A 115,343-nucleotide genomic window follows, 5' to 3' on the forward strand; every position below is an offset into this window, starting at 1 on the left:
CCAAGAAAGTTGGAAGAATCTGCTCACCCGAAGGGAGTAGCTTTCCAACGAAAGTTTGTAGCTCATTTTGAATCTGACGAGATTGATTTAATCTCCATTCGCTCCGGTCATAAGACCGTCGCGTTTATACTCACTCGTTGTTCAGTTTTCAAAGATCAAACTTCGTTTCGTTACCGCCTGTTGTTTCAGCAGCAACTCTTATAATATATCATGTTCAATTCTAAATTGCAAGCTTTTTTTAAAAATTCTTTTTGCTTGCCGGCGCCTTATCAGCGGCCGGATTTATAATGTACCACGTCAGTTCTTTTTTAACAAGTTGAAAAATATTCCATATGGAGAGAACATGCTTAAACCAAACCATATAACAAAAGCGGCTTAAAACCTCAGGCGCTAAGCCCGGGCATAAGCCGCTTTAATTTATAAACGGGACCTCACTCACCATTTTCGAATCAATGACTCACAAATACCGGAAGTCCACTCTTAATTCACTTTCAGCAACGGCTCCCATGACAGACCTTCGCCGGAGATCTTCATCCGCAGCTCCGAGATCTGCTTCAAGGTTTCCTCCCGCTGGGCTTCCAGCGCTTCGGCCGTTTCCAGCTGGATCTTTGCGGCCTGTTTCCCGGTTCCGGCAGCTACGCCGGCAATGGCCTCCTTATATACTGCTGAATTTTTGGAGATGATGGCTGTCTGTTCTTTGTACAGCTTGTCATACTGCTGCTTGGCAGACGTTTTACTGATTTTTCCATATGCGTATTTCCACATGGGGCTGTTCAAATAGCTTTTGCTGGATCCGTTCTTCAGCTTCCACATCGGGCTGTTCAGGTACGCCGGATTGATGGCGTTATGATACTTCCACATCATACTGTTAAGATAGTGTTCGTCCAGCGAACGATGAAGATTCCACATTGCGCTGTTCAGCCAATCGCGTTTGGATGCCGTGGCATATTTGTTCATTGGGCTGTTCATAAAGTCAGGGTCTATGTACTGTCCATATTTTTGCAAGTCGCTGGCCAAGCTCGGATAATTTCCGTAACGTTCCTTGAGCATCTTCAAATCGGCCTCAGCTTTCGGATCCACTGCTCTTGATCCTGAAGCACGGTGCGCTCCAGCTCTTCCGCGGCTTCGTTGCTGGTAAGTTTGAGTTTCCGGTAAGCCGAATTAATCTGCTCTTGATACTTCTGATAGGCGCTCACTGTCTTCTTATAAGATTTATAGTCCGACCATACCTGATTGATCCATTGGCTATCGGCCGCATGCACCGGTTCCGTCGGCCACGCTAGAACAGCTGCCAGCAAAAACACGACCATGAACACAACGGTTTTCCGAAGACGTCTCATTCATATCCTCCATTTATCGGTTTTGTCGCTGAATCCGAACAAAGGATATTGTATTCAAACGCGTCTTTCCTTCCAATACCTATACAACGCTTTCTGACTTTAGTACCAAGAAATCGATACGATGGTCAGACGCGGCAGTTACGCAAATGAACATTTTCGACAAATACATGTAGAGAGATTTTCAACACTGCTTTCACGAATCCCTAAAAAGAGTCCCTTCAATTCTTCCTCAGAGCTTGCACTAACGCGTGCACGCCCGATACTCCGTCGGCGACATGCCGGTATGCCCCTTAAACTGCCGGGAAAAGTGCGACAGCTGCATTCCGAGCTGATCGGCAATATCCGCTACGGGCGCGTTCGTAAATGAAAGCAGGCGTCTGGCTTCCTCCATCCGTTTGCGTTGGACGTAATGCATCGGCGTGCAGCCCATCGCTTTTTTAAAATAGGGAATAAAGTAGTTTGGATGCAGATGGACGATCTCGGCCAGCTTTTCGATCTCCATCGGTTCACGAAGATGATCATGAATGTACTGCAGCACGCCGCCCAGCTTGTTCCCTTCCGTATGGTGCATAAAATCGATCCAATAGTCGGTGTATCCTCCTTCTTCCAGGCAGCAGGCCAGCATGTGCAGCAGACCCGCCTGCATGCGCAAGGCGGCAAAAGGACCACCCGCCTGAAATTGGCCGATCATATCGTCAAAAGTGCTACGAATAAATTCCGGGTCGCCGACATCGCTGATATACAGCTTGCTGTCCGCATGGAACAAGGGCCACTCCCCCACCTGCGCGTCAAAATGGCAGAAGTACCGCGTGTACGGATTTTCCTTGGACGTGTAGGTCGTCTGGCTCGTGCCCGCAGGCATGATCATCAGCTGGTTCGGTTTGGGGTAATAGGTCACGCCGTTGATGACGACCGATCCTTCGCCTTCCGTGATGTAATAAAGCCGGTGGAAGCTCGGGGCGACTTCGGCCCGGTTCCAGTCGGGAAAGCCGCTTTTGAGCTGGACATGACTGACATGCAGCCGCAGCCCTTCCGGCAGCCGTGCGCCGAGCTGCGTGGCCTGTGCCATATATGACCCTCCTTATATAAGAAAATAGTCGTCTGATGTACTGCCATTGTATCATTCCCATTTTACGAAAACACCTTAATTTTGTGCAAAACCCTCTTAATCTAAGCCATTTGCTTCCCATGCCATTCCGGCTAAGCTTGAGGAAGATGTAATGGCTTACATGCCTGCAAACGTTGTTCATAATCCATGGGAAGGCGGGATCATTTAGATGGAGCAAGTACGATACGGCATTATCGGCATCGGTAATATGGGAAGCAGTCATGCACTGAGTTTGGTGGACAAAATCAAGGGGGCGCAGCTGACGGCGATCTGCGATACAAGCCCCGCCCGTCTGGAGTGGGCACAGGCCCATCTGCCGGAATCGGTGCAAAAATTCGACACACCGGAGGCGTTCTTCGCCTCGCAGGCGATGGATGTTGTCCTGATCGCCGTTCCGCATTATGATCATCCGGTGCTGGCGATTAAGGCTTTTGAGAACGGTTACCACGTCATCGTCGAAAAACCGGCCGGGGTCTACACCAAGGCGGTTCGCGAAATGAACGAGGCCGCTTCCCAATCGGGCAAGCTGTTCGGCATCATGTACAACCAGCGGACCTCTCCGCTGTATACCAAACTGCGCGACCTGGTGCAGTCCGGAGAATTGGGAAATATCAAGCGGACCAACTGGATCATTACTAACTGGTACCGCTCGCAGAGCTACTATAATTCCGGCGGATGGCGGGCCACCTGGGCCGGCGAAGGCGGCGGCGTGCTGCTGAACCAGGATCCGCACCAGCTGGACCTGTGGCAGTGGACGACAGGTTTGATGCCGAAGCGGGTGCGTGCATTCTGCCACTTTGGAAAATACCGCAATATCGAAGTCGAAGATGACGTCACCGCTTATGTCGAATATGAAAACGGAGCTACCGGCGTATTCGTGACCACCGTAGGCGAAGCACCTGGAACGAACCGGTTCGAGCTCTCCGGAGATAACGGCAAAATCGTCGTCGAAGACGACAAAATCACTTTCTGGCGCCTGCGCGTGCCCGAGCCGCAGTTCAATGCGGAATATACGGGCGGATTCGGCCAGCCGGAATGCTGGAAATGCGACATTCCGGTGCACGGGGGACACGGCCCTCAGCATAACGGAATTTTGCAGAACTTCACCAACGCCCTGCTGCATGGCGAGAAACTGATCGCCCCGGGCGAAGAAGGCATCCGCGGCCTGACGATTTCGAACGCGATGCATCTGTCGGCCTGGACGGACGATTGGGTGGACCTTCCGCTCGATGAGGATCTGTTCTACGTCAAGCTGCAGGAGAAGATCAAAAACTCGACGTTCCGCAAGGAAGCTGCCGGCGGCGAAGTGCTCGACGTCTCCGGAACTCACTGATAGATAATCCATTTTCAATAAGAGGAGAATCGCCCTATGAAACTATCGGTATTTACCGTCGTCACCCCGGATCTAACCCCTGAAGAACTTGTGCAAGCCGCTAGAGAAGCCGGACTGGACGGCGTGGAATGGCGCTTCAAGGAAGTTCCCGCAGGCGCTGCAGGCGAGAAGCCGTCGTTCTGGAGCAACAATTTGTGCTCGATCGACCCATCTCTTCCTGCGGATCAAATGAAGAAATTCACAGACCTGGCCCTTGCGCAGGGACTTGAGGTCGTCAGCATCACCCCTTATTTGAACCATCTGGACCTGAAGGATACGGAGCATGTGTTCCGGACGGCCCAGGATCTCGGAGCGAACATGATCCGCCTCGGCGTGGCCGGATATAATGGAACCGCAGACTACAACGAGCTGTACGACAAGACGCTCCGTTATTTAAAAGAGGCGGAGCAAATGGCCAAGCAATACGGCGTCAAAGGCATCATCGAAACCCATCACGGCACAATCGCGCCGAGCGCCGGTCTCGCCCACCGTCTCGTCAGCCACTGCAGCCCGGACCATATTGGCGTCCTGTACGATCCAGGCAACATGATCCACGAAGGCTTTGAGCATTCCCGGATGGGCCTTCAGCTTCTCGGTCCTTACCTCGCCCACGTTCACATCAAAAATGCCGAGTGGGTCCGCGAGGGAACGCGTGAAGACGGAACGGTTAAATGGCGTTCGAAATGGGCGCCGATGCGCGAAGGCATCGTGGATTTCACCTCGCTCCTCAATGACCTGAAATCCGTCGGCTATGACGGCTACTTGGGCATCGAGGATTTCAGCGAACAATATTCCTCTCGTGAGCTGCTGAAAGAGTTCGCCCAGCTCATGCGCGAAAGGATGTGACGGCCATGACCGCACAAAATAAAGACGGAATGAACTACGCGCCGGAAGGTAAGCCGAACCATGTCGTGGAGCCGGGAGAGTTTGTGTTTGCGGCGGCCGCCCTGGATCACGGGCACATTTATGGCATGTGCAACGGGCTGATCGAAGCCGGGGCGACGCTGAAATGGGTTTACGACCCGGAACCGGCGAGAAGCCAGGCTTTTGCCGACAAGTTCCCGCAGGTACAGATCGCGGACAGCCTAGAGCAGGTGCTCGAGGATCCGGAAGTACGACTGGTGGCCGCAGCCGCGGTGCCCAGCGACCGCGGCCCTCTCGGACTGCAGGTGATGGATGCAGGAAAGGACTATTTTACCGACAAAACGCCGTTCACCTCGCTGGACCAGCTGGAAGCGGCGCGCCGGAAGGTGAAGGAAACCGGCCAAAAATACGCCGTCTATTACAGCGAGCGGCTTCATGTGGAGTCGGCGGTCTATGCCGGACAGCTCGTGCAAAAAGGAGCCATCGGCCGCGTCATCCAGGTAACCGGCTTCGGCCCGCACCGGCTGAACGCGCCGTCGCGTCCGGACTGGTTTTTCGAGAAGGATAAATACGGCGGCATTCTGTGCGATATCGGGAGCCATCAAATCGAGCAGTTTCTGTTCTATGCCGGCTGCAAGGACGCCAAGGTTCTGCACAGTAAAGTAGCGAATTACAACAACCCGAACTATCCCGAGCTTGAGGATTTCGGCGACGCGACCCTGGTAGGCGACAACGGAGCCACCCAGTATTTCCGGGTCGACTGGTTTACGCCGGACGGTCTCGGCACCTGGGGCGACGGCCGGACGATCATCCTCGGCACCGAAGGCTATATCGAGCTGCGCAAATACATCGACATCGCCCGCGATCCGCGCGGCGACCACGTCTATCTGGTCAACGGGGACGGCGAGCAGCACTTCGAAGTCAAAGGCAAGGTAGGCTATCCATACTTCGGCCAGCTCATTCTCGACTGCCTGAACCGGACCGAAAATGCCATGACCCAGGAACACTGCTTCAAAGCGGCCGAGCTGTGCCTCAAGGCGCAGGAAGCGGCCGTACGTATCGATCAGGCGCTGCAGACGAATTCGTAGCCACAACTCTTGCCTGAGCGTGTGTTAAGCACCGGCAGCCAGGATTGACGACTTTTCCATACGCAAAAAAGCTCCCGTATCGCGCTTCCCCTCTGTGTTAGAGGCTAAGAGCACGGCGGGAGCTTTTTCGTTCAACTCGGATTGAGATCTATTCCGTTAGGGCATTAATCGAATAGCTGTGACGTTCGGTTATTTGCTATACAACGTAGCTAAGGCTATGGCTAGTATTCTGTCATTACTCCCCGTAAACGTTAGTAAACGCTTCTTCGATTTTCGGAACGATGTTCTCCCAATCGGCATCCGGCATTTTGCTGACGGTAACGAACGTCCCGATGCCAAAAATGTTGTCCACCCCGTCGATGCTGAGCAGCGCGCCGGCGAGCGGATGGTCGGTTTCGTCCCCTTTTTTCAGTGAGGTACTCTTCGGTCCTTCGAACAGGCTCTGACTCGCATTGATTTTTAGCGAGTGCGGGTTCGGGGTCTGCTGAATTTGAATGGATACGGCCATGCTTAATCACTCCCTTCTGGCTATAACTGTACCATATTGTCCATTTTCCACCAAAACTAGAGTCGCCCTTCTTGACTGAAAGCGACATCATTTGCGCTTGGCGAAACCCTGGATTACAATAATAGGAATTGAACGGTTAGGGAGAGGTGAAGAAATGAGCGACAGCAGACTGCAGCCCGGAATGGACGCCACGTACATCGTTTCCGGGGACTCGATTTCCAAGGGGGTCGTGTATGATGAAACGCGGAGCAAATATGTCATCCTTGAGGATAATTACGTATCCCTTCTTCAGGACAAACTAAAGGGAGCCGTAAAAAACACGGCGAGATTCGGCAACACGCTGATCAAGGGCATCGGCAGCCTGAAGAAAGAAATTCTGAAGGGCAAACCCAGCATGGTGCTGATTGAATACGGCGGCAACGATTGCGATTTTAACTGGAACGAAATTGCCAGCAATCCGGACGCGGAGCACCGTCCCAAGACGGATTTTACGCTGTTTGAGAAAATGCTGACGGACACGGTGGATTTTCTGAAAAGCCAGTCGATTACGCCGGTCCTCATGAGCCTCCCTCCCCTCAACGCGGATAAATACTTCAAGTGGGTCAGCCAGGACAACCCCGAAGCGGAGCGAAACATCATGAAGTTCCTCGGCAGCGTCACCAAAATCTACTGGTGGCAGGAGCGTTACAATTCAACCATTCTCAAGGTGTCCGAGCTGACCAAGACCAAATACATCGACGTGCGTGGTGCCTTTCTCGCCCATCCGGACTTTACTCAATTCATCTGCTCCGACGGCATCCATCCGAACCGGGACGGCCACCGTATTATTTACGACAAGGTTCTCGAGTTCGTCAAGGCCAATTACGGGCATTTGCTGAAAGATAATACGAAAGGCTGCGAGGCGTAAACGTTAGGATAATGCGAGTTTAGTTGAATGAGATGCACTTTTGCATCTAAGCTTGGTTTGTACTAAAAAAGGCTGCCCATCAGGTGACTTCACCTGGGGGACAGCCTTTTTGTCATTCCGAGTTTTCTTATTCGTTCAGCTTGGCTCTATCGCACCTATTCCTCCAGAACTGCCTTCGGGGAAAGCCTCAGAGTGAACGTCCAGTCATACGGCGTCATCAAGTTGACGACAAGCGTTCGGCAGCCGGCAGGAAAGCCGGTGTTGTTCAGCGCCTTCACCCAATGTCCGTGCTGCCCGCCCTCCATCTCAATCCAGTCCCTACCTGCGCTGCAGCGGACGCCGCCCGACTTCCAGAACAGCACGCCGTCGGTCTCGTCCGCCGGGAACAATCCCTCCCCGGCGAACTCCGTTTCGCCGCCGAAGACGAAGGATATCTGCGTCATCATGCCCTCGGGCTCCCGGCACTGCACGCGAAGCCGGAACCCATCCTCCTCCGCGGTCAGCTCCGCTTCGGCATGATGGCGCTGCTCATGCGTCACCTCGCGCAAATGATGCGGCAGCAAGTACCACGGGCTTGTCCCGCCGTCTGCTGCCGTCTCCGGCAGTACTGTCCGGGGGAGCGGTCCGTAATAACCTTTGGCCTCGTCGCCGGCCAAACGATATCCGTCAGGCAGCTCCTCAAGTGTGTTCATTTTGACGTAGCCGGGTTCGAATGAGGAGGCCAGCCGGACGCCCAGCAGCCTGACGGCCCCATGCCGGAGGGACAGGAACGAGTCCGTCTCCGCCATGACCGTCAGGCTGGTCTGACCGTCCCGCTGCCGTCCGACCGGAGCGCCGAAATCGGTGTGCAGCCGGCTGTGGTAAATACGGCCGTAATGGCCCGCGCTTTCCAGCTGCCGGAGGTACTGCCCGCGGTCGAAACCCCGGTTGATCATGACGCGGTAATGATCGGGAAGAGGAGACGGCTGAATCCGTCGCTCGCGGAGGTGCGGATAGCGCAGATAGCCGATCATCGCATTGTTCGGCAGCCAGCCCGGATGGATAAGCGCCTGCCCGGCGGCATCGGCGAGCGCTGCAAACAGCGGATCCCGGTCCGTATGCTCCATCAGCCTGCTGATTAGAAAATACCCGGACAGGTCATGCCTCACCCCGTAATCCTGGCGGCCGGAATAATCGGTGACCACCTCGCCGTCCGGATGGATCAGGTAAGCCATCATCCGCAGGTTCCGGCGTACCGGTTCCAGCAGCTCCGGACGGTTCAGCTGTTCCGCGGCGTAATACAGCACGATATCGCTGACCCCGTTATAGATTCCGTTGCTCCGCTCGGTCCACTCTCCGTCCTCCGTACAGTCCATCCCTTCAGCCAGCCAGGCCTCGGCCCTGTCCTTCAGCTCCTCCTTGCCGGTGAGCCGGTACAGAAAGGCGAGAGCCGCCGTGAGTACCCACCGGTGGTTGGGGGTATGACAGCCGCCTGTCAGCAGTACGGGGGCGGTCCGGGTAAGGAACAACCGGATCAAGCCGGCGGCCTTCCCCAGCTGCTCCCAGCCTTCGAGATGAGCCTCGAGCAGCTCGTGCACCTGGGCGAGGCCGCCTACCACAAACGCCGTATCCGGCGGAGAGTGCATATTCGTCCAGCCCGGGGAGATGGAACCGTCCGCGTGCTGGAATCTCAATATGAATTCGGCTCCGTGCTCCAGCCGGCTGAGCAGTTCTACGTCATGATAATAACGCGAATCGGGATTGATTAACGCCGCAGCCCACAGCGCCATCACCATCGGCGTTCCGCCATGACTGGCCCAGGGGATGCCGTTGACCGGGTCCGTGACGCCTCCATGATAACGGCTGCCCTCGTCCAGCACCTGGCGGCTTAGGCTTTCCTCCACGCATCGGTCGTTTATGGCAACCAATTGTTCGTACATGTCTTATTCACTCGCTTTCGGGTTCAAAATGCCATCGTATCCTATCTCCACACCACTTTCGTTATTCGGGACGTGTCCCCATCCCGGTCTGGACGCCTGCTGCGCGCAGACGCTCCAGCTTGTTTGTCAGCAGCCCATGGCTGCGGTCGATCTCCTCCGGCGTACAAGCGGATTTCAGCTCGTACACCTTCACGGGCGCAGCTTCAATCACCGGCAGAAACCGGTCGAAATAAGCCATGTCGCCGCTGTGAACGTAGGGGCACCAATGGTCGGACAAGCCCACGCTCTCGTGGATATGAATCCCGGCGATATGGTCCATGATCAGGCTCATGTCCTCCGCGTTGTCGTATAGCCCCATCCGCTCCATCATCATACCATGGCCGAAGTCGTACCACAGGCCGATCTTGGCGCCTTGAAGACGGTCGATGATGCCGCGCGCTTCCCTCAGCGTCGGCATCTGATAGCACCGCGACCGGGTCTCGATGCCGATCGTCACGTCCCAGCCCTTGGCTGTGATCCGTCCGCAGGCCTCTTCCAGGCTGTGTGCGATCCGCTCCGCATAACGCCCGCTCAGCGATTCCCGCCGCTCCAGCATCTCTTCCCACAGGCCGCGGTACGCCGGCGAATCGGGGCCGTGCTCCTTGTAGAGCGCCTTCAGCTCCTGATCGATATTCGTCGTAAACGGCACCTCTCCCGGGTGGACGACCACGGCTGCTGCTCCGTAACGGGCGGCATATTCGGCCGACTGTACCAGCAGATCGACCGCCCGCTTCCGCTTGCCTTCATCGTCAAATCCGAGCAGCACCGAATCCGTGCCGTAATCGGGATCGTCAATAAAAGGGAACGTATTGTGCACGCTGGAAATGCCGATTTCGCCTTGCTCGATCATCGGTTCGATCGTGGACAGCATTTCTCGGGTGACGTTATAGTTGAGCTCCACGCGCGTAAAACCCAGTTCCCGGATCTCTTCGATCATATCGCTTCCCACGGCGTGGCGTTTAATATTCCAACAGGTTGAAAAGGAATACTCCCCTTTGTCCAGAACCATCAAGCCGCCTCCTTGTACTCGATTAAAAGCGTTCCGCCCTCGAAAGGCATCACTCACTGAAACTCAAACCATGCCTCATATGCTCTTGCCGAAAAACCGAAAACTGATCCTTACAGCCAGTGAATATATTTTCCACTCCCCTTCGCCTATCCCTTAACCGCACCGATCATGACCCCGTTCACGAAATACCGCTGCAGCCAAGGGTATACGAGCAGAATCGGAGCGGTGGCAAAAATTACGCTTGCCGCTTTCAGGCTCTCCGGCTGCATCGGATTCACCATCGTGCCCTCCATCTGCATCAGGTCGGACACCATGTTGTTCTGGATCAGCTGATACAGCTTCAGCTGCATGGGATAGAGTTCCGGGCTGGTAATATACAGCAGCGTATCCGTGAACCCGTTCCATCGGCCCACCGCATAGAACAAGCTGAGCGTGGCGATAACCGGCATCGACAGCGGCAGGATAATGCTGATAAGCGTCCGGAAGTGGCTGCTTCCGTCCAGTTCAGCCGATTCCTCCAGGCTGTCCGGGATGTTGTTGAAGAAGGAGATCAGGATAATCAGATAAAAAGGATTAATCAGTCCGGGCAAAATCAGCGCCCACATCGTATCGATCAAATGGAGGCTGCGGACCAGAATGTATTCCGGGATGATGCCGCCGCTGAAGAACATCGTCACCACAATCAAAAACATGATCAGTTTGCGGCCTTTCAGCTTTTTCTGGGTCAGGGGAAACCCCGCCGCAACGGTCATCAGCATGCACAAGGCAGTATGGATCACGGTGAGCAGCACCGTGAATCCAAGTGATCGGATCATCGACAAGTCGCTGAACACCTGCCGGTATGCCCCCCAATTCAGCTCTACCGGGAGCAGGCTCACCTCTCCGGAGAGAACCGGACGGCTTGAGCTAAGGGATATAGCCAGAATATGAAGAAACGGGGCCAGGCAGACCACCACGACGACGCCGAGCAGCACCGCATTGACGATATCGAATCCCCTGCCGGACGTTTGCGACCTCATCTTCGTTCACTCCTTTTTACGTAAAAATGCTCCTGCAGCGCTATAAAATACCTTCGTCGGTCAGCTTCTTCGAAACGAAGTTCGCCCCGAGGACGAATACCAGCCCCACTACCGCCTGGAACAGTCCAACAACGGTAGCCAGCGTGTACTGTCCCGATTCGAGGCCGATCCGGTACACGAACGTGCTGAGCACGTCGGAATAATCCCGTACCATCGTGTTGCCGATAATGTACGGGCGTTCGAAGCCGATCGAGATCATGTGGCCCAGGTTGATGATCAGCAGGGTCACGATCGTCGGCTTGATGCCGGGGAGCGTAATGTGCCAGATGCGCCTCATCCGCGTAGCCCCGTCAACTTCCGCCGCTTCGAACAGCTCTTTGTTGATACCGGTCAATGCCGCCAGGTAAATGATCGTCCCCCAGCCTGCGCTTTGCCATACCCCGACCAGCAGATAGGTGATCAGCCAGGTATTTTTGTCCGTCAAAAAAGGAACCTCCGGAAAACCTAGGGCCGTAATGACGTTGTTGATCATGCCGGACTGCGTGCCGAATACCTGGTACACGATCCCCCCGATAATGACCCAGGAAATGAAATGGGGAATGTAGAGGATCGTTTGGGACAGCTTCCTGAACCAAGCGCTCCGCAGCTCATACAGCATAATCGCCAGGATCAGCGGAGCCGGAAACGAAACGAGCAAATCGAGAAAATTCAGCATCAAGGTGTTGCGCAGCGTTTTGTAAAAGTCCCGCATGCCGAAAACTTCCTTGAAAGCGTCTAGTCCGATCCATTCGCTGCCGTTAATGCCTTGAAACAGATTGAAATCCTTGAAAGCGATCTGAATGCCGTACATCGGTCCATACCGGAAGATGATAAAATAAGCCAGCGGTAGAAGCAGAAGCGCATACAGCTGCCAGTATCTGCCCAAATAACGCGTCATTTTCACAAGCCTTGCCTCCTCTGTTGACGGGCCTACAGCTCGGTTTATTTCGACTTCATTTCGCCGTACACTTTGGTCCGCTCATCCAGAACGGCCTGGCCGCCGCTGGCCATATAATCCTTCATCAGAGATTCGTACACCGCTTCGAACTGCTCCGGCTTCGCCGTCGTCGTCTTGACGATCATTTCATTGAACTTGTCGAGCAGCGTATTGCCGTATTTGGCCTGGGCTTCGATCGGACGGTCCATCAGTACCGGCGGCACCGTATCTGAGTTGGAAATCTTTAAGGCCTCCCGGGCTCCGTCCTGATACTTCGGCGGAAACTGGAGTGCTCTGGCCTCCTTGTTCTTCTCAGGGCTCCCCAGCTGCTGTCCGTTGGTAATGAGGGTCATGTCGCCGGCGTTGAACATCCGGTTCTTCGCTTCCTCCGTCGGATTCTCCAGCGCCACGGGGATACCGTCCTTCAGGGTATAGTTCTCGCCCTCAACCCCTGTCTGCATGTTGAAGAGCACGTCGCCCGACGCCATCCAGTCCAGGTATTTCACCGCTTCCGCCGCATGCTTGCTGGATTTGGGGATCATAACGTACAAGCCCACCGGTGCGTATTCCGGCTTGGCATGCTCGCCTTTCTCATTCGTATAAACATCTACAGCCTGGAGTTCCGCGCCCTTGACGTTGGACTGCAGCGTCTCGTAGGTACCGTCCGCATAGTAAATGTTTGTGTCGTCTTCACTGAAGAAGCCTACTTTTCCGGTAGAGATATCCTCGCTCATCTTCTTCTTGTCCTCGTCCAGCCCAAAGTCCCGGCTCATCATTCCCTCGTTGTACAGCTTGTTCATAAATTGGAGCGCATCCTTGAAGCCGGGAAGCAGAATCGGATAATCCCGGGAGCCAAGCTGCTGCGTCAGCGTATATTTTTGCTCCTCCGTCGTCTCCTTGACGAACGACCAGATCAGCGGTTCGTACTGCGCCGGAGCGATCGTCATGCCGAGCGGGATCACTTTGCCTCCGGTTCCGCCCGGATCTTTTTCCTTAAAAGCCTTCAGCGTCGCATACAATTCGTCCGTCGTCTGCGGCACAGGCATATTCAGCTTGTCGAGCCAGTCCTTACGGATAAACGAGGAATACTTGCCGAGGTTCGACCGTTTGGCCGGAATGGCATACAGCTTCCCTTCCACCTTTCCATAGTTCAGCACCTCGTCGCCAAGAAACTTTTTCAGGTTCGGCCCGTACTGGTCGATCAGCTCCGTCAAGTCCGTCAGCCCGCCCTGCAGCGCATATCGGTAAAAGGTGCTGGAATCATACGTGAATACGATGTCCGGCACATCTCCGCCGCTTGCCATCAGCACGTTCAGCTTCTCGACCTCCTCCGAACGCGGGACGGGAACGTAATTCATCTGAATCTGATTAGGGGTGCCGAACTTCTCCTGAACCCAGCGGGTCCAATAATTATCTTTAATGGTATACCCCGAAGGCGAATTGCCGCGGTCGAACACCTCCACCGACAGGGTCACCTGTTTGCCCGAGGACCCGGACCCGGATCCGGACCCTTCCGAGGCCGCCTGATCCGATTTGGGCGAACATGCAGACAACAGTATACTGCCGGCGACCAGCACGGCTGACATGAAGCGAACCGATTTTGCCAAAGACCTTTTGTTCCTGTTTCCAACCATTCGTATCATCCCTTCATCTTTTCATACCGGCTCCGCTGAATGGCAAGCGGATTATTGTTTACGCTTTCAATCGGGCCGGTCACCGCATCAGCGGGAATGCCCACAGTATGTCACGGGATGCGGCGGCTGGACAATAAACCAGTTTCGGATCGATAAACCATTTGGGCGTAGATGCGGGAAAACCGTGACCTCCTGTAGAGCAAACCGTTTTCCGGCAATAAACTATTTTCAGAATACCGCTCTAGCAAGGAGCCGTAAGGCTTGGTGCACTGCTTGCGGCTCTTGCTTCTGCCCTCAGGCGCGTTCCTTAAATCGGAACGTCACGCTGCGTCTTCGCCTTTAATTTGCGGTAATCGCCCGGGGTTACCCCGACCTCCCGCTTGAACGTGCGGCCGAATGTAATGGAATTAGCGTAGCCGACCTGAAGTGCAATGTGCTGGACGGTGTCGTCGGTTTCCAGCAGCAGCCGCTCGGCTTTGGCCATCCGCAGCTGGACCATGAAGTCCACGAACTTCATGTTGAACTCTTCCTTGAACAGGTAACTCGCGTACTTGCCCGAAATCTGAAAGCGGTCGCTCAGATGCTTCAACGACAGATCCGGATCGGCAAAATTCTCTTCGATGTACGCCTTCATCTCCACGATCATCGCCCGGTGGCTTTTCGTTTCGCTGACGGCGACGAACGTACGGTAAATTTCTGCAAGCTGCTCCGTAAACAAGGTTCGCAGCTGTTCCAGCGACGTCGTCTCCTCGACAGCCCGGCGCCAAGATCCGGCCCGCTCGCCCGTAAAAAAGGACTGCAGCTGTTCGGAAAGGTCTCCGACCTCCCGTGCCAGCATTTCCATCATCGCCAGCAGCATCATGCGGATATCCTCATCCTTCAGGGCATCCGCCTTCAGGTCGTCAAAAATCCGCTCTAGACGGCTCCGCCAATCGTCGTCGGACAGCCGGAACTGCTTCACAAATTCGGCGATGCCCTGCAGGTGGGTATATGTTCTGGTCGCCGCGTTAGCCGGCATGTCCTCGCTGAGGATAAACGCCCTCTGGCCAAGCGACAGCTTATGCTGCAGTGCCCTGGCGGCCCCCTGATACGAGGCGGACACCTCTTCCCATGAGTCCGAACGCGGGCCGACGCTGACCATCAGGGACAACCCCAAATGGTCATAGGTCCACGCGATGCCCCGCTCCGACAGCCTTCGGATCCTCTCCTGCGTCTCTTCTTCCGTCTCATCCTGGTCCCTGCCGAGCAGCAGGCCCATCCGGTTCGCTTCCGTCCATTCCCCCCAACTGTGCAAGCCTTCGTCGCGGGCCATTTCCTGCAGCACATTGGTCAGCGCAAACTTGAGCGTGCTCTGGTCCTGAACTGAAAAGCCCTGCTGAAATCGCGAAAACTCCAGTATTTCCACGAGGACCAGCTGATAAGGCCAAGTGACCTGTACCGGCAGCGGCTTCAATCGTTCCAGACGCTCGTTTGCGTCTCCAAGGCGTTCGCCCTGAACGAGGTCGATGAACAGCTGCCTTCGGGCGATCAGCATGTTCTCCTGCTGCTGCTTCTCATAGTCGGCGGTCTGCCGGATTAAATTTTCCAATGCCCGGTCGATCAGAAGCAGCTCGTCGCTCTTGGCGCCGCCCGGAGGATCCATCCGGTCACGGACCGCTTCGATCCGGTTCATCATGGCGCGGATCGGTTTATAATTGCGTTTGGTGATATACAGTAAGTAGACGACGGCTGCCAGCACAGTGCCCACGCCGATGACGATCCAGATGTACGAAACGACCGAAACCCACATAAACAGCTGGCCCGCTGCGATCCCGCTCTCAAACGTCCAGCCGGTGGCCTGGAACGAAATACGGTTAAGAATGCGGCCTTCAACGGCTTCTATACCTTCCGGCTCGGACGGACGCGTCGAGAAGATCAGATTTCCGTCCCGGTCGCGGATTTGAAGAAAGGACACATCGGTAGCCTTCATGGTCCGGATTTTCTGCTCCAGCGCATACATATTGACGTTAATGACGACAAAGCCCTGCGTGCCGAACGGAAGCGGGGCCCGTTTGTACATGGAGATGACCCGCCGCTTCGCATCGCTCCCCATTTCATGATAGTCGCGGATCGGGGACCAGCCTTGATATGCCGGCTGGCTCAGCGCCTGCTCGACAAACGGCCTGTCGGCAAACTCGTCCCACGCCAGGAGACCGCTCGTTGTGAGCGTCTGCCGGTCCCCGCTCCGGTACACATACACGGAATCCACGAGCTCGTCTTTGGCAGCCAGGGTCCGCAGGCTGTCCACAACCGCGTATACCGCATCCCGTTCACGCGGCCCGTTTGCCTGAAGAAAATCGTTGTAACGGCTGTTCCGCTCCACTTCATCCAGGGCGTTCATTTCAATTTCCTTGAGAACCATCTGGACCGTATCCACGATATACCTCGTAGAAATCCGGTCCGCCTTCACCGTCTCCTTCTGGGAGATTTCATTGACGACGAGGAAAGAAAGGAACACGAGAACCGTTACAGTGATCAAAAAAATGGGAAAATACGAAAGCAGCATTCGGTGGTACCAGCTGTTCCGCAATGCCAATCACTCCTTTTCACGGGTTATTTGTCATGAAATCACGTTAACGGATAAAAGGGGCTATCATAGCGGCTAATTTAGGAAAGCGCTTTCTTTATTCTTTTTATTCTATCGGATGGGGCCGTTCGGAATCAATCCATATGCAATGGAGAATATGAGAAGAGGCAAACGCAAAAAAACGGCAGTCCGGACATGACGTTCATGTCCGGACTGTCGCTCCTGCAGTTGATGATCTATATAGGGTCAATAGAGCTCTAGGCGTTTATTTTCCGTGGCATTTCTTGTATTTTAGCCCGCTGCCGCAAGGGCAAGGCTCGTTGCGTCCCACCTTCGGCACGGTATCCGCTGCGGAAACGTTCACCAGCTTCACCAGCTCCGGCTTAACGCCGTCGGCAATGGCCTGAAGCTCTACCAGGGTATGGCCGTTATTGGCCCACATCCGGGTATGGTTATAGACTTCGGTCAGCAGTTGAATCGTCTGCTGGGCCTGAAGCGGGTTTTTGAAATTGATTTTGCGGCTCTCGAATTCGTAGATCAGATCTTGTATCGACGAACCTTTGGCGCACGCCAGCTGGAGATCGTCAATCAGGTAATCCACCGTCTCCTTGTCCTTGCACAGCTCCCGCAGCACGTACTGCTGCAGCGCGGACAGCTGAGGCGTCATCTCAAAATACGTTTCGTCCGTATACCGGAGCAGCTCCTCCTGGTCCGGAACGTAATACGGTTTCCCTTCGACCTTCGCGATCCAGTCGTTGATCTTCTGCTCGTCCAGATCATGAAGCAGATAGCCGTTCACGATGTATCCGCCGTGGAGGAGCAGGTTCTCGCCCCGGCCGATCGCCTCGTTCACTTCATTCAGAAGCTCCTCCGAACTCAGCGCCTGTTCATTCTGGGCGTTGTAGATCTCAAGAAGCTTGTCCAGCTTAACCGCTCCGTACAAATGGGATGCGGCAACAATATATTGATAAGCCAGCTGGTGCTGGCCGTGCTGCTGTTTCAAAGCCGGCAGATCAGCCTTGCGGATGGCGTCCCTTATTTCTTCCGGCATGATCAGGTGCAGCTGACCTTCCGAAAAAAAGCTGAATACAAGCCCGCGATCCAGCAAAAAGGCATAATCCCCGTATGGAATCGTATTATCTTGAACGGAAGACTCCTGAAGGAGCGTCTCAAACAGGCTCCATTCGGCACCATCCATCTGGAGCAGCATGGACGACAAATGCTCCGTATTCGTGACGTAATCCGACAGCGCTTCGGCAAGCTCTTCTTTCTTCATCTTGGAACGACCTGTGATGCTGTGGACGGAAGCCAGCGCGGACAGCCTCGTCTTGGTCAGGCTCAGCAAAATCTCGGACAAGCTGGTCATGGGTTCGCCGATGATGGCGTGCTGTATGTTTGTTTGTTCCAGTTGTAACGTAGGGTCTTCCAACATGTACACCTCTTCTTCGTTATTAAGCATGCGCAGCATGACCGGTTAAGGCATCACCTTGCGCCCTCCTACCATTATACACGATGTTCGCTTCGCAGCCCGCCCTCCGGCAAAAAAAGCAACCCGGCCCGGAGAAAAAACTCCGGCAGGCCGGGTTGTACCGCCTGTCAAGCATCTGCCGCAAGTCGGGTAGGAGCTTGGCTTACACCATGATTTTGCAAATATCGTTCGTAAATTCGACCGGATCCTGGATCGGCAGCCCTTCGATCAGCAGCGCCTGGTTGTACAGCAGGTTCGTGTACAGGCCCAGCTTCTCGCGGTCCTTGTCATAAGCATCCTTCAGGGACTGGAACACCTCGTGGTGAATGTTGATCTCCAGCACCTTGTCGGCCTGGATGTCCTGGCCGCTCGGCATCGCTTTGAGGACCTTCTCCATTTCGATCGACAAGTCGCCTTCCGTGGACAGGCAGACCGGGTGGGACTTCAGCCGTTTTGAAGCCTTGACGTCCTTCACCTTGCCGGAGAGAATGTTCTTCATCTCCTCGAAGAGCTCCTTGCTCTCCGTCTCCGCCGCTTCATCCTTCTTGTCCGCTTCCGTCTCAATGCCGAGATCGCCGCTTGATACCGACTTGAATTCCTTGTCCTTGTACTTCATCAGCATCTTGATGGCAAATTCGTCGATGTCGTCGGTGAAGTACAAAATTTCGTAGCCCTTATCGGCCACCATTTCCGTCTGCGGCAGCTTCTCAAGCCGCTCCACCGATCCGCCGGCCGCGTAGTAAATATATTTCTGATCTTCCGGCATACCGGATACGTATTCGTCCAGCGTTACCAGCTTCTTCTCCTTGGAAGAGGTAAACAGCAGCAGATCCTGAAGAACGTCCTTATCCGCGCCGTAATTGTTGTACACGCCGAACTTCAGCTGTCTGCCGAACGCTTCATAGAACTTCTCGTATTTCTCGCGCTCATCCTTGAGCAGCGTCTGCAGCTGGCTCTTGATCTTGCTCTTGATATTTTTTGCGATCAGCGTCAGCTGACGGTCATGCTGCAGCATTTCTCGGGAAATGTTCAGCGACAGGTCTTCGGAATCAACCATCCCTTTGACGAAGCTGAAGTAATCCGGGAGCAGGTCGCCGCATTTTTCCATAATAAGGACGCCGTTCGAGTAAAGCTCAAGTCCCTTCTCATATTCCTTCGTATAATAATCGAACGGGGTGTGCTCCGGAATGAACAGGATCGCGTTGTACACAACGGCGCCGTCCGCCTTGATGTGCACATGCGTCAGCGGCTTGTCAAACCCGTAGCGCTTCTCGTTGTAAAAGTTGACGTAGTCCTCTTCGGTCAGCTCGCTCTTGTTCTTGCGCCAGATCGGAACCATACTGTTCACGGTCTGCTCTTCGCTGTACTCCTCGAACTCGCCGTCCGCTCCCTCTTTTGGCCGGTGTCCGGTGACGTCCATCTTGATCGGGTATCGGATGAAATCCGAGTACTTCTTGATAATCGTCCGGAGGCGGTAATCCTCCAGAAACTCATCGTAATTGTCTTCATCCGTGTTTTCTTTGATTTTCAAAGTAATTTCCGTACCCACGGTATCCTTCGCCGCAGGCTCGATCGTATATCCGTCCGCTCCCGCAGACTCCCACTTGTACGCCGTATCGGAGCCAAGTGCCTTGGTGATGACCGTCACCCGGTCCGCCACCATAAAGGCTGAATAGAAGCCCACCCCAAACTGGCCGATAATGTTGTGGCCGTCCTTGGCTTCGTTCTCATTCTTGAAAGCAAGCGACCCGCTCTTGGCGATGACGCCCAGATTGTTCTCCAGCTCCTCCTGCGTCATCCCGATGCCCGTATCGGAAATCGTCAGCGTTCTGGCTTGTTTATCCGGTGTGATCCGGATGTAATAGTCGTCTTTATTGAAAACCAGCTGGTCGTCTGTTAGCGCTTTATAATAGATTTTATCGATAGCGTCGCTGGCGTTGGAGATGAGTTCGCGCAAAAAAATCTCCCGCTGCGTATAAATGGAGTTGATCATCATTTCAAGCAGTCGTTTCGACTCGGCTTTAAACTCTTTCATGGCCATCTAGCATACTCCCCTCAACGAACATAGTATCTTAGCACTCAAACATAATGAGTGCTAATTATTCTTATTTTTATATAACATAAGTTCATTTTTGAAGTCAACAATTGGTTATCCGCACCACTTCCGCGTCCCTTCCGGAAAGCCCCGGCAAACGCCGAACAGGGCTGCTCCGTCAGCTTTTTGCAAAGCTAGGCGGTCAGCCCCATCCTTTATTGCTGCTGTCATGTTCTGCCTGTTCAGAAACGGCCTATTCCTTGACCGACCCCAGCACGATGCCGTGAATGAGATACCGCTGCAGGAACGGATAGATCAGCAGGATCGGGATCATGGATACGAGAATTTTGGCCGAGTTGAGCGTGGTGTTGGAAATCTTGTTGTACTGCTGCAGCTGTTCGACCGACAGATTCTGCATCTGGTCCCGCGTCAAGCTCAGCTGCTGCAGGTACGTTTGCAGCGGAATTTTATGGCTGTCGTTGATCAGCACGATCCCGTCGAAGAAGTTGTTCCAGTGGCCCACGATGACAAACAGCGTAATCGTCGCCAAGCTGGGCATGGAAACCGGGATGAAGATATGCCACAAAATTTTCAGCGGACCCGCCCCGTCGATAAAGGCCGCCTCCTCCATCTCCTTCGGAATCCCTTTGAAAAAGTTCATCAGCAGGATGACGTTGAAGACAGGTACCGCGCCGGGCAGTACGAGCGCCCAGATCGAGTTGATCATTCCCAGCTTGCTGATGACCATGTACCAGGGAACAATGCCGCCGCTGAACAGCATCGTGAACACGATAATCCACATATAGACGTTGCGGGCCCGGAACTGCGAGGCCGTTCTAGACAGCGGGTACGCCATCAGAACCGTCAGCAGCATGTTGATAGCTCCGCCCAGGGCGACCCGTTCCACCGACACCAGGAAAGCCCTCCAGAACTTCGCGTCGTCCAAAATTTTAGCGTACGAGGAGAAGTTGATATCCACCGGGAGAAAATACACCTTGCCCGCGTTGACCGCCGTGCTGCTGCTCACCGACACCATGATCGTATTGATGATCGGGGCCAGGGACAGGCAGGCGATCAGCACCAGCACCAGGATGATCAGGAAGCGGGAAGCCTGCGCCCCGAACGTTCTCGATTGTATCATGCAAATCAGCGCCCCTTTCTAGAAAATCCGGTAACCGGCGTATTTGGAAGCCAGCTTGTAGGACACGACGATCAGCACGAAGCTGATGACCGATTTCATCAAGCCGACCGCAGTGGCAAACGAATACTGCATCTGGATCAGACCCATCCGGTACACGAACGTGTCGATGATGTCTCCGGTCTGATACACCAGCGGATTGTACATATTGAACACCTGATCGAAGCCGGCATTCAGCACATTGCCCAGGCTCAGCGTGCCGAGCAGGATGATCGTCGGCAAAATTCCGGGCAGCGTAATGTTCAGCGTCTGCTTCCACCGGCTTGCCCCGTCAAGAGCGGCCGATTCGTACAGCGAAGGATTGATGCCCGTCAGGGCGGCCAGGTAGACGATCGTTCCGTACCCGAACTCCTTCCAGGTGTCGGTCACGATCAGCAGCGGCCTGAACCAGGCGTTGCTGGCGAGAAACATCGTCCGCTCGAGTCCGAAGAGCTGTAGGATGTTGTTCACCATCCCGTCGTAAGAGAAGATCATCGTCATCATCGTGCCGAGCACGACCCAGGACATGAAGTGGGGAAGGTACACGATCGTCTGCACAGTGCTTTTGAACACCTTCAGGCGTACTTCATTCAGCAGCAGCGCAAACACGATTGGCACGATCAGCCCCAGTATGATTTTTCCGACCGCGATAACCAGCGTATTGACGAAAATTTGCTTCGCGTCCGGCAGCTGAAACATATACGTGAAGTTGGTCAGCCCGGCCCATTTGGAGCCGAAAATGCCTTTGGCCGGAATGAATTTCTGAAAGGCCATCACGATGCCGAACATCGGGACGATGGAGAAAATGAACAGCAGCACCATGCCTGGCAGCAGCATGAAGTGATACGTCATTTCATGATAGGCTTTCCGTTTCCTCCGTATCCGTCCCGAAACCTGCCGCTCCGTATTGAGACTTGCTTCCAGCGAAGACATGTTTATCACTTCCATTTATCCAGGATGTATTGACTGGGGCCGGTGAACGGCCCCTATGAACAACGCAAGGAGCCAAACCGAAGCCGGGCCCCCTGACGTTTGCGTACAAGCCTCGAATCCGCCTTACCTGCTGCTCATCTCTTCCACTTCCTGCGTGATTTCATCGCCGCCGGTCTTTTTCCAGGTCGACACGAATTGATCAAAAGCGTCGATGCCAGCCTGTCCCATGATGATCTTCAGCATCATTTCCTGCTCCATTTTCTGCAGGTTGGCCCATTTCAGCTTCATGGCTTCCGTCGTGCCGTAGAAACCGGCCGGTATCACTTCGAGGTTCGGATTATTCGCCTCCCGCTGCCCTTCGACCCGGGAGAGATATTCGCCGTACGTGTTGGCGTCGACCGCGTTCCCCTTCTGCTTGAACTCCTGGTACGCTTCATAAGATACGACCCGGTCTTCCTGGATTCCGTCGGCGCTGCCCGCTTTGTCGGCCTTCATGATGTCGTCATAATAACGCTTAAGGACATCGTCATAGTCCACCTGCATCGGGATTTGCGTCGGCTCGTTGTTCCAGCGGCTGTGGTCGGTCAGCCCTTCGCTGGCATGCTCCTTCTTGTACTGGACGGCGTCGTCCGTGAGCGAGTACAGGAAGTCCGTCGTCAGGTTGATCGATTTCATGATCGCCTCGGGATGCGGGTAGCCTTTGCGCACAACGACAATGCCTCCGCCGACCGGGTCCTGCCGGATCGTTTTAAATTTGCCGTTCTCGTCTACAGGAGCGGATACCGCCACCCATTCGGCTTTCGGATCCTGCTTGATGGAATCCTTATAGTTCGTGTATCCGATCCACCATGGGTTAAAGAGCATGCCGGCCTGGCCGTTGATGACCAGCGCTTCCTTCTCTTCGTCTGAGCGGACCGCAAACTGCTTGTCGATCAGCCCTTCCTTGTAATGCTCGGCCAAATCGGCGAGCGCCTCTTTCATTTCGGGCTGCACGGAGCCGTACACGACCTTGCCGTCTTTCTTGATCCACTGCCCTGGAAATGCATTATAGGCTGCAAAAATCGGCGAGAAATTCATCGCATCCTGATTCATCCCGAACCCGATCGTCTTGCCGGTTCCGGAGACATCCTTCTCTACAAAGGTTTTAGCTATGTTCCAGACATCGTCCACAGACTGCGGCAGCTTGCCGCCGACCTTGTCCAGCCAGTCCTTGCGAATCCACAGCAGCTGATGCTGATTGCCGATATTCGTCATCGGCAGACCCATGATTTTGCCGTCCACCTTCACTTGGTCGAGCAGCAGATCCCCATAAGAAGAGTAAATGTTTTTGACGCCCTCGGAGGCGGTTTTTTCGTATACCTCTGTCATATCTTCAATGAGATCATTGTCCACGAGCTGGTTGAAAATCGTGCGGCTGACCAGCATCACGTCCGGCAGCTCCCCCGTCGTCATCGACAAGGACAGCTTCTGGTCCATATCGTCGGTCTCCCAGGCCACTTTGGCCTTCACGTTCACCTTGCTTTCGACATATCGGGTCGCCATATTGTTTTCGATTGAATCGCCCTTCGGCAAATTGTTCGTATGGCTCGTATTCCGTCCGATGGTAAACTCCACCGGAGATTCGTACTTGCTGTACGGCTCGTAGTCCTTCTCGCTGACAGCCTTGTCCTCCGCCTTGCCGCTTCCTCCGCCGCATCCGCTGACGATGAGCGCCGTGATGCACGTAACGGCCAGCAGTGACGATATTTTTCGCTTGTTCATCCCTTTGAACCCCTCTCTTGTCGATTCCTTGTACAATTAAAATTGTATGCGGTTGCAAAAAAATCGTATATATCACATTTTTCCGTTCTGTGTCACTTTTTTCATGAATGCCCCGAAGGCGGATCCGCCACACAACAAGAGCGCCCCGAGAGGGACGCTCCTTTGGCTCTGGGACAACAACCAGAGGTTGATCAAGAACAGAATTTCCCCGGTATATGCCCACAGGCAGCACGACTGTCGGCTTCCACACAGCCTCACCAATTATTGATGTTCAGCCTTGAACGGGATAGTCCACCACCACGACCTGCTCGATCAAGCCGTCAAGTCTGCTGACAAATGTCTGATGCGCCGGATGCGGCCCATAGGCCTGCAGCGATTCGCGGTCTTTGAAAGTCACGCGAAGGCCGATGCTGAACCCGTGGATGTTTTCCGTTTCCTCCGTTTCATTGACGCCGGCCGTGAGGTCAACGATGCCTGGAATCTGATCTTTCAGCCCCCGCAGCAGTCCAAGAAGCTCCTGCTCCAGCTCCGGCTCAAGGATACGGTTAAATTTAAATGAGACCAAATGCTCAAACATAGGGTTTTCTTCCTCCTCATTGCTTCTTTCCTTCCTTACCTTCTTTCCATATGGAAGCCGGCTCTTCCTTCTACGCGCTAAAAACAGGATCGCCTGCTGACCACTGGCACTTCGAAACGGATACACACGCCTTCTCTACCGCCCATCGCCGCCCTTTATGGAACGGCAGCCGCGCTCTCGACGACCCCCTTCGGCGCCGTGTCCCCAGGCTCCGCAGGAAACGTCAGGGTGACCGTCGTTCCAATCCCGGGGACGCTGTCGATGGCAAGGCCGTACGGCTGCCCGTAATACAGCTTCATCCGGTCGTTGACGTTCTTCACGCCGGTTCCCCCGTTCTCGGCCGACAGCAGCTTTGCAGCCTGGACAGGGGTCATGCCGACGCCATTGTCCGTTACGCTCAGCGTCAGGATGCCCTCCTGCCGGTGCGACGCAATGACAAGCCGCGGAGTTTCCTCGGCCTCCGGATGGGTGAATCCATGCTTGATCGCGTTCTCCACGATCGGCTGCAGCACGAAATGAATGATTTTCAAATCCGCCGTATCTTCTTCCACTTGAAACTCCACATCAAAATCCCCGTCGTTCATGACGAGCTGCAGGTCCAAATACGCCCGGATATGCTCGATTTCGTTCGATACCGTCGCCATATCCCTGCCCCCGTTCAGGGTCGTCCGGTAGAACTTGGCCAGCGTCGATACCATGTACCCGGTTTCCAGGTCCCGCTTCTTTTTGGCCCGCCAGTGTATAAAAGACAGCGTGTTGTACAAAAAGTGGGGGTTGATCTGATTGATCAGCCGCTGGTACTCGCTCTGCTGTCTGGCGATTTCCGCCTGGTATACCTGGTGGATCAGACTGTTGATGCGCCCCAGCATCTTACCGATGCCGTTCGTCAGTTCCCCGAACTCATCCCGGGAAGAGCTCTGGATGACAACGTCCAGGTTGTTCTGCTCCACCTTGTCCACCTTGTTCTTGAGATGGATGATCCGCCTTGTGAAGTTGTTCGACACGATATAGATCAGGAAAAAGGCGACGAGCAGGCTTAAGGCAATGACGAGCAGGGTGATTTTGAAAAACGTCAGCGCGTTGACATACGCATTCGCATTGGACAGATAATAATGGATCGTCCAGCCGTTGCTCTTCAGCGTGCGATCGAGCCGGGTGGCCCCTTGCGCGGGCGCCTCCGCCATCTGTTCACGGAAAATCGGCTGGTGCTGCGGACCCTCAATCTGCACGGTAATATGATCCGACAGCTTGTCCATATCCGAGAAAATGCTGTCGTAATTGACCGAGATCACCATGTAGTTGCTATCCTTCAAATTGCTGATCAGCTCCTGCACCAGGTAGACGTGACTGCCGTCCACCACCCAATGCCTGCCCCGGTACCCTTCGAACCACGGCTTTTGCTTCAAATCGCTGAGCGGCAAAATGTTGTCGCGGATGCCGAGCAAATCCCCGGACGTATAGAAGGTAATGCCCTCGATATTGTCGTCCATCGTCTTCGTATTGGAAATGAGCGGATCCATAATATCCCGGAAATCGAGGAACATCTCGAAGTAGTTGCCTCCATAGTTCCGGGTGAACAATTTCGAAAAGTCGCGGTTCAGCACGATAAATTCGCTCAGCGTATTGTAACGGTTGATTTTATAATCGAGAATGTTCGCCACCTGGTCCAGACTGGCCGCGGCTTCGCTCTTCAGCTCCTTCATTTGGATACGGTAGGACTGGATAAAGGCAAGAACGCCGAGCAGCAGAATGGGAATCAGGGCGATAAAAAGGTGGGACAGCAGCAGCTTGTTTCTGAACCGGATATCATTGAACCTGCTTTTGATCCAGTGAAGCATGGGCATTCCCGCTCTCTCTATACTGTAATGGGCTGACGCCGTAATTGGTTTTGAACAGCCGGCAAAAATAAGAGGTGTTGTCGATGCCAATGAACGCCGCGATGTCGTTAATTTTCATATTGGAGTTCAGCAGCAGATGGCCTGCCTTGCGAAGGCGGAGGTCGGTCAAATATTTGGAGAAGTTCATCCCAGTTTCTTTCTTGAACAAAATACTCAAGTATCCTGGGGACAGGTACACCTCATTGGCCACCTCCGTCAGGGACAGGTCGCGCTGAAAATGATCCTTCACGAACTCCTTCACCTGGCGGATCACCTTCGATTCCTCCGATTCCACCTCCAGTTCGCCGACATGGGGGCGAATCCGCGTAATCTCCTCCATCACCTCCAAAAATTCCTCGGTCACAAGCGGCTTAAGCAGATAATTGACGACGCCCAGCTTTATGGCGGTTTTCGCGTATTCGAATTCGTCGTATCCGCTGCAGATGACGATTTTGAGATTGTCCTGCGTTTTTTTCGCCAGCCGGCCGAGCTCGAGGCCGCTCATCAGCGGCATTTTGACATCGGTAATCAAAATATCGATGGGGTGGCGGTTCAAAATATTTTCGGCCGCGCGGCCATTCTCGGCTTCGAGCACGTGGAACGGGAACCGGTATTCTGATATCAAATCCTTGATGCCTTCTCGTTGAACATGCTCATCGTCTACTACAAGAACATTAAACATCGTACGGACTCGTCTCCTTATGAGCTAATAATATATGCGGATGCTCCGCTTTAGCGATGCAATTGATGGAAGTGATTGATATATTAGGTATGTCTGCTTTTATTGCATTATATCATATGAAGTGAAAGTGCTTTCAATAAATTGTTGGTAGTGGGATAGGCATGCCCATCCGTAAGACGAGAAAAAGAGCGCCGGCTTGATCGCCAGCGCCCGTAACCTGTGCATTCGGGACAGTTTTTCCGAAATGGCTGCAGGTAAATTTTTCAAAAAAGTGATCCTATATCAATCTATCGGCTCATCCATTTCCCGTTCGTGAAATCCGGAATTGCCACCGGATGCCCTCCGAGCGCGATTGACTCTTCGGAAAGGGCCGAGATGCTCATCCAGGCTGCCATATCGTACACATCAAGCGGCGTATCCGTGCCGTTCTTCACACATTCGATAAATTCGGAGTAGACCAGCCAGTCCATGCCTCCGTGACCGCCTTTTACGCCTTCGCTGATAAATTTCTTCCAGATCGGATGCTCATACTGCTCGCGGAAAGAATCGGCGTTGCCCCACTGGCTTTTCCAGTCAAAGTGGTGCTCGTCATGCTGCCCGTCGATGTAAATGGAATGGTTCTCCTCCACATACATCCCCTTGGTGCCCCGGACTGTGAACCCTCTGGAGTAGTAGCGGGGCAGCGTCGTGTCGAGCGTGATCGTGATCGTTTCGCCATGGGCGCACTTGATCACGGTGGTGACGATATCGCCCTGCATGAATTCGGTCTGGGCAAGCGCCGAATCGGCGCCTCTCTCCCGGACGACGTATTCATGCATGCCTCTGGCCTTAGAGGACATGGATACGAGGGATACCATCCGGTTGCCGTGGTTGATGCCCAGGATTTGGGCGATCGGGCCGAGCTCATGCGTCGGGTAGTTTTCACAGTTGCGGTGAATATAGTTATTTAGGCGATAATGCCGGTTTTCGATGCCATAGGCAATTTCTTCGCGCAGATCATGATGGTAGCCGCCGGCGCAGTGAACGATGTCGCCGAATACGCCCTGCTTGACCATGTTCAGCACCATCAGTTCTTCCCGTCCGTAGCAGCAATTCTCCATAATCATGCAGGGCACGCCGGTGCGTTCGTACGTCTCCACCAGCTTCCAGCACTCCTGCACCGAATAGGCGCCGCCGACTTCGCTGGCCACGTAAATCCCCGCTTCCATGCATGCAGCGGCAATATGAATATGATCCGCCCAGGATGCGCCGATAACTACGGCGTCCAGCCCCGGCAGAGCCACAACTTCCTGATATTTGGTCGTTACCAGCGGTCTGGCGGTTCCTGTCTCTTGGACATAGCCGGCCGCCTCCTCGCAGCGGTCTTCATACAGGTCGCAAACCGCGACGACGTCAACATCTTCCATATGCAGGATGATTCCTCTCAGCAGCCCCATGCCGCGTGCGCCGAGACCGATCATTCCAACACGCACCTTCTCCTTCACCCTCGATCACTCCTCCAAATATTTGGTTGTTTTGGCTGTGAACAATGCAGTCCATCCTTGGCTGTTTTATGGACTATACAAGCATAGTTCTCTATGAAAAGGGTTATTCCTTCTCCAAATTTTACGAGTTTTTTGGATAACGATCACAAGGGAACCGGATGACCTATTCGTCCGCCGGATCCGGAGGACTATATTGGGCAAAATCCATAAAAAAAGACCAAAGCCATCGTTTCGGCTTTGGCCTTGGTATCACAAGTTGATTCATGATTATTTCACCGTGGACGGTTCGGTCTTCTTCAGATAGGCGCGCCAGGTGATGCACCACTGCCGCGGATCATCCAGGGACGATTCGTCATTGCGGTGAACCGTGCTGGCATGAGGAGCCGTTCGGACCCTCTCGGGAGTCGTGTACGCTTCATTTGAAATATGCTCCAGTGCCTGAATGTACTCATCAAGATCCTCCTTGGAGTACGATTCGGTCGGCTCAAGCGTAAACGGCTGCGGCACGATATATGGATGATGGGACGTCCAGTAATGCAGGCCGAAGTCGCACATCCGCCGGGTAATATCTTCGGTTGTGACGCCGGTATCGTCGGTCAGCTGCTTCCAGCTGTAGCGGACCTGCTCCAGGCGGCGGCCCTTGATGTAGGGTGCGCTGGCCCCACGGATCTGCAGGATTTTGTGGTACAGATAGTTATTGTTCAGCACAGCGATCTGCGCGACATCCTTCAACCCTTCCGCGCCGAGGCTGAGAATCCACGCGTACGCGCGGAGCACCGTCTGGGCGACGCCGTGGAAGCTGCGGACCTTGCCGATGCTGTGCTCTCCCTGCTCCCGCAGGACATAGCCCACGTCCGCCGCCTGATCCACCAACGGTCCCGGCAGAAACGGCTTCAGCACATCGGTCACGCCGAGCGCGCCGGTGGCCGGCCCGCCGCACATATGCGGCGCGGCAAACGTCTTGTGCAGGTTAAAGAAGCACATGTCAAAGCCCGCTTCCTTCGCGCGGGTAATGCCGAGCAGGCCGTTGGCATTGGCCTGGTCATAATAGCAGACCCCGCCGGCGGCATGCACCACGTCCGTAAACTCGCGGATCCGGTGGTTATAAATGCCGGTGTCCTCCGGGTTCGCCACGACGAAACCGGCGGTCCGTTCGGAAACCGCAGCTTTCAGCTTCTCCAGGTCCGGGAATCCGTCCTCGTCCGGATGGAGGGTGATGATCTTGTAGCCTTTGACGGCAGCGGTCGCCGCCTGGGACGGGTGGGAGAAGATCGTCGTAATGATCTCATTGCGCTTCTCCCCCTCCCCGCGCGAATCATGATAAGCCCGCACGATGGAGGCCATGGCCAGCAGCGCTTGGGTGCCGCTGCTCGGCTGGAAGCTAAAAGCGCCCATACCGGAAATCTCCCGCATCGCGAGGTCCAGATGATGATAGACTTCCAGCATGCCCTGCACCGTGCTCACATCCTGCAGCGGATGGAGCTCGGTCATGCGGGGATTGCGGATCAGCATTTCGTTGATCCGCGGAATGTATTTCATCGTGCAGGTGCCCTGCCCGATTTCGACGTTCAAATCCGAGCCCAGCGTCTCCTGGGAGAGGCGCAGGTAATGGCGCAGCACCTTGGCCTGGCCGATCTCCGGCAGGGCCGGCGCCTGGCTGCGGCGCATATTCGCCGGGATGGCGTCCTGCACGCCTCCGGCTTCCGCCGTAACGGCCGGTTCGGCCTGCGGCGGAATGACGCCCCGCTCTCCCGCACGGTGCAGTTCAAAGATGACCGGCTCATCCCATTTGGCTTGGTGGAACTGGCGGACCTTCCGGTCCCTGACAATCCGTTTCATGGCGTCTGCTCCTCTCCTGATGCTCCGGCCGCCGAGGTGCCCGTGTCCACGATGGCACGGACGGCTCCGGCCAGGCGGTCCAGATCCGCCTGGGTATGAATTTCCGTGACGCAGTACAGGGCGCACTGCCCCCACTCGGGATAGCTTGCCGTCAAATCCTTGCCGCCGAAAATCCCTTCATCAAGCAGCCGGCGGTTGATCTCGGCCACGGTGAGTCCTGTTCCGTTAAAATCGACAACAAACTCCTTGAAGAACGGCGTGCCGCCAAAGCGCAGGGATACGCCTGGAATCTTGGACAACCGAAGGGCTGCATACTTCGCCTTCTGAACGATCGTACCGCCCACCTCCTGCATGCCGCTTGGTCCCATCAGGGCCAAATAGACGCCGGCCGTAATGCCCCACAGGGCGGTCTGCGTGCCGACGGATTCTTTGCCCTTCTCCCGCAGCGCAAACGAGGTGCGCTCGTACGCAACGTCGCCGAAGCCGTACTCGCCCTCCACTTCCGTCGGAACGATGCCGAACAGCCGGGACGGATATTCCATGACGAACTTCTCTTCGTCGCGGGTCGCGATAAATCCGGCCTGTCCCCCGCCGTAGTTCATATGCATGCCGAGCGGCTGCAGGTCCCCGCAGACGATGTCCGCGCCGTAACGGGCCGGTGGCTCCAGCACGCCGAGGGAGATCGGGTCCACGCCGACGATCGACAATGCCTGAGCGGCATGGGCGAGGCGGGAAATGTCAGCGCCTTGGTCTTCGATCATGCCGAGATACCCCGGATTTTCGAAATAGACGGCGGCGGTGTCCCCATCCAGCTTGCGCTGCAGGTCGGCAAGATCCATCTTCCCGGTGGCCGGGTCGATCTCCACCATGCGGATGTTCATAACCGGCGTGCAGTAATTGCGGATGATGGCGACCTTATCCGGATCGACCGAGCGCGGGACCAGGGCCGTACGGCGACCGGTGATGCGGCCGGCCATGCGGATCGCCGTGGACGCCGCCTGCGCCCAGTCAAAGGTCGGAACGTTGACGACGTCCATATCCACCAGCTCGGCCAGCAGGCTCTGATACTCGAACAGCGCCTGGAAGCGGCCGTGATCCTCATAAGGTTCGCCGGCATAAGCCGTCACAAATTCGGAGCGCTGGTTAATTTCGTCGCAGACCGTCGGAATAAAATGCTGCCAGCAGCCCGCCCCCAAAAAATTCAAATAATCCGCGCCGTGCTTGTTCTTGGCGAGTATGCCTTCGATATGCCGGCGCAGCTCGTATTCGTTCATGGCCGGCGGGAGGTCCATCTCCCGCTCCAGCTTCAGGTGATCGGGAATCGCGTCATGCAGCTGATCCAGGGAAGTCAGTCCGATTTCCCGCAGCATGGCGTCCCGGACTTCCGGGACGGTATTCGGTATATATGGATGGGCATATGTTCTATGATCTGCCAAAGTTAACGCCTCCGTTCTGTAAAGAATGAACTAAAGATATGAATATGCTGTGAGCCTCTAACGGGCCGCTATCGCAGGAAGTTCGATGCAAAACTTTAGTTCCATCTCTATGGTTGAAAAAAACGATACTCTTTGAGGTCAAGCAATCCCGCCGCCGTCGACGACGAGCACGCTGCCCGTGACCCAGGCGGACAGGTCGCTCGCGAGAAACAGCACCGCATTCGCGATATCGCGCGGCGTGCCGAGCCTCTCGAGCGGGCGTCCCCCGGCGGAGGCGACGAGGAAAGCCGCCTCATCCTGCTGCAGCTGCTTGGCTTCGTCCCGAAGCAGCGGCGTGTCCGTATCGCCGGGCGATACGCAGTTGACGCGGATGCCCGCCGGCCCATGGTCGATCGCCATCGCCCGCGTCAGGTTCACGACGCCGGCCTTGGCGGCGCAGTAGGCCGCGGCTCGGTCTCCGCCTTTGAGACCCCAGCCGGAGCCCGTATTGATAATGCTGCCTCCGCCCCCCCGCTCCATCACCGGAATAACATACTTCGAGAGGAGGTAGACGCCTTTGAGGGACACATTAAGTACCAGATCCCAATCCCGCTCCTCCAGTTCGGTCACGCTTTGGCGGCGGATGACGCCCGCATTGTTGAACAGAATGTGGATGCCTCCCAGATCGGCAGCAATTTCAGCCGCGGTCCGTTCGCAGTCCGCGGCCGAGGTGACGTCGCAGCGCCGGAAGGTGGCCAAGCCGCCGCCAGCACGGATGCCTGCGGCAGCAGCCTCCCCGGCCGCCTCGTTAATATCGATCAGCACAGCGTGAGCGCCGAAGCCCGCCAGGAGCTCGGCGGTGGCCAGGCCGATGCCCGAGGCTCCCCCGGTCACGACCGCCACTTTCCCCGACAAGTTCAAAACGTCCTGTGTATTAAGCATCGTTCTCCTCCTTAAGTGGGTATCGCGCGGCTTCCCCGATCATCTGCCGGCTCAGCCGCTCCGGCGCTTGATCCTCCGCCAAATACGGCTGCAGCAGCATCCGGAACCGGAACGGTTCGGGCTTCACCGCATGCTCCGGTGCCTGCGCCGGACCGCAGCTGTTGCTGCCAAGCCCGTTCTGACGGTAGTCCAGATTCAGCGTCATATAGTCGCGCGGCTTGAGCTCCGTCATGTGCTGAGCCTGCTCCAGATCCTGATCCGCGTACCGCCTTGCGCTGAACTCCAGCACAGGCGAGCCTGCGGCAAGCAGCCCCATCCCCGCGCCGTCCGCAATCGAGACCCATCGCACATCGGTGCGGTTGCCGTTCTCCTGCGGATACACGTACGGCGTAAACAGACCGTCCACCGTGCTCCGGTACACGCCGAAGCGTCCGGCTTCCTTGCTGTCCGAGTAGCTCTCCCCGGGACCGCGGCCGTACCAGGCCACCCGCTCCAAATCTCCCGGGAGCTGCAACTGCAGCCCGATCTTCGGCAGCATCGACGGCGGCGTGCCGATCGGCGATCCGGTTACGTCCATAATGATGAGCCCGTCTGCCGTCACCGTATAAGACGTCTCGCAGCGGAAGCCCCAGTCATATACCGGCGGCGCGATCCGCGAGGACCAGGCCAGCCGGACCGCGTCCGCGCCAAGCCGCTCCCAGCGGAAATCGTCCACCCGCTCGGTCAGCCGGTCCAGGTGCGCCTTCCGCCAGTCCGCCAGCACATACATATCGTTGTCGATCGGCGCGCGCCAGAAGTTCAGCCGCGGGCCGCGCCGGATCAGCTCTTTGCCGTTCATCCGCAGCGAAGTGATGCCGGGTTCAAGCCCGCCGGCTTCCAGGCAGAACCGGTCGCTTGCCACAATCAGCGCATGCCCTCGTTCCTGAACGGATAGGTCCCGGCGCAGTCTCTCAGTCTCAGCGGACCGGGCTGGCTGATGCTGTGACGCCTCTGCCGGAGCCACAGCCGGAAGCGCCAGCTGCGCCCAGGCGACTTCATGCCCCTGCTCCGCCCAGCTGCAGTCGGCCGCCAGCGTGAAGCCGACGTTCAGCCACCGCTCCGTCCCGGCTTCCAGGCCGCTTTCGGGACGATCCCACGCAAAGGGAAGCGCGAGCTCCGCCGATTCCCCCGGCCCCACGGCCGGAAGGGTCAGCACTCCGCTGCGCAGGGTACGCCCGTCGGCCGTGACGCTGTAATCGGCCTGAAGATGTTCAAGTGTTATAAAGTCATACTTGTTCGTGATGCGGATGTGCCCAGCTTCCGCCCACTCCACACGAACCGGCTCAATGATTTTCTTGTATTCGATCAATCCAGGCGACGGCGTGCGGTCGGGGAAGACCAGGCCGTCGAGACAAAAGTTCCCGTTGTTCGGCACGTCGCCGTAGTCGCCGCCGTAAGCGTAATCGTCACGCCCGTCGGCCGTGCGCCTGCGCAGGCCGTGGTCGATCCATTCCCATACGAAGCCTCCCTGCAGGCGGGGAAACTTCTCGAAGGTATCGAAATACGCCCGCAATCCGCCGGGGCCGTTGCCCATCGCATGGGCGAACTCGCACAGAATATGCGGCTTCGGATGGTCCGTCAGCTTCCCGAAGCCCTCCATCTTCTCCACGGAGGAATACATCGTGCTGACGATGTCGCATACCTCCGCTTCCCGGTCCTCTTCGTAATGCACGAGGCGCGTCGGATCGTTCGCCTTGCACCACTCGGACATGGCGCGGAAGTTGCAGCCGAAGCCCGACTCGTTGCCGAGCGACCAGAAGATGACGGAAGGATGGTTTTTATCGCGCTCCACCATGCGCCGGACGCGGTCGACATAAGCTTCCGTCCAGGCGGGATCGTCGCTGAGGCGCGAAATGTTCCCGAGAGGCTCAAACCCATGCGCCTCCAGATCCGTCTCCTCCATCACGTACAGTCCGTATTCGTCACAGAGTTCATAGAACCGCGGATCGTTCGGATAATGAGCCGTTCTGACGGCGTTGATATTGTGGCGCTTCATCATCAGAATGTCTTCGCGCATCGTGGACAAAGTCACGGTTCGGCCGGTATCCGGGTGATGGTCATGCCGGTTGACTCCTTTGAGCAGGATCGCCCTGCCATTGACGAGAAATCTGCCGTCCTTCACTTCGACCTGCCGGAATCCCGCCCGCTGCGCGATGATCTCGGTCTGACTCCCGCGTGCATCCGTTACCGTGATCAGCAGATGGTACAGAGCGGGATGCTCTGCGCTCCACAAAGCCGGATGGGCGACAGGCAGCCGGACTTCCAAGATACTCATGCCGTTTGTCACCGATTCATTCGCAGAGGCCGCTTCCTGCCCCGCGGGATCCAGCAGCCGCAGCGCGACACCTCCGTCCGGTTCAACCCCTTCCAGGTCGAGCCGGACGGCCAGCACCCCCTGCTCAAACTTTGCGTCCAGCTCGGTCACCACCCGGTAGTCGGCGACGCGGATCGAGGCGGGCTCGGCGATCAGGTAGACGTCCCTGAAGATGCCGCTCAGCCACCACATGTCCTGGTCCTCCAGGTAACTGCCGTCCGACCACTGATATACGCGAACGGCCAGACGGTTGATCCCCGGCTGTAAATAAGGCGTAAGGTCAAACTCCGAGGTCAGCCGGCTCCCCTGGCTGTAGCCGACGAACGAGCCGTTCAGCCACACATGGAAGGCGCTGTCCACGCCGTCGAATTTGACGGTAATCCGTCTTCCCTGCCAATAGGGCGGCAGCTCGAATTCCCGGATGTAGCTGCCTGTTGGATTGTCATTAGGTACTCGGGGCGGATCCACCGGAAACGGGTAGTCCAGGTCCGTATAATGCGGGCTGCCATATCCCTGCAGCTGCCAGTGTCCCGGCACCCGGATGTCCGCCCAGTCCCAGCCGGCCAGCGCTTCTTCCCGAAAGTCGTCCGGCGCCAGCTCCGGCCTGGGTGCATAGTGAAATTTCCAAATGCCGTTCAGCGATTGAAACCAGGGCGAGCTTCCGCGGTCGCCGCTCAGCGCCCCTTCGGCGTCCGCATAAGGAATGAAATAGGCTCTGCCTTTCATCCGGTCTTTTTCCATCACGGCGAGATCGTTCCAATCCCGGGGCAGGTTCGTGTTGTGCATGCTTTCCCTTCCTTTCTCTCTGGATGCATCTCCTCACTTGATCGGGAGAGGCGTCAGCCTTTGATGCCCGTGCTCGCAATGCCGCCGACGATATAGCGCTGTGCGAAGAAAAAGATGGCGAGCGGCGGAATGGAGATCAGGCAGGTGATCGCCATAATCGACTGCATATCCACGCCGTACATGCCCTTGAACTGCGACAAGCCCAGCGTCAGCGTGTATTTGGTCTGATCGTTCAGAAAAATGAGCGGTCCGAGGTAATCGTTCCAGCAGTTCATCATTTGGAACACTGCCACCAGGATGAGCGACGGCCCCATCAAAGGCACGATCACCCGCATCAGCACGGTTAGCTTGCTGGCCCCGTCAATCGTAGCAGCTTCATCTAATTCCCGCGGTAATGTCATAATGAATTGTCGCAGCAAAAAAATAAAGTATGCGGAGCCGAACCAGGACGGAACGATCAGCGGCTTGAGCGTATTGATCCATCCCAAATAATTGAACTCCATATACTGCGGGATCATCGTCACTTCCCACGGAATCATCATCGTGGCCAGCACGATCAGAAACAGCAGGTTCCGTCCTTTGAATTCGAACCGTGCGAAGCCGTAGGCCACAAGCGTACAGGACACCAGCTGGCCGAGGGTGGATAGCACCGTGACGATCAGCGTGTTTTTCAAAAACAGATTAAAGGGCTGAATATTCCAGGCATCCGCGAAGTTGCTGAATCGGAAGACGGACGGAATCCATTTGGGCGGAAACAGATACAGCTCCTGCGGAGACTTGAGCGCAGTCGTAATGGCCCAGAACAATGGAGCGATAAAGAGCAGAGAAAAGAGGATCAGCGCAAGATAGCTCAGCGTCTTCTTCATCATGCCCGGCCTCCTTTCGCCGGCTTCGGTTTCTTCTGCGGTCCGCGCTTCATTTCGCCCTCGTAGAACACCCATGCTTCCGACGACTTGAACACCAGGAACGTCAGCGTCAGCACGATCAGGAACATAAACCAGGCGTTGGCGGCGGAGTAGCCCATTTTGAAATACTTAAATGCGTTCTCATACATGTACATCGCGTAAAAATACGTCGCCTTCATCGGCCCCCCGCCCGTCAGGAGCAGCGCCAGCGTCAACTGCTGGAACGCCGCGATAATCGACGTGATCAGGTTGAACAGAATCGTCGGGGTGATCATCGGAACCGTGACGCTGACAAACTGCCGAAGCTTGCCTGAGCCGTCGATGGAGGCGGATTCGTACAGGTCCTTCGGGATGCCTTTGAGCCCCGCCAGAAAAATCAGCATCATCGAGCCCTGTCCCCACAGGCTGGCGACGACCATGGCGACCAGCGACCAATTCGTGTCGTTCAGCCAATCCGGCCCCTGAATGCCGAAGACCGACAGAAAGTAATTCAGGATGCCGTAATCGCCGCTGTACACCCAGGACCAGATCATGGCCAGCGCCACGCCCGAGATAACAGAAGGGAGGTAGAACGCCGTGCGGAATATTGCGCTGCCCCGAACCTTCTGGTTGAGCAGCATCGCAAGCCCGAGGGCGACGACGATGTTCAGCGGCACGAACAGCACGGCGAATTTCAGCGTTACCATCAGCGATTTCCAGAACAGCGGATCGTCGGTGAACATTTCCACGTAGTTGCCGAGCCCGATAAACGTCACTTTGCCGACGATCGGCCAGTCAAAGAACGAAATGACGAGCGAAAACAGCAGCGGTCCCAGCGTGAAAACCAGGAAGCCGAATATCCACGGAAAAATGAAGAGGTAGGGAGCAGCCCCACCTCGTCTGCGTTTCTTCAAGGCCTTGAGGGCGGCTGACTGTTCCCGTGCCGGGTGGAGGTAGGTTTGAGCCATTCTCAAAAACCCTCTTTCTTCAGGTATTATTTCATGTAGCGCTCGCTGTCCTTCACGGCCTGGTTCAGCACATCCTGGGCATTGCTGCCGTGCATGACTGATTCCACCGCGGCGGAGAGCTGCCGGTTAACCTCGTTCCACTTCGGATTCAGCAGGAATGCCGGCGTGTTGTCGGAACGCTCCAGCATCGTGTAGTACGGCTTGTAGAGCGGATCCTGGTCCTTTTTCAGCTCATTGACGACGCTTTGACGCACCGGAAGGTCCGCTACCCGCATTTTGATCGACGCATCGGATACGTAGAACTTGATAAACTCCCAGGCCAGATCCTTCTGCTTGGAGTCCTTCGCGATCGACAGCGCCGATTCAGCCAGCACCCCTTTGACCGGTTTGCCCGGGAAGGCCGGCATTTCAACCGTGCCTACGTCGACACCTGCCTGACGGAACGATTCCAGCGGCCAGATGCCGCTTTCCCACATGGCGATTTTACCTGCCTTAAAAATGTCGTCGCCGCTCTGCTGCCCTTTCCCGCCGGTCAGTACGGCCGAGCCGTTCTTCAACATGTCGCCGAACATCTGGATCGCCGCAGCGGTGTCCTTGCTGTTCATGTAGCCGTCGATCGTCTTGCCGTCAGGGGAAATGAACGAGCTGCCGTTGCTCCATACGAACCCCTGCAGATCGTAAGTGTCGTTCTCCGCACGGACGCCGAAGCCGTACTGCTTCTTGGATTTATCCGTCAGCTTTCCGGCCATCTCCTGGAATTCGGGCCAGGTCCAGCCGTCCTTCGGATACGGCACGCCCGCCTCGTCAAACAGCTTCTTGTTGTAATACACCACCCGCGTCGTAAAGCCCGCCGGAATGCCGTACAGGGTACCGTCGATTTTGCCGTAATTGAACAGGCCCTTGTAAAAGTCGTCAATATTTAAATCCTTGTCTTTGTCCGCATAGCTGTCCAGCGGCTCCAGCGACTGGTGATAGGTCGGAAAATCCCACATGTACATGACGTCGGGCGGATTGGCGGCGCCGAAGCCCGCCGCGAGCTTCTGATCAAAGCCGTCCGCGTAAGCCTCCACCTGCACCTTCGTGCCCGGATGGCTCTCTTCGAACTTCTTGGCGATGTCCTGCTCAATTTTGAGCGCATCCCCCGTATCCCAGGTCGCAAAGCGGAGTGTCTTCTCCGATCCGGAACCGCCGCCCTGGCCGGCTGTTTCGGCCTTGCCTCCGCTGCCGCCGCATGCCGACAGGGACATCATCAACGCCGCTGCAAGAACGATAAGTGAAACCTGTTTTTTCAAATTGTCAGCTCCTCCCGCGAATGAGGCATATCATTTTTGAACCGCTTTCATCGTAACGCTTTTGAAAGCGGTTCAAAACGTGCATTCATCGGCAATTTGGCGTCTTTTTGTTTGAAGTTTCATGCGGGGTGTCAAACTGTCCGGTCCGATTCACCTTTTTGCACGGTCCGGAATTGGCTTGGGGTCTGACCCGTACATCGCTTGAACCATTTGCTGAAATATTTGCTGTCGCCAAGCCCCGTCCGCTCGGCGATATCCTGCATCGTCAGGTCCGTATCCCGCAGCAGCCCCTGGGCCAGCCGGAGCTTCCGCTTGTATTGGAACGCGATAAAGCTGTCGCCGACCGTCTTTTTGAACAGGATGGAAAAATGGCTGCGGCTGAGTCCGACCTCTTCCGCCAGCTCGCTCGCCGACCAGTCGGAACCGGGCTGCTCATGAAGCAGCTGCACCGCTTTTTGAATCGGCTCAGGCCAATCTCCGCCGGATACCCCGTACGCCCGTTCCAGCTCGGCCTCTTTATGCAGGAAGCGGAACGCTTCCGCGATATTGCTGCTGGGGCCCAAGGGACCCTTGGCGGACCATTTCAGCAGGCCATGGCTGCCTTTGGCTTCGATCAGCAGGCTGTGTGCCGCCTCCTGCAGCCCTTCCGGCACGATCCAATAGCAGGCGTCAGCGCCATAGGGGATTACCGCTTCACTGCCCGAGCTGTGCCTGTCCTGTTTCATCTTCAGCCATTCGGCCCACGGCATGCCGCAGCCCTCCGTCCGGACATGGTACACATGCACGTCCTGGCCGCCGAAACGCCACGCTTCCGCGCGAAGCTGCTCCAGCTCGGCGGGAAATCTTCCGCTGCTGCCGCTGAGCCAGCCGAACAGGAGCGCTTCCAGCTTCTCCCCGTCCAGTGGTGCCGGGGACGGACGCCGCTGAAGCTCCCGCCGCATCTTCTCCAGCAGCCCTTCCAGCTCCTCGTCCTCAAACGCGGTCTTCAGAAGGTATCCCGACGCCCCGAGCTGGATTCCCTGCTGCGCGTATTCAAAGTCCCGGTGGCAGCTGAGCAGGATGATTTTCGTCCGTTCCTCGGCCTCCTTAACCCTGCGCAGCAGCTCGATTCCGTCCATCTCCGGCATCACGATATCGGTAATAATGATGTCCGGGCGGTGTTCTATGAAGGCTTCCCACGCACTCGCCCCGTTGGGCGCGTCGGCCACGACTTCCATGCCGAACCGCTCCCAGGGCACCGTCGTTCTCAGGCCTTTGCGCACGATACTCTCGTCATCGGCGATCAGCACTTTCAAGTTGTTTGCGTTCTCCATCCGGATGCTCCTCCTTTTTGGGCCAGCGAATCAGAATCGATGTTCCCTCTCCCTTGATTGAACGTACCGTAAGCCCGTACCGCGGGCCGAAATGCAGCTTGAATTTCTGATCCGCGTTCCGGACGCCGAGACCTCCGCGGCCGCGGGGCTCGGGATTCGGAGCGAACAGCTGCGCGAGCTTCTCTTCGCTGATGCCGGCCCCGTTGTCTTTTAGCTCCAGCAGCAGTTCTTCCCCCTGCTCCAGGACGCGCAGCTCGATGACGCCGGCCCCGTCGGTAAAACCGTGGAAAAAGATGTTCTCAAACAGCGGCTGCAGCGTCATCCGCGGGATGACAAACCGCTTCAAAGTTTCCTCGCAGTCCAGCTTATACTGGAATACGGCTCCATAACGGATCTCCTGAATCTTCAAAAAATGCCCGATCATCCGCAGCTCCCGCTCCAGCGTGACGAGCTCCTGCGATATATCTAGATTGCCCTCCAGCACCATCGTCAGGTGGTACAGCATCCGGCGGATCTCCTCCGCCCCTTCCAGCCTCGCCTTCCACTGGATCGAGTTCAGCGTATTGAAGAGCAGGTGCGGATTGATCTGATAATGAAACGCCTTCAGCTCCGCCTCCTTCTTGAGGCGCTCGCTTCGCTCCACTTCTTGGACGAGCGACTGCACGCCGCTGACCATCCGGTTGAAGCTGATATCCAGGCTGCCGAGCTCGTCCCGCCCTTCGACCGGAACCCGCGTATCCAGCTTGCCAAAGCTGACCTTCTGCATCGATTCCTTCAGGGCACGGATGCGCCCCGTAAACCGGGACGTAAACAGATAGGCCAGTCCGAAAGCGAGCAGGCAGGACCATACCGCCACGATAAGCGTGTTCGACCGGATGACTCCCGACGACTGGTAAAACGCCTTGGCAGGCAGCCGCGCCTCGATCTTCCAATGGTTGACGGACAGCGTCTTGTCCCAGATGATATCGTTGTCTCTCGGCGTAAAGGATTCCGAGCTTTCGTACACGGTCCGGCCGTCCGGCGCCTGAATCGTAAGATGCGCCTTCGTGTCCTCCTCGAACTGCCGGAACATGCGCAGCAGCTCCCGGGCGTCCTCCTCGATCAGGATCGTGCTGCCGTCCTGGGCGCCGCCCGGGTTCCGGATTGGCACCGCCAGTCCGAGGACCGCCGGGCCGGCTTGCTCTGAGGCGGATATCGCATGGTTCTGCATATAGAAGCCCAGCCAGGAAGGGCCGCTATTCGTGACGGGCACGCTCTTCCAGGCCAGAATACCGGCGAGCTTGCCGACGTCAAGGTTATTTTCGCCGTAATAATAACCCGACGGCGTAATAATATAAATCCCGGCCGTCTGGTCGTTAGCCAGCGACCTCAGGACGGATTCGAAGTCGTTCTTCTCCATAATTTCGCCGTAACTGACCGGCGGGTTGCTTCCGAGGTCCGCATGGGCGGGATCCAGCAAATACGAGTAGATCGTCTGGCTCATCTGTTTCATGCGGCCCAGCATGGAGTCCGACTGCTGCTGCAGCTGGGCCACTGCGTTCTCGCCGTAACGGCCGAACTGGGAATTGACCGTCCTGGCGGACTGGTAATAAGAGAGCGCCCCGAGCGAGAGCAGCGGAATCAGCGTCACAATCAGAAAACATACGAGCAGTTTGGTCCGGATGCTGCGGTAAGCTCCTGCCGGAAGCCAGCGCCGCAGCGGTCCGTGCCGGCGGTGATTCATGGCGGATCCCCTCCTCTTCACGGTAGTCGTCTATCTGCATTCTAGCATGGACGGGCAGGGGACGGAGCCCTTTCGCCGCGCAATTGTTACCGCTTACATAAGTCCGTGGTCAAGCGCCTTGTTTGCGGAAGCCAAGCACCTTCCGAAACGGGAAAAGCACCTCCCCGGTGACTTTTCCAAAAAGTCCCTTCCGAAGAAGTGCATGGTCCCGCTATAGTTCCCCGTATTCGTGCCCGAGGATCAAAAATACGCTCGACGTCCAGGTAAAAGCCCGGTCCCGCAGCCCTTCGCCCGTCAGCGCGTCGAAGTTTTCCGCCATGCCGCTCTTGTTCAGCATACGGCAGAACCGCTGGGCCACCTCTCTGGCGAGCTCCGTATCCCCCGCCGCGGCGACGCCTTCCACGAGCAGCATGGTGGACGGCGCCCAGATCGGCCCCCGCCAGTAGCCGTCGGGCTGGTAATACGGGCTGCAGACGCTTTCGGTCGCCCAGCCGTTGCCGGTGAGAAATCGGTCCTCCTCCCGCAGCCCCTGGAGCAGCGCGGTCCGGACCGCTTCCGGCAGCCGCTTGCCGAGCAGGATCGGCACGAACAGCAGCAGGCTGTCGCCTTGGGAACGCTCATGCGTCCCCGACCGGCATGCCGTGAACCTGCCGTCCTTCCAGAAGTGGCGGAGCATGGCGTCCAGCGTATCCCCGGCAAGGCGGCGCCACCGCGCCGCTTCCTCCGCCTTGCCCAGCAGCCCGGCAATCTCGGTAAGAAGCTCCGCCTGCAGAATCAGGAAGGCGGACAGGTCCGGGCTTTCCACCGGAATGCCGTTATTGAACGCCGTGCTGTTGTCCCAGCCGGAATCGTTGCCGTGATTGTACTGGGGAATGCCGTCGCCATCGCCGTCCCGGTACCGGAACCACCAATCCGTCCATTTGGACAGCGGCCCGTATACTTCCCGAAGCTGCGCTTCGCCGATCCAATCGGTCCGGCGCATCATCCAGCCGAGCGTCCAGCCGTGAATCGGCGGCTTGTTGCAGTTCCACAGCTCATACTTGTCATTGATGAAATCGGGAAGCAGCCCGCTCTCATCCTGCCGGTCGAAAAAGATCATGAACTGGTCCCACGCCAGCTTCGGATCGTGGCGCACCAGCGCCATGGCGTTAAAGCAGTGATCCCAGCTCCATATATTCGTCATCCAGTTCTTCGACATGTACATCGCCGGACGCGTCAGGCGGCCTTCAGCCGGGACGAGGCAAGACCATGTAATGTAAGCCGCCAGTTCCCGTCCTTCCCGCCAGCGATTCGGAACCGCGAGGCTGTGATCCAGCCAGGCCGCAAATTCGGCCTCGGCATCCTTTACCACCGCCTCAAAGGGCTCCCACGCCGGCCGCGGCTCCCACACGGTCCGGAATTCTTCGACGGCGAATTCTGCATCACCCGCGGCTCCGCCTGCCATAAACTCAGCCACGATGCGCGAGCTCTTGATCTTGTCCCAGATCACTTCCATCTTCATGCAGCCGGCGAGACGGGTCAGCATAAACCGGCATTCGTGCGAAAAGCTGTTCACTTCCCAGCTGCCGGGCGCCGCCTCGTAGGCATAATCGTAAGCCGCCGGCTGAAAGGTCAGCCGGATGCCGCAGCCCCGGGTTCGGAAGCGCACGGTGCGGCTGTCCGAAATGCACAGCTCTGCATAAGCACCGCCGTCGAAGGCAGCAAGCTTCACGCTGGCGGGATTGGCTTCGGCCTCGAATGGCAGAAGACCTCCGGCGGCATCCAGCAGCTCGATGTGGAACACCTCACCGAATTTGTCGTCTCCGCCCCGGACGGTGCGCAGGTACAGCCCGGCCGGTCTATTTTTACCCTCAGGCAGCAGCGATACCGCCAGAAACGTCTCTCTGCGGCTGAAGGGCACCACGTTCAGGTCAAAGTTCATGGCTGTTCTCCTCTTATCCAGGAATATAACGCTTTCATTGTAAGCTGCGGCGCCTGGAAGGGAAACGGCCAGGTGTTTCCATGTACCTGCACATTTGTTGGGAACAGCTTTATTTTCCGGGCAGTCGTGTCTTTTTGTCAGGTGGGATGGGGTACGTTTGTTAGATTTGGCAATTTGCCTCCCTTACACGCCCCATTCTTTTCGGGCATCGGCAACCGGTTTCGGCGTCGTTTTGCCCCATGCGTAATGGCCCTTTGGCTTGCGGCCCACCCATCTCTCATCGACAGGCTCCGAAGTAAGCTGATAGCGGGTATCTGAACTGATCCGGTAGCGGTCCGTCGTGTTGTTAAGCGAAGTATGCATCATGTACATGCCGAAAATAATGGCATCGCCCGCTTCGAAAGACGTCGTGGCCCATTGCCCCCCAAACGTATCGACGATCTCCACCGGGTCTTCGGAAAACCAGCCTGTCGCGACATTGTCCCGGTCTACATCCATTTCACCGTACGTTTGCCTTATTTTGCTGAAATGCTGGGAACCCAGGCACATGGCCAACGTTCCGAGCTCAAGTGGCGTGTCTCCGAAAGGAGTCCACATCGTATATACGTTTTTGGTGCCCCTTCCCATATACACGACGTCGTAATGCGCGCCGGTATTTCCGCCATGGGCTACGGCCCGCGGCCATTTATAATCGTATGTCATCGATTTGCCGCCAAGCAGACGGTCAAAAAAATCCAACACCGAAGGATGGTTTACCACATCCAAAAATCGGGGAAAATCCGCCTGCAGCTCTTCCGCGCCGCCGCCCCACATCATGCTGCGGTTGTCTTGGGAAATACGCCCTTCGTTCAGCGGAGCCCCCGGCTCCAATCTGCCCATGGCCTGGAGTTTGCGTAAAAACTCCTCCCTTGCGGATAGCACCCGCTCGCGGTCGTGAAATCCGCGGATCAGCAAGTATCCCTCCTCCGCCAGGCGCAATCTCAGCGCTTCCGTGTCCTCCATAATATCATTGCTGCTGCGCAGCTCGGTCAAATACCGGCTTCCCATCGCTAGCTCCCTCTTACCGATCGTCACGTTCATACCGCTCTCTCCTTTCAAGGTATTCTTCGCATTCCTGCCAGAAGCAGAAGATTCCCCCTCATCATAGCCCCTGCTCCTGGAGAAAGTCGTTAATCGAAACCCGCCACAATTTACGCAAAACCGCACCGGCTGCCTCAATGGTGGTCGCGGCGCTGCTTCGTTCTCCATTCCGATGGAGGACAACCTTCGGTCTTTTTGAACCACAGCGAAAAGGAGTGCAGCTGGGCAAAACCGATCTGCTCGGCTATGGCCTGCATATCCTTGTCGGTCGAGCTGAGAAGCCACTTGGCTTCTTCCAGGCGGCACATCTGCTGATACCGCTTGGGCGTCATGCCGTAAGCTTTGAAAAACCGTTTGCGGAAGCCTTCCTCCGACAGGCCGGCCATCTCTGCGAGGCTGCCGATGACGATCGGGTCCTGAAGATGCCGGCGAATATAATCGCCTGTATGCGATACCGTGAACGACTGCTGGTCCGGGTGGGAATGCTCGTTCAAAAACAGCAGCAGAATTTCGATCCAGGCCAGATCATTTCGGACCGGCTCTTTCAGCGTAGACGAACGGCTCCTCAGCCATTCCCGGAACAGCCGCTCGTAGCGGTCCTGGTCGAGGCGCGATAAGGCAATGAGGCGCGGTTTGCCAAGGACGATCAGCCGCTCGAACAGCTCACGTACGTGCACCGGCAGTCCGTCGGCGAGCACAACCCCGAACCGGATCGGCGTGATCGCATGGAACGAATGCGTGGCTAGGGACGGAATCAGCGCAACATGCCCGGCTTCGACCCGCCTTTCTTCCTGTTCATGGGCAAAGCGCCCGCTTCCTTCCAACACCACGGTGATTTCCAAATCGGGATGGCTCCACTGCCGCTCATCTTCCCAGTCCCTGCCGTGGGTCCCGATAAAACCTCTAATTTCGGGCAAGATTGCTCCACCCTCCTTGTCCGCCAGCTTGGACCAAGCCAAGCGCGTGATGATGATATGTTCACTATACATCAGTTGCGCGGAGGAGCTACAGTCCCAAGCCTTATTGCTTGTCCATTCTTTTTCCGTACCTTAGCTATGGGACATGGTATAATCAGGAAAAGCCATGTGTTATTGGTATATTGTCAGATAAAGGAGGAACGGTTACATGGGATGGTCGGAACTGCGGGCGGTGCCCAATGATTACGATGAGGAGATCCATGCGATCGATGCGCAGCTGATCGAACTGCTTAACCGCCGGAAGGCTCTGGCGAAAGGGCGCCGGTGTTTTCCGCCTAAGGAAGTGATGAAGGAATTCGAGGAGAAATTCGGGGTCAAACCGCCATATCTGAATTGGCTGTTTCAATCGATCAACGGTGGCTTCCACCGCTCGCGACCTGACGGCCCCGGTGAGCTGCAAGGCGTTATGCAAATCCTGAAGACGACAGTGATGGATGGATTCCAGTATGTCATCACCCATGCGATGCAGCATGAGCATGGCAGTATCGTGCATGTCGAAATCAAACAGCTGGAGCATGCGGAGGATTTCACCGATTTTCGCCCACTTCTACAACTGGAAGTCACGAGCCCTAAGGAAGAATACAACGTACAGCGCAGCGGTTCCCGTGGGGGCGGAGGAGCCAGCTCCATGTCCTTCCTCGTCGAACCCCGTCTGCCGGAACATCTGGACGCCGTTCATTTTGCGCTGATCCCGTTTGAAGAGCCTATGGAATTCAGGCGCAGGGAGACTTTTCTCGATCAGGAGGTTCATTTCGAGTAAATGTGCATTCGCGGAAGAATCGCAATTGAATACGCCGGTCCTGAGGAGTACCGAAACAAAGAAGCAGGCAAGTGGCCTGCTTCTTTGTCATGTAACTGAATCTATGGCCGGTAGCGCAGCGTTTGCTCATCCTGTAGTAGATTTCTCGTCAATAGGGATTTAATGCAAGGTGCTCGATGATGGGCCCAAACGCCTCTGCTTCGGTGAAAAAGCGCTCCGTGTCCTCCCCGCAAAATATTGCGGATACCGACAGGCGGAAGATGACCGCCCGTAACAGCATTTCCCGGTAATGACCGTCATCCGGCAGCAGACCTAGATCTGAAAGCGGACATCCCTGCCAGGCAATGCCGTCGCAGACAAGAATCGCTTCGGCATACGCCTCTGGGGCAACCGTCGGGGAAAAGTCGATGATCAGCGGACCGAGCGCCTCATCGAACAGGATGTTCCCGGCCAGATCGGCGTGGATCAGCTGAACGGTATATTCCCCGCTTCTCTTGACCTTTCCGAGCAAACCTGCCAGGAAATCCTTCACGGGGTCAGGGGACCCGGCCGGGAGTCCTTCGGTCTGCCACGCGATCCGGTGGCCATGGGACCAAGGATGGTCCGGCTCCGGAAACCCATCATAAGGTATGGCGGCTAGATCCCGATGGTACAACCGGGCGACCTTAAGCTTTTGTTCCAAGTGACCCTGAACTTCCCTGCCCGGCTCGAAACGGCTGCACGTCCATCCATCGCTGACAAAAGAACCGTTCCGTGCGTGTATCGGTCTGGAAATCCGGTAACCGCGCGGCTGAAGATCATGCATGATGCCAAGCACCCACTCGGCATGCCGGACGTTTTCCGACGGCTTGAGAACCGCGTCCTGTACTTTAACGGTTGTATTTTGCCCGCCTTCGAGAGGAAGCGCCTCCCCTTGAAGCCCGAACGACTTCAGAATCTCCTCAGACAAAAGCATGATCCATCACTCCATTTCTCATAACTTTCCCGTCTTACTAGCTGTATTAATCATGGCCGGAACCATGTTGTTCCAAGCCAATGTTCCTACTCCCCGCATTTCACCAGCCTTCTCCGTTCCTGATCCCAACGCCATTCGGGCTTCGCACCGCTCAGATGGACGCCGCCGTACCACCCGTCAATGCCGCACCGTTCCAGGTAATCCTCACCGCTTAAAACCCGGGTCCCCCATTCCGTGATCTTGACCTTACTGTCCCGGAAAGCCGGAGAAGATCCCGCATAGCCGGGGAAGTCTTCCGCCCCCTCCAGCGTTAACAGCGGACTTGGGCCCTGACAAAGGCTGCGCAGGACATCCCAGTACTGCAGGTCACCCATGCCCAATCCGTGCAGCCGGTCGCCAATTTGCCTGAACAGGTCCAGCGGCGAATGAATCCCTTCGCTTACCTTTTCCAAAGTCATCTGCTCCACGATCCCGAGTCCGTTATAAACAGAAGGGTAGCGGGACAGATGCAGCTCAAATGCCTCCTTCACGAACGGGAGCGCCGAGGTGTCCTCCTCCAAAAGCTGCTGGAGCTTCATCGGATCAGGCGAGGTGTACGCCTCCCAAACCTTGCTCCCCAGCTTCAGCTCTTCCGCTCCGATATGGTGCCAGGTTCCGGATAACGTCTTCATCTGGCTGGCCGATAGCTGGCCGAGTCCGCGGAACAAGCCGACTCCCGGATAATCTCCGATACAGAGCAGATTCAGCTTCGTCCCGCCAAGGGACTGCCGTCCAAACCAGTGCAGCAAATAAGACAGCATCGTCTGGTCGAACAGGTCATGCTCGAACCACAGCACGACTTCGTCATACTGCCGGAAACCGGCCAGCTGCTTCTCCTGGGCTTCGCTGATCCGGATAAACTCATCCGCCGGTATGCCCATGCCTTTCTCAAGATATCCCGCTCGAACCGCACGATTGGCCGGTTCCTCAGGCTCCAGAAATACCGGGCCTTCCGGATATACCTCGCGCCAAACCAGGATGTCCCCTTGAACGACTCCCTGCTTGAGCGTCTCGGCGACCGTATCGCCGTTTACAATATGCAGCATGCGTTTTCCTCCCTCGTGTAAATGCTGGAATACGTGGGCGAAATCGGCGACCGGCAGCGTGCCCCTCAGCTTGCGGCGTGCGTCGAACAGCCGCTTTTTCAGCGTCGTCACCGGCGTTCCCGCATACTCCGAAATTTCCTGCAGACTATACCCGTGAAAATAAAACAGCTGAATCGCCTCCCGCATACCCGGCGATAACGCCTGAACCGAGTCGTAAAGCATCCGGTACAGCTCCTGCCGCGCCACAACCTCTCCGATATCCGGCAGGCCGGGCGCATTCAGTTCCCCCTCCTCCAGTGAGGAAGTCTGCGGCTTTCTGCGGATCAAGCGGTAGCATTGGCGGTGCACAATCGTCCGCAGCCACCCCGGAAAGGCGTCCGCTTCCTGCAGCCGGCTAAGGTGGACGAACGCTTCCGTAAACGCCTCCTGCACCGCCTCCTCCGCCAAATTGTGATCCTGCAGCTTTCCGTATGCGGCTGTATGCGCCATCGCATAATACTGCCGGAAGAGGCGATATAGCGCGTCCCCGTCTCCCTGCCGGGCTTGTTCAATGATCTGCCGCACACCTTCTCTCCTCCCTTTGAACTTGTATTCATCCCTATAGTGCAATATCGGATCCGTAAGGTTACCGAAGCTTCGGAATATTTTTTAAAAAAGCTGAATCTGTTCAGAAAAATTGTTTTAAAGCGGCGTAACTACCGTTTCTTAAAAATATACCTTCTGCCGATCGTTCAGTCGATCGCCTTGGCGATTACGCTGATCGTGCTTGATGCATTTTCGGGAGCAGTTCAAGCGAGACGAAATCAGCGGCCCAAACGATCGAGGCGCCAAGTAAGCAGCAGCACTCCGTTCCCGTCACCCAACGCCCAGGCCCGGAATAGGCTGGTGTATACCATTCAACGATTGGAGCGAACCGCATGCCTCAATACGTACCGCCGGTCACCATCCATACCGTCACCTTTACGGCCCCCGGCACGGTGATCCACTATCCGCAGGTGACCGGGCTCGCCGACAAAACGGCCGAAAACAAAATCAACCACACGATCATCCGTACGATCCAGGACATGCAGCGCGCCCAGCAGGCGGTCCAGACGGGAAGCCAGCCGGAAACGACCGGAAATTTCGAGATCAAAACGAACGAGCGCAGCATTCTCAGTCTGGTGCTGAGCAACTACACCTATTCCACGCCGATGGCGCATGGATACACGATCGCCAAGGGATTGACCTTTTCCATGCAAACGGGGAATACCTACACCTTGTCCAGCCTATTCAAACCGGGCTCCCCCTACCAAGCGGTCCTGACCGCTGCCGTCAAGAAGCAGGTGCAGGACCGGAATCTTCCGGTACTGGATGCGGGGAGCATCACAGTCGCGCCTAACCAGGATTTCTACCTCGCCGACAAGGCGTTGGTGCTCTTTTACCCATTGTACGCGATCACACCCTATTATGTCGGTATTCCGATGTTCCCGATTTCGGTCTATGATCTGCAGGACATCGCCGCTGAAAACGGCCCGCTTACGATACTTGCCGCAGATGTCGTGTGATTGAGCGGCCGCCGTTAACCATTTTCGCAGCCTAAAGTTACCCCCTATCTACAAGCTGGATAACTCCAAAAAAGCAAAGAGCCGCTTCCATATCGTCCGGGAGACGAAGGAACAGCTCTTTTACACGTAAGCCTACGTTCATGGTCACTGTGGTACACGTGGCACACAGCATCCCTCTTACTTGACGCCGTTGTACACAAACGCTTTGATGATATGCTTTTGCGCCAGGAAAAAGGCGGCCAGAATCGGCGCGACCAAAATGACGTTGCCGGCCATCAGGATGTTCCAGGTGCCGCCGCCCTCGACCTCGCGGATTTTGGCGATGCCGATCGGCAGCGTCCGCGCCGTTTCGTTCGTCGTCATGACGAGCGGCCAGAAATAATCGTTCCAGTGCGCGATGAAGCTGAACAGGGCAAACGTCACAAGCACCGGCTTCACCATAGGCACCATGATGCGGATGATGATTTTCCATTCCTTGGCCTGATCCAGGCGGGAAGCCTCCACCAGCTCCTCCGGGATCTGCCGGAACGCCTGCCGGAGCAGGAAGATGCCGAACGCGCTGGACGCGAACGGGAGGATCAGCCCGAGATGGGTGTTCAGCAGCTTGAAGGCGCTCAGCTCCAAATATACCGGCAGAAAGATGAGCTGGGTCGGGATCATGAGCGTCACCATGACCAGGCTGAACAGAAAGCCGGAGCCGACAAACCGGTATCTGGCAAATGCGTACGCAGCCGGAATGATCGTCAGCATCTGCAGCAGCAAAATGCTGACCGAAATGACGGCGCTGTTCGTGATGTAATGCAGGAACGGCCCGGTTTGCCACGCGGAGGCGTAATTGCTCCATACCGGATTCCGGGGAATCCATTCCGGCGGGAAAATCATCGTCTCCGGCAGCGTTTTGAGGGATGTCGAGAGCATCCAGACAAACGGCATGGCAAAGATGAGGACCAGCAGCAGCAGCGCCGCCACGTTCAGCGCCTTCAGCAGCAGGACGGCCGCGGAGCGCACAAGGGCAGGTCTGCCCGGCGCTTCCAGCATGCGTCCTCCGGGAACGGCGACGGTATGCCCGTCAAAGGCACGGTTTGCGGGTTCCACGCGGTTTTCCCCCTTTTTTAAGATCATAGAAGCAGAAGTCGTTACCGGTTAACGGTAATGAACACGGCTGGACAGCAGCCGGAAATAGACGATGGTCAGGATGCCGACGATAAACAGCAGGATCACGCCGGCCGCCGAGGCATACCCGATTTTGAAGAAGCGGAAGCCGGCCTCGTAGATGTAATACACCAGCGTATTGGTCGAGTTGACCGGGCCGCCCTGCGTCATGATCGCGATCGTTTCGAACACCTGGAACGACCCGATCAAATTGATGATGACGAGGAAAAAGATCGTCGGCGACAGCATCGGCAGAATCAGACGCGTGAACGTCGTCCACGGTCTGGAGCGGTCCAGGGAAGCCGCCTCGTATATATCCTGCGGAATGCTCTGCAGCCCCGCGATAAACACGAGCGTGTTATAGCCGAGCCCTTTCCACACGGCCACGATCACCAGGGAGATCAGCGAGGTGCTCGGATGGGACAGCCATTCCAGCTTGCCGAAGCCGAATAGCCCGATCACCCAGTTCAAGAGCCCGTATTCGGGGTCCATCAGCCAGCTCCACAAGAGCGAAATCGATACGAGCGAGATGATATGGGGGCTGAAGATCGCCCCCTGTACCAGGCCGTAGAAGAAGCCGCTGCGGTTCAGCCAGATCGCCATGAACAGGGAGAGTCCGGTCGTCAGCGTAACCGTCAGCACCGTATAAAGGGTCGTGTTCGACAGCACCTGGCGGAAATCCGGCTCCGACAGCAGATCCACGAAGTTCTGGATGCCGACGAACGTTTTTGTCGGGCTGACGAAGTTCCAGTCGAACAGGCTTAAGTACATCATGTAAAAAATCGGGTAGATAAAAAACATGGCAAAGACGATAATTGCCGGCGCGACCATGCTGTACGGGCGCAGCCGTTCCCAGACGGTCATGCTACACCCCTCCTGCTATCAGCTGTCGCGAGGAGGTCTCCTCGTTCGCCGCGCCCGCCGTCTGCATCCGGCTGCCGGTCAGGCTGAAATAATAGAGATGCCCGTGCGGTACGGCGATGCGTACGCGCTCCGCTGTCACCAGCGGCTTCAGAAACGTTTTGACAAAAAACGCTCCCGCCTTGGAACGGATCTGATAGATGTGCTCCGCTCCCAGGCTCTCCCGCGTCAAGATGTCTCCTTCGAGCACAAGCCCTTCCACCGGGGTGTCCGGATTGATCTGTGCATGCTCCGGCCGGAAGCCGACATGGTAGGCTCCGGACTCGGGCAGGACGCGCAGCCCCTTGATGTCGCCGACCTTCATGATGTTCATCGCCGGCGTGCCGATAAACTGGGCGGTGAACAGGTTAGCGGGCTGTTCGTACAGCTTCATCGGCGAGTCCGCCTGCTGGACCGCCCCTTCGTTCATGACGACGATCTCGTCGCCCATGGACATGGCCTCGACCTGATCATGCGTCACGTAGACGAAGGTTGTGCCAAGGCGTTCGTGCAGCTGGATCAGCTCGGTCCGCATCTGGTTCCGCAGCTTCGCGTCCAGGTTGGACAGCGGTTCGTCAAGGATAAACACCTTCGGCTGCTTCACCATCGCCCGGGCGAGCGCCACGCGCTGGCGCTGGCCGCCGGAGAGATTCTGCGGCTTCTTGTCGAGGTAAGGCCCGAGTCCGACGATTTCCGAAATGTCGGAGATCAGTCGCTCCCGCTCCTTGCGGGAGACGCCGCGGTTCTTAAGGCCGAACTCGATATTGCCCCGGACCGTCATGGTCGGGTACAGCGCATAGTTCTGGAACACCATCGCCACGTCCCGCAGGCCGGGCGGCGTGTCGTTCACGCGCTGGCCGTCGATGAGAATATCTCCTGCAGACTGTCTTTCCAGCCCGGCCACCATGCGCAGCGTCGTCGATTTGCCGCAGCCGGACGGCCCGACCAGGACGGTAAACGAACCGTCCCGGATCGTCAGATTGAGGTCCTGAATTACGGTTTCTTCCTTGTATTTCTTGCAAATGCCGATCAGCTCGATTTGGGCCATGCCGAATGCCTCCTTGTTTGGCTGGTCTGTCTCATTGCCTGACAGGTGCTAAACTTACTTGCCAAGCAGCTTATCCGACTTGGCCGCGGCTTCGTCCAGCGCCTGCTGCGGCGTCGTCTTCGGATCGATAATCGCCTTCTGGATCGCATCGCGGACGATCTTGGCGACTTCCGGATATCCGTTCTCCATCGGGCGCGGTCTGGCGTATTTCAGCTGGTCCACGGCGACTTTATACTGCGGATACTGAGTAAAATGCTCCTTGAGCTCCTCGCTTTCCACCGCCGACGTGCGGGTCGGCAGGTATCCGACATGCTTATGCTGGTAAATCGTGTTTTCCTGGGAGGTCATCCATTTCATAAATTCCCATGCCGCCGCCTTCTCCTCGGCGCTGCTCTTCGACGTCATGACGAGCTGGCATCCGCCTGTCGGCACGCCGTAATCCTTGTTGGCCGGCATGAAGGCCGTCTCCAGCTCAAAGCCGTTGCCCTTGGCGATTTCCAAGCTTTGCGCCACGCCGGCGGTCGAGGCGAACTTAAACGCGGAAATTTGGTTCGCCCAATCCTTGTCCGCCGTATCCCCGGCTTCGTCGCCGACCGGCATTTTGATCAGGCCTTCGTTCACCAGCCGCTTCCAGAAGTCCACCGGCGCCACGCCGGCCGCGTCGTTAAACGTTGCCTTTTTGCCGTCCTCGCTCAGCATCGTGCCGCCGCTTTGGGCCACCAAAGCTTCGTAGAACCAAATATCGACCGGCACGGTCATGCCGAGCTTGCCTTTCTCCTTGAGCACTTTGGAGTACTGCTCAAACTCATCCCACGTTTTGGGCCCGGATGGATCCAGACCGGCATCCTTCAGCATCGTCACGTTCTTGTACATAATCGGAGTACTGCGCATAAAAGGCAGCCCGTACAGCTTGTCGTCCACGTAGGCGTTCCCCATCAGTCCGGGGATAAAATCGTCCAGCTTCAGCTGGTCCTTGTCCTTCTCGGCGTATGAGGTCAGGTCTTCAAGCATGCCGGAATGGGCGAACACGCCCGTCGAGGCGATTTCCAGATCCGTGACCGCCGGGGCATCCCCAGCGGCAAAAGCCGCCTGAACCTTCGCATGAAGATCATCGTAATTCCCCTGATGCTCGGCGACCACCTCGATCTTGTCTTGAGACTCATTAAACGTTTGGACCATATGCTGCTTGGCTTCCTCGATCTTGTCGCCGAAGGCGTACCAGTATTTAATGACGATTTTTTTATCCGGCTTGGCCGCTGCCGCCTCCGCAGTCTCGCCGCCGGCCGCCTTCTCGGCTCCGCCGCCGCATCCGGCCAGCATGCCCGTCATTACCGCGGACAGCGTAAGGAGTGCGATCTTTTTCTTGAACATCGATTGATTCCTCCACCCTTGAATTTGGTTTATGTTTGCTGTACAACGACGGCTGCAGCCAAAAAATAAAGAAACCCGAATACCGCCGAGTAGGAACGCTGGCTTAGCGCTCTCGGCAGATCAGGTTTCTCCATAACTCCAACCGTTCTATTTACTTGTCGATTTCATCATAAAGGACAACTATTAACGCGGTTTATGCGGAATATTAACGGGACATCAAATGATCTTTCTTCTCCACAGCTCGGGACGTGACGCGGAAATGGCGGTCGCCCCCTGGTCCAAGCACTCCTGCGCATGGCTGTGTTCATACAGCAAGCCACCGGTGATGATCGGGACTTCCGTAAAGCTCTTCACCCTGCGGATCATGTCCGGGATGCGGGCTGGCATCAGCTCGATGATGTCCGGCTCGGCCTGGGACAGGCTCTTCGCGATGTTCTCCAGTCCTTCGCTGTCGACGAGAAAGAAACGCTGCACTGTGAGCAGCCCCATTTTTTTTGCGGTTCTGATGACGCTGGTTTTGGTCGAGATGATGCCGACCGGGCGGATGCTCTTGGCCAAATAGTCCAGGCCGTAATGGTCCGTGCTGAGCCCGCCGATTTTTTCCAAATGCATGAACACCGGCAGACCGTGCTCCCGGAATACGTTCACATAGCCTTTGGCGACGCCGATATGGCCCATCAGCAGGAAGATGCCGCTCAGCTCATCCCGGTGCTTTAAGGCGATTTCAATGTGGCGGGGGTCTTTGATGGAGGCAATCCGTTTATGCTTGGCGAGACCTTTGAAAAAATGCTCCCGGGTCATAACGTCATTCATGCGTGTACAGCCTCCCTTTCACGAAGGTCGTGATTACACTATATTCAGATTTGCGGCGCAATCGGCAGCGGAACGAGGAGAGCCCGGTCGTCCTCCATCCCTCTGGCATCCGGATTCGGGCTAAAATGCTTCATATGCCGGTGCAGCAGCGCCATGTGATCCGGCAGCGTCGGGTCCATCACTTCGACCGGTGTGATGCGGATCGCGTCCTCCGCGATATCGACGATCCGGAAGCCCGGCTGATCCAGGCAGGCCGACAGCTGCACGAACGACCAGTCCTGCCGGTGCGCGATCGAGTCCATATGCGTATGGCCGTTAAAATAGATGCCGATACCCTGCTTTTGGTTCAAAATGCTCCACATGTCGATGATGGGATGAATCGAGCCCTTGTCTTTCTCCGAGCCCGCCGTCGTGTTGTATACGGGATGATGGCCGAAAACGAGCAGCGGCTTGTCGCCCGACAGTCCGACCTGCTCCTCAAGCCAGCCGAGCTGCTCGGGGTCGAGCCAGCCGCCCCAGTCCTTAAAATCCATTTCCTTGGCCGTGTCGAGAAACACGAGCATCGCTTGGTCCGTGTCGATGGCATGGTACCTCTCCTGGCCCGTAATCTCCAGCACCTCGGCTCTGCGCTGCGCATACAAGTCATGATTGCCCAGCACGTGAATGAACGTCTTGTCCTGGCGGCGAAGCAGATCGTACACTTCGCGAAGCTCGGAGGCCGTGCCGAAGTTGGTGAGATCCCCCAGCGAAATATACAGGTCCGCTTCCTGCTCCAAAAACTGCTCCAGCACCGTTTGATAGAATGCACGCCGTGCTTCCTTCAGCCCCGTCACCGACTCGTCGATTTCGTGGTAATGCAAATCACCCAGCAGCGCCAATCTCATCATTTCTCTCCTCCCGGCTTGTTCGAATTGGATTTTTCCTCCTTCATCTTATCGATGGATTGTTTCCGATCCGTTAATTGGGAAGGTAGTTTATGTAAAATTACGGTTAATCGATTCGGACGGTGCCCGAATTGAGGTGAGCCTCGTCCTGAGTCACCCGCCGAATGATGTTTCCGCTCTGGTCGTAGCCCGTAATTTCGAACTTCATGCCCTGTGACGCATCTAAAAACACATAAAACAACTTGAAGTTTTGCTCGACGGGAACGATCTGCGCCTGCTTTTCATAGCCGGTGGAATCCTTGACCACGATACGGCTGATATCGGGATGCAGGGCGATGACGCAATACAATGGAAAAGGAGTGCTTCCGACGTCCGTGCCTTCCGTCCCCGGAAAGTACTCCGCGTGGAAGCTTTCCTTGCGGGCTTTGGCATCGGAGAGTCCGGGATGATAGTTGGAAGCTGAAAACATTCCGCCCCATACATATTTCCATCCATTGGCGTTTTTCCTAATGTAATCTGCAACCATGGTTGTGCTACCGCTCTGTGATTTTCTTAGAAAAAAAGCCACTTCCCCATCAGCAACCGGATGTTCATGGATCATATAAGACACGAATCCTTTTCCGTTGATCTTCTCAATCGCCTCCACCACCGTCGGGCTTCCTTCCGCTCCCTTGTCTTGAAGGCCGAATAACTTCCCCTCAAAAGCGTAAATAACGACCAGGATGACCGCAGCCAGCACCAGCAGCATAATCAGCCTGTTAGCCCATTGTTTGACCATGAATTCCCTCCTTTCAAACATCCGTCCGCATACACGGCGGCGCCCAGCATTCCGGCCCTGTCCCCAAGCTCGGCCTGCACAATGCGGCAGACACCGGCGGACAGCTGCAGCGCATGGCGGGCTACCCCCTCGCGCACCGGGCGCAAGAGCCGCTCCCCGGCCGCGGCCATCCCTCCGCCTACAATGATCATTTCGGGATTCAGCAGATTGATGGCGTTCGCTAGTCCGTACCCGAGCAGTTCTCCCGTCTCGTGCATCACTTCAATAGCGAGCGCATCCTGCCGGTCATAGGCGTCCGAAATGAGCCGCGCCGTGATTTGCGAGGAATCGTTGCCCGTCCATTCCTGAATGACGCTCGTCCGTCCTTCCGCCAGCTTGTCCGCCAACGTTCGGACCATACCCACCGCGGACACGTAGCGGCCGAGGCAGCCCGAGCTGCCGCAGCGGCACGGCCGCCCTTCCCTGTACATGTTCATGTGGCCGATCTCGCCTGCGCTCGAAGACGTGCCGTAGACCACCTTCCCCTGAACAATAATTCCCGAACCCAGTCCGGTTCCCAGGGTAATGAGCATCAGGTTCCCGCAGCCCCTGCCCGCGCCAAACCGCCACTCTCCGTACATGTTGACGCGCACATCATTATCGATGAAAACCGGAAAAGCGAATTCCTCCCGCATCCGGTCTACAACGTGGATATTTTCCCATTCCGGAAAGTTGGGAGACAGAATCGACAGCCCTTCCCGCGGATCCAGGAGCCCCGGAATGCCCATCCCCATGCAGCTTACGTCCATCGGCCCGATACCCGCTTCCTTCATCAGTTCATGAACGATCCGCTTCATCCGGTTGAGTACATGCTCCGGTCCCTTGTCCGCTTCGGTAGCGTCCATTCTTTTCGCGGCGATCCTCCAACCGGCATCCGCGTCAAATACCGCCGATTTGATCCGGGTTCCGCCGAGGTCCATGCCAATGACAAATTTGCTCATGCCTTCCTTTTCCTCCTCCGGAAATCCTTGGCTGCTGACATAAACCTATCATAAACGACTTCGGTCCGGATATGAATGGATGTGCGGCATTCTTTTCCAGATTTCTCCTCAGCCGGTTTCCTGCAAATGGCATTGAACGCGGCGGTTCTTAATCTATCAGCATCTTGCAGGCAGCAGCATTCACAGGCATTAAATCGTAATCTTTACGTATAGATAGATTGGGGGAAAAATTTTCGCTTGGTACAGGCCGTATCCCTGAGCCTGCTCTATATTCGACAACGAGGATAAAGGAGATGAATCGCGTATGAAAACGCCAGTCATCATATTAAGCGGATTTTTGGGAAGCGGGAAAACGACGCTGCTGCTGTCCCTGCTCAAGGAGTGCTCGGCCAGGGGGCTGACCCCCGGCATCCTGATGAACGAGCTGGGCAAACGGGATGTGGACGGAACGATTCTGGAGGAGCAAGCAGGGGTTCAGGTGCAGAAGCTGCTCGACGGATGCGTCTGCTGCAGCCGGAAAAACGAGCTGCCGCAGGGGCTATCCACCCTGCTGGAGCGGTCGCCCGACGTCATCGTCATCGAGCTCACCGGCGTCGCCGATCCCGAAGAAATCCGCCGTACCCTTCAGGAGCCGGGGCTTGCCGGCCGGGTACGGCACCATTACACGGTGACGATGCTCGACGCGGAGAATGTGCTGGAGTTCAACAGCCGCTTCTCCGCCGACAAAGAGCTGGTCCGCACGCTGCGCAGGCAGATCGAAAGTGCCGATCTGGTCGCGGTCAACAAGCAGGACCTGGCCGCCCCCGGCACGATCGGCAAAATTGAAAGTATGATCCGCAAGCATAATCCAGGGGCTGCGATCGTATACACAGAATATAGCCGGATCGACCTGTCCAGCCTGCTGGACGGGGTTGACCGCCGCCGCGCATCCACGGCCGCTGCCGGCCTGGCTGGTGCACAGTCCACAGCGCAGGAGGCGCTGAGCAGCCGCGCGCAGCACAGGTTCGGTGGAGCTGTTGACCCAGCCGCTTCGCATGCTCACCACCCTGCCCATAACGGTCACGGTGCGGGATCTACGGCCACTGCCTATGCGCATGACGGGCATGACGGCCACAGCGGACATGAACATCATGACGAGGCGGCCTCTTTTTCCAAAGTCAACACCGTTACGCTGACCTTTCCCCCGGCAGAACATAGCCAGGCTTCCCTGTCCAGGGATCAGCTGGAGGCGTTCTTCCGTGAATGCGGAGACGCGCTTCTTCGCGCCAAGGGGCATGTGGCGCTCACCCGCCATGAGCCGGTCCAGCTCGTCCAGTATGCCGGGACGCACACCTTCTGGGAAACCTCCCGTTACCCCGGCGCACCGTATCTCGTTATGATCGGCCTGAATTTGAACGAGGCGCGGCTGAAGGAGCGCTGGTCCGAACTGTTTCGATAACTCTCCATCATTCTGTGGAAGGAGCTGATCCGCAATGACCACCCTCTCCCCTTTTAAAATCGTCCCGCTGCTTCTTCCCGCCGCCTTTCTGATCATCCTGCTCGTCCTGTGGCTGCCAGAGCGCATCGAGCTGCTGGATAACGTCTATATGGACACGTTCAAAACCAGCTTTGTCGGCATTCTGCTGGAGGCGCTGCCGTTCGTGCTGGCCGGGGCGCTGCTCTCATCGCTGCTGCAGGTGTTTGTGCCGGACGAGGTCCTGTCGCGTTGGATTCCGAAGAAGCCGGTCCCGGCGATCCTGTTCGCCTGTCTCCTCGGCGTGATCTTCCCGGTGTGCGAGTGCGGCATGATCCCGCTCGTCCGCCGGCTCATCCATAAGGGTATGCCGGTATATGTCGCGATCGTGTTCATTTTATCCGGACCGATCATCAATCCGGTCGTCTACGGTGCCACCTTCATGGCATTCCGCAGCCATCCGGATCTCGCATACGCCCGGATGGGACTGGCATTCGCCGTCGCTTTCCTGATCGGACTCATCGTCTATGTCACGGTAAAAAAATCGCCGGTGAGATGGTCGATGGAGCGGGAAACCGGCGGGAATGCTCATCTCCATGCCGCCCGGGGCGGACGGCTGGCGTCGGTATTCGTCCATACGTCGGACGAGTTTTTCGACATGGGCAAATATTTGATCATCGGCTGCCTGCTGACGTCGGCCATTCAGACGTTTATGGTCCGGGAGAGCCTCTCTGCCATCGGCGGCCATCCGCTGGGCTCGTATTTGTTCATGATGGGACTCGCCTTTGCGCTCTCTCTTTGCTCCACGTCGGACGCTTTTGTCGCTTCCACCTTCCTGCATACCTTCCCCGCCGGTTCGCTGATCGCGTTCATGGTCCTGGGCCCGATGCTGGATTTCAAAAACGCCATGATGCTGATGGCACTGTTCAAAACCAAGTTTGCCCTCTATCTGTTTTTCCTGATCGCAGCCTGCGTCTTTGTCGGTTCTGTTCTGATTTCGGCCTGGTTGTAAAGTCTTTGCGTGAGAAACCATCCCTAATCCGACTGGAGGTAGAGCCAAGTGAACGACTCCCGCAGCATCCGGCTGCATTACCTGTTCCGGGCGGCCGTTCTGGCGGCGTTCGCCCTCTATATTTTGCACCTGATGCAGCAGGACGCACTGCATTATTACGTCGCGCCGGCCCTGGCGAGATGGATCCGGCTGTGCCCGGTTCCGCTGGGCCTGATGGCGCTCAGCCTGGTGATCCAGGCGCTGCTCGGACGCAGCCAGGTGCTGTGCAACTGCGATCACCGCCTGCCCGCCGGCTTCCTGAAAAGCACCGGCCTGTACGGCCTGTTCATGCTCCCGCTGCTGCTTGGGTTCCTCCTGCCGGATAAGGCCCTCGGCAGCATTGCCGCCGCCAAGAAGGGCATCTCCCTCTCCTATTCGGCGATGGAGCCGGAGAAGGCCGTCCCCAGCGCGTCCACCGTGCCGCAGAAGTCAATTACCGGTACTGCCACAGAGCCGAAAAAGGCCGTCACCTTCGAAACCTCCGATCCGTATGCCAAGGAATTCGCCGAGCTGGCCAAGCTGCTGTACGCCCAGCCCGTCATCCCGGTCTACCCGGCGATTTACTCCGAGACGTTCGGGGCGATCGAAATGTTCAAGGAACAGTTTGCGGGCAAGGAAATCGCCGTATCCGGCTTCGTCTACCGCGACCAGACCGGCGGGACTAGCGGCCCTTTTGCGGTCAGCCGCTTTCTGGTGCAGTGCTGCACGGCGGACGCCACCCCTTTCGGCATTATGGTCGACCCGCAGCACAAGCTGACCCTGCCGGCCGATTCCTGGGTCAAGGTGCAGGGCAAACTGAAGATTGTGCCCCAAGGGGGCAAGGACCTGATCGAGATCGAAGCTTCGCAGATCACGCCGATCGCCCAGCCCCAGACCCCCTACATCTATACAAGTGCCGACTCGGTGGCCGCCTGGAAAGAGCTGCAGAAGGACGCCTCCAAGGCAAAATAGCCGGAAATGACCGGCCCAAAAACCAAGAAGACCCCGGAACGGTGCCGGGGTCTTCTTGGTTTGGAGTTTGCATAGGAATATCTATTTCTGTGGTCCATGCTTCTTGCGGGTACTTCCGGCCTGCGTTCAGCGAAGCTTCGCAACCTCGTCACGCCAGCGGTGCTGCGGCTGCCAGCCGAGCAGGCGCTTCGCCTTCTCGTTGCTGAGCAAGGTCTCATGCCCCTCCAGCGGCGCGCGGATATCCGTCACGCCGGGATACCTGGCGGCCAGCAGTTCGCGGCTCGGAACCGCCATGCTGGAGTCGTCGGCGGCCACGTTGAGGGCCACCGCACCGAGCCCGTCCGCCTCGACGGCCAGCCGGATGGCCGCCGCGGCGTCGCGGGTGTCGATGTAGCTCCACAGAATACGGTCCCGTTCTTCGGGCTTGTCGATAAACGAGGGAAAACGCTCATACCATTCCGGAGGGATGACATTCCCGAGGCGAATGGAGACGACCTGCATGCCGGAACGCCGGTGGAACATGTCGGCGGTCATTTCGTTGACGACCTTGGACAGTCCGTAGCTGTCCTCGGGCAGCTGCGGATGCGCCTCGTCCACGGGCACGTATTGCGGGCTTAAGGGACTGACTGCAAATACGATGCCGTAGGACGATTCGCTGGACGCGATCACTGCTTTGCGGATTCCAAGACCTGCAGCGGCCTCCAGCACGTTGTACGTCGACATGACGTTGTTCCGGAAGGTGACTTCCGGCGTGCGGATATGCGCCGCCGGGATCGCCGCCAAATGAACGACGGCATCAGCCCCGGCCAGCGCACTGTAGGTTTCTCCCAAATCCTCAAGATTCGCAATCAGCGTAGGGCAGAGGTTCTCGTCGGGACGCCGGAAGTCCACGTTCAGCACCTCATACCCCTGCTCGATAAAATGACGCACGACCCACTGTCCAAGCATGCCGCTTCCGCCTGTAATGACGACTTTGGCCACAGGTAACGCCTCCTCTTCGCTTCGATTCAAACCTGGCCGAACCCTTGGCCGGTCCGATTATTTCAGAATGTCTTCGATCCGTTCCTGCACGTCTTCGCTCAGGACGATGCCAGAAGCCTTGGCATTCTCCGTCACCTGCTCCGGACGGCTTGCGCCGACCAGCGCGCTGGCCACGTTATCTTTGCGCAGAATCCACGCAAGGGCCAGGTTGCCGACGGAAATGCCGAGCTCTTTGGCGACGCCTTCAAGCTGCTGCACTTTGGCGATCTTTTCTTCGGTGATGCCTTTGCGCATCCAATCGAGCTTCGCCGCGCGGCTGTCCTGCGGAATGTCGGAAGCCGACGTATATTTGCCTGTCAGCAGGCCTTGAGCCAGCGGGGAGAACACCACTTGTCCGATTCCTACGCGTTCGCTGAGCGGCATGACTTCCTTCTCGATGTAGCGCTCGAACATGTTGTAGATCGGCTGGTTGACCACGATGCGGTCCAGCAAATAACGGTCGGCCACGCCGATCGCTTCGGCGATCTGCGATGCCTGCCATTCGCTCACGCCGACGTACAGCACTTTGCCCTGGCGAACCAGGTCGTCGATCGCGCGCAGCGTCTCTTCCAAAGGCGTCTCCGGATCATGGCGGTGACAGTAGAAAATGTCCACATAGTCATGTCCGAGCCGCTTCAGGCTGGCATTCGCCTGCTCCGTAATATGCTTGCGCGACAAACCGCGGTCATTTGGGCCTTCGCCCATCGGCCAGAACGCCTTGGTCGCCAGCACGTAGGATTCGCGCGGGTACGCTTTCAGCGCTTTGCCGACGAGCTCTTCCGCCGCGCCTTTTTCATATACATTGGCCGTATCGAAAAAGTTGATGCCCAAATCGTACGCCGTTTTGATCGAATTCACCGCATTTTCGCGCTCTACGTAACCGCCATATGTAAGCCAGCTGCCCAAGCTGATTTCGCTGACTTTAAGCCCGCTTCTTCCCAGTCTCCGGTATTTCATTCCATCTACCTCCTTGTTGTCCTCTTACCCTTTTCATTCTATAAAAGTTCATATATGATTTAAAGAAGTGAAATGTTTTTCACTTAATTATATCAAGGGTAGATACTATATAGAGTATAGTTATATACATATAAGGAGGAGAGTCTATGGAAACAGTCAAAAAAGCGAGCAGTTACATTCCGAAAAACCCGACACATATCGAATGCAACATTGAGAAAACACTGGATGTGCTGGGCGGAAAATGGGCCTTTCTCGTCATCCGCGAGCTGTTTTGCGGTACTCTTCGCTTTGGTGAACTGCAGCGCCGTATCCCCAGCGTAAGCCCCCGCGCCCTGACCAGTACGCTGCGCCATTTAGAGGAGCAGGGCGTGCTGGAAAGGGAAGTATTTCCAACCGTACCGGTGACGGTGGAGTACTCGCTCACGCCTAAAGGACAGGACCTGCATGTCATCTGCCACGAAATGAAGCTGTGGGCGGCCCGCTGGACTTAAGTAGCTCGCAGAATCGGTAATGTCATCATGAAAAAAGCTCAGGCACTTAAGCCTGGGCTTTTTGGTATTCCCGTAATATCGCATACATGAAGCAGGCCTTGCGGACGAAGCCGATCGCGCCAAACGCCGACAGCAGCGCCAGCCCAATCACAATGCTCGGCATCAGCAGGAAAATCTGCTCCCATTTCAGCACTCTCCCGCCGCCAACGAATGTCAGGATCTGCGGCAGGCTGATGAATAACGCCAGCGGGATCAAGGTGACGAGCATCCGCAGCGAAGTCAGCCAAACACGGCGCTGCCGGGCCTTTTGTTCCCACCGCTTCCAGCGGAAAAAGAATCCCCGCACCCACAGCAGGACGGTCAGCAGCGTCAGCAGCGCGATCCCCGCTTCGATCATGCCTACGGAAATCGCTGACTTTGGCGGCTCTTCCCCGTTCAAAATGTCGGCGATGCCTGAAGCAAAGGCTCCATAGTTAACCAGTGCATTCAAACCGCTGCCAAACAAGATGACGATCCCGTAGCCGCTCTCCGGCATCAGCAGCTGATCCGCCTGATACGTCCACAAAATGCCGTTATGGCTCACCCTGGCACCATCCACCGTCCATCCCATACCGTAACGGCTGTCCACGCCGGCGGGAACCTTACGCATCGCCGCGATGCCGTCTGGGCTGAGCAGGCGTGCGCTCTCGTAAGTCCCCCCGCCCAGCTGCAGCATCAGCCACCGCGCCATATCGTTTGCGGTCGAGACGTTACCCGCCGCTCCCTCTATGAACCAATCCGGTTCTTTGATAGCGATCGGTTGGCCATAGAGCAGCATGTGGCCCGGTTCTTTAAAGGAACCGGTCAACGCGGCGTCTGTCGTACGGTCCATGTGCAGCGGAGCAAAGATATGCTTTTGCAAGTAGTCCGGAAAAGGCTCCTTGCTCACCGTCTCCACGATCAGCGCGAGCAGCTGATAATTGGTGTTATGGTAATGAAACGCCGTTCCAGGGTCACTGGCGAGCTTGACCTTTTTCAACCGGGCGATCGATTCGCCGAGTGAAGCGGGCTGCGCGGAAAAAGCCATTTCCGGAAACACGGTATCGGCCAGACCGCTCGTCTGGTTCAGCAGCTGCCGCACCGTGATCTCCTTCCCCCTAGGATCGTCCATCCGAAAGGTCGGGAGAAGGTCTGCCGCCTTGTCCTCCAGCCGGATTTTTCCCGCTTCAACCAGCTGCATAACGGCCAGCGCCGTGACCGACTTGCTCAGGGAAGCGACCGGAAGCGGCGTGTCCGGCGTGACGGAGGCTCCGCTTCCGGTTTGCCCGTACCCTTTTGAATATACGACTTCGCCATCGTGGACAATCGCGACAGACAATCCGGGAATCCGGTTCTGCTGCATGCGCGTCTCGATGAACCGGTCGATCCGATCCTCTCGGCCTGCCTCAAGCTTGGGAGCTGCTGCCGCGAAGCTGGTGTACACTACTGAGAAGATGGCAGACAGGAGCAGCACGAGTATCATTTTTCGGGATATGGAAGCCACGGACCTCCGGTATTGTTTATACTCCATCATGAATTGAATTCCTCCTCTTGTATCGTAAGCCCAGTATAGGAGCGAAAACGAAAGAGAAGCTAAAGACAATCCTTAAGAAAGAGTTAAGTTAAACACGAAGATGCTTCGCGCCTGAACACCCACAAAAAAGAGGAGCAAGCGCAAAGCTTGATCCTCTTTTGATCTATCCACGCGAACGCAGGATAGGTTACCCGTTATTCGCGGCATAATCCGCATTCGCTTGTTCCAGCATGGTTTTCCAATCCTTAAAGTCTGTCTGCCGGGACACATGCCGATCCAGCAGCTCATCCGGAATTTTATTCATATCTTCATGGGTTTCCGCTTGAAAATTACCCTCTTCCAAAAAATCCTGGAAGCTGGCAAACGACGAATACTTACGCATAAACGAGCCGTTTAAAAGCTTGTCGAGGGCAACGCGGCCGGAATCTTCCTGCGCCGACTTTTGGCCTTTTAATTCCATCAGCAGATCGTCAAAGGACATGGACTTATTTTTTCTCAGAAGATCACTCCTAAATTGAATTTGTGCTCAGTATAACATATCAGGTTTCATTCTATCTCATACCTTTAAAAATCGGGCGTTTTCCAACCCATCGATTCGGGTCAGGTTGACTAAATATTCCCAGCATGTTATGTTGTTTTTGAACTGACCAGTCAGATCACTCCCGTCCAACCGACGAATGAGAAGGAAAGGACCGATACACCACCGTGAGCAAAGAAAAGATTCTGCACGCAGCCACCCGCGTCTTCTCCGAATACGGCTACCACCGGGCCAGCATGGATGAGATCGCCCAGCGGGCTCAGGTCGCCAAAGGCACCTTGTACTACAACTTTCCGGGAAAGTCGCAGCTGTTCAAAGCCGTGGTGAAAGCCGGATTCGAGGACATCATGGAGCGGACGAAAACCGACCTTAGCTCCGCGCTTCCGATCAAAGAGCAGATTCTTCGGGTTCTCCGCCACCATCTGGACTTGTTCCTGGATGCCCGCCATTTTGCCCATATCGTATTCAACGAAATTTCCAACGGCATCGAGCCCGATGTGCTGGATGAGCTGAAGCAGCTCCGCCGCGAGCATTTAAGCTTTTTGGCCGGCATTCTTAGAGAGGCCCAATGCGAGGGCGGTGTGATGCGCGATGTCGACGCGGACTTGGCTGCAGCAAGTACGATCGGCATGCTGGAAAGCACGTGCAACTATTATTTGAGCCACCAGGATGAGTACAGCCGCGAGGACTTAGAAAGCTTCGTATTCACGGTCGTCGCCGAAGGTCTGTTTAAGTCGCTTGATTAAGCAGGACCTTTTTTGCCCGCATCAAACTGACCAGTCAGTTCAAAACATTGCAGAGTGTTAAACAGTAGACCTTGTTAGGAAGCGGAGAGACCGAGACACAGAACTTATGCGCCCCAAATTCAGGTTTTCTATCATCTAAAAAAGAAAGCGACGGTGTTGCTTCATGGAATGGAATGCGAATGGACTGCTGCCTTTGGAATGGTATAAAAAGATGCGCCGGGACTCCCCCGTGGTCCTGTCGAGCGACGGACAAATCTGGGACGTGTTCGGGTATGACGATGTAAAGACGGTGTTTACGAATCACGACATTTTTTCCTCGTCGGCCTTTCCCAATTCCGAGGACCCGCTCGAGCACAGCATTCTGCGGCAGGATCCGCCCAAGCACCGACAGCTGCGCCGGCTGGTGACCCAGGCGTTCACGCCGCGCGTCATCGAGTCGCTGGCTCCCAAAATTCAGTCGATCACAACCTCGCTGCTGGACGAAGCGGAGAAAAAGGGGCGGATGGACGCTATCGCTGATTTTGCCAGTCCGCTGCCGATCGTCGTCATTGCCGAGATGCTGGGCGTGTCGCTGGAGCACCGCGAACAGTTCAAAGCCTGGTCCGACGCCTTGGTGGGAGACAGCGGCGAAGCTTTCTATCAATGCCAGCGCGAGATGAGCGAATACTTCTCCGAAATTGCCGAAGACCGCAGACGCCATCCGCAGGACGACCTGGTCACCAAGCTGGTGGAGGCACGCATCGATAATGAGCATTTGACGGACCTCGAGATCATCGGCTTCTGCATCCTGCTGCTCGTAGCCGGCAACGAAACGACGACCAACCTGATTGCCTCGGCGATGCTCGGCTTCGACAGCCTGCCGGACGTCCGCGCGCAGCTGCTTGCCGACCGCAGCCTCATTCCGGGCGCGGTGGAGGAAGTGTTCCGCTATTTCTCGCCGGTGCAGCTGATGTTCCGCCGTGTGAAGCAGGATACGATCCTTGGCGGGCAAGAGATGAAGGAAGGACAATTCGTCCATATCTGGATGGCGTCGGCCAACCATGACGACCATGTGTTCGAGCGGCCGGAGGAATTTAATATCCACCGCAATCCGAATCCGCATCTCGGGCTGGGCAGCGGCATCCATTACTGCCTGGGGTCCCAGCTCGCCCGCCTCGAATCCAAAATCGCAATCGAAACGCTGCTGGACCGTTTTCCCGAATACCGCCGCGACCGTTCCGCTGAGCTTGTGCGGATGGACAGCACGATGATGTTCGCACTGAAAGAGCTGCCGATTATTTTGACATAGATACTATGGGCTATCATATATAGAAAAATCCTGCATCCCTGGAGGGGGTGCAGGATTTTTTCCGGTTGATGCAAAGGACTCGAGGATCGGGAATTCGCAGCTCTCTTTTGAAGCTCTGCTGCCCTTCGGCGCGGGAGCTTCCGTCAGTCTCTCCTGCCGTAATGCATTTGTCCGGAATTCAATCGGCCTGTCGCTCAGCTGCCTGGTTCCGGGTTCTATATCACAGCTTCCCTTTCGTCCAGCCTACCTCCAAATGCCATGTATACGTTCCGCCGCCCTCCACGACGGCTGCAGCTTTCTGCTTCATGGCATGCGCCAAGTCGTCCAGGAAGCCTGTGGCCGGCTCCAATGCCAGATGATACTGCCCCTGGTAGCCGCCGTAATTCGCCCATACCGACAAATAAGGCACCTTCTCCTTCGGAAACGTAAAGGTGATCCCTTCCTGCTTGACCGGATCATAGACGGAAGCCGCCCCTTCCGGCAGCTCATCCGTAAAATAAAACTTCTCGGCCGTCCGCTCCTCGCGGCGGCCCGTGCGGTCCAGGCGGCATTCCGGGCGGTTAGGGAAGGGCCGCGGCCACGCCCGCAGATCCCCCCTCATCCCAAGCCTGTCACGTTCCGAATAGGAGACGGCAATCTCCCGAAGTTCGCCCGGAACGATGATCTCCATCCCTTCCTCGATGTGCAGCAGCGGATGGGCCGCCCAGAGGAACGCAAACGGGAACGGGCTGAGGTTGGTCACCTGATAGTCGATCCGGAGCCGGTCCTCTGCGGCAAAAGAATACGTCTTCCCGAGCCGGTACGGCATCCTCACGCCGTGCACGCTGCACGAAAGGCGATCATCCTCTTGTCCCTCGGCCTTCCAGGGAATGGACCAGACCTCACCGTGATCCGGAAGCTCGGTCCCCTTCCAGGGATGCTCCGGATACCGGCATACGTTGATAGTCGGGAACATTTCGTCCCATCCGCTTCCGTCGCTGTCCGCGAAGGAGCTGGCATAGCCCCGGTTCCCCAGCGGTCCACCTGCCGGCGCGAGCCATTCCCGGCCGGTCAGACGGTTGCGGAGGGAGACCATTTTGCTGCCGAGCTCCGGCAGCAGGGTGACCTCCATGGCGGAGGTCCTTCCCGTCCAGGCGTTAAGGCCGTTGATTTGGTGCGTTGTCCAGCTCATCTTCCGCTCCCTTCCCTCGGTCTGAGACGTCATATTCCCGTCCGGCATAATTCAAGATGCTGCGTGGCCCCCTGATGATGCGGCTCCAGCGCCAGCGCCTGCCGGAAATGCTCCTCGGCTTCCCGAATTCGGCCCAGTCCCAGCTGGCCCAGTCCCATCATGTAATGGCAGTGAATTTCGTTGCGCTTGTGCAGATCGTCCTCAAACACAAGGAAGTCGGGAAGCGACACGGCGAAATAATCGATTTGCGGCCGGTCGAACAGATGCTTTTCCCCGTAGTCGACCAGCTTGTTGAAGCGGCTCCGTGCTTCCGCTTCCCGTCCCAGCCTGCGCAGCGCCGCGCCCTGATAGAAAATCATGTGCGGCGGCTGGTCGTTGTAGTACATCGCGCTGGCCGGCTCCTCCAGCCCTTGCGATGCCTGCAGCAGCGCATTTCGCGCTTCTTCCTGGCGGCCGAGCAGTCCGTACGCGGCGCCGAGGTAATAGTCGATGTTGTTCTCCTGGGCGCCTTCCAGCTTGCCCTCACCGATGTTCAGCGGGTACTGCTTGGCAAGCAGCAGCTGCTCGGCGGCCTCCTCCGCCCGGCCTTCGTTCAGCAGCCTTTTGGCGATTTCCACGCGGGCGGTCACGTATTGTGCCGGTACTTTGCCTTCCCCGCCTTCCCATGGATGGAAGTTGCGGGCGAGAATAAGGCTGAGCGCCTCCTCATGGCGGTTCAATGTATTATGCAGCGTTAAGTATTCGAGGTACAGGTCATCCCGAATCTCCACCAGCTCGCGGTGTGTTTCCAGCGCCTGCAGCCGGGACTCCGGCGAGCGGCCGGTCTTTTTGTACAGCTGGTCCAGCTCGTAAAAGACGTGCGCGTCCGCCGGGTTCAGCCGAAACGCCGTCTCCAGCGCGGCTTGCGCGTCGTCCGGGCGGTTCAGCTTGTTGTAATAGGCGAGCGCCAGATTGCGGTACGGCGTGGCAAAGCTGCCGTCCAGCGCCACCGATGCTTCCCAGCACGCAGCCGCCTCGGCATGGCGCTTCTTGTCATAGAGCAGGTTGCCCAAGTAGTACCTTGCCTTGGCATCTCCCGGATGCAGCGCCGCCGCTTCTTTGAGCACGGCGTAATCGTGGAGCGTGTTCGGGAAGCAGTACGCCGGATCCGCCGCAGCGGCCAGCTCATCATAAACGGCAGCCTGCTCATCCTGTCCGTTCTTCCGGCTCCAGCTCGCCTGGTAATAACGGACCATCGGATAGGCGTCCGGCTTGCCCGGTTCTGCGATACGTCCCAGGACCTCAAGCGCGTCCGCGTACTGGCCGGCTTCGGCGTAATCCTGAGCCAAGGCGATGTAATTGTGCGCATCGCCGCGCATAAGGCCCGCCAGGCCGTCCAGCGCCTCCAGCGCTTCAACCGCCCGGCCGGTTTCGCGGTATACGGCGATCAGCTCGTTACGGGCCGCGAATTCCACCGGGTCGATGCGGATCGTCTCCCGCACGAGCGTCTCGGCCTCTGCGGCGCGGCCCAGCCTCCGCAGGATGACGCTTTTGAGATGACGGGCCTTGTAATGGCGGTACTGGACGTTCAGGGAACGGTCCACCAGCTCGAGCGCCTCGTCATACTGACCCTGCCCGCAGGCGATCTGCGCTAGGGCAAAATATCCCGCCGCCTGCCATGCTCCCGTCCATACGCTCTTGTAGAAGGCGGCGTATGCCTCTTCGAGCCGTCCCTGCCATCTAAGCGCCTGGCCGAGGTGATAGAACGGCTCGCTGTCGTACGGTCTAGCGTTATGGCGCGTCAGCGTCTCGATCGCTTTGCGGAAATACACTTCGCTGTCCTCAAAGCATCCCCTCCGCAGCAGCAGCAGTCCGTAAGCGTTGTTCAGCCGGATGTCGCCCGGGTCCCGCTTCAAGCCTTCCAAATAATATGCTTCCGGTTCACGGGTCGCGTGCCGGTACTGCTCCAAGTGCAGCCCTGCCAGGTACAGCGCTTCGGCGCTTGGCAGCTGCTCGGGCGCCTCAATGGCTTTGGCCGGATCGGGAACCTGCTCGATCTTTTTCGGCATCGGCCGGTAGGATACCAGCTCCCTTCCATCCGCGTCCAGCACGATGACCCGCAGCTCTTCTTCCCGGGCTTCGGCGCCGATGTTCACCTCCGCCTGGAACACGTCGCTTGGCGACAGCTTCACGACTTTGTCCAGAACGATTTGTCCGGCGCTCTTCAGCAGCACGCGCGCTTGTTCGAACACGGAAGTGGCGTAGACCTGGACTGTCGCCTGCCCGTCCGCCGTCTCCAGATTCACGGCCGCGTCGATGGAGGCGTTTTTCACCAGACCGATCTTTTTATATGGCATAAAATACTGCTTGAAGCTCTTCTCCTCGTACGGCGCGAGCCAGCTGAAGTCCGGCTGGTTGTCGGTGTAGACGCCGGTCATGAGCTCGATGTACGGACCGTCCTCGTCCGTCAGATTGCGGTCCCATGCCTGGCCGAACTCCCCGTGACCCCAGGTCCACTGCTTTTTCCCTGGCGAGATATGCCTGTTCGCGACATGGAGCAGCCCTGCGCCGACGCCGTGGTCGTAACCGCCGACGAAATTAAAGTCCGAGTGATAGGCCATGTAGGAGGTAGGCACGGGAATGTTGCTGTATTTGGAAATGTCCACACCGGCGGAGTAGTCCATTTTATAATACGTGCCCGTGGCGATCGGGAACTTGGAGACGTCCCGCTTGCCGTGATCAAACACCGCATGCACATCCGGCGGAAACACAGACTGCGTGTGGTCGTTGACCGCGACCGCCGGGTTGGCCCACCACAGAAACGTCTGCGGCGCCGCTGTCCGGTTGTACAGCTGGGCTTGAATTTCGAGGTAAGCCTTGCCGGGATACAGAGTAAAACCGGTCGTCACCTTGGTGCCGTACATGCGGTCGATTTCCCCGACCCATACCGTTGTGCTCCCGTCCGGATTGCGTTCGATCGTATGCTCCACTTCGCCAAACGTGTTCGGGCGGTGATGCTGGGGCCAGTTGAACTCGATCCCCCCGGAAATCCACGGTCCGGCCAGGCCCACCAGCGCCGGCTTGATCACCTGGTTATGGTAGACAAAATCGTACCCGTTCGTCTTGTCGACCGCCCGGTAAATCCGTCCGCCGATCTCCGGCATGACCTGGATTTGCACGTACTCGTTTTCCAGGAAAACGATACGGTACGATTTCGAAACCTTTTCGTCGTCAATTTTATCGATGACCGGCAGCGGGTAGACCCGTCCCGAGCTTCCTTGATACACGCGCTTCTCCAAAAACATCGGGTTCGGATCGGGCTTGCCTGCCTCGTAAGTCGGGATTTCCACCCGCTCCTCCCATACCTTGACCTCTTCAGGCGCTTTGGCCATGCTGACTCATCCTTTCTTTCGCTTGGACGCTTTGATATTGGCAATCGTGATATCTGCATTCGGGAACCTTTTAGACTCTGCCCTCATCTTAAAAGAAAGCGGCCCCGCCCTCCATTCACGATCTCATGGGAATGATGGATTATCTTATGATTTTATGAAGTTAATAAGGAGTGTTAGGACGGAGGTTTCCGTTGACAAAGAACACGGACCAAATCATAGTAAACACTATGGAAAAGATACGAAAACCCGACGGATTCAAATCCGAGAAACTCATTGTCCTGCCGGATCATATTCTGATGGAATCGTCTTCGCATCCGCTGGTTCGTCCCCTTTACGTGACCGATACCGGCTACTTTCCGCGTGCGCTGCATCATTACCGGGAGCGGCCCGAAGGCAGCGAAGCGGTCATCGTCATATTTTGCATGGAAGGAGAAGGCTGGTACCGCTTGGGAAACGACCGGGTACAGCCGGTCGGCCAAGGCCAGGCCATCGTGATTCCCGCCCAAACTCCTCACGCCTATGGCTCGTCGGAGAAGCATCCGTGGAGCATTTACTGGTGGCATTTCAAGGGGGAGCAGACGGAGGCGTTTTTTGAGGGATTTGGTCCGGGACCCGGTCCAGGGCACGAGCCAGGAAACGTGCCTGAGGCCGAGGAAGCCAGTACGGATGTTTGCGAGTGTGATAAATGGAATATCGGTGCGATTGCTGGCACAGCAGAAGGTCTTTCTGATGATAAGACCGCCCTAGGCGTCGGTGCACCGGGAGCCCCGGACGGAGGGAACCTGACAGAACCGCCTTCCCGTCCGGCTAAAACCGCCGCCGTCTCCCTTCCCGTCACCCTGCCTCCGGACAAAGCGCGCCAACTGGCGGAGCTGTTCCATGAAGGATATGCGCTGCTGGAGCAGGGCTATACGCTGAACCATATCATTTATGTATCGCAGCTGGCGCATCACCTTGCGGCGATGTTGAGGCTGTGCCGGCTGCAGCCGCAGGACGGGATTTTCCGCAACAGCCAGCACGATATTACGCAAACGGTGCGGTATATGATGGACCGCTTGGAGGGGACCGTCACGCTGAAGCAGCTCGCGGCCCAGGCACGCGTGTCGGTTCCGCACTTTACCCAGCGCTTCAAGGAGGCGACCGGCTATTCGCCGATCGACTACTACCTGCGGCTAAAAATCCAGCTGGCCTGCAGGCATCTGGACCTCACCGAGCAAAGTGTGAAGGAAATCAGCCACCGGCTCGGATTTCAGGACCCCTATTACTTCTCGCGCCTGTTCAAAAAAATTATGGGCAAGTCGCCCTCGGAGTACCGGGGGACGCGGAAGGGGTAAATTTTTAGGGTCTCGTCTGGTGAGATTACCGGGATCGAATTAGACCAGCCCTTGAAGCAATATGGTACGATGAACTTATTACTAACCGCGAAAGAAAGGAGCACCCCGCCCTTGAAAAAGATTCTCCTGGTCGAAGACGATATTGAAATCAATCAACTCGTTTCAAAATACCTGGGAAAAGAAGGCTTTGATATCCATTCAGCCTATGATGGAAAGGAAGCGCTGACCCATATCCAGAACCATGAATACCAGCTGGTTATTTTGGATCTGATGCTCCCGCTAATCGAGGGCCAGGAGGTCTTGCGTCAAATTCGGGCGAAGGGAACCGTTCCCGTCATTATTTTGTCGGCCAAAGACAGTGAAATCGATAAAATATGGGGATTAGAACTCGGAGCGGATGATTACATGACCAAACCGTTCACCATCGGCGAGCTTGTTGCCAGGGTCAAAGCTCAGCTGCGCCGTTACATGGATTTTCAGCGAGATGCCGCGGGAGCCGAAACCGGAGTCATCAGGCATGGAGAATTGGAACTGAATATACACACCTTTGAAGTCACCGTCGCCGGACGGAAGAAATCTTTAACGGCAAAGGAATTTGCCATATTGAAGCTATTTTTAACCCACCCCACCCGCGTTTACACGAAATCGCAAATATTCGAAAGCGTTTGGCAGGAAGAAAGTATATCCGACGATAACACCGTCATGGTTCACATCAACAGGCTGCGGGCGAAGATCGAGAAGGACCCGTCAAACCCCGTGTTTATTCAAACGGTATGGGGATTTGGGTACAAGCTCGGCGAGGAGGGATAAGCATGTGGGTTCAAATATTTGCTGTCCTCCTTCTCCTCGTCTGCATGTATCTGGTTTTTCAACATCGCCATTTGCTGCAGGAAATCAAAAGGATAACCGGAACGACCGAAGCAATCCGAGCAGGCAATCTTAACTTGCGTTATCGTTTGCATAGGTCACGGAAGCCTGTTCAAGACTTGGGCGGAGAATTGAACCGTCTGCTGGATGATGTTCAGCAGACGTTTGAGCGCACTCAATTTTTGGAGGATGAACGCAAGCGAATGATCGCGAGCATTTCGCATGATCTTCGAACGCCGTTAACTTCCCTGCTGGGATATATGGAAGCCTTGCGAGATGACATGACACTGACTGCCGAAGAAAAACGCAGCTTTATCGGTATCGCCTCTGACAAGGGAGATGCCTTACTCGAAAGACTCCAGGAGTTTTTTGAACTGGCCAAACTGGAAGCGGATGATTCGCCAGCCGAGCTTCATAAAATGAACTTGACTGACATCGTGCAGGAAGTTTTGCTCGGATTTTATCCGGATTTTCAAAAAGCGGGGCTAACACCCACGTTGAGGATACCGGACTCTCCCCAATACGTCAAAGGGGATCGGTTATATATCCGGCGCATTCTAGAGAACCTTGTATCAAATGCTTTGCGTTACGGCCAGGAGGGCAAGGAGATTGGCATTGCGATTCGGGAGGAAACGGACTTTGTCTGGGTAGATGTGTGGGATCGGGGCAAAGGGATTTCGTCTCAAGACCTGCCTCGCGTTTTTGAGCGCTTTTATACTGGAATGCCTTCAAGAAACGCTTCTCTCCGCGGTACCGGCCTGGGACTGACCATTACGAAAAATCTGGTTGAAAAACAAGGCGGTCAAATCAGCGTATCCAGCAAACCGGGCGAGAAAACCATGTTTTCATTCAGCCTGCTAAAAGATTAGATATCCGCTAGATCCACCACCTGAAATTTAAGAACTTTGTTAGAAATACGAAAAAGGTACGTTAGAACTCATCTGTATATTTGGCTTCAAAAGGAGGAGGCCAAATGAGAGTATTTGAAGTTGCGTTAATGATTGCGAATTTGCTTGCCTTGATTGTAGGCCTGAGGCAGAAAACGTCCAAGGCCATGATGTTAGGACTCGCGGGCCTTAATCTGTTTGCGCTTGCAGTCCACGGCGTCATCGAAGGACCCCGTTATCAAATGATGTTCTCGTACATGTTTGCTGTTCTTTTTACGGTCTACGCTTTAGCGAGAGCCGCGTTCAAGTTCCCGGAAACCAAAATCTTAAAAATTCTGAAGGGGTTTGCGATCGGTTTGTCCTTGATATTCCTCGCCATAACGGCCCTTATGGCATATGCTCTCCCCGTGTTTACACTCCCCAAGCCCACAGGCAGCTATGATGTAGGGGTTCAATATGTAGATCTGACGGATGAAGAGCGTCCCGAGCCTTTTTTGCAGGGATCGGCCAAAAAACGGGAATTAGCAGTTAAAATATACTATCCTGCGGCAAAGGATAAAACCAAGCCATATGCTGCTTATTTTCACGATTCTCCTGAATTGATAAAGATGTTCACCGCAGCCTACCGGATGCCTGATTTTATGTTCAGCCATCTGCGGCTAGTTCAAACCCATACGCAAGAAGGTCTGCCCGTATCGGATAAACAGGCGTACTATCCCGTTATTTTTTTCTCTCATGGCGCCGGTACGAACATGGAAGTGCATACTTCGCAATGCGAGGATTTGGCCAGTCATGGCTACATTGTCGTGGCCGTTAACCATACCTACGTATCGTCGGCAGCCGAGCTTCCCGGCGGAATCGTCACGGATCGGGACGCGACGGTAAATTTTGATCAAGGCGACCCTCGGGAAATTGTCGCCCACATTATGGCTGATGATGTCGGTTCGGTTATCGATAAGCTGGGTGAAATGAACGCTGGAACCATGGATTCGATCTTTGCCGGGAAGCTTAATCTCGATCAGATCGGCGTCATCGGCCATTCGCTGGGCGGCGCGGCGGCATATGATCTGGCATTGAACGATAGCAGAATCAAAGCCGCCATTAACCTGGATGGCTCGGTCTATACTGTCCCTGAGGACAAGAATCGCATCGCCCCTTTCTTAATGCTTGCCAATGATGAAATTGGCGTCCAGATGATCCAGAAGCATGAAGCCTCGATGAAAAAATTCGAGGATATGCCTGCTGAAGAGCAGGAAGCCGTGGCGTCAGCATATGGAAGTAAAGAATCCTATATCGATATTTATAAGAAGCAGGAGCAAGCGGCCGCTGGACTCGCCGAAACGTTGAAAGCATCGGGCAGCTTATATTCAATTGAAGGCAGCGCCCATATGAAATTTACGGATATCGGATTATTTATAGGTGCCGGATTTCACCGCTTCATTGGTATTCAAGGCAGCACCTCAGCCGCAGAATGTCTGGCGATCACCGAATCTGTGACATTGGCGTTTTTCAATCAGCATTTGAAGCATGAGACCGGAAATTCGCTCGGTTCCGTGCTTCGCCAATATCCGAAATTGCGTAAGGTCAAGCTGATGTGACATCAGCGACTGCCACTGCCGTATTGAATGCGGTCTGAACGGTTAAGGAGGACAGCTTGTGAGCACTATTTTGCGAACCAGCCGGCTAACCAAACGTTATGGCGGGAAAACGGTTGTCAGCGATGTAAATATGACGATTATACCCGGGGATATTTACGGTTTCCTGGGTCAGAACGGAGCGGGGAAAACGACAACGTTACGGATGATTATGGGGTTAATCCATCCCTCCTCAGGAGAAGTTGAATTATTCGGTAAGCCGCTACACGGCAACAAGGGCGAGGCGATGGAACGGATCGGTGCCATCATCGAGTATCCGGGGTTCTATCTCAATCTGAACGCGGCGGATAATTTGGAGATCCACCGGCGCCTGATGGGCATGGGCAACCGGGAAAGCATAGACGATGCGTTGGCGGCCGTCGGGCTGCTTGACGCCAAGCATCAAAAGGTCAAACAATATTCGCTCGGAATGAAACAGCGGCTTGGTATTGCCCGCGCCTTGCTGCATCACCCCGAACTCCTGATCTTGGACGAGCCGACGAATGGTCTGGACCCCGTGGGAATGAAGGAAATGCGTCAGCTCTTCCTGGAGCTGGTCCGTAAACGGGGCATCACGTTTCTGATATCCAGCCATTTGCTCAGCGAAATCGAGCAGTTGTCCAACAAAATCGGCATTATCCACAAAGGAAGGATGCTGGAGGAAATCGACTATGAATCGCTGCAAAGAAAGACCCGGCACTATCTCGACATCAAAGTGACGGACGAGAAGAAAGCAGCCTTTATTTTGGAGCAAAAGCTGGGAACGACCGACTACGTCGTAGCGGGGTCAGGTGGCCTGCGGCTTTACGAGCACCTTGATGAGCCGGATCGGGTCAGTTTGCTGCTGGCCGAGGGCGGGGTCGGCATCAAAGAGATGGTTCTGTCGGGAGACAGCCTGGAGGAATATTTTTTGAAGCTGACGGGGGGCGATAAATTTGCTTAATGTGCTGCTGACGGAAATCATGAAGCTAAAAAACACCAAAATGCACTGGCTGATTCTGCTTGGCGCCATCCCGGCAAACCTTGTTACGTTGTATGCGTTTCTGCCGAGAGTCACTCCTGAAGGCACTCGTGCAGGAATCGATCTTCAGGATATGTTTTATCGGCAGGGAATGGTGATCACCATCTTGGGGCCGTTCATGTTCGCACTAATGACAGGCTATATCATCTCGCGCGAATATCAGGAACGCACGATCAATCAGCTGTTCTCCTATCCCGTCTCTCGAACAAAAATTCTTTTTGCGAAGCTGGGGGCCGTCGTGGTGCTGATCTTCACAACCTCGCTCCTCTCATGCATTATGGTAACCGCGACCGGCGTAATCATGTCTTTTACGAAACCGGTCGAAATGGAGGTTCTCTGGTCAGGCATCCGAATGAATATGCTGGCAGGCCTCCTGGCGCTCGGTACGATTCCTGTATCAGCAGCGTTAAGCATGATCGGCACAAGCGTGATTCCTTCGACGGTTCTGGGTGCATTTGCCACCATCGTAACCCTCATCGGAGAAATGGGACATGGCATGAGGAACATCCTGTTTCCATGGGCGATGCCGTATTGGCCGGTACGGGAGCTGGCCCAAGGACTGGCGGAAAGCGGCCCGAATCCTTATGCAGTGCCTGGTATGACCATACTTGCGGTTACTTTTATGGTATCGCTCGTATTTTGCATCGTTTATTACGAGAAAGCGGAAATTCACAGCGGTTCGTAGTGCAGCGCCTTTCCCAGCCCATTACTTTTCCCCCATATAGGAAAAAAGACGCCTCCAAAGCCAATCCGGCCTGAAGGCGTCTTTCCGTTCACTCTTTTCATTCCGCTCGCCCGGTTGACAGCCGCCTGGCAGTCTACAACCGGCCAGCAAGCTCCATCAGCAAGATAGTCCGCAACCTGCCGCCAGTTACTCCGAACCCTGATCCCAGCTTACTCCACCGCCGTTACCCGGTACAGCAGGCTGTCAAAATCGCCCCGCAGCGGCAGCTCGACCCCGACGTTCATCAGCGCGCGGCCGCTCCAGCTGCCGGGCAGCCCCTCGATGGCGTACGCCCGGTCCGCCTGCAGCCCCTGCAGGCGCAGCCGCGGCAGCGGTTCGCCGAGGCGCTGCGAATGCAGGAAGGCGAACACGACGCTGTCCGTGCCGGCTTCATCGACGTACTGCACGGCGGTGACGCCCTTGTGTTGAAGATCGGCCAGGCGGTACTGGCTGCCGAACTGCACTAGCGGGCGGATCGCCTTGTACTGGCGGATGAAATCGCCGGACTGCTCGATCAGCTCGTCGCTCCACTCGTTCAGATTGGAGCCGATGCCGAGCGTGCCCATCATCGCGCTGTGGAACCGGTACTTCAGGGACACGTTCCGCTTGTTCATGCCCGTCGGCGACTCCGTCACCCAGCAGGTCATCATCCGCGGCGCATACGTGTACGAGAAGCCCTCCTGGATGCTTAAGCGGTCAAACGCGTCGGTATTGTCGCTCGGCCAGGACTGGTCGGCATACCGAAAAATGCCGAGATCGATCCGTGCGCCGCCGCCCGCGCATGTCTCGAATTCCACCTGCGGGAACCGTCGCCGCAGCTCGGCCCAAATCTCGTACAGGCTCTGGACGTGGCGGATCCACAGCTCCTTCTGCCGGTGCAGCGGATGGTCCTTCATGCCCGGCTCGGTAACCGTACGGTTCATGTCCCATTTAATGAACTTGATGCGGTGGTTCTGCAGCAGCTCGGTCATGAACTGAAGGATATACGCCTTGACCTCCGGCTTCGAAATGTTCAGCAGCAGCTGGTTGCGCAGCTCCGTCCGCGGCCGCGTCTCAAAATGGTACACCCAATCCGGGTGCGCCCGGTACAAGTCGCTGTCCGGATTGACCGCTTCCGGCTCGACCCAGATGCCGAACTCCATGCCGAGATCGTGAACCTTGCCGATCAGCTCGCCCAAACCGTTCGGAAACTTCTCCTTATTCACGTACCAGTCGCCAAGCCCGGCCCGGTCATGGTTCCGCTGGCCGAACCAGCCGTCGTCGACGACGAACAGCTCGACGCCCATCCGCGCCGCCCGCTCGGCCAGGGCCATCTGGTCCGCGGCGTTCACGTTGAAATACGTCGCCTCCCAGGAGTTGTACAGCACCTTGCGCGGCTCACGGCCAGGCAGCACGTACGCGTACTGGTACTGATGCAGATTCCGGCTCATGCCGCCGAAGCCGCCGGCCGTGTACCCGCCGACAAACCAAGGCGCGTCGAATGACTCGCCGGCGCCCAGCACCCACTCGCTGTCAAAATCGTTGATCCCGCCGGTCACCCGGACATGATTGAACACCGTTTTCTCCGCGGTAATCTTCCAGTTGCCGCTCCAGGCGAGCGCCCCGAACCAGACGCGGCCGTCCGTTTCCGTGGCCAAGCCTTCGTCGACGGCAAACCACGGGTTGGCATGGCTGTCGGTAAAGCCTCTGCGCGACTCCAGCACCTTTTTCCCCTCACTCAGCACGTTGCGGCGAAGCTGAAATTCGCCCGACCATTTGCCTGTCACATGCGTCAGCCGGTAATCCCGCAGATCCGGCAGGCTCCACGCTGCCGATTGGACACTCTCAAGGACGATGTCGTCCCCGCCGGTATTGACGATGCGCGCGGAACGCTCAATCAGGTCATATTCCGGGATGACCCGGTACAGCAGATGGGCCTCCAGCGGGTAGACCCGGTCCTTCAGCACAATGACCAGCGTCTGCCGGCCGTCCTCCTCGCGGATTTCATGGCGCACATAGCCGGCCGAAAGATCCCGGACGCCGTCCGGCATGCGCACCTTCAAGGAAGGCTCGTTATAGTTGACCCCGCCCCAGAAGCTGTACTCCTCGGCCTCCATATCCACTTCGGCGTCAAAGGAGCTGTGCGACTGCCCTCGCAGCAGCGGCGCACAGTCTTCGATCGTGACAGGCTCGCCCCAATACAGATGCTGCAGCCGGTCCCGTTCATTGATCCCGAACACGTAGGAGCTGCGCTGTGTATGAATCGCAAAGATCCGTTGTTTTTCTTCAAACTCAAACTGAATGTCTACATTTCCCATCGTCCCTCATCCTTTACCGTTTGAAAATGAATCGTTCCCGCTAACTTCGGACACGCAAGCTATCACGGCCCGCGTCCCGGCAAAAAAGGGAGGCCAAAGACAAAGGCCGTCTTCTCCTCCCCCGCTTGCGTTATTTAGACTCCGTCCACAGCTGCTGGCGCTTCTTATAATTCTCGGTGTAGATTTTCTCCAGTTTGGAGAGGCCAGCCGCCTCGACTTCCTTCATCATTTGGTTGTACTGCTCGGTAACCTGCTCTTCGGTCGGAGCGAGGGCCATCTTCAGGAAATACTTGTTGATCGTATCGTTGACCTTCGTATCCATGATCGCTTCCGGCGTACCTCCCGCAGGTCCCAGGTTGTCGTACGGCGCCGTGTCGAACGAGGTATCGGCCAGGTTTTTGATCGCCAGGTCGGTCACCGGATCGGACTGGAAGCGGCCGATCAGATCGTAAGGCGTGCCGTCGGAGCCCGGTCCGTTCTTAATCATCCACGTCCATTTGCGGATGCCCAACGTCCGGGAAGCCTCATCCCAGTTTTTCTTGAACGCATCAAGCACTTCCGGACGCGGCACATGCTTGCCGTCTTTCATGTCCCAATCCTTGCCTTCTACACCCCACATCAGGAGATACTGACCTTCCTCGCTGGCCAGGAAGTCCAGCAGCTTCATCGTGCGCTCCGGATCCTTGTTCGAGCGGGTGATAGCTACGCCGTCCCAGCCCAGGGAGCTCTTCGGACCATACGTCGTCTGGTCGGCGCTCACGCCCGGAGCCAGCACTTTATATTGATAGAACTGATGCTCGTCGGCTTTGGCCGGATCGGACGCTTCCGATTTCAGCAGCGAGTTGGCGTTGCCCACGTTCCACAGCGCTTCCGCCGTGGCAAACACGTTGCCGCCCGCCAGCTTTTGCTCGAACTGCTTCGTCTTCATCGTCGCCCATTCCTTGTCGAGCAGCCCTTTGCGGTACAAGGAGTTCAGGAATTTCACCATCTCCAGGTAACGGGGATCACGGATGTCCTTCTTCAGCTCGCCGTTCGTTTCATAATATGGCATCATGCCGAACATCCCTTTGAAGGTGCCGGTTACGCTGCCGATATTTTCGCCGTTCAGCGTCATCGGGATGGATTCCTTGCCGTCGATCGTCGGATATTTCTCCTTGAACTTCACCAGGAGGTTCTCGAACTCTTCCGCCGTAAACGGCTCGCCATTGTTCACTTTATCCCCGACGCCGAGCTCCTTCATGATGTCCATACGCATCATAAACCCGAAGACCGGGTACTTCTCCAGGCCGTACCAGTTGGCGAAATAATAGTTTTTTCCGTCGTCGTTTTTCGTTTTGGCCAGGGTGTCGCCGTACATTTCCTTAATGTGCGGACCATACTTATCCATTAGATCGTTCAGCGGAATAATCGCGCCCGATGAAATATACTTGTTCATGATGTCACTGCCGCGGTCCAGCATGACGACATCCGGCAGGTCGCCGCTCGCCAGCATCAGGTTCAGCTTCTCCACCGGGTTGCCGGTCGGCTGCTGGATTTCGACCGTAACGCCGGTCTTTTCCGTAATCGCCTTGGCCACCGGGTTGTTGAACGCATCCCCCGTATTTTTATCGAACCACGTCAGCGTGATCGGCGCATTGCTGTCCGCGGCCGCGCCCTTGTCATCGCTGGATGCCGCTTTCTCGCCGCCTCCGCCGCCGCAGCCGGTAAGCGCTGTCATGACGAGGGCTGCCGCGAGAATCCCTTTGATCGTTTTCATTGCCTGAACCCCTTTCTGAAGTCGTCATATTCTTGTTCCCGAATACATGTCTAATTGTAAAAACGGGGAGTTCAATTAGCTATAACGCAATATTACAATTCATAATGGAAAACGTCTTTCATCATTTCAAAGCGGCTTCTCATCCCGGTGCTTTTGCGGCAGACAGAGGCGGATCGAGCGGTATCCGGATTGTGACAGCGGTGCCGATTCCCGGTTTGCTGAACATGGACACCCCGTATTCCCCGCCATAAGTGAGCTTGATGCGGTCATCCACGTTTTTGATCCCATACCCGGAGGCTCCGGAAGAAGTGTCGCTCTTCTGCAACGCCTGGTCCAGCTGCTCCGCCGTCATCCCGGCGCCGTCATCAATGACCTGCAGCAGCATGTCATGCCCGTCCCGCTTCAGCTTGACGTTAATATTAACGCCTGACTCGTCCCACATCGCATGGTTGATGCAGTTCTCGATAAAAGGCTGCAAAATCAGCTTGATCGTTGTCCGCTGGAACAGCTCCTCATCGAGGTCGTAGTGCATATGCAGCTTGTCCCGGAAGCGGATGTCCTGAATCGCTACATAATTTTTGACGAGATTGATTTCCTGCTCCACCAGAATGATCCGCTTGCCCTTGTTCAGCGACACCCGGTAATATTTGGCCAAATAGTTGACCATGCGGTAGACCTGCCCCGCCCCCTCTTTCAAGGCCAGCGAAGAGATCGACGACAGCGTATTGTACAGGAAATGCGGATTGATCTGCGCCTGCAGCGTATTCAGCTCCGATTCCTTCATGGCGATTTCCTTCATGTACACGTCCTGGATCAGATTCTGGATCGTTGAGGCCATTTTATTGAAGGCAAAGGACAGCTGGCCGATCTCGTCATGTCCCATCGGTTTGATGGATAGGCGGAAGTCACCCCGTTCTACCTTGCGGATCTGCTGCAGCAGCACTTCGATCCGTTTGGTCAGCACCTTGGTGGTGAAATACAGCAGCAGAATGGCAATGCTGATCGTGATCGCGGAGAACCAGATAATTTTTCCCGTAGCCTTGTTCGTGTTGGACAGCAGCTCGTCATACGGCACGGTAATGACCGTACTCCAGCCGTTGCTCAGCTTGTTATAGGTGAAAAAGCGCTCCTGCCCGTTCAGCTTCAAGTCAAAATGGCCCGATTTCCCGCTCAGCTCGTTCTGAATGGGATAGAGATCGTACAGCAGGCTGGAAGCCAGGTTCTGATCCCCCGTGCTGATGATCCTTCCGTTTTCGTCAATAATATAGACGCTTTTGTTGTTGTTTTCCATCTTAATGAGGGAATACAGCTCGTTGTCGCTAATGTCCAGCGTTAAAATACCGTAGGGATGCTGGAGGCTAAAATAGCTCAGCGAACGGGCCAGCGTAAAATGTGCATCCGGCGCAGTGTAGTCGTCCGTATGGGTATAGACGGTGCTTCCGGCGGCTTTCAGCGCCTTTTCCTTGATGTCCGCCGGCAGCTCCTCCATATATTTTACGTACTGGCCGTCGGAGTACAGCGTTTTGTTTCCGGTAAAGATCGTGATGTTCTGAATGTTGGAATTCAGCGTCATCAGCGAGGGCAGCGTGCGGTTGATGTATTGAAAAGCGTCCAAATAATAAAACGCCTGCTCGTAATCCGTCGATAAATAATTGCGCAGCTGGGCATCCATGTACAAAATATTCGACAGCTGGTTATAGTAATCCAGCCGCTTCTCCACGTTGGTATTGATCTGGGCCAATGTCACATTGAGCGCGGTATACGTCTGCTTCGTAATCGTGCTGCGCGTCGACGTATACGAATAATAGATCAGGATGGAGAACGGCAGAATAATGACGATCAGAAAGATGAGGAAAAATTTGTGCCGCAGGCGCGGGCGGGCAAGCCTGCCTGTCCGGATGAACGGAATGCGCACGGCGAGTTTATCCCAGAAGGAGATGTTTTCGGTATTCATTCGGCGTGACTCCTTGGTTTTTCACGAATAAGGAAATAAAGTAGGACGTGCTCTCGTAACCCACCATCTGGGCGATGTCCTGCACCTTCAGCGATTCGTCAGCCAGGTAGCTCTTGGCCTTGTCGAGGCGGATTTGGGTCAGGTAGTCATGAATCGTCATCCCCGTTTTCTCTTTAAAAATGGAGCGCAGGTAGTTCGGCGACAGGTACACCTGGTCCGACAGGCTGTTAATCGTAATCGGCTGATGGAAGTTCTGGTCGATCATCGTCCGCACCTGATGCACCAGCTTGGCGTTCTTGTCCGCAAACCGCTGCCGGACCGAATCCGCCGCCTGCTTGGCGTAGTCCATCACCAGCGCTTCAATCTCGTAAATGGTTTGACATCCGTAGACGGTATGGTACAGCTCCGCACGCTTATGGCTTTCCACAATCGGCTCGTGAATGTGCTCCAGCAGGTGCTCGATCCAGCCGATGGCCGCACCGCACACTACGTTTTTTATAACCCTCAGCGCCACCAGCTTGGCGATATGTTCCCCTAAAATCTCACCTGCCCGCTCCAAATCATGCCCGTCGAGCGCCTCCGTCCATTCCTTCTCCGCAAGCGCGGTTACCTCACCACCCTTGGGCTGCTGAACGTCCTCCGGCCCGATCACTTTTCCCTTTCCCGTGTAAAACAGCTCCGCCAATATGACCCGTGTTTGCCGATACAGCGCCTGAATCCCCGGCAGCGGTTCCTCCTGCGGCGCCGTGGCGATCGTTACCGTAAAATGCAGCGACTGCCGGATTCGCTCCAGCAGATCGGTCCAGCCATACTCGCCCGGCTTGCTCGCAGCGCCCATAAAAAGCCCCATCTCGCCTTCCTTGAACTGAACGATGTCGGCGTCCATTCGTTTTTCGGCCAGCCATTCCCCGATCAGCTCGGATACCTGGCTGCAGCCGTCCTCCACGGAAACGCTTTGCGCTTCGGCGCTGATTCCGTCCAACTGCAGCAGGGCCAGCGCATACTTCTGCTCCTCCGGGTGGCGGGATAGCCGGCGGAAGCTGGCGGCCAGATTTCCGGTGCGCTCCGCATCGGATTCATGGACCAGCTCCTTCAAAATATGGGAGCGGGTCACGCGGATCGAACGGTTCTTCATCCGCACTTCCTCGCATTGATGCTTCACTTTTTCGATAACGCTTACAATCTCGCTGAGATCGAGCGGCTTGAGCAAATAACCGACGGCCCCCACATTCAAGGCCGATTTGACGTAATCAAATTCGTCATGCCCCGTCAGGAACACGATCTGCATCCAGTCGTAACGCTCCCGAATATGCCGCGCCAGATCCAGTCCGTTCATCAGCGGCATCTGCACGTCGGTCAGCACGATGTCGGGCTGAATCGCCTCGATCTTCTCCATGGCATCCCGCCCATTGACGGCCGTGCCCGCAACATAGAGCCCCATCTCTTCCCAGCGAATATAGTCCCTCATCATCTCAAGCTCCAGCTCTTCGTCATCCACCAGAAAAATGCTGTACATCGTCTACCCCTCCAGTCCCTTTTTGCTACATCTATTATAGTGGTTTCCCGTTACTTAACTACGGGTCCTCACAAATGTAAGTCATTTTCAAGCATCTTTCGTTACAATGCCATATCGACACTCTTTTTTTGCGGGTTTTATAATTTGAGTTAACTTAAGATGCGAGGTGCCCCCTATGAAAACCGAACTGGCTTTACAGAAAAGATCGGAGTTCCCGATCCCCCGGCGCAAGCTGTGGGTGACCGTCAAACAACAGAAGTATCTGTTCCTCATGATGCTGCCCGCGATCGTCTGGGCGCTCATCTTCGCTTATACGCCCATGGTGGGCCTGTACATGTCTTTTGTCAATTACCAGCCGACACTGGGCGGCTTCTGGCATACGCTGTTTCACAGCGAATTTGTCGGATTCAAGTGGTTCCAGTACTTTTTCAACAACGGCGACTTTCTCATCGTCATGCGCAACACGCTGGCGTCGACCTTAATTACATTGCTGTTCTCATTTCCGATGCCAATCCTCATTGCCATCGCCATCAACGAAATCCGCGGCGTTCGCTTCAAAAAGACCGTGCAGACCGCATCGTATCTGCCTTATTTTATTTCCTGGGTTATCGCGGCCAATATTATCGTGACGCTGCTGTCCTCGGACGGCGCCATCAACGGCATATTGAAGTTCCTGCACATTACGCGTGAGAGCGTTTTATTCCTGCAGCACGGCTCCTACTTCTGGTGGATCGTCGCCATCGGCAATACGTGGAAGGACATGGGTTACAACTCGATCATGTATCTGGCCGCCATCTCCTCCATTAATCAGGAGCTGTACGAAGCCGCCAAGGTCGATGGTGCCAGCCGCTTCAAGCAGATCCGCTATATCACGCTGCCGCACCTGAAGCCGACGATCGTCATTTTGCTGATCCTTGCCCTCGGCGGTATTCTAAATGCCGGCTTTGACCAGCACTTCCTGCTCGGCAACGATTTGACGCGCGACTACTCCGATGTGCTGTCGACCTATTCGTTCCGATATGGTATTCAGAACGGCATGTTCTCTTATGCTTCCGCCGTCGGTATGTTCAGCTCCGTCGTCGCTTTTATCATCGTCATCATCGTCAACGGCATCGCCAAGCGGCTCAACGGCCAGTCCTTATTCTAATCGACCCGGGAGGTTTACGATATGAAAAACAGCAAAACGGTCCCCGAGCATCTGTTCGATGCCTCACTGTACGTCTTTTTGGCCATCATCTTCCTGGCGACGTTCTACCCGTTCTGGAACATCTTCGTCATTTCGCTAAACGACGCGACGGACACGCTAAAAGGAGGGCTGTATTTCTGGCCGCGCGTGCCGACCTTTGAAAGCTACATGACCATCTTTCGCAATCCGGAAATTTGGAGCGCCATCAAAATCACCGTGCTGCGGACGGTCGTCGGCACCGCCGTGTCCATCTTCTGCATCTCCATGCTGGCCTACGCGCTCAGCAAACGGAACCTGATCGGCTGGAAATACTTCTCCTTCTTCTTCGTGTTCACGATGTATTTCGGCGGCGGCCTGATTCCAACCTATATGGTCATCAAATCCGTCGGGCTGATCGATTCGTTCTGGGTCTATATTTTCCCCGGCCTGATCGGCGTGTTTCTGATGATTCTGGTCCGGACCTTTATCGAGCAGATCCCCGGCGAAATCGAGGAATCGTCCAGAATCGACGGCGCGAACGACCTGCAGATCTTTTTCCGCATCATCATGCCGCTCTGCGTTCCCGTGCTGGCTACCATCGGGCTGTTTCTGGCCATCGGCCACTGGAACTCGTGGTACGATTCCTACGTGTACACCTACAAGCCCGAGCTAAAGACGCTGCAGGCCGTGCTGGTGAAAATCCTGAACCAGTTCCAGACGGCCAGCATGATGTCCGACGCCCAGCAGCTGGCCCAAAGCTCCAAGCGCATCCCGGTCTCAAGCGAGAGCATCCGGATGGCGGTCACCATGGTCGCCACGCTGCCGATCATTCTGGTCTATCCTTTCGTGCAGCGGTACTTTGTGAAGGGGATCATGATGGGGGCGATCAAGAGCTGAGGAAGGACTGGGTGTGCGCGGGAAGGCTAAACATAGTGTGGTAAGTCTGTGAAATGGCTTGGCTATGGCCGGGCTGCCTTGGTGAGTGGCGAAACCCAGACGTTTGGCGCGTGGGGTGTTTTGGAGAAAACCCATGCATTTGGCGGGTGGGAGGAGCGGGATTGGGGTTTCAGCCGCTGTTGAGACCGGGTTCCTTGGATTGGATAAGGTGGTTGGAACCCGGTCTCAAAGGCGGCACGTAGACTTTCTACCCCAATTCCCGCCTCCTCTTGGAGCTACGTTTGCGGTAACTTCGACGTTTTTGAGGCCCTTCCCCATCCCTTGACGGGGAGGTAATAGGCTCGTTCCGGACGGCTTTGGCCGTGAACTCGCCTGAGATTGATCAGCGCCTGGCCCCTGGCCAGGCTGCTTTGATTTAGATACGAGAACTTGTGCTGAACTCGGAAACTACAGTATTTGGGGGAATGGCGGAACCCATACGTTTAGCGCGCAGGGTGAGTAGAAGAAACCCAGACCTTTGGCGCGTTGGAGGGGCGGGATTGGGGTTTCAGCCGCTGTTGAGACCGGGTTCCTTGGAATCGATAAGGTGGTTGGAACCCGCTCTCAAAGGCGGCATGTAGACTTTCCACCCCAATTCCCGCCTCCTCTTGGAGCTCCGTTTGCGGTAACTTCGACGTTTTTGAGGCCCTTCCCCATCCCTTGACGGGGAGGTAATAGGCTCGTTCCGAACGGCTTTGGCCGTGAACTCGCCTTGATTTGATCAGCGCCTGGCCCCTGGCCAGGCTGCTATGTTTTAGATACGAGAACTTGTGCTGAACTCGGAAACTACAGTATTTGGGGGAATGGCGGAACCCATACGTTTAGCGCGCAGGGTGAGTAGAAGAAACCCAGACCTTTGGCGCGTTGGAGGGGCGAGATTGGGGTTTCAGCCGCTGTTGAGACCGGGTTCCTTGGAATCGATAAGGTGGTTGGAACCCGCTCTCAAAGGCGGCACGTAGACTTTCCACCCCAATTCCCGCCTCCTCTTGGAGCTCCGTTTGCGGTAACTTCGACGTTTTTGAGGCCCTTCCCCATCCCTTGACGGGGAGGTAATAGGCTCGTTCCGAACGGCTTTGGCCGTGAACTCGCCTTGATTTGATCAGCGCCTGGCCCCTGGCCAGGCTGCTTTGTTTTGCTTAAGCCATTGTTTTATTCGGAGCAGCCGAAATCAACCATACCCTAAAATAACTCCTTTTTATTGAGTGCTTCCCTGAACCGGCTCGATTGGGCGTTTCGTTGGTTACAGCAGCAACTATAAATGCATCTAGGTCATACAAAATTGCGAATGACTTTGATGCCGCGGCTATTCGGAATCTATTTAAGTTGTGATCAGCAATTTGTCTTCTGGCTCTACCACAGTGAGGATAACAAGATTTGTCCTCCCTTAATGGACAATCCCATACTTTGTCTTACAAAAGAAGGACACGATACACTATATTCTCCTGCTGGCGTATCGACCAGAACATCCCTATATCTAGTTGCAATCTCGAATATTTTTACTATATATAGAAATCAACAGTTGGAAAAGATATGGTACCTGTGTCCACCATTTGAAAGACAAAATCTCAATTTGTTCATTATATGTAGACAGGCTAAAATAACTATGAACTCGCTTAATATCGCAAACCATTCTGCTATCCACTACACCCCATCGGTCCGGTCTTATAACGGAATGTTACCGGTAGTTGCGCCAGGAAAATTTCACCTGTGCTTGAGCAGCACGCTTTCCCTCTCATCTCCAAATTGTGGTAAAATATCAGTAATTACGGAATAGACGGCATACCGCCTGTCATGATCCATGCACTTCCTTTCTACCGATGATGTACCCACCACTAAAAAGGAGGACAATCATCATGAAGAAGCTGCTTGACCACTTGTAACGTGAACTTGTCGTCCGCTGGAATATCCGAATTCGTGGACCGCCTCGTGTGCGGCATAACCCAACCCCAAATTAACCATAAAAAAGGGAGGCTGTACCCGGGATGAGAAGCGAACGAGAAATGTTGGATTTGATATTGAATGTAGCCAAAAGCGACGAGCGCATTCGGGCCGTTGGGATGAACGGCTCGCGCACGAATCCCAATGCGCCGAAGGATGTTTTTCAGGATTACGATATTGTGTATGTCGTAACTGACGTGGGGTCTTTTATCCAAGATCCCGACTGGGTTAACGTATTCGGCGACCGGATCGTCATGCAAAAACCGGAGGAGATGAAGCTTATCCCTCCGTCTATGGACGGATTTTATCCGTATCTCATGCTGTTCACGGATGGCAACCGGATTGATCTGACCCTTTGCCCGATCGATAAAAAGCATCAATGGAACGGCGGCGACCGCTTGGCTGTGGTGCTGCTCGATAAAGACCAGAGCCTGCCGCAGCTGGCAGAGCCGACCGATCAGGCGTATTGGGTACAGCAGCCGACTGCCAAGCTATTTGCCGACTGCTGCAATGAGTTTTGGTGGGTCTCGCCTTACGCCGCCAAAGGCTTGTGGAGACAGGAGATCCTGTATGCGCTCGACCATTTGAACATCATCCGGGAGATGCTGGTCAAGATGCTCGAATGGCAGGCCGGCATCCTCACTGGGTTCTCCGTGAGCACCGGCAAAAACGGGAAGTACTTAAAGAGCTTCATTCCGGAGTCGAGCTGGGAACAGCTTTTGGCCACCTATCCAAGAGGCCAATACGAAGAAGCTTGGAGCGCGCTGTTTACTATGACCGACCTGTTCCGCAGCACGGCGCAAGAAGTGGCGGCGAAATTCGGCTTTGCCTATCCCAAGCAAGACGACCGCCGGGTGACGGCTTACCTGGAGCGCGTCCGAACATTGGAACCCGGGGCCGCCGAAATATTCCCGCCAGGTCGTGAGCCAGGTAAAGAAGCTTAGGTTTACAGTACATGCTATCGTTTTCCCGTGAACGAACGTGAATAACATCAAAAACCAGCCGGAGCCCTGACGGGGCTCGGCTGGTTTTTCTTTGGAGAGTGGTCTATGGCTCAAGTGTTACGGCCAGAGTGAGACATGCTATGCCCTTTTTAATGGCTCAGGATCCTCAGCACCTGCAGTCGCGTCCCCAGACTCGCCACGTCTTTTCTCCCGGTGTTTCTGACCTCCACCCTCAATTCGGCCGGTTCGAAACCACGGGCCAACATAACGATCACGGGCCGGTAGGCCGCGAGCGCCGCTTGCAGCCGCGAACGATTCCCTCCATGCCGCGGATCGACTCGCTGCGGTCCGTCCCGTCGTTGACGCTGAACTCGACGAACAGAAGATCGACCGGCCCGTGCTCGAGGACATGCTCCTGTAGCCGGTGTGCGCCGAAGGTCGAGTCGGTGCCGCCGACGCCGGCATTGATGCAGGTCACCCGCCCTGCGCCGTGCTGATCCTCGAGCCAGGCCTGGGTCAACGCCCGCCAGCTGGTACGTTCCGCGTCCGATGCTCCTGCTCCCTCCGTGATGGACCCGCCAAGGAAGGCGGCGGTTACGGGCAGTCCTTGGCGTATTTTATCCCGAAAACCGGGCAAACCGCCCGCGCATGAATCAAGGGTTGGGGATTAGCCTGAAGCGGCTTAGAATGCGACATGGTCCCCGGCCCCCGTTTCTTGCTGTCCTTGCCGTTCTTGCTGTCCTTGCCCCTCTTGCCGGGGTTCGGAGCTTTCGCCCGCCATTTCCCCTGTCACAAGCTCCATTTCCAGCCGGTTGACGAGTTCGATAAGCTGCATCGGTTCACTGATCGTGTAAGCGGGCTGCTCGGACTCGTCTGCAGGCGTATGGGGGTACCTTGGCGTCCAGCTTTGAAAAACGCTGATGATGCCGAGGGCGTTCGCGCCTTTGATATCCCTGCTTAGATTGTTGCCGACCATGACGGTGCGGGTAAAATCCGCTTCGGACCCGTTCAGCGCCCCAATCGCCGCTTTAAACATCCGCGGGCTCGGCTTGGTGGCTTTGATAAGTTCGGAAATAATGAGCGCCTCGAAATAATCGTGCAGGCGGTGCTGACTCAGCACGTTTTTGAAGGATTGGGCGTCTCCGTCAGCCACAAGCGCAAGCGTAAAGCCAAGCGAATGCAGCGTCTTCACCATCTCCGCCGCCCCCGGAATCAGGTCGGCGCTGACCACGATTCCGTCTTCATCACGAACCTCGGTAGACTCGTCCACCAGCGTATCCCCGCTGTCCAAAAAAACGATCAGTCTTTTCTTGTCGATGACGTCCATCTCCTTTATTCCTCGTTCTGTCCATCTGTCGGAGTTACCATGAAATGGACCGAATTCGCGGCCATTTCAACTCCGCTGCAGCGTTCCATCGTAAAAAGCCCGTCTGGGTACGGCCCATTAAAGAGCCCACGAGAATACATCTCATCTTTGCTGCCGTCCTTCGCTTCGAGCAGAATCTCGTTTCGGCAAAAGACAAGCCCTTCCGTACTCCGCGCCGACAGCAGCACGGCATGAGCCGTGCTGAACCGGTTGTCTTCGATCCGAATGTCACGGTGGACCGGTACGTCCGACGTGGAAGACTCATTCTCGGGAGCGATCCGGATCACGGGATGTCCCTCTCCGCCACAGTCGATAAATTGGTTGCCTACAATGCGCAAATCCGTGACGGCGCCTGATTCGTACCAGGAATTCGCATCGGCCGCGACCAGAACGGCGCTCATGTTCATGCGCTCAAACCTGTTGTCCTGTATAACCACCTTCCGTGGCGACGATGCCAATATGCCCCGGGTCGGTATTCTGGCAAAATGGTTCCTCTCAATCACGACCTCCGGCGTCCACGTCACATTCTCGATGACATCATGCTCCCCATGCAATACTGGAGCCGGCTGCTCCAACGTCAGAAGAAACTCGCGGGCATCGATCATCTCAACGGCGGCAACCCGTCCGGAAGCATAGGACGCCAGACTGCGCGCATCGACAAAAGCGATTTCGTCTCCCGGAAAGAAGGCGCGGAATCCATACGTTTGCGGATGCATGAAACGAACCCGCACTTGATCGGGTGCTGGCTGTTCGATGATGCGGAGGTACGTGCCATGTACATTGACCGCGTCGTCATGGGCTCCGGCAAACCGGCTGTCCGTAATGGATACGCGACCCCGGCAGCCCGATAAATGGATAAAATCGGCGAAGCCCGCCACCGTTCTTCCCGTCTCAGGGCGCGGCGTCACATCCAGGTCGGCGAAAGTCAAATCCGCGCTAAACTGGCCGACGACGCCCAGCCCATGCATAAAATGAAGGCCCATGCCGTTCAGGCTGATCTTCTCGCATTCTACGATCAGTACACCGACCTGGTCACGAATACCGTCTCTCATTTGTACGGTCATTCCAGGCGAAACATGCGGAGCGTCTTCCTCCCCAAAATGAAACCGGAGGCGCCGGCTGCCGATTTCCTCCATGCGTTCAGCCCGTGACGGCCAATCTTCCACACGCCAGGTGGCGTTTTGGGCCAAGTCGCAGTGCTGAACCGGCCCTTCCCGGAACCTCCACCCTTCACCGGCCCAAGTGAGACGTCCGTCTTCCAGTTCATAATGTGAATCCGGATGCACGCAAACGTCGAGCTCATGATCTCCGCGCCGCTCCACCGTCATCTCGGTCACGGTCGGTACCGCATAGTCGAAGCGCAGGTTGCGGATTTCAATATCCGCGCAGCCGTCCAGCAGCAGCATCGTTTGTTTGCCGTGGATCACAAAAAGGGAGCCGTTCCCCTCCAGCGTAAGCCGGCGAAGTCCCTTCAGCAGCAGCGCGATCGTTTTCGTGACGTCCGGATTTTCCTCCTCGCTGGCTGTATTGGTAATATGATATGCTGCCTTGACAGCATGCTCCGGATAAAAATGATACGTTCCAAACGGTACATCCAAAACGACGGGACTGTCATGCGAACCGGCTGCCTCAAGCGCGAGCCGCATGGCTGCCCCTGCATTGGCCTGCAAGCCCTCAGCGTCGCCAAAGTCCGCCAGTGATATCATTTTGACCAGAGCCGGACCCCGATTTCCAGAATCAGTCATGCTTTGCTCCTTTCTATGCGTTGTCTGCCCATCATGGAATTACAATCGCAGCCCGTTTTGTTAAAATGAAAAAAACGCGGAAGATGCCAGTCTGTTATAGAACCGGCATCCCGCATAGGAGCCGGCAGGCCAAGCTGCCGGTTCCTTGTTCAATCGTATTATTTCGCTAGTTTATCATAAGCCGTCTGCAAAATTTCCAGGTAACGGTCCAGCTGCAGGTCTTTCAGGCCTTTCACATAAGCATCCCAGTCTTTGTCCAGGTCTTTGTTGCCGGTCACAAACTGCAGTTCATTTTGCTCAATATAATTTTTCAGGTTGGTCTGCAGCATGCTGGCTTCGTCGATTTCGGTTGGATCGATCCAGACGGACCAAATGGGGAAGATTTCTTTAGGCTCATGTCCCTGGTACAGAAGCGTGGCGTTGTACAGTCTGCGCTCATAGCCGTCCGAAGCGTAAATGTCGGTGCCCTGTACCCAGGTATCGCGGTATTCTTTCGGCATGTAGAAATGCCCCATTCCGCTCCATCCCGCATTGTGCGGCTGCTCGCCTTCCTTCGTCGGAATCGTTTTGACCATCGGCTTGACGCCTTCACCCAGCGCTTTGTCTCCCGGCTCCGGATCCGTCCAATCGATGCCTTTCATACCGGTTCCGGCATTGGTCTGCCCTTCGGGCGTGAACATATAATCCACCATTTTGATTAATGCGATCTGCGCTTCTTTGCTTGCTTTATTCGTAATCACGAATTTGGCTCCGGAAGTTACGCCTCCGGCATCATGCGTGGCATACGAAATGCCGTTCGGACCGGTCAGTGGCGGCAGCGCGTTATAATGTGCGGAACGGGTGTTGCCTGGATCGATATTGATAAAGATGGCCGGATGCATGCCTGCTCCCGCACCGAGAATTTCGGCACCGGCATTTTCGCCGACTTTTTTGAAGGCCTCCGCATTTTGCGTAAATGCGCCCGGGTCGATCAGTCCTTCATCATAAAGGGACTTGACGTATTTCAATCCTTCCTTCCACTCCGGCGTAATAGCGGCGGACTGCACCTTTCCGCTGCTCATCGTCAAATAGTTCCGGTCGTCGTCATAAATAAAGCTGTTCATCAGATAAGGAATGATACGGACGCCGAAGTCCTCCGTCGAGCCGCTGAGCGGTACTTCGTCGGCTTTTCCGTTGCCGTTGGGATCCTTTGTTTTGAAAGCCTTCAGAACCTCTCTGAATTCCTCGGTGGTCTTCGGCTCTTGAAGATTGAGCTTTTTCAGCCATTCCGTATTGAGCCACATTTTGTTCGGATAGGAACAGTGGAAGCATTCGGTATAGGCCCCAAGCCCATAAATATTGCCGTCAGGGGCCGTGACAAGAGCTTTCATTTCAGGGCTCTCTTCCATCGCCTTCTTGATGTTGGGCCCGTACTGGTCGATCAGATCGTTCAGAGGAATCAGTACTCCTTGCTGCCCATATTTCAGAACGTCAGCCTGGGAAAATTCGTCGATGTAGGCTGTAAGCAGATAAGCATCAGGGTAATCGCCGCTTGCCAGCGAAATCTGGCGTTTCTCCTTGGCCCCGTCGGAAGGGTTAATCTGCCATTTAAACTGAATGTTGAATTTGTCCTCGACGAATTCGGTAAACTTGTTCGTCGGAATGTCGATTCCCGACTCCTGAACAGCGAACACGCTGACCTGTACAGGCTTCGACGATCCTCCGTCGGCTGCGGTACCGCCTCCCTGTGCGTTGTCCGGGCTATCTGTCTTTTTGCCCGAGCAGCCGCTGATGACGATGAAGGTGGCCATCAGCAGGATAAACATACGTATTAGGCTCTTTTTCAATCGAATCGCTCCCTTTTTAATAGTTCTGCAGCAAGCTTGTAATGCCTTCCGATCATTTAAGATTGCACCACCTCCTTGCTGAAATGGACTTTATATCACGACGGACCGGCCAGCATATTTATCCTTTGACCGACCCGACCAGCATCCCCTGCACGAAATAGCGCTGCACGAACGGGTATATAACCAGCACTGGAAGGGTCGCGACCACGATCAGCGCATATTTCAACAGCTCGGCCAGCTGCTGCTTCTGCACCATCGCCATGGCATCCATCGTTCCTCCCGAGCTGTTGTTTTGGATAATAATGCTCCGTAGGACCAACTGCAGCGGGAACAGGTCTGCGCTTCTTAGATAGATCAATGCATCGAAGTAGGCATTCCACTGCCCGACGGCGTACATCAGCACCAGCACGGCAACGATCGGCTTGGACAGCGGGAGCACGACGCTTCGAATGAACCGGATGTCGCTGCAGCCGTCGATTTCGCTGGCCTCCAGCAGTTCTCCCGGAATCGACGATTGAAAAAAGGAGCGGGCGATAATTACCTGCCATACCCAGATGGCGTTGGGAATCAGCAGCGCCCACCTGGTATCGATCAAGTGCAGGTCTTTAACGACCATATAAGTAGGAATTAGCCCGCCGCTGAAAATCATCGTAAAGGTGATGATCATCATGAATACGTTGCGCCCGAAGAGGGACCTCCGGGACAACGGGTAGGCAATCATGACGGTCAGCGTGACGCTGATCAGAGTGCCTGCCGCGGTATACATAATCGAGTTTAAATAGCCCGTCATAATTTCCTGCCTGCTGAACAGCACACGGAAGCCCTCGAATGAAATATCGACCGGCCACAGCCATACCTTTCCGGAGGTGACCGCCGCCGGACTGCTGATGGAGCTGCTTAAAATATAGACGAGCGGATACAGAACCGCCAGGACGACCAAGATCAAAATGGTGTAGACGATGCCTAAAAACAGGCGGTCGCCCTTCGACTCCTTGATTGCTTTTCCTCCTGCGAGTTGAATGGTCATACCTTTGCTCCTTCCTTACCAAATGCTGTTGTTCGTCAGCCTCTTCGCCAATCCATTCACGGTCAGCAGCAGGATGAGGTTGATGACGGAATTGAACAGGCCGACGGCCGTAGCAAAGCTGTAGTTTGCGTTCAGCAATCCGATCCGGTACACATAGGTTGCGATAATTTCCGAATTTACCTGATTCAGCGGATTTTGCAGAAGATAAACTTTCTCAAATCCGATCGCCATGACGTTGCCGACATTCAAAATTAGAATAATGACGATGGTCGGAACGATGCCCGGCAAATCGACGTGCCAGATTTTCTGGAACCGTGAAGCGCCGTCCACCTTTGCCGCTTCGTACAAGGTCGGGTCGATGCCCGCCAGGGCCGCCAAATAGATGACCGCGCTGTAGCCGGCCGTCTGCCAAATGTCGGACCAGACATAGATGGAGCGGAACATGCCCGGGTCGCCCAGAAAATTCACGGATTCCAGCCCGAAATAATTCAGAACAACGTTGGCGAAGCCCAGCCTTGGGGACAGAAACAGCATGACGATCGACACCATGACCACCGTGGAAATAAAATAAGGGGCAAACGTGACCATCTGCACGAATTTCTTGAATCTATTCCCGCGTAATTCGTTAATCATCAGCGCCAGGATAATCGGAATCGGAAACCCGGCAAGGATCAAATAACCGCTTAGCAACAGCGTGTTTTTGAGCAATGTCCAAAACAGCGGATTTTCGAAGAACAGTTCAAAATGCTTGAAACCTACCCATGGACTGCCCCAGATCCCCTTAATTACGTTATAATCCTTGAATGCAAGGACTGCGTTAAGCATCGGGTAGTATTTGAATATAAGGAAAAATAACAGCGGAGGAATCACGAGCAGATAGAGCTGCCAATGCCTCTTCATGCTTTTACCGGCGATCTGCCAGTAACTGACCTTGCGCGCATTGCTTTCGCGCTTCATCGGAATTGCGGCTTGCTTGTTCAGAATAATAATCCCCCCTATGCCATCAGCGTGGATGCGTAATGAAATGACAGCGTTTTCTTTCTTGCTTGAGCATAGGGGATACCATGGACGTTTGAACAGGTACACTTCCGTCGTTTTGCATCCAATTTCCCCTTTTTTAAGGGTCCATCACTCTAAGCGGTGTACATATTTCCTCCTCGGCTTCCGCGCGCACAAAAGCCGCATCGTCCTCCAACGGATTCTGCGGCTTTCAAGAGTAGGTGCTATTCGTCCAGCGTCTGCCTGTACACGCTCGGCGTCACGCCAATTAATCGCTTGAACGCCCGGCGGAAAGAATGGGAGCTGTTGTACCCCACCCGGGCGGCGATATCGTCGACCGTGTGACTGCTCTCTTTGAGCAATTCAGCAGCTTTCTCCATGCGCACCTTAATCAGATGGTCCGAGTAATTAACCCCGGTCACTTCTTTAAATAACTGAGAAATGTATTTTTCCGGCCGTTCCACATATTCGGCCACCCGGTACAGGGTCAGATCGGGATTGGCGTACATTTCCTCCGTGTACTGGTACATCCGCTGCACCAGTTTGGCATGAGAGTCCTTTTTCTTGTTGGCGATATAACCGCACAATGTGGCGGTAATGCCTTTGATCTCCGCCTGAACGGAATCCAGCGGCTCGGCGGAGCCGATGTCAATGACCCTCCGCTTCACGGCTTCCAGCATGTTCGACTCCTGGAAGACCTTCTGATCGAGCAGCTTGAGAAAGGTTCCTTTGATCTCGCCGACGAGCTGATGCTTCATCTCGACGGACAACTCGCGTCTTGCGATATTTTGCTCGAAAATACCGTCGATGATCTTGCCAGCCTCCTCTTCTTCCCCGGCCCGGATCGTGCTTGCCAAGCGCTGCTCCGCGTCGAGCGGGTAATAATACGTCGTGTTTTCGATGCGCGCTTCATGATTCCACAGCATGCCCTTGGCGTTCACAAACACGGCATACTCCAGCGCCTGCTTGGCCTGCTCGAACGATTGGCTCACATCCATCAGCGTCTCAAAAGCCTCGCCGAAACCAGCCTGGATGGAAACCTTGTATTCCTGGAACACGTGCTGGATCAGTTCTTCCATTAAAGCGGTGATCCGCCCCTCTTCCTCCTGCCCCGGCTCCCGGTCCTCGTTACAGAAAAACAAAACGACAAGCTTATCGGATCCGAGGTCGGTTATCGGCAGCGGACCCGCGATTTCCAGCAGCGCTTGTTTCATGAGGAGGCGAGTGGCGCTCAGCTCGTTCAAAATTTCCACACTGTCCATACCCGAGTATCCGTTAATGCAGAGAATGCCTGCATAACCGATTTCCTTTTCGAGCGGAATGTTGGCCTGTTTGGCAGCCGCCACGATTTCATCGCGCGATTCGAATTCGCCCGCAATGAGGCGCTTAATGAACGCATCGCGGACGAGCGGAAGCTGAAGGGTCAGCTCGCCTTCAAGCTGTTTGTTTGTCTTGATCATATTGGCGATATTGCCGCTAAGAAAATCGTACGCATTCCTTTTCTCCAGCTCGTCCCGGCCGAACTGTTCTTTGATAATGCCGATCATGCTTTGAATCGGAACGCTTTGACGACGCGCCAGCAACAGTCCTACCAGCAGGCCGATCAGCATCGTCCCTCCGGTAAGGATAAAGGTTGCGCGCTTGATCTTGTTGGCGTTCTCCATTAGAGTGGTCCGCGGAATGCCGGCCTGGTACACCCAGCCGTTCTTGTCCGAACGGGTCGTGATGACCAGGTCATCCTTATAAAATTGGCTCGTTTTATTGGCATCAAAAGCCGGGTCATCCTTCAATTTGTCCACATACGACGGAACGTTCCCTTGGAGCGCCAGCGTATTGCCTTTACTGTCATAGATATGTACCCATCCGCCATATCCTTTGGTCAGACCTGAGAGCAGACCGGTAATGGTTTTTTCGTCGATCACGACCACTACGCTGGCCGGCGAGGAATCGTTGAAGCTGTCGAGCGGCAAGGACTGCATAAACGTAATGACGGAAGTATCCATTCCCCTCTCCGTATAGGCGGTCAACGGCTTGATTTCGGAGCGGTGGGTCTTTTGCAGAACCTGCGTCTTCCATTCGTCAAATGACAAATCGTCATAATGAAAATATTCGTAATAATGCTCCGGCCGGAAAGTGGAGCCTGAAGTCAGGATCAAATCGTAATTGGCCAAATAAATATAATAGTTTTGAAGAAAATCGTTGGTTTGCCCAAAGGTCAGCACGTTCCGCATCGCCTTCCACAATCCGTACACATCCTGCACTTGATGGCGGTCGTTCATCAGCATATTCATTTCCTGGTTGATGGCGATTTGCCGGGTCATGCCTTCCACCTCCGCCATCCGGTGCTCCAGCAGCTCCTGGCTCTTTTCCAGCTGAATCAAGCTGTTGTCGATCGAGATGGACTGTGTAACGGATATCGAGGTGAGGTAAGAAATGTAACCTCCCACACAGGGGATCAGAAGAATGACGATATAAGAAATCAAAACATTTCGAAAAACGCTGGAACGTTTCAGCATGATGTCCCCCCTTGGTTTGATAGCGCTATCATTTTGTGGGTTGAATGATGTATTGTCAGCTCATGCAGCGTACATTCCATAATAAAGCCTTGATCGCAAATTTGTATAGGTACACTCCAGCCAAAAGGTACATTTTCCCCTATAACGCGGTTAGAATGCAGGATCACCGGGACTGGACAGGCCGCAACGCATGATCCGTTGATATAGAAAAGACAACCGCAGCCCTCCGGCTGCAGTTGCCCTTATACCTAAAGTTCCACCGAAGCTATAGCCCGGCTCAGCTTGTTCGTCCGGCAGCCGTACTCGCGGCGAGCGCTTCATCCAGCGTATGCACCGCGCCGGCGGTCAGATTCAGTGTTACGCTCCGATCCCCGCAGTACACCTGAACGGTTCCGCACGACAATGCCTGAATACGGGCCTTGATAAGCTTGCCGTGCTTCCACGTCAAATCCACTTCCATGTTTCCTTTGGCCCGGAGCCCCCGAACTTCCCCGTCCGGCCAGCTGTCCGGCAGCGCCGGCAGCAGATGGATTTCCCCCGCATGGCTCTGCAGCAGCATCTCCGCGATCGCGGCCGTCCCGCCGAAATTGCCGTCGATCACAAAGATGTTCGTCTCCGCCCCGGCGATCCCCGACTTGGAATAGGTCAGCATATTATCCAGGCACAGCTCGCCGATCAAATGGGCGATATGATGCTCGGCCCGGCTGCCGTCGTGCAGTCTGGCGAAAAACAGGCCGAATAAGGCGGCGGTGAATTCCACGTCCTCAAGGTCGATCCGCTCCATGCGGTTGTGCAGCGTTACCCGCGACGCCTCTGCCAGTTCCGGCGTATGATGCGGCGTGATCTGGCTGCCGGGATACAAGGCAAACAGATGCGCCAGATGCCGGTGCTCCGGCTGGGCTTCGCCGTAATCCTCAAGCCATTCCTGCAGCTGGCCGCGCCGGCCGACCTGCAAAGGAGGCAGCAGTGAGATGGCGTCCTCCCACTTCCGCTGCAGCTCGGGATCCACGTCCAGTTTTCGGGCTGCATTCAGGCAGAAGTTAAAGAGATCCCGAACCAATACCTGGTCCATCGTCGGCCCCATCGAAAGCTGCTGCGACCCTTCTTCCGGGGAGCCGGGATAGAAGCTGTTCTCCGGCGAGTTGGAGGGCCCGGTCACCAGCCATCCGAATTCCGGATGCACGGTCATGTAGTCCAGGAAAAAGGCTGCGGCTTCTTTCAGCACAGGATACGCCTCTTCAGCAAGGAAAACATCGTCGAGGCCGTATTCGTAATGCTTCATCAAATGGGTGGCGATCCAGAGGCCGCCCGTTACGTTCAGCCCCCACGACGTTTCCCATCCCGGGGAGCAGAAGCCCCAAGCATTCGAGAACACGTGGGCCACCCAACCTTCTGCGCCGTAATACTGCCGTGCGGCTGACCGGCCGGCCTGGGCCAGCTCCCGGACGTAGCGCATCAACGGCTCGTGGGAATCGCCCAGATTGGCAATTTCCGCCGGAAAATAGTTCATCTGCGTATTAATGTCAAGATGATAGTCGCAGCTCCAGCCCATGCGGCACGCTTCCCCGTCATTCCAGATGCCCTGCAGATGCAGCGGCAGCGGCGAGTCTTGGCGCGATCCGGCAATCATCAGATAGCGGCCGTACTGGAAGAAGAGCGCGAACAGCGCCGGATCATCCGTCTGGCCCGCCCGGAAACGGCGCATCCGCTCATCGGTCGGCAGGCCGGCTGCCACGGACGTGCCGAGATCCAGCTGCACCCGCTCCAACAGCGGCCGGTAATCGGCGGCATGGTCCGCCTTGAGCCGGTCATAGCCTTTGCCCAGCGCCTGTTCCAGCTGGCGGAAGCCCGCTTCCTTCCATGCATCGTCCTGCTGGCGGTAATCCGTGTGCACGGTGGTGTAGACCCATACCTCTTCCGCCCGCTCCACCCGGATCGTTCCGGACGAAGCCAGCACGCTTCCTCCCCGGGCCTGAACGCGCACGAGTCCGCTGCTGGACACCCCACAGGTCCCGTCGCTGTGCACGGTTTCCACCGCTTTACCGGTGAAGGCCAGCATGTCCGGCTCCCGGGCTTCGCTGCGGAATTCTTCTGTCCGCCCCTCCAGCCGGAGTGTGAACGTGAGCCCTTCCGGGTCCTCGCTCCACAGCCGGGACGCCATCAGATCGTCCGCATGGGAAATGAACATCTCCCGCTCAAACCGGTATCCGTTCATGCTGCCGGCGGAACGCGCCTCGGCCTGCAGCAAATCCAGCTCCCGGCGAATTTCCGTTTTCCCTTCCGAGGCAGCCGGAGGCCATTCCAGGATGATGTCGCACAGGCTCAAATTCGTGCCGAAGTTGCGCTTTGGCGGCTGCAGTTGCTCCTTCGCCAGCTTGTCGCCGCCGGCGTAATCGCCTGCAAAAAAGCGTTCGCGCATCCGCTTCAGGTCCTCTTTCGTATTGGAGCGGCCGTGGCAAGGCTCCGCTTGTCCCGACCAATACGTCACTTCGGTCAGGCTCCAAATTTCCTTATGCGGAGCCGATATCATCATGCCGCCCATTCTTCCGTTTCCGAGCGGCAGTCCCTGTGCCCAGCCCGCTGCGGGCCCCGCATACCAAAGCTTCAAGTCATTCATCCGATATCCTCCATTCCCCCAGCCGATCCGGCTTCTTGAACTTGGCGCTGCGCAGCCGCCGGTTCAGAGGCCTGGCAAGATGGCCAGAACGGGTCTCCACTACAATTTATTTGCGGATTCATCCGCCATTTTATTATTTTCTTGTTCCGGTACCTTCGAAATTATCGTATCATTTCTATGAGTCATCCGTCTTTGCTAACGCATCCATTGATTTGTCAATTTATCCGCCAATCTCATTTGAGCCATCCTTACCCTATGACACAAAGGAGCGAATCGTATGAACAAAGCATTATCCGAGATCACTCCATTCGTAGGCGACTCCATGAGTTATCTGTACGACGGCAGCAGCAACGAGCATCTGCGCGCAGGCAGCGTGTACGCCCTTCACTTGTTTAATGAAGGCCCCGGGGAAATGGAGGTCGACGGGATCAAATATCCAATTGAGCGGGGGACGCTCATTTTTTTGCGTCCGGGCCAGCCGCATGCTTTTCACATTCGCCCGTCCCATCCGCTGCCTTCGTATAATCTGTATTTCGATTTATGGGATGACGCCGATCCGCTCTCTCCAAGCCGGTCATTCATCCATGCGCCCGACCCGTTCGTCTTTGACCGATTGTCTGCAGAGCAGCCCTGCGATGAATTGGATCGGCTTCCAAGCGTCTTCTCGCTGCGCGCGCATCCCCATTTGTATGATGGATTCGCGATGATCGCCCGGGCGTACAGCGAATCCAAGTTTTACCGCAGCGAAACGGTGAACAGTTTTCTGTACGGCTGGATGCTGTCCTGGCACAACGCCGTGAACGTGCAGCATCCGAGCGATTACCGCATCGTCCGCCTGCTGGAGTATTTGAACAGCCGTCCCGAGCATGGACAGTCGGTTGAAGCCTGGTCCCGGTTCTGCGGCCTGAAACGCACCTATTTCCACGAGCTGTTCCTGCGCGAGACAGGGATGACCCCGAAGGCCTACCATCATCAGCTTGTGATGAAGCGGGCGGCCCATATGATCGTCGAAACCGACCTGAGCGTTACGGCGATTGCGGAAAAGCTGGGATATCCCTCCATCCATCCGTTTACCCGGCATTTCAGCAGTTTTTACGGTACAACCCCCAGCCAATACCGGCTGAATCCGCGGCACCGGATATGAGTCCGGGGAAGGAATAAAAAATCGCGCATCCGCTTGTCAGCCGGAATACGCGATTGGGTTGGTCATGCTTGCTCTGATAGATGCTGCTTAGAAATTAAAATGATCAGGGTCGCCGCCGGTCCGTTGGTTCCGGTTCAGCCCGTCGATCTGCTGCATTTCGTCCGCCGTCAATTCGAAGTCAAACACGTCGGCATTTTCGATGATCCGGTGTTCCTTGACCGATTTCGGAATCGTCACGATCTCGTGCTGAAGATCCCAGCGGATGATGACCTGCGCGGTGGATTTGCCGTATTTGGCGCCGATGCCTGCGAGCACTTCATTGTCCAGCAGCTGGCCAGCAGCCAGCGGCGACCAGGCTTCAATCTGGATGCCCTGCGATTTGCAGTAGCTGCGCAGTTCCGTTTGGGAGAGCAGCGGATGCAGCTCCACCTGATTGACAGCCGGCTTTACCTCGGCATCCTGCATCAGATCCTCCAAATGGTGGACGTGGAAGTTGGATACGCCGATCGTACGGACTCTGCCGTCCTTCTGCAGCTTTTCCAGCGCACGCCATGTATCCTTGTACTTGCCTTTGACCGGCCAGTGAATCAGGTACAGATCCACATAGTCCAAGCCGAGCTTGCTTATGCTTTGATCAAACGCCTTCAGGGTAGAGTCATAGCCTTGATCCGAATTCCAAACTTTGGTGGTAATGAACAGCTCCTCACGCGGAACGCCGGATTCCCGGACAGCCTTGCCGACACCTTCTTCGTTACCGTACAGCGCAGCCGTGTCGATACTGCGGTAGCCGTGCGCAATAGCCGCTTTCACCGCGTTAATGACCTCATCGCCTTCCTGTGCCTTGTAGACGCCCAGCCCGAGCCATGGCATGGCATACCCGCTGGACAAGGTTGTGGTGGACTGCAGATTGTTCATGAGTAAGACGCCTCCTTCGAATCAGGTAAAAGTCGTGGATGACTGAGAACCACCCATCCTGTCCCAAGATAAACCAGCCTTTGGGTAAAGTCAAATTCAAGGACTAATTTTGTACAGCTTGGATTCGGCACCTTTCAGCGTAACGTCCAGCGCTTCACCTGCCGTTGTCTTTTCCCCGGTCCACAAGTCGGTCACTTGAACGGATACTCCCTCATGGACAGGAATGCCGGCACGCTTCAGATCGATCAGACGCTGCTCCGGATTTTGCGTGTAATTGAACACGGCCAAGTAATACGTGGCCTGATCTTCAAGCACAAACAGATCCGCCGCTTTCGTTCCGGTATTTCCTTCGACCGGCTTAAAGGCTTTGCCCTTCACCGCCAGCGCGTTCACTTCCGGATTGGTGAGCAGGCTCTCCATGTACTGGCGCGCCGTCGGGTCGTTCACATCGTCGGAGTTCAGGAAGACCGTGCCCGAAATGGCCGCCGCATTGACACGGGTCTGCGCTCCTTCATACGAGCCGCCCTTCACCAGCGCCATATAATCCGGATCGGTGTAACGATAGATCGTTCCGTTTTGCCACCAGCCGTAAGTCAAGTTGTTCAGCTGGTATTCCGTGCTGCCCAGGCTGCCGTCCACGTCGCAGGAAATGCGGCGGCTGTGCGCATATTGGCTCGGGAACAGCGGAGCGATCGATTCGCTGATGAACATCGTGCCGCCGATGGCCTGATCCAGGTAAGCCATTCCCTGATTGTACGCCTGAATGCCGGTCTGCACTTTCGGATCGTAATGCCGGCCTTCCAGGGAGCCGTGGGACAGGAAGTCCACCTTGATATATTCAAACCCTTCCTTTTTGAAACGGTTCATATAGTAGTCGATCCGGGCTTTCACCGCCGGATGGGTCGGGTCGACGGCATATGCGCCGTCCAGCTTCGGCAGAATGTTGCCGGATGCATCTCTCAGCACGATATCCCCATACTTGTACTTGCCGTCCGTCCCTTCGACCACCTGCTCCAAGTTGTCCCCCCAATAAACAAACGGGGAGTAGTAGATGCCCGCCTTCTGGCCGTTGCCGTGAATCAGCTTCACGAGATCGGTCAGCTGCTGGTCGGTCATGTTGTCCCAATACGAATCGAGGTTAATGTACACGTTCCCGTTGTTCTCGAAAGAGTTGTTCTGCAAATGCTCCTTCACATAGTTGGAGACGGCTGCCGCGTTGTCATAGCTGAGATGATCGGCATAAGCGCCCCAGCTGTTCCAGCCGACAGGTACGCCTTCTGGGATGCTGTCGCCAAAAGCAAGCGGCGGCGCAATCGCGGCATTCACCTGGCCGTAGCCCTCCATCCCTTTGCGGTAGTCGTCGTACAAACCGATGAACACCTTCGGCGAGGTCACGCTCTTTCCGGACACGCTTCCGTGCGGCAGGCTGTCATGCGTGGAAGCCTGGGAAGTAAAGCCCCCGTACACGCGCAGCTCGTTCAGCTTATTGTCGGTGCCGCTCCAGTGAATTCCCGTTTTCCAAGTGTCATGCGTAACGGAACCGACCACCAGACCTTTTCGGCTTGTATTGTCATAAATGGCTGTTAGTTCGGAACTGACATAGTTGTCCGTATTTAAGCGAGTATTGATACTTTTCGCCTGATACCGGGACCAGCTGTCGTTATCAAAAGGCGTCACGAGCACCCGGTTGTCACCGTAGCTGCCGATATCAATGCCGCCCCGGGCCTCCACTGCCAGCGGCGCAATTTGGTTGGTCGTCAGCCCGGCGGCTTGGGAAGCCGTCACTTCCGTCAATACGTAGGGTCCGTTGTTATAAATGTAAAAGACCTGGCTCAGATCCGGCAGTCCTTCTTGCTCGCTGCGGACCGTTACCTTGATGCCTTCGCCCGTGCCGTCACGGAATGGGGTCACACCATCCTTGGCCTTAAACGTATGCTTGGCGTAATCCTTGCTCGCCACCGTCTTGTCCAGCTGGATTTCGCTATAGGCACCCTTGATCACCGGCTTCTGATTCCAGTTGTACTGGGACAGGCCGGTCGAGGTATTATACAGCAGCTCGTACGACGGATTGGCCACACTGAACCCACGCTGGTACTCGGTCAGCGTAATGGAGCCGTACTTCGTGACATGGAGCTGCTTGCCCAGTTCGCCAATGCTGCCGTCATGGTCCGGCACGCCGTCACCCTCCGATGCCAGACGCAGCTCAATCAGGTCGATATCCGGCGAGTATCCGCCGCCGTCATCGAAGAGGATCGTATTGCTGCCCTGCTGCAAGTCGATCTGGATATTGTAGGTGCCGACCGTATTCCAGTCCGCCGTTTTGGGAAAGTTGAAATTCTCCCCTTCCGCCCCGTTGACCGAAATGACGGCGGCGCGGGGGTCGCCGGAAATGTAGTGCACCGTCATCGTATAGACACCGGCCTGATCCGCAGTGACGCCGTTAAACTGCAGGGTAGAGCCGCCATACAAGTTGCCCGCTTTTTTACCGCCCGAGCAGGTCCCGCAGTCCGCGGGACCCGCATTGCCCGTAAACGTGTTAGCGCCAGCTTCCGCCTCGTACGAAACGGCTGCTGCATCGGCTCCCGTTCCCGCAGCCGTCTCAGAAGATGCGGCCCAGGAAGCCCCGGGCCAGGACAGGGCCAGCAGCCCAGCCCATACCATCAGCAATATTTTCGGGATAAACCGCATTCGTGTACTCATCGGCAATCCTCAATCCTCCTTGAAATCTGAATTATTGTTGGACGCATAACTTCAAAATGGTGGACTCCGCCGGTTCAAGGCTTAAGCGGACTTCCCCGCTGGCCTCGCTCTCGGTCCCTTCCCACAGGTCGGTTACGCGGTAGACCGCGAGCGGATCAAGTCCTATGCGGGCCAGAGGCACCGCCTTGTTCGCCGCCTGTTTTCCGTCGAAATTGAACACCGCCAGATAGACTGTCCCCTCCTCGCCCGGATCGGCCAGCATAAAGGCGTCCGCCGCACGGCCGCCCAGGGCGCTTTCCACCGGAACGAATGTTGTGCCTTTCCGCACAAGCTCCATGATGCTGCCGTTCCGCAGCCAAGCCTTGGCTCGGGAAGCCGCTTCTTCCTGCCTGAAATCGTCCCCAAGCAGCAGCACCGTCCCCGCGATCACGGATGCCGTCAATCGGCTCCGCCCCTCGTTCCGGGTGGTGGCCTCCTGGTTAAAGCTCTTGAACAGCACCGAGTGATCGGGGTCGTTGAACCGGTACAGCGTATCGTTCATCCACCAGCCGTAGGTCAGCGAATTTAGCAAATATTCCGTATCCCCGATCATGCCGAACACGTCGCAGGAAATTCTCCGGCTATGCGCAAAGGCGTATGGGAACAGCGGCGCGATCGACAGATTGATAAATATCGGCCTTCCGGCAGCTTCGGGAGACAGCTTCTTGGCCAGATAAGACAGCCCATAATGATAGGCAGCAATGCCGGTGGTGATTTCAGGGCGGTAATGCTGTCCCTCCAGCGCACCGTGCGCCATAAAATCGAGCTTGATGTACTCGAAGCCCTCCCGGATGATTTTGTCCGTAAACCAATCGATGCGCTTCAGCGCCCCCGGATGGGTCGGATCGATCGCCAGGCCGCCGGCGATGTCCGGCAGGATTTCGCCCTCAGCGTCCCGCAGCAAAATGTCGCTGTACGTGAACTCGCCATCCGTTCCTTCCACGGGCTTACCGAATTGGGCCGGGCTGCCCCAGAAGGCAAACGGCGTCCAGTACGTCCCCGGCTTGTGGCCGTTTTGCCGCACCCGGTTCAGCGCATCCTCCATCTCTTCATCCGTCAGACGGTCCCAGAAGGCGTCGAAATTAATGTACAGCGTGTCGTTGTTATGAAAACCGTCCGCCTGAACTTCGCGCTTCAGAAAATCGCTCGTCGATGTGTACAGGTCATAATCCAGCGTGCTCATCGCGGCAGACCAGCTGTTCCAGCCCACGGGAACCCCGCCTTCCCACGGGAGCGCCGGCGACAGGGCCCCATTAGCCCGCCCGTAAGCCTCAAGACCGCGGCGGTAATCGTCGTATCCGCCGACGAACACAGTCGGCGACGCCACGCGCGTCCCATGGACGTAGCCGTGCGGCTGAAAATCCCGGGTCATTTCCCCTGCCGCACCGGCGTATAGCTCCAGCTCGTCCAGCGTTCCCGGCTGTTCGCCCTGGATTTTGATGCCGGTTTTCCATACGTCATGACTCAGGGAACCGGCAATGATCCCCTGCCGGCTGTGCGGCCGGAACAGTGCCGTGACCTCGTAGCTTTCGGTGCGCAGCGGCGCCGTCTGTGTCTCATAGCGCACCCACTTATCGTTGTCGTAGGGAACGCGGAGCACCGTAAGCTCGTCATCCTTATCCACGGCTTGCCCGAAGGACAGCTGTCCGGACCGCAGCACCGTCATCCGGTTCAGCCGGATGCGCGTCTTATGGACGGCCGTCAGTTGCGTCAGGTAGAACGGCGCCCCCTCGTAGATCCAAAAATGCTGCTCCAGTGTCGGGAGCATGTCGGATTCATGCACCAGCGTCAAATGCAGGCCGGTCCCCAAGGCATCCTCGACGTTTTCCGGTTCCCCATTCATGCTGTGGCGGTCGTAGCTTCCCGTATGGTATTCGCGCCCGTTCCACCGGATCGCGCTGTGGATTTCTTTCCAGTCCCACAGCGTGCCGCCGGCAGCGTTGTAATGGCCTTGTTCCAGGTCGATCTCCAGCGTCACCCAATCCGTAGATACGCGAAGCTTAGAGCCGGTTTGCCGGACCTGAACCGCGTCCGTTTGGCTGTTCGTGATCATTCGCCTGATTTTCCTCCTGTCTCTGCAAGTCTTTGGCTGCGCCGGGCGAAAGTCAGGAATGCTTGGCATCCGCTTCCGCCCCAGCCGTATGACTTCATTATAGAAAGCGCTTTATCGGCTTTCTATAGAGCGATCTACCGATTGATAACGGGAATTAACGCTTCTGGATGATGGGCGGGCTGTTAAAATGCGGCATGGGGATGGCGAGGGATGAGCGTTTGTGGATCGGGCATGCGTGCCTGAGTGCGGGGTGGACTTCGGTGCTCAATGGACGTCGGCACTTCGATGGGCGTTGCCACTTCGATGGGCGCTTGTGCTTCGATGGATGCTGGTGCTTCGATGGGCGCTGGTGCTTCGATGGGCGCTGGCGCTTCGATGGGCGCTGGCGCTTCGATGGACGCTGGTGCTTCGATGGACGTTTGCGCTTCGATGGGCGCTCCGTGTACGAAACTTTCCTACGATCGCTGTTGCCCCCGAATTTTTGCGGAATCTATAGAAGGATAAAATTCGGGGACTGCTTATGCTTTCGTAGTGAGCTTTCCTGCGGAAAGCTTTCAGGCGACCGCTCCGCTTCTCCGGAATGGTTTCGTCCTCTCCGCTGCGTTGTGCTGGGAGGGCATACGTGCGGGGCAACTTAAATCAAGGGTGGAAACTCCCGATTCTCAAATCACAAACACCAACAGACATGGGCAGCCATTAGCCATGCCCCAAATTAGTGCATCGACAATTCTCGTAACCTCGACTACCATGATTCATCTATTAACAAACAAAAAAAGCAGACGCATCTGTCTGCTTTTCCAACTTCCTATTCACCTCTTCCCCAGCTACTTTGGTCTCATCATCTCTCACCAATTTTTCATGCCGAAGAGCATCCTCAGTCACTCAGGCATCCAGGCCTACACAAGTTTAATATGCCCCGCCTTCGTCGTCAGAACCAACTTCTCCTCAGGATCATTTTCCGTCCCTACACATCCACCGGCTCAAGCTGCAGGCTCCATACAACCACGCGCCGCATCAGCCGGATAAATCCTTCGTTCAGCAATCCCTCGGCCAGATGCGCCGGTGTCACGCAGGCCACCCGCCCCTCGCCGTAGGGATGCAGCCAACCGGCAATGGCCTCACCGTCCCGCGAAGATGAGCGTAAGAACACCTCGGTCTCCTGCTCGGAGCAGGCGACAAAATAGTGTTCATCCTTGAATCGAAAGGTACCTTCCAGCTCACCCAGGACTGTTCCGCCGGCCAGTATATAAGTTACGTCACTGTGCTCCTTCGGATGGGATAGAAAATACCCCCGCAGCATCTTCACATACGCGCCGTCCTCGGGATAAGACGCCAGCCCGGAATGCCATGCCAGCCAGGCACCCCCGCCGCTCACGTAAGTTTCGAACTGCCGGCCGATGTCTTCGGTCATCCAAGATGCCTCGGGGTCGCTTTGCGGCTCAAGGCGGTTCTCGGCGAATAAAATAACGAGGTCCGGCTTCTGCCCGAGCTGCCCGGCGGCGAGATCGGAAACTTCCTTATACAGCAGTTCAGTTTGTCCATTCGCCAGGAAGGGCTCCAAGACTTGTTCAATAGACTTTCTTGCCGGCTCGGCTTCATGATAAAAATCGCCGACGACCGCCCAAATCGTTCTCATGAGTCATCCTCCTTATTGATCGATTGCTATGCAGAGGCACGGAGAATTCGCAATCGTTAAAAGGGCATTGCTTCCCCTCGGTGGTTCACCATCCAGGCATCCGGATCGGGGACGACGGTTCGTTCCGCGATGCGCAGCAGGCCCTGCGCGGTATCCGCCGGGTCGCCCGGCGCTTGGTCGCCGCCCATCGGGGTCCGGATCCATCCGGGATGCACGGCATAAACCGCAAAATTCTGAGGGGTCAGCTCCTTGCGGAGCTGGGCGGTAAAGTAGTTCAGTCCGCTTTTGGATATCGCGTAAGGATAATCCCCGCCGTAAGCCCCGGTAAAGCATCCGGCCTCCGAGCTGACGTTGATGATGCACGGTTTGGCGCTCCTGCGCAGCAGCGGTAGAAAATGTTTCACGACCTTCATCGGTCCGTATAAGTTCGCCAGCATGGACTTTTCCATATCGGCAAAATCCAGCTCCTCCAGTTTATGCTCGCGGCCGATCAGCACGCCTGCGTTGTTAATCAATGCATCGAGCACATCCGTTTGCTTCAGAACGGCCGACATGGCGTTCTTCACGCTCTCTTCGTCAGTGACATCCATTGCGACCAGCTGGAGCCGGTCCGGATGGGCTGCACGCAGGGCACGAAGCGGCTCGGTATGCCGCTCCATATCCCGCACGCCTGCAAACACGTTATGCCCTAGTGCAAGCGCAGCTTTGACTGTCTCAAAGCCAAGCCCCCGGGCCGATCCCGTGATCAACATATTCATAGCTTCAGCACCTCACCTGCTTATCGGATTAATCGTTTTCCAGCAGCTCGATCAGAACTTTCAGCTCGTTGCTGCTGTCGATGTATGCGTAGCGCCCGCCGGTGTATTCGCCTTTTTGAATCAGCGGCATGTGGCGGCCTTCCAGAACGGCGATCTTTTCCTTCATTCCTTGGATCCCAAACGCAATATGATGAACGCCCTCACCATGCTCCTCCAAAAATCCACGCCAGGTCGACGGATGCTCATCCGGCTCAATCAGCTCGATCTGCAGCTGTCCGCAGTCAAAAAAGGCCAGCTTCGCGCGAGCCTCCGAAGACTGCCCGTTAAACTCCGTCTGGGCGATATCCACGGTGTCCGTCCAGGACCATTTCGGCCGCTCTACCCCGAGAAAATCCGCGTAGCTCTGCGAAACGGTATCGATGTCTTTCACAACAATTCCGATTTGTGTAACCAGCTTGGTTCCTAATGCGCCTGCCGTCATATGAAGATCCTCCTTAACAGTGCTGAATTGGAAAAGCATTTTTTCACGTCGAACCCTAAGCAACCGAAGCGCTTCCCTCAACTGATCCCGAGAAAGCCAAGTCTGCCTTTCACAGCTTCCGTTTTACTGTCCACATTAGATTTTACGGCACGAGTTCCGGATCACTAGCTCCGCGGTTCCCACGTATTTCTTGAACGTCTGCGTTTCGTCCTCAATCGTTTCGATGACCTGCCGCGTCAGCATGTCGATCATTTCAGAAAAGTTCACGCGTATCGTGGTTAGCGCCGGCTGAATGCGAGAGCTCAAGAGATGATCGTCAAACCCCATCAGAGAGATGTCTTCGGGTACACGCAGTCCGGTCTCGTTCAGGGCCCGAAGCGCCCCGAATGCCACACTGTCGTTACAGGCGAAGATGACCGTCGGCAGGTCTGGATTGCTTTGAAGCCAGCGTGCGGTCGACTGATATCCGCTTCGTTCGGAGAAATCCGATGGAAGGACCCAGTCCGAGTTCACCTTCAGGCCGTGAGCAGTCATCGCTTCCTGAAAAGCCTTCATTCTCTCGGGACCCGAGCAGCGAAGCGGATCGCCTGCAATGAACGCAATGTTCCGGTGCCCCAGGCCTACCAGGTAATCGACTCCCTGCTTAATGCCCAGCTTGTTGTCAAAATTGCAGATCACCCGGTTCGGCTCCAGCCGCCCTTCCAGATGCTGATCCACGATTCCCGCCACAAATCCTTTGGCAATGAGTTCCTCAATAAAGGGTTCCTGGTTCGCCGCACCGATAAATATGCCGCCGTCAATCCGCCGCTGATAAAAAGTATCCTTTACTTTGCGGACGGTTTCCGTGTCCCTTGTGCTTCGAATAATGTGGGTCAGGACGTAGTAGCCGCGGCTGGATGCGCTCTCGATCACATCGCTAATCAGCGCGTGGGTCAGCGTGTCGTGAATTGCCTCCGGCGAAATCAGAAACAGACCTATCGTAAGCGTTTTCATGCCAGTCATGATGCGTGCCGAGAAATTAGGGGAATAGCCGTACCTCTCGATGACCTGCATTACCTTCTCCCGAGTAGCTTGCGGAACATTCGGGTAATTGTTGATCACCCGGCTGACGGTGCTTCGCGAGACGCCCGCGATTCTGGCGATTTCGATGCTGTTGATGTCGTTCTTCCTCATCCTGCACACTCCACTTCATTAACACGTGTTCACAAAAGGCGGCACAGCTGCGGTATCCTCGAGCTTCGCTTCAACATGCCTGTATGTACGATCGCGAATCCGGCATTCGCCATCCAGAAAATAACGCCTTTGGGCATAAACACGTGTTTATGAGTTCAATCTATCCCCTCTTCCACATGTTGTCAATACATTTTCCGAGAAGGAGGGGGCCATGCGTTAATAGCACTTGCCTTTTTGCCAAGTGGGAAAAAGGGTCGAAGTATGCTCGTAAAAACAATCACCCAGCTCTGTTTGCCATAAAAAAAGCCAGAACCGGTAAAGACCGGCCCGGCTAGCCTCATTAACCCAGATTACCTACTTAACAAATTTATTTTTTCTTGCAAGGAATAAGACAACGGCCTGAGGTTTAACGATTGTACCGCCATGCTCTTCAATGACCTCTCTTATACCTTTAAAGAGGTCACGCCGCACGTTTTCCGGAATTAACCGATGTCTGGAATGTGTATTTAACAAAGAAATGTACTCACTTGCTGCATAGGTGTCTTCCCATTTATACGGCTTGACCTCAAGCTCATTGAATAGGTCACCTTGTAACGTCAATTGCGTGCGCTCCTCAATAATTTGTTCCAGGGAAGGGTTACGTGAGTCATCGAGCTCGGGAGCGTATTTTCTGTAAATGT

The 115,343-nt window shown here is 55.9% G+C and carries 91 protein-coding genes (1 of these 91 running past the window's edge); 24 read left to right on the forward strand and 67 right to left on the reverse strand.

Annotated elements, in window-relative coordinates:
- A partial coding sequence (locus FHS19_RS34650; RefSeq protein ID WP_221224138.1) for a hypothetical protein occupies nt 1–204 on the forward strand: 204 nt, incomplete at its 5' end.
- Nucleotides 205–480: 276 nt separating this feature from the next.
- Here the strand turns inward: FHS19_RS34650 and FHS19_RS27845 are convergent.
- The 3 genes from FHS19_RS27845 to FHS19_RS27850 all read right to left on the reverse strand — a co-directional run bounded on the left by FHS19_RS27845 (nt 481) and on the right by FHS19_RS27850 (nt 2,409).
- Nucleotides 481–1,080, reverse strand: a complete 600-nt coding sequence (locus tag FHS19_RS27845) for a hypothetical protein (RefSeq protein WP_246426866.1) — start codon at nt 1,078–1,080, stop codon at nt 481–483.
- Nucleotides 1,053–1,340 carry a hypothetical protein gene (locus tag FHS19_RS35095; protein ID WP_246426867.1) on the reverse strand — a complete coding sequence of 96 codons (288 nt, stop codon included), beginning with the start codon at nt 1,338–1,340 and terminating at the stop codon, nt 1,053–1,055. Before FHS19_RS35095 ends, FHS19_RS27845 begins: the two co-directional genes overlap by 28 nt.
- 241 nt (nt 1,341–1,581) lie before the next feature.
- Nucleotides 1,582–2,409 carry an AraC family transcriptional regulator gene (locus tag FHS19_RS27850; protein WP_183585311.1) on the reverse strand — a complete coding sequence of 276 codons (828 nt, stop codon included), beginning with the start codon at nt 2,407–2,409 and terminating at the stop codon, nt 1,582–1,584.
- 208 nt (nt 2,410–2,617) lie between these two features.
- On the opposite strand from FHS19_RS27850, the gene FHS19_RS27855 reads away from it, so the two are divergent.
- The 3 genes from FHS19_RS27855 to FHS19_RS27865 are packed head-to-tail and all read left to right on the forward strand — an operon-like array spanning nt 2,618 to nt 5,772.
- Nucleotides 2,618–3,781, forward strand: coding sequence for a Gfo/Idh/MocA family protein (locus FHS19_RS27855; RefSeq protein ID WP_183585313.1), 1,164 nt, complete (start codon nt 2,618–2,620; stop codon nt 3,779–3,781).
- A 36-nt stretch (nt 3,782–3,817) separates the two neighbouring features.
- Nucleotides 3,818–4,666 carry a sugar phosphate isomerase/epimerase family protein gene (locus tag FHS19_RS27860; protein ID WP_183585315.1) on the forward strand — a complete coding sequence of 283 codons (849 nt, stop codon included), beginning with the start codon at nt 3,818–3,820 and terminating at the stop codon, nt 4,664–4,666.
- Between the two features lie 5 nt (nt 4,667–4,671).
- Nucleotides 4,672–5,772, forward strand: a complete 1,101-nt coding sequence (locus tag FHS19_RS27865) for a Gfo/Idh/MocA family protein (RefSeq protein ID WP_183585317.1) — start codon at nt 4,672–4,674, stop codon at nt 5,770–5,772.
- Between the two features lie 235 nt (nt 5,773–6,007).
- On the opposite strand, the gene FHS19_RS27870 is transcribed toward FHS19_RS27865, so the two are convergent.
- The gene (locus FHS19_RS27870; RefSeq protein ID WP_183585319.1) at nt 6,008–6,280 is read right to left on the reverse strand and encodes a NifU N-terminal domain-containing protein; all 273 of its coding nucleotides are present in this window, start codon (nt 6,278–6,280) and stop codon (nt 6,008–6,010) included.
- Between the two features lie 154 nt (nt 6,281–6,434).
- Here FHS19_RS27870 and FHS19_RS27875 point away from each other — a divergent pair, with 154 nt between their 5' ends.
- Complete coding sequence (locus FHS19_RS27875) at nt 6,435–7,187, forward strand: SGNH/GDSL hydrolase family protein (RefSeq protein WP_183585320.1); 753 nt, start codon at nt 6,435–6,437, stop codon at nt 7,185–7,187.
- A 155-nt stretch (nt 7,188–7,342) separates the two neighbouring features.
- Here FHS19_RS27875 and FHS19_RS27880 read toward each other — a convergent pair whose 3' ends face one another.
- From FHS19_RS27880 to FHS19_RS28010, 27 genes are all read right to left on the reverse strand, one after another.
- Complete coding sequence (locus FHS19_RS27880) at nt 7,343–9,106, reverse strand: prenyltransferase/squalene oxidase repeat-containing protein (RefSeq protein ID WP_183585321.1); 1,764 nt, start codon at nt 9,104–9,106, stop codon at nt 7,343–7,345.
- Between the two features lie 61 nt (nt 9,107–9,167).
- A complete protein-coding gene (locus FHS19_RS27885; protein WP_183585322.1) occupies nt 9,168–10,154 on the reverse strand; it encodes a sugar phosphate isomerase/epimerase family protein in 987 nt (328 codons plus the stop codon).
- A 146-nt stretch (nt 10,155–10,300) separates the two neighbouring features.
- Entirely contained in the window at nt 10,301–11,173 is an 873-nt protein-coding gene (locus FHS19_RS27890; protein ID WP_183585323.1) for a carbohydrate ABC transporter permease, read from the reverse strand.
- 40 nt (nt 11,174–11,213) lie between these two features.
- On the reverse strand, nt 11,214–12,110 hold the full coding sequence (locus tag FHS19_RS27895) for an ABC transporter permease (protein WP_183586248.1): 897 nt from the start codon (nt 12,108–12,110) through the stop codon (nt 11,214–11,216).
- 44 nt (nt 12,111–12,154) lie between these two features.
- Entirely contained in the window at nt 12,155–13,783 is a 1,629-nt protein-coding gene (locus FHS19_RS27900; protein WP_183585324.1) for an extracellular solute-binding protein, read from the reverse strand.
- Nucleotides 13,784–14,090: 307 nt separating this feature from the next.
- Nucleotides 14,091–16,352, reverse strand: coding sequence for a helix-turn-helix domain-containing protein (locus tag FHS19_RS27905; RefSeq protein WP_183585325.1), 2,262 nt, complete (start codon nt 16,350–16,352; stop codon nt 14,091–14,093).
- Between the two features lie 262 nt (nt 16,353–16,614).
- Nucleotides 16,615–17,781, reverse strand: coding sequence for a YecA family protein (locus FHS19_RS27910; protein ID WP_183585326.1), 1,167 nt, complete (start codon nt 17,779–17,781; stop codon nt 16,615–16,617).
- A gap of 199 nt (nt 17,782–17,980) precedes the next feature.
- Entirely contained in the window at nt 17,981–19,858 is a 1,878-nt protein-coding gene (gene htpG, locus FHS19_RS27915; RefSeq protein WP_183585327.1) for a molecular chaperone HtpG, read from the reverse strand.
- 247 nt (nt 19,859–20,105) lie between these two features.
- Nucleotides 20,106–20,993 carry a carbohydrate ABC transporter permease gene (locus tag FHS19_RS27920; protein WP_183585328.1) on the reverse strand — a complete coding sequence of 296 codons (888 nt, stop codon included), beginning with the start codon at nt 20,991–20,993 and terminating at the stop codon, nt 20,106–20,108.
- 18 nt (nt 20,994–21,011) lie between these two features.
- Nucleotides 21,012–21,881, reverse strand: coding sequence for an ABC transporter permease (locus FHS19_RS27925; RefSeq protein WP_246426891.1), 870 nt, complete (start codon nt 21,879–21,881; stop codon nt 21,012–21,014).
- A 204-nt stretch (nt 21,882–22,085) separates the two neighbouring features.
- The gene (locus FHS19_RS27930) at nt 22,086–23,723 is read right to left on the reverse strand and encodes a type 2 periplasmic-binding domain-containing protein (RefSeq protein WP_183585334.1); all 1,638 of its coding nucleotides are present in this window, start codon (nt 23,721–23,723) and stop codon (nt 22,086–22,088) included.
- Between the two features lie 271 nt (nt 23,724–23,994).
- Nucleotides 23,995–24,300 (reverse strand): Dabb family protein, encoded by a 306-nt coding sequence (locus tag FHS19_RS27935; RefSeq protein ID WP_183585336.1) that lies wholly within the window; start codon nt 24,298–24,300, stop codon nt 23,995–23,997.
- Nucleotides 24,301–24,455: 155 nt separating this feature from the next.
- Nucleotides 24,456–26,138 carry a sensor histidine kinase gene (locus FHS19_RS27940; protein ID WP_183585338.1) on the reverse strand — a complete coding sequence of 561 codons (1,683 nt, stop codon included), beginning with the start codon at nt 26,136–26,138 and terminating at the stop codon, nt 24,456–24,458.
- Nucleotides 26,107–26,859, reverse strand: coding sequence for a response regulator transcription factor (locus FHS19_RS27945; protein WP_183585340.1), 753 nt, complete (start codon nt 26,857–26,859; stop codon nt 26,107–26,109). The genes FHS19_RS27940 and FHS19_RS27945 overlap by 32 nt, the downstream gene beginning before the upstream one ends.
- A 287-nt stretch (nt 26,860–27,146) precedes the next feature.
- Entirely contained in the window at nt 27,147–28,343 is a 1,197-nt protein-coding gene (locus FHS19_RS27950) for a Gfo/Idh/MocA family protein (RefSeq protein WP_183585342.1), read from the reverse strand.
- Nucleotides 28,344–28,610: 267 nt separating this feature from the next.
- Complete coding sequence (gene gcvPB / locus FHS19_RS27955; RefSeq protein WP_183585344.1) at nt 28,611–30,182, reverse strand: aminomethyl-transferring glycine dehydrogenase subunit GcvPB; 1,572 nt, start codon at nt 30,180–30,182, stop codon at nt 28,611–28,613.
- Entirely contained in the window at nt 30,179–31,618 is a 1,440-nt protein-coding gene (gene gcvPA, locus FHS19_RS27960; RefSeq protein ID WP_183585347.1) for an aminomethyl-transferring glycine dehydrogenase subunit GcvPA, read from the reverse strand. Before gcvPA ends, gcvPB begins: the two co-directional genes overlap by 4 nt.
- Nucleotides 31,619–31,756: 138 nt before the next feature.
- Nucleotides 31,757–32,539 carry an SDR family NAD(P)-dependent oxidoreductase gene (locus FHS19_RS27965; protein ID WP_183585349.1) on the reverse strand — a complete coding sequence of 261 codons (783 nt, stop codon included), beginning with the start codon at nt 32,537–32,539 and terminating at the stop codon, nt 31,757–31,759.
- Nucleotides 32,532–35,678: a beta-galactosidase, LacZ type gene (gene lacZ, locus FHS19_RS27970; RefSeq protein ID WP_183585351.1), complete on the reverse strand. Its 3,147-nt coding sequence runs from the start codon at nt 35,676–35,678 to the stop codon at nt 32,532–32,534. Before lacZ ends, FHS19_RS27965 begins: the two co-directional genes overlap by 8 nt.
- 53 nt (nt 35,679–35,731) lie before the next feature.
- Complete coding sequence (locus tag FHS19_RS27975) at nt 35,732–36,544, reverse strand: carbohydrate ABC transporter permease (RefSeq protein WP_183586250.1); 813 nt, start codon at nt 36,542–36,544, stop codon at nt 35,732–35,734.
- Complete coding sequence (locus tag FHS19_RS27980; protein WP_183585353.1) at nt 36,544–37,530, reverse strand: carbohydrate ABC transporter permease; 987 nt, start codon at nt 37,528–37,530, stop codon at nt 36,544–36,546. The genes FHS19_RS27975 and FHS19_RS27980 overlap by 1 nt, the downstream gene beginning before the upstream one ends.
- 26 nt (nt 37,531–37,556) lie before the next feature.
- Nucleotides 37,557–38,780 carry an ABC transporter substrate-binding protein gene (locus FHS19_RS27985; protein ID WP_183586252.1) on the reverse strand — a complete coding sequence of 408 codons (1,224 nt, stop codon included), beginning with the start codon at nt 38,778–38,780 and terminating at the stop codon, nt 37,557–37,559.
- A gap of 173 nt (nt 38,781–38,953) precedes the next feature.
- Entirely contained in the window at nt 38,954–40,135 is a 1,182-nt protein-coding gene (locus FHS19_RS27990) for a response regulator (RefSeq protein WP_183585355.1), read from the reverse strand.
- Nucleotides 40,095–41,858, reverse strand: coding sequence for a cache domain-containing sensor histidine kinase (locus FHS19_RS27995; protein WP_183585357.1), 1,764 nt, complete (start codon nt 41,856–41,858; stop codon nt 40,095–40,097). The genes FHS19_RS27990 and FHS19_RS27995 overlap by 41 nt, the downstream gene beginning before the upstream one ends.
- Before the next feature lie 211 nt (nt 41,859–42,069).
- On the reverse strand, nt 42,070–43,779 hold the full coding sequence (locus FHS19_RS28000) for an amylo-alpha-1,6-glucosidase (protein WP_183585358.1): 1,710 nt from the start codon (nt 43,777–43,779) through the stop codon (nt 42,070–42,072).
- A gap of 183 nt (nt 43,780–43,962) precedes the next feature.
- A complete protein-coding gene (locus tag FHS19_RS28005) occupies nt 43,963–44,859 on the reverse strand; it encodes a phytanoyl-CoA dioxygenase family protein (protein WP_183585360.1) in 897 nt (298 codons plus the stop codon).
- A 134-nt stretch (nt 44,860–44,993) separates the two neighbouring features.
- Entirely contained in the window at nt 44,994–45,776 is a 783-nt protein-coding gene (locus FHS19_RS28010) for a helix-turn-helix transcriptional regulator (RefSeq protein ID WP_246426869.1), read from the reverse strand.
- A gap of 208 nt (nt 45,777–45,984) precedes the next feature.
- On the opposite strand from FHS19_RS28010, the gene FHS19_RS28015 reads away from it, so the two are divergent.
- Nucleotides 45,985–46,596 carry a hypothetical protein gene (locus tag FHS19_RS28015; protein ID WP_183585364.1) on the forward strand — a complete coding sequence of 204 codons (612 nt, stop codon included), beginning with the start codon at nt 45,985–45,987 and terminating at the stop codon, nt 46,594–46,596.
- Between the two features lie 148 nt (nt 46,597–46,744).
- Here FHS19_RS28015 and FHS19_RS28020 read toward each other — a convergent pair whose 3' ends face one another.
- A complete protein-coding gene (locus FHS19_RS28020) occupies nt 46,745–47,551 on the reverse strand; it encodes an aminoglycoside phosphotransferase/kinase family protein (protein ID WP_183585366.1) in 807 nt (268 codons plus the stop codon).
- 86 nt (nt 47,552–47,637) lie between these two features.
- Entirely contained in the window at nt 47,638–49,200 is a 1,563-nt protein-coding gene (locus tag FHS19_RS28025) for a sigma-70 family RNA polymerase sigma factor (RefSeq protein ID WP_183585368.1), read from the reverse strand.
- A 353-nt stretch (nt 49,201–49,553) separates the two neighbouring features.
- On the opposite strand from FHS19_RS28025, the gene FHS19_RS28030 reads away from it, so the two are divergent.
- On the forward strand, nt 49,554–50,180 hold the full coding sequence (locus FHS19_RS28030) for a PdaC/RsiV family protein (RefSeq protein ID WP_183585371.1): 627 nt from the start codon (nt 49,554–49,556) through the stop codon (nt 50,178–50,180).
- Nucleotides 50,181–50,357: 177 nt separating this feature from the next.
- On the opposite strand, the gene FHS19_RS28035 is transcribed toward FHS19_RS28030, so the two are convergent.
- The 8 genes from FHS19_RS28035 to FHS19_RS28070 form a co-directional block, all read right to left on the reverse strand.
- Nucleotides 50,358–51,218 (reverse strand): carbohydrate ABC transporter permease, encoded by an 861-nt coding sequence (locus tag FHS19_RS28035; RefSeq protein WP_183586254.1) that lies wholly within the window; start codon nt 51,216–51,218, stop codon nt 50,358–50,360.
- 105 nt (nt 51,219–51,323) lie between these two features.
- Nucleotides 51,324–52,196 (reverse strand): carbohydrate ABC transporter permease, encoded by an 873-nt coding sequence (locus FHS19_RS28040; RefSeq protein ID WP_076175638.1) that lies wholly within the window; start codon nt 52,194–52,196, stop codon nt 51,324–51,326.
- 1 nt (nt 52,197) lies between these two features.
- Nucleotides 52,198–53,280 carry an ABC transporter ATP-binding protein gene (locus FHS19_RS28045; RefSeq protein WP_183585373.1) on the reverse strand — a complete coding sequence of 361 codons (1,083 nt, stop codon included), beginning with the start codon at nt 53,278–53,280 and terminating at the stop codon, nt 52,198–52,200.
- A gap of 54 nt (nt 53,281–53,334) precedes the next feature.
- Nucleotides 53,335–54,651: an ABC transporter substrate-binding protein gene (locus FHS19_RS28050; protein ID WP_183585375.1), complete on the reverse strand. Its 1,317-nt coding sequence runs from the start codon at nt 54,649–54,651 to the stop codon at nt 53,335–53,337.
- A 216-nt stretch (nt 54,652–54,867) separates the two neighbouring features.
- Nucleotides 54,868–55,464 carry a glycerol-3-phosphate responsive antiterminator gene (locus FHS19_RS28055; RefSeq protein WP_246426871.1) on the reverse strand — a complete coding sequence of 199 codons (597 nt, stop codon included), beginning with the start codon at nt 55,462–55,464 and terminating at the stop codon, nt 54,868–54,870.
- Nucleotides 55,465–55,508: 44 nt separating this feature from the next.
- Entirely contained in the window at nt 55,509–56,351 is an 843-nt protein-coding gene (locus FHS19_RS28060) for a metallophosphoesterase family protein (protein ID WP_246426872.1), read from the reverse strand.
- Nucleotides 56,352–56,454: 103 nt separating this feature from the next.
- Entirely contained in the window at nt 56,455–57,126 is a 672-nt protein-coding gene (locus tag FHS19_RS28065; RefSeq protein WP_183585377.1) for a hypothetical protein, read from the reverse strand.
- Nucleotides 57,099–58,106: an ROK family protein gene (locus FHS19_RS28070; protein ID WP_183585379.1), complete on the reverse strand. Its 1,008-nt coding sequence runs from the start codon at nt 58,104–58,106 to the stop codon at nt 57,099–57,101. Before FHS19_RS28070 ends, FHS19_RS28065 begins: the two co-directional genes overlap by 28 nt.
- Before the next feature lie 304 nt (nt 58,107–58,410).
- Here FHS19_RS28070 and FHS19_RS28075 point away from each other — a divergent pair, with 304 nt between their 5' ends.
- The 3 genes from FHS19_RS28075 to FHS19_RS28085 are packed head-to-tail and all read left to right on the forward strand — an operon-like array spanning nt 58,411 to nt 61,561.
- Entirely contained in the window at nt 58,411–59,544 is a 1,134-nt protein-coding gene (locus tag FHS19_RS28075; RefSeq protein ID WP_183585381.1) for a CobW family GTP-binding protein, read from the forward strand.
- 34 nt (nt 59,545–59,578) lie between these two features.
- Nucleotides 59,579–60,571 (forward strand): permease, encoded by a 993-nt coding sequence (locus FHS19_RS28080; RefSeq protein WP_183585383.1) that lies wholly within the window; start codon nt 59,579–59,581, stop codon nt 60,569–60,571.
- A 48-nt stretch (nt 60,572–60,619) separates the two neighbouring features.
- Nucleotides 60,620–61,561 carry a TIGR03943 family putative permease subunit gene (locus tag FHS19_RS28085; RefSeq protein ID WP_183585385.1) on the forward strand — a complete coding sequence of 314 codons (942 nt, stop codon included), beginning with the start codon at nt 60,620–60,622 and terminating at the stop codon, nt 61,559–61,561.
- A gap of 126 nt (nt 61,562–61,687) precedes the next feature.
- Here the strand turns inward: FHS19_RS28085 and FHS19_RS28090 are convergent, their stop codons facing one another.
- Complete coding sequence (locus tag FHS19_RS28090; RefSeq protein WP_183585393.1) at nt 61,688–62,542, reverse strand: NAD-dependent epimerase/dehydratase family protein; 855 nt, start codon at nt 62,540–62,542, stop codon at nt 61,688–61,690.
- 57 nt (nt 62,543–62,599) lie between these two features.
- Nucleotides 62,600–63,538, reverse strand: coding sequence for an aldo/keto reductase family protein (locus FHS19_RS28095; RefSeq protein ID WP_089548652.1), 939 nt, complete (start codon nt 63,536–63,538; stop codon nt 62,600–62,602).
- 146 nt (nt 63,539–63,684) lie between these two features.
- Here FHS19_RS28095 and FHS19_RS28100 point away from each other — a divergent pair, with 146 nt between their 5' ends.
- Entirely contained in the window at nt 63,685–64,029 is a 345-nt protein-coding gene (locus tag FHS19_RS28100) for a winged helix-turn-helix transcriptional regulator (protein WP_076175611.1), read from the forward strand.
- Between the two features lie 46 nt (nt 64,030–64,075).
- Here the strand turns inward: FHS19_RS28100 and FHS19_RS28105 are convergent, their stop codons facing one another.
- Nucleotides 64,076–65,581 (reverse strand): serine hydrolase domain-containing protein, encoded by a 1,506-nt coding sequence (locus FHS19_RS28105; RefSeq protein ID WP_183585395.1) that lies wholly within the window; start codon nt 65,579–65,581, stop codon nt 64,076–64,078.
- 187 nt (nt 65,582–65,768) lie between these two features.
- Nucleotides 65,769–66,062: a hypothetical protein gene (locus FHS19_RS28110; protein WP_183585397.1), complete on the reverse strand. Its 294-nt coding sequence runs from the start codon at nt 66,060–66,062 to the stop codon at nt 65,769–65,771.
- Nucleotides 66,063–66,286: 224 nt separating this feature from the next.
- Here FHS19_RS28110 and FHS19_RS28115 point away from each other — a divergent pair, with 224 nt between their 5' ends.
- A complete protein-coding gene (locus tag FHS19_RS28115; RefSeq protein WP_183585399.1) occupies nt 66,287–66,865 on the forward strand; it encodes a TetR/AcrR family transcriptional regulator in 579 nt (192 codons plus the stop codon).
- Nucleotides 66,866–67,028: 163 nt separating this feature from the next.
- Nucleotides 67,029–68,153 (forward strand): cytochrome P450, encoded by a 1,125-nt coding sequence (locus FHS19_RS28120; RefSeq protein WP_183585401.1) that lies wholly within the window; start codon nt 67,029–67,031, stop codon nt 68,151–68,153.
- Nucleotides 68,154–68,373: 220 nt separating this feature from the next.
- Here the strand turns inward: FHS19_RS28120 and FHS19_RS28125 are convergent, their stop codons facing one another.
- Complete coding sequence (locus FHS19_RS28125; RefSeq protein ID WP_183585403.1) at nt 68,374–69,324, reverse strand: aldose epimerase family protein; 951 nt, start codon at nt 69,322–69,324, stop codon at nt 68,374–68,376.
- 29 nt (nt 69,325–69,353) lie between these two features.
- The gene (locus tag FHS19_RS28130; RefSeq protein ID WP_183585405.1) at nt 69,354–72,695 is read right to left on the reverse strand and encodes a DUF5107 domain-containing protein; all 3,342 of its coding nucleotides are present in this window, start codon (nt 72,693–72,695) and stop codon (nt 69,354–69,356) included.
- A gap of 191 nt (nt 72,696–72,886) precedes the next feature.
- On the opposite strand from FHS19_RS28130, the gene FHS19_RS35100 reads away from it, so the two are divergent.
- The 6 genes from FHS19_RS35100 to FHS19_RS28165 all read left to right on the forward strand — a co-directional run bounded on the left by FHS19_RS35100 (nt 72,887) and on the right by FHS19_RS28165 (nt 79,123).
- Nucleotides 72,887–74,029, forward strand: coding sequence for an AraC family transcriptional regulator (locus FHS19_RS35100; RefSeq protein ID WP_246426873.1), 1,143 nt, complete (start codon nt 72,887–72,889; stop codon nt 74,027–74,029).
- 111 nt (nt 74,030–74,140) lie between these two features.
- Complete coding sequence (locus FHS19_RS28145) at nt 74,141–74,839, forward strand: response regulator transcription factor (protein ID WP_246426874.1); 699 nt, start codon at nt 74,141–74,143, stop codon at nt 74,837–74,839.
- 2 nt (nt 74,840–74,841) lie between these two features.
- Nucleotides 74,842–75,765 (forward strand): sensor histidine kinase, encoded by a 924-nt coding sequence (locus FHS19_RS28150; protein WP_183585409.1) that lies wholly within the window; start codon nt 74,842–74,844, stop codon nt 75,763–75,765.
- Between the two features lie 104 nt (nt 75,766–75,869).
- Nucleotides 75,870–77,381 (forward strand): alpha/beta hydrolase family protein, encoded by a 1,512-nt coding sequence (locus tag FHS19_RS28155; protein WP_183585411.1) that lies wholly within the window; start codon nt 75,870–75,872, stop codon nt 77,379–77,381.
- A gap of 58 nt (nt 77,382–77,439) precedes the next feature.
- Entirely contained in the window at nt 77,440–78,360 is a 921-nt protein-coding gene (locus tag FHS19_RS28160) for an ABC transporter ATP-binding protein (RefSeq protein WP_183585413.1), read from the forward strand.
- Nucleotide 78,361: 1 nt separating this feature from the next.
- Nucleotides 78,362–79,123, forward strand: coding sequence for an ABC transporter permease (locus FHS19_RS28165; protein WP_312887373.1), 762 nt, complete (start codon nt 78,362–78,364; stop codon nt 79,121–79,123).
- 209 nt (nt 79,124–79,332) lie between these two features.
- Here FHS19_RS28165 and FHS19_RS28170 read toward each other — a convergent pair whose 3' ends face one another.
- From FHS19_RS28170 to FHS19_RS28185, 4 genes are all read right to left on the reverse strand, one after another.
- A complete protein-coding gene (locus tag FHS19_RS28170) occupies nt 79,333–81,459 on the reverse strand; it encodes an alpha-galactosidase (RefSeq protein WP_183585418.1) in 2,127 nt (708 codons plus the stop codon).
- Nucleotides 81,460–81,589: 130 nt separating this feature from the next.
- The gene (locus FHS19_RS28175) at nt 81,590–83,215 is read right to left on the reverse strand and encodes an ABC transporter substrate-binding protein (RefSeq protein WP_183585420.1); all 1,626 of its coding nucleotides are present in this window, start codon (nt 83,213–83,215) and stop codon (nt 81,590–81,592) included.
- A gap of 139 nt (nt 83,216–83,354) precedes the next feature.
- A complete protein-coding gene (locus tag FHS19_RS28180) occupies nt 83,355–85,169 on the reverse strand; it encodes a cache domain-containing sensor histidine kinase (RefSeq protein ID WP_183585422.1) in 1,815 nt (604 codons plus the stop codon).
- Nucleotides 85,138–86,685 (reverse strand): response regulator, encoded by a 1,548-nt coding sequence (locus FHS19_RS28185; RefSeq protein ID WP_183585424.1) that lies wholly within the window; start codon nt 86,683–86,685, stop codon nt 85,138–85,140. The genes FHS19_RS28180 and FHS19_RS28185 overlap by 32 nt, the downstream gene beginning before the upstream one ends.
- Before the next feature lie 175 nt (nt 86,686–86,860).
- On the opposite strand from FHS19_RS28185, the gene FHS19_RS28190 reads away from it, so the two are divergent.
- The 3 genes from FHS19_RS28190 (at nt 86,861) to FHS19_RS28200 (ending at nt 91,668) form a co-directional block, all read left to right on the forward strand.
- Nucleotides 86,861–87,832, forward strand: coding sequence for an ABC transporter permease (locus FHS19_RS28190; RefSeq protein WP_183585426.1), 972 nt, complete (start codon nt 86,861–86,863; stop codon nt 87,830–87,832).
- A gap of 21 nt (nt 87,833–87,853) precedes the next feature.
- Nucleotides 87,854–88,747 carry a carbohydrate ABC transporter permease gene (locus tag FHS19_RS28195; RefSeq protein WP_183585428.1) on the forward strand — a complete coding sequence of 298 codons (894 nt, stop codon included), beginning with the start codon at nt 87,854–87,856 and terminating at the stop codon, nt 88,745–88,747.
- 2,021 nt (nt 88,748–90,768) lie between these two features.
- Nucleotides 90,769–91,668, forward strand: a complete 900-nt coding sequence (locus FHS19_RS28200; protein WP_183585430.1) for an aminoglycoside 6-adenylyltransferase — start codon at nt 90,769–90,771, stop codon at nt 91,666–91,668.
- Between the two features lie 271 nt (nt 91,669–91,939).
- On the opposite strand, the gene FHS19_RS28205 is transcribed toward FHS19_RS28200, so the two are convergent.
- The 8 genes from FHS19_RS28205 to FHS19_RS28240 all read right to left on the reverse strand — a co-directional run bounded on the left by FHS19_RS28205 (nt 91,940) and on the right by FHS19_RS28240 (nt 103,764).
- On the reverse strand, nt 91,940–92,305 hold the full coding sequence (locus tag FHS19_RS28205) for an SGNH/GDSL hydrolase family protein (RefSeq protein WP_183585432.1): 366 nt from the start codon (nt 92,303–92,305) through the stop codon (nt 91,940–91,942).
- Between the two features lie 45 nt (nt 92,306–92,350).
- On the reverse strand, nt 92,351–92,995 hold the full coding sequence (locus FHS19_RS28210) for an HAD family hydrolase (RefSeq protein ID WP_183585434.1): 645 nt from the start codon (nt 92,993–92,995) through the stop codon (nt 92,351–92,353).
- Between the two features lie 5 nt (nt 92,996–93,000).
- Entirely contained in the window at nt 93,001–94,779 is a 1,779-nt protein-coding gene (locus FHS19_RS28215) for a right-handed parallel beta-helix repeat-containing protein (RefSeq protein ID WP_183585436.1), read from the reverse strand.
- 158 nt (nt 94,780–94,937) lie between these two features.
- Complete coding sequence (locus tag FHS19_RS28220; protein ID WP_246426875.1) at nt 94,938–96,605, reverse strand: extracellular solute-binding protein; 1,668 nt, start codon at nt 96,603–96,605, stop codon at nt 94,938–94,940.
- A gap of 118 nt (nt 96,606–96,723) precedes the next feature.
- Nucleotides 96,724–97,632, reverse strand: a complete 909-nt coding sequence (locus FHS19_RS28225) for a carbohydrate ABC transporter permease (protein WP_183585438.1) — start codon at nt 97,630–97,632, stop codon at nt 96,724–96,726.
- A 15-nt stretch (nt 97,633–97,647) separates the two neighbouring features.
- Nucleotides 97,648–98,589, reverse strand: coding sequence for an ABC transporter permease (locus FHS19_RS28230; RefSeq protein ID WP_246426876.1), 942 nt, complete (start codon nt 98,587–98,589; stop codon nt 97,648–97,650).
- A 266-nt stretch (nt 98,590–98,855) separates the two neighbouring features.
- Complete coding sequence (locus FHS19_RS28235) at nt 98,856–101,147, reverse strand: helix-turn-helix domain-containing protein (RefSeq protein WP_183585440.1); 2,292 nt, start codon at nt 101,145–101,147, stop codon at nt 98,856–98,858.
- 277 nt (nt 101,148–101,424) lie between these two features.
- Complete coding sequence (locus FHS19_RS28240; protein WP_183585442.1) at nt 101,425–103,764, reverse strand: glycoside hydrolase family 95 protein; 2,340 nt, start codon at nt 103,762–103,764, stop codon at nt 101,425–101,427.
- 277 nt (nt 103,765–104,041) lie between these two features.
- Here FHS19_RS28240 and FHS19_RS28245 point away from each other — a divergent pair, with 277 nt between their 5' ends.
- On the forward strand, nt 104,042–104,908 hold the full coding sequence (locus tag FHS19_RS28245) for an AraC family transcriptional regulator (protein ID WP_183585444.1): 867 nt from the start codon (nt 104,042–104,044) through the stop codon (nt 104,906–104,908).
- Between the two features lie 87 nt (nt 104,909–104,995).
- Here the strand turns inward: FHS19_RS28245 and FHS19_RS28250 are convergent, their stop codons facing one another.
- The 3 genes from FHS19_RS28250 to FHS19_RS28260 all read right to left on the reverse strand — a co-directional run bounded on the left by FHS19_RS28250 (nt 104,996) and on the right by FHS19_RS28260 (nt 110,615).
- Complete coding sequence (locus FHS19_RS28250) at nt 104,996–105,823, reverse strand: aldo/keto reductase (protein ID WP_183585445.1); 828 nt, start codon at nt 105,821–105,823, stop codon at nt 104,996–104,998.
- Between the two features lie 96 nt (nt 105,824–105,919).
- Nucleotides 105,920–108,523, reverse strand: a complete 2,604-nt coding sequence (locus FHS19_RS28255; RefSeq protein ID WP_183585447.1) for a carbohydrate-binding protein — start codon at nt 108,521–108,523, stop codon at nt 105,920–105,922.
- Between the two features lie 31 nt (nt 108,524–108,554).
- Complete coding sequence (locus FHS19_RS28260; RefSeq protein WP_183585449.1) at nt 108,555–110,615, reverse strand: alpha-galactosidase; 2,061 nt, start codon at nt 110,613–110,615, stop codon at nt 108,555–108,557.
- Between the two features lie 220 nt (nt 110,616–110,835).
- On the opposite strand from FHS19_RS28260, the gene FHS19_RS28265 reads away from it, so the two are divergent.
- Nucleotides 110,836–111,111 (forward strand): hypothetical protein, encoded by a 276-nt coding sequence (locus FHS19_RS28265; protein ID WP_183585451.1) that lies wholly within the window; start codon nt 110,836–110,838, stop codon nt 111,109–111,111.
- 468 nt (nt 111,112–111,579) lie between these two features.
- Here the strand turns inward: FHS19_RS28265 and FHS19_RS28270 are convergent, their stop codons facing one another.
- The 5 genes from FHS19_RS28270 to FHS19_RS28290 all read right to left on the reverse strand — a co-directional run.
- Nucleotides 111,580–112,251: a ThuA domain-containing protein gene (locus tag FHS19_RS28270; RefSeq protein WP_183585453.1), complete on the reverse strand. Its 672-nt coding sequence runs from the start codon at nt 112,249–112,251 to the stop codon at nt 111,580–111,582.
- A 56-nt stretch (nt 112,252–112,307) separates the two neighbouring features.
- Nucleotides 112,308–113,009: an SDR family oxidoreductase gene (locus tag FHS19_RS28275; RefSeq protein ID WP_183585455.1), complete on the reverse strand. Its 702-nt coding sequence runs from the start codon at nt 113,007–113,009 to the stop codon at nt 112,308–112,310.
- Nucleotides 113,010–113,037: 28 nt separating this feature from the next.
- Nucleotides 113,038–113,490: a VOC family protein gene (locus FHS19_RS28280; protein ID WP_183585457.1), complete on the reverse strand. Its 453-nt coding sequence runs from the start codon at nt 113,488–113,490 to the stop codon at nt 113,038–113,040.
- Between the two features lie 135 nt (nt 113,491–113,625).
- Nucleotides 113,626–114,663, reverse strand: coding sequence for a LacI family DNA-binding transcriptional regulator (locus tag FHS19_RS28285; protein WP_183585459.1), 1,038 nt, complete (start codon nt 114,661–114,663; stop codon nt 113,626–113,628).
- 354 nt (nt 114,664–115,017) lie between these two features.
- Nucleotides 115,018–115,343 carry the 3' end of a class I SAM-dependent methyltransferase gene (locus FHS19_RS28290; protein ID WP_183585461.1) on the reverse strand. Its footprint extends 463 nt past the window's final position, so the window shows 326 of its 789 coding nt (coding positions 464–789); the start codon falls outside the window, past its right edge — the gene reads right to left on this strand; it ends in the stop codon at nt 115,018–115,020.

The organism is Paenibacillus rhizosphaerae, from assembly GCF_014192015.1.
In the GTDB taxonomy this organism is placed as follows: Bacteria; Bacillota; Bacilli; order Paenibacillales; family Paenibacillaceae; genus Paenibacillus_AQ; species Paenibacillus_AQ rhizosphaerae.

Bases quoted from the DNA above. Each gene is read 5' to 3' on its own strand.
- FHS19_RS35095 (WP_246426867.1), bottom strand. From the start codon at position 1,340: ATGAGACGTCTTCGGAAAACCGTTGTGTTCATGGTCGTGTTTTTGCTG.
- FHS19_RS27850 (WP_183585311.1), bottom strand. From the start codon at position 2,409: ATGGCACAGGCCACGCAGCTCGGCGCACGGCTGCCGGAAGGGCTGCGG.
- FHS19_RS27855 (WP_183585313.1), top strand. From the start codon at position 2,618: ATGGAGCAAGTACGATACGGCATTATCGGCATCGGTAATATGGGAAGC.
- FHS19_RS27860 (WP_183585315.1), top strand. From the start codon at position 3,818: ATGAAACTATCGGTATTTACCGTCGTCACCCCGGATCTAACCCCTGAA.
- FHS19_RS27865 (WP_183585317.1), top strand. From the start codon at position 4,672: ATGACCGCACAAAATAAAGACGGAATGAACTACGCGCCGGAAGGTAAG.
- FHS19_RS27870 (WP_183585319.1), bottom strand. From the start codon at position 6,280: ATGGCCGTATCCATTCAAATTCAGCAGACCCCGAACCCGCACTCGCTA.
- FHS19_RS27875 (WP_183585320.1), top strand. From the start codon at position 6,435: ATGAGCGACAGCAGACTGCAGCCCGGAATGGACGCCACGTACATCGTT.
- FHS19_RS27880 (WP_183585321.1), bottom strand. From the start codon at position 9,106: ATGTACGAACAATTGGTTGCCATAAACGACCGATGCGTGGAGGAAAGC.
- FHS19_RS27885 (WP_183585322.1), bottom strand. From the start codon at position 10,154: ATGGTTCTGGACAAAGGGGAGTATTCCTTTTCAACCTGTTGGAATATT.
- FHS19_RS27890 (WP_183585323.1), bottom strand. From the start codon at position 11,173: ATGAGGTCGCAAACGTCCGGCAGGGGATTCGATATCGTCAATGCGGTG.
- FHS19_RS27895 (WP_183586248.1), bottom strand. From the start codon at position 12,110: ATGACGCGTTATTTGGGCAGATACTGGCAGCTGTATGCGCTTCTGCTT.
- FHS19_RS27900 (WP_183585324.1), bottom strand. From the start codon at position 13,783: ATGGTTGGAAACAGGAACAAAAGGTCTTTGGCAAAATCGGTTCGCTTC.
- FHS19_RS27910 (WP_183585326.1), bottom strand. From the start codon at position 17,781: ATGTTGGAAGACCCTACGTTACAACTGGAACAAACAAACATACAGCAC.
- htpG (WP_183585327.1), bottom strand. From the start codon at position 19,858: ATGGCCATGAAAGAGTTTAAAGCCGAGTCGAAACGACTGCTTGAAATG.
- FHS19_RS27920 (WP_183585328.1), bottom strand. From the start codon at position 20,993: ATGATACAATCGAGAACGTTCGGGGCGCAGGCTTCCCGCTTCCTGATC.
- FHS19_RS27925 (WP_246426891.1), bottom strand. From the start codon at position 21,881: ATGACGTATCACTTCATGCTGCTGCCAGGCATGGTGCTGCTGTTCATT.
- FHS19_RS27930 (WP_183585334.1), bottom strand. From the start codon at position 23,723: ATGAACAAGCGAAAAATATCGTCACTGCTGGCCGTTACGTGCATCACG.
- FHS19_RS27935 (WP_183585336.1), bottom strand. From the start codon at position 24,300: ATGTTTGAGCATTTGGTCTCATTTAAATTTAACCGTATCCTTGAGCCG.
- FHS19_RS27940 (WP_183585338.1), bottom strand. From the start codon at position 26,138: ATGCTTCACTGGATCAAAAGCAGGTTCAATGATATCCGGTTCAGAAAC.
- FHS19_RS27945 (WP_183585340.1), bottom strand. From the start codon at position 26,859: ATGTTTAATGTTCTTGTAGTAGACGATGAGCATGTTCAACGAGAAGGC.
- gcvPB (WP_183585344.1), bottom strand. From the start codon at position 30,182: ATGAAACGGATTGTCAGGGACCGGAAGGTCCGCCAGTTCCACCAAGCC.
- FHS19_RS27965 (WP_183585349.1), bottom strand. From the start codon at position 32,539: ATGCTTAATACACAGGACGTTTTGAACTTGTCGGGGAAAGTGGCGGTC.
- lacZ (WP_183585351.1), bottom strand. From the start codon at position 35,678: ATGCACAACACGAACCTGCCCCGGGATTGGAACGATCTCGCCGTGATG.
- FHS19_RS27975 (WP_183586250.1), bottom strand. From the start codon at position 36,544: ATGAAGAAGACGCTGAGCTATCTTGCGCTGATCCTCTTTTCTCTGCTC.
- FHS19_RS27980 (WP_183585353.1), bottom strand. From the start codon at position 37,530: ATGGCTCAAACCTACCTCCACCCGGCACGGGAACAGTCAGCCGCCCTC.
- FHS19_RS27985 (WP_183586252.1), bottom strand. From the start codon at position 38,780: ATGATGTCCCTGTCGGCATGCGGCGGCAGCGGAGGCAAGGCCGAAACA.
- FHS19_RS27990 (WP_183585355.1), bottom strand. From the start codon at position 40,135: ATGGAGAACGCAAACAACTTGAAAGTGCTGATCGCCGATGACGAGAGT.
- FHS19_RS27995 (WP_183585357.1), bottom strand. From the start codon at position 41,858: ATGAATCACCGCCGGCACGGACCGCTGCGGCGCTGGCTTCCGGCAGGA.
- FHS19_RS28000 (WP_183585358.1), bottom strand. From the start codon at position 43,779: ATGAACTTTGACCTGAACGTGGTGCCCTTCAGCCGCAGAGAGACGTTT.
- FHS19_RS28005 (WP_183585360.1), bottom strand. From the start codon at position 44,859: ATGAACGTGACGATCGGTAAGAGGGAGCTAGCGATGGGAAGCCGGTAT.
- FHS19_RS28015 (WP_183585364.1), top strand. From the start codon at position 45,985: ATGGGATGGTCGGAACTGCGGGCGGTGCCCAATGATTACGATGAGGAG.
- FHS19_RS28020 (WP_183585366.1), bottom strand. From the start codon at position 47,551: ATGCTTTTGTCTGAGGAGATTCTGAAGTCGTTCGGGCTTCAAGGGGAG.
- FHS19_RS28030 (WP_183585371.1), top strand. From the start codon at position 49,554: ATGCCTCAATACGTACCGCCGGTCACCATCCATACCGTCACCTTTACG.
- FHS19_RS28035 (WP_183586254.1), bottom strand. From the start codon at position 51,218: ATGCTGGAAGCGCCGGGCAGACCTGCCCTTGTGCGCTCCGCGGCCGTC.
- FHS19_RS28040 (WP_076175638.1), bottom strand. From the start codon at position 52,196: ATGACCGTCTGGGAACGGCTGCGCCCGTACAGCATGGTCGCGCCGGCA.
- FHS19_RS28045 (WP_183585373.1), bottom strand. From the start codon at position 53,280: ATGGCCCAAATCGAGCTGATCGGCATTTGCAAGAAATACAAGGAAGAA.
- FHS19_RS28050 (WP_183585375.1), bottom strand. From the start codon at position 54,651: ATGTTCAAGAAAAAGATCGCACTCCTTACGCTGTCCGCGGTAATGACG.
- FHS19_RS28055 (WP_246426871.1), bottom strand. From the start codon at position 55,464: ATGAATGACGTTATGACCCGGGAGCATTTTTTCAAAGGTCTCGCCAAG.
- FHS19_RS28060 (WP_246426872.1), bottom strand. From the start codon at position 56,351: ATGATGAGATTGGCGCTGCTGGGTGATTTGCATTACCACGAAATCGAC.
- FHS19_RS28065 (WP_183585377.1), bottom strand. From the start codon at position 57,126: ATGGTCAAACAATGGGCTAACAGGCTGATTATGCTGCTGGTGCTGGCT.
- FHS19_RS28070 (WP_183585379.1), bottom strand. From the start codon at position 58,106: ATGAGCAAATTTGTCATTGGCATGGACCTCGGCGGAACCCGGATCAAA.
- FHS19_RS28075 (WP_183585381.1), top strand. From the start codon at position 58,411: ATGAAAACGCCAGTCATCATATTAAGCGGATTTTTGGGAAGCGGGAAA.
- FHS19_RS28080 (WP_183585383.1), top strand. From the start codon at position 59,579: ATGACCACCCTCTCCCCTTTTAAAATCGTCCCGCTGCTTCTTCCCGCC.
- FHS19_RS28095 (WP_089548652.1), bottom strand. From the start codon at position 63,538: ATGAAATACCGGAGACTGGGAAGAAGCGGGCTTAAAGTCAGCGAAATC.
- FHS19_RS28100 (WP_076175611.1), top strand. From the start codon at position 63,685: ATGGAAACAGTCAAAAAAGCGAGCAGTTACATTCCGAAAAACCCGACA.
- FHS19_RS28105 (WP_183585395.1), bottom strand. From the start codon at position 65,581: ATGATGGAGTATAAACAATACCGGAGGTCCGTGGCTTCCATATCCCGA.
- FHS19_RS28110 (WP_183585397.1), bottom strand. From the start codon at position 66,062: ATGTCCTTTGACGATCTGCTGATGGAATTAAAAGGCCAAAAGTCGGCG.
- FHS19_RS28120 (WP_183585401.1), top strand. From the start codon at position 67,029: ATGGAATGGAATGCGAATGGACTGCTGCCTTTGGAATGGTATAAAAAG.
- FHS19_RS28125 (WP_183585403.1), bottom strand. From the start codon at position 69,324: ATGAGCTGGACAACGCACCAAATCAACGGCCTTAACGCCTGGACGGGA.
- FHS19_RS28130 (WP_183585405.1), bottom strand. From the start codon at position 72,695: ATGGCCAAAGCGCCTGAAGAGGTCAAGGTATGGGAGGAGCGGGTGGAA.
- FHS19_RS28150 (WP_183585409.1), top strand. From the start codon at position 74,842: ATGTGGGTTCAAATATTTGCTGTCCTCCTTCTCCTCGTCTGCATGTAT.
- FHS19_RS28155 (WP_183585411.1), top strand. From the start codon at position 75,870: ATGAGAGTATTTGAAGTTGCGTTAATGATTGCGAATTTGCTTGCCTTG.
- FHS19_RS28170 (WP_183585418.1), bottom strand. From the start codon at position 81,459: ATGGGAAATGTAGACATTCAGTTTGAGTTTGAAGAAAAACAACGGATC.
- FHS19_RS28175 (WP_183585420.1), bottom strand. From the start codon at position 83,215: ATGAAAACGATCAAAGGGATTCTCGCGGCAGCCCTCGTCATGACAGCG.
- FHS19_RS28180 (WP_183585422.1), bottom strand. From the start codon at position 85,169: ATGAATACCGAAAACATCTCCTTCTGGGATAAACTCGCCGTGCGCATT.
- FHS19_RS28185 (WP_183585424.1), bottom strand. From the start codon at position 86,685: ATGTACAGCATTTTTCTGGTGGATGACGAAGAGCTGGAGCTTGAGATG.
- FHS19_RS28190 (WP_183585426.1), top strand. From the start codon at position 86,861: ATGAAAACCGAACTGGCTTTACAGAAAAGATCGGAGTTCCCGATCCCC.
- FHS19_RS28195 (WP_183585428.1), top strand. From the start codon at position 87,854: ATGAAAAACAGCAAAACGGTCCCCGAGCATCTGTTCGATGCCTCACTG.
- FHS19_RS28200 (WP_183585430.1), top strand. From the start codon at position 90,769: ATGAGAAGCGAACGAGAAATGTTGGATTTGATATTGAATGTAGCCAAA.
- FHS19_RS28210 (WP_183585434.1), bottom strand. From the start codon at position 92,995: ATGGACGTCATCGACAAGAAAAGACTGATCGTTTTTTTGGACAGCGGG.
- FHS19_RS28215 (WP_183585436.1), bottom strand. From the start codon at position 94,779: ATGACTGATTCTGGAAATCGGGGTCCGGCTCTGGTCAAAATGATATCA.
- FHS19_RS28225 (WP_183585438.1), bottom strand. From the start codon at position 97,632: ATGACCATTCAACTCGCAGGAGGAAAAGCAATCAAGGAGTCGAAGGGC.
- FHS19_RS28230 (WP_246426876.1), bottom strand. From the start codon at position 98,589: ATGAAGCGCGAAAGCAATGCGCGCAAGGTCAGTTACTGGCAGATCGCC.
- FHS19_RS28235 (WP_183585440.1), bottom strand. From the start codon at position 101,147: ATGCTGAAACGTTCCAGCGTTTTTCGAAATGTTTTGATTTCTTATATC.
- FHS19_RS28240 (WP_183585442.1), bottom strand. From the start codon at position 103,764: ATGAATGACTTGAAGCTTTGGTATGCGGGGCCCGCAGCGGGCTGGGCA.
- FHS19_RS28245 (WP_183585444.1), top strand. From the start codon at position 104,042: ATGAACAAAGCATTATCCGAGATCACTCCATTCGTAGGCGACTCCATG.
- FHS19_RS28250 (WP_183585445.1), bottom strand. From the start codon at position 105,823: ATGAACAATCTGCAGTCCACCACAACCTTGTCCAGCGGGTATGCCATG.
- FHS19_RS28255 (WP_183585447.1), bottom strand. From the start codon at position 108,523: ATGAGTACACGAATGCGGTTTATCCCGAAAATATTGCTGATGGTATGG.
- FHS19_RS28260 (WP_183585449.1), bottom strand. From the start codon at position 110,615: ATGATCACGAACAGCCAAACGGACGCGGTTCAGGTCCGGCAAACCGGC.
- FHS19_RS28270 (WP_183585453.1), bottom strand. From the start codon at position 112,251: ATGAGAACGATTTGGGCGGTCGTCGGCGATTTTTATCATGAAGCCGAG.
- FHS19_RS28275 (WP_183585455.1), bottom strand. From the start codon at position 113,009: ATGAATATGTTGATCACGGGATCGGCCCGGGGGCTTGGCTTTGAGACA.
- FHS19_RS28280 (WP_183585457.1), bottom strand. From the start codon at position 113,490: ATGACGGCAGGCGCATTAGGAACCAAGCTGGTTACACAAATCGGAATT.
- FHS19_RS28285 (WP_183585459.1), bottom strand. From the start codon at position 114,663: ATGAGGAAGAACGACATCAACAGCATCGAAATCGCCAGAATCGCGGGC.